The sequence below is a fragment of the Pseudomonas sp. P5_152 genome (assembly GCF_033989915.1).
Lineage (GTDB): Bacteria > Pseudomonadota > Gammaproteobacteria > Pseudomonadales > Pseudomonadaceae > Aquipseudomonas.
This window is the reverse complement of the sequence record NZ_JASFAH010000002.1, coordinates 2452501-2567843: the sequence shown is the minus strand read 5'-3', so window position 1 is coordinate 2567843 and position 115343 is coordinate 2452501. Positions and strand designations below refer to the sequence as shown.

Below are 115343 nucleotides of genomic sequence, written 5' to 3'. Positions count from 1 at the left end.
AGAACCGCTGGCCGCAGTTGCTCAAGGCTTATGGCGAGCGGCAGCCGGGGGCGAGTATCTGGGGCCTGGCGAAAAATCAGGTCAACCATCGCATCTACGTTACCGACGCCAAGGGCGTGGTGGTGCTGGACTCCAGCGCTCTTGCAGTAGGCCAGGATTACTCGCGCTGGAACGATGTGTACCTGACCCTGCGCGGTGAGTACGGCGCGCGTTCGACCCGCAGTGATCCTGACGACGCCAGTTCTTCGGTGATGCACGTCGGCGCGCCGATTCGCGACAACGGGCAGATCATCGGCGTGGTCACCGTGGCCAAACCCAACAGCTCATTGCAGCCCTACGTCGACCGCACCGAACGCCGTTTGCTCGGCTACGGCGCGGGCTTGATCGGCCTTGGCCTGCTGTTCGGAGCGGCATTGTCGTGGTGGTTGAGCGTGGCGCTGCGGCGCTTGACCGCGTATGCCCAGGCGGTCAGCGAAGGGCGCCGGGCCGAGCTGCCGCACTACCGTGGCGGTGAGCTTGCGCAACTGGCCATGGCGGTCGAACACATGCGTACGCAACTGGAAGGCAAGGCGTATGTGGAGCGCTATGTGCACACCCTGACCCACGAACTGAAGAGCCCGCTGGCGGCGATTCGCGGTGCGGCCGAATTGTTACAGGAGCAGATGCCAGACACCCAACGCCAGCGTTTCGTCAGCAACATCGACACTGAAAGCGCGCGTATGCAGCAGTTGATCGAGCGACTGTTGAACCTGGCCCAGGTCGAGCAACGGCAAACCCTCGAGGAGCGAGTACAGGTACCGTTGGCGGCCTTGGTCGATGAGTTGCTCGATACCCAACAGGCGCGTATTGAACGCAAACAACTGCGCATTGAAAAACACCTTGCTGCTGACCTGGCGCTGACAGGCGAAGCCTTTCTGTTGCGCCAGGCGCTGGCCAACCTGCTGGAGAACGCCCTGGATTTCACCCCGTCCCACGGTGTCCTGCGGTTTAGCGCACAACGGCTGGGCGAGCAGATCGAGTTCAGTCTGTTCAATCAGGCCGCCCCGATTCCCGACTACGCCCTGGGACGCCTGAGCGAGCGTTTCTACTCGCTGCCACGGCCCGACAGTGGACGTAAAAGCACCGGGCTGGGGCTGAATTTTGTTGAGGAGGTGGTGAAGTTGCATGGTGGCCTGCTGACGGTCGGGAATGTCGAGGGCGGCGTTGAGGTGAAGCTGCGTCTACCGTAGCTGCTGTTCTCCACACACTCTGCATATTCCCTCCATAAAACCCACACACGGGCCTTGCAGACTTTCCCTCATTCGAACAGGGAGAGACCCCATGAACCGCAGCCTGGCCTTGAAACTCGGGGCGATTGCCCTATTGATTCTGTTGTTGCTGATTCCGTTACTGATGATCAGCGGCATGATTGACGACCGTCAGCAACTGCGCGACGGCGTCCTCGAAGACATCGCCCGCAGCTCCAGTTACAGCCAGCAACTGAGCGGACCGGTGATGGTGGTGCCGTACCGCAAGGTGGTGCGTACCTGGAAACACAACGAAAAAACCAACGCGCGTTATCAGGAAACCAGCCTGGAGCGCGGGCGCCTGTATTTCCTGCCGGAGCGTTTCGAGCTCGACGCGAAGGTGCAGACCGAACTGCGTGCCCGTGGCATCTACGAGGCGCGGTTGTTCCATGCGGATAACCGTATCAGTGGGCACTTTTCGATTCCGCAGCAACTGGGGATCGATGAAGACTTTGCCGACTACACATTTGACTCGCCCTATCTGGCCGTAGGCATCAGTGATATCCGCGGCATCGAAAACGCGCTGCAACTGGAACTCGATGGCCAGCGCCTGGACTTTGTACCGGGCACTCAAGAGGAATGGTTGGGGGAGGGGGTGCATGTCACGCTGGCGCCACTGGATGTTCGCAAAGCCAACGAGCTGAGCTTCGCGTTCGACCTGCGCTTGCAGGGCACCGGCCAGTTGCAGGTCACCCCGGTGGGCAGGGCCAGCAACGTGACGGTGTCCGCCAACTGGCCCCACCCCAGCTTTATCGGCAACTACCTGCCGGCCCAACGAGCGATCAGCGCTGAAGGCTTCACGGCGAACTGGCAGACCTCGTTCTTCTCCACCAACCTGGAAGAAGCGCTGAGCAACTGTGTTGCCCGTGGCAGCTGTGACGAATTCAAAAGCCGTAGCTTCGGCGTGAGCTTCATCGACCCGGTGGACCAGTACCTCAAGAGCGAGCGGGCAATCAAATACGCCCTGCTGTTCATCGTGCTGACCTTCGCCGGTTTCTTCCTCTTCGAAGTGCTGAAAAGCCTGGCGGTGCACCCGGTGCAATACGCCCTGGTCGGTGTGGCGCTGGCGTTTTTCTACCTGCTGCTGTTGTCGCTGTCCGAGCACATCGGGTTTGCCCTGGCGTATCTGCTGTCGGCCAGTGCCTGCGTGTTGTTGATCGGCTTTTATGTCTGCCACGTGTTGCGCAGTGCGGTGCATGGCTTGAGCTTTTCAGCGGGGTTGGCGGCGTTGTATGGGCTGCTTTACGGATTGTTGAGTGCCGAGGATTACGCGTTGTTGATGGGCTCGTTGTTGCTGTTTGGGTTGCTGGGGGTGTTTATGGTGCTGACGCGCAGATTGGATTGGTATGGGTTGAGCCATAGCAAGTCGACCAAACCGGTAAAGTTGGATGTTGAGGGAATGGGTCATGAGTAAGTCGTTGGGGCTGCGGGAGGATCAGGAAATAGCAGAGGAGTTGGCGAGAAAAATTTCCGAATTGTTTCAGCGGCTACCACGACGAATGTATCGATTGCTGCCATCAGGAAGAATCTCGCGAATCCATCCTCTGTCGACATTCGGTTTCTCTGAATCTATGGCTAGGGAAATGGAGTGGCGGCGAATTACGGGGGCTCTCTGATTGCGCGTAAAGAAAATGGAGTTCCCCGTTACAAGGCTGGTTGGATTGTAAGAATAGGTTGAAACCGTATGAGTGTCGTAAAGATTTTTAGCCATGTTTACACTGATGTGATTGCTCGCCTCTGAGCTGCTGACTCCAGTAATCCTTCCCAAGCCAACCTCAATTACCTTGTCGAGTGAGGTTGCTGGCTTGTCGGGGGAAAAAATATGAGGAGCTTTTTTATTCAAGTAGGCTTTGAAGTTGTGGCTTGATACTGGGTCAATCATGCGTTTGATATCTTTAGAAACTAGCCGCAAATTGTTCATGTCTGAGCCTGATAGGTATTTAGATATTTCAATAAAGATATCTTCATCTAGATCTATTAGTTTTGTTTGGTTTGCTGGAAAAGATGTGAGGGAGAATTGTTTATTGAAGCCATTAAATAGACCTTTGAACATGTGTCCTGTTGGATCTGCTCGGTTTCTGGGGTCTCCCCCACAATACCCATATGTATTCAGCCCACCCTCGCCAAACGGACTCCAACTGTCCGGACTGTTAAACCGCATCAACACCGGATTGAACTGCCGATAGCCATTACCCAAATGATAATGCCCAGTCACCGGGTCCGGCCGTTGTCCATTGAAACCGAGCAGGCTGAGCAGGCCATTTTCTGCCGGGCGATGGCCGTAGGGGGTATAGGCGAGGGGATGGGGGCGGATTGCGTCGAGCGCGCTCAATACCGTGCGCTGCTGATCGGTCGCCAGGAGGGTGGTATCGACTTTTTCGTTATGGTGCCGTTGTTGCGCCAACAACTGGTCGTCGTGCTGGAACAGGCTGGTGCGGACTGCGCCGTGGATTTCAGTGGCCAAGCGGCTTGTGCAGTAAAAACGCTGGAGGGTGGCCGGCTGCACTAGCGTGAGGGTGCAGCCGGTCTGGCGATCCAGTGGGTCGTAGTGGTAGCGGCACAACTCGGTCAGGCGAGATGAGGAGGGCATCGACGGAACTCCGTGCAAGGTCCCAAAAACAGGACCTTCAGCATCGGAGATTTTTTAGGTCTTGCCTACTGGCAGAACTGCTAGGTACTTGCCGGCTTCACACCTTCCGATATCAATAGATCAGTCCACTTTTTTCTCGCTTTTTTCTCTTTTCCTCACTTTTTTCTGTATCCAGGCTCGCCCTCGCGTATTGTCCGGTTGCTTTTAGGTGGGTTGCCATAGAACTGAGGGAATCGGCGAATCATTTCTCCTTTGATTATGGTAAGCATAGAATCTCCCTCGGCGCTGGTTGCTGGCCATTTGCTTATAGCATTCTGCAGCTGGGCTAACTCAGTGTAGTTTGAGTGTGCAACTGAGTTTTCAAATTGGGAGCCCTGTGGATCGTTGGAGGAGACTCCTACTGTGTTTGGTGTTTGTGGACGTGATGAAGTGGGATGAGTGGAGGTCCCTTTTAAATTGTTAAGCCTGCGAAGCAATTCTGGGTCGCGAGTATCAGCAATTACAGTGGAGGTCGAATTTGTTGAGTGTTGCAGGTCAGGATTGATCATGCTTTTCGAGGAGATGGTAGCCGGAACTTGGGTTTCTCGTATCGGGCCTGAGGTCGAGCTTTTGGTTTTTCCTGGTGTTCTACCAAACATATTTTTTATCCCCTTCCAGGCGCGTCGAAAAATATTCGAGTGCCCCATTGGATCACTCCCAAGCACCGGCTCCCCATCACAGTACCCATAGGCATTCAACCCACCCTGACCAAACGGACTCCAACTGTCCGGGCTGTTAAACCGCATCAACACCGGATTGAACTGCCGATAACCATTGCCTAAATGATAATGCCCGGTCACGGGGTCCGGCCGTTGTCCATTGAAGCCGAGCAGGCTGAGCAGGCCGTTTTCTGCCGGGCGATGGCCGTAGGGGGTATAGGCGAGGGGATGGGGGCGGGTTGTGTCGAGCGCGCTCAATACCGTGCGCTGCTGATCGGTTGCCAGGAGGGTGGTATCGAGCTGGTCGTTCTGGTGCCGCTGTTGCGCCAACAAATGGTCGTCGTGCTGGAACAGGCTGGTGCGGACTGCGCCGTGGATTTCAGTGGCCAAGCGGCTTGTGCAGTAAAAGCGCTGGAGGGTGGCCGGCTGCAGTAGCGTGAGGGTGCAAGCGGCCTGGCGATCCAGTGGGTCGTAGTGGTAGCGGCACAACTCGGTCAGGCGAGATGAGGAGGGCATCGACTGGGCTCCGTGCAAGGTCCCAAAAGCGGGACCTTCAGCATCGGAGGTTTTTTTGGTTTTGCCTACTAGCAGAACTGCTAGGTACTGGGCCTTGCTGGCTTCACACCTTCGGCGCAGTCGCCAGCATCGACGGGCGCTGGCTGACGTCGGCATACCAGGCGGCGAGTTGCGGATTCGATGTGCGCCAATCCAGATCCGGGTGGCGCAGGTCCAGGTAGCCCAGGGCGCAGGCGACGCTGATTGCCGCCACATCGAAGTGGCAGGTCAGCTCGGCGATGGCGTCTTTTTCCAGCAATGCCAGGGCGCGGCGGATTTTCTCGCGCTGGCCGTCGAGCCATTCGTCCCAGTGCTTCTCTGGGGCACGCAGGGCGACTTCGTAGCGCACCAGCACGGCCGCGTCCATGATCCCGTCGGCCAGCGAAGCGAGGGTCAGGCGCCGCCAGCGCGCCGATCCTTCGCGGGGGATCAGCGGGTTACCGACGTGCTGCTGGTCGAGGTAGTCGAGGATGACCCGGCTGTCGTGAATGATGTTGCCGTCGGCCAGGCGCAGAGCCGGGATTTTGCCCAGGGGGTTGTCGTCGATCAGGCTCAGGTCCGGGTTGACCGGGGTGAGCACGCTGGCCTGCAACGCCACGCGGTCTTGTTGTCCGGTTTCGTACAGCAGCACCATGACTTTGCGCACGAAGGGCGAGGCAGGGTTGTGGAACAGGGTCATGCTGGGGGCGGACATGGGCATTCCTCGGCGATCATCGGGGAGCAGAGGCTTAGCCTAGTCAGTTCCGGCGTGGCTGGCGAGGGGGGTTGATGGCGCCTGTGAAATCGCCTTCGCGGGCAAGCCCGCTCCCACAGGGCTAGCGGTTGTTTATCTACTTTGTGTTCAGCCCGTTCAAACACAGTAGATTTCAACTCCTACGCAACAACCCCCGAAGTCCCAAAACGGCCGGCACGCCCAAGCCGATCCAGCTCAAGCCGTCCCAGATCCCATCACCCAATAGCGCCGCGAACAACCCTGCGGCACTGAGCAGGGCAATCACGGTGGGGGTGGCGAAGACTTTCCAGAAGTTCGACTGCCTCGGTCTCATGCCGCGACCTCCGTTTCAACGGCCACCGGTTTTGCCGTTTTGCGCCGCACCAACCACAGGTACAGGCCGCTGCCGAGGACGATGATGGTCAGTACATCGAGTGCCGCCCAGAGGATTTTCATCGGCATGCCACCGTAGTCACCGAAGTGCAGCGGTTGCGACATGCCCATGACGTCCATGTACCACGGTCGTTCGGCGATCGCGGTGACTTGTAGGGTACTGGCGTCGATCAGCACCGGGGTCAGCAGGTGGGAGGTCAGGTGGGTATTGCCTTTCATGAACACCGCGTAGTGGTGTTCGCTGGAGAAACGGGTGCCAGGGAAGGCGATGAAGTCGGTCTGCATCTCGGGTGCGGCCCGCTGGGCAATCTCGAGCAACTGGCTGGCGGGTGCCAGGCGGGTCAGGGGCGGTGCGTCGCGGTAGGGTTCGATCATCGCGCTCAGGGCTTCGCTGCGCCAGGCCGCAATCAGCAGGTCGGCGCAGGCGCTGACCACCCCGGTGACACCCACCACCAGCGCCCAGGTCAAGGTGACGACGCCGATCAGGTTGTGCAGATCGAGCCAGCGCAGGCGCGTGGATTTGTCCTGACGCACGGTGCCGAACTTCAGGCGGCGCATGAACGGCAGGTACAGCACCGCGCCGGAAACGATCGCCAGCACGAACAGAATGCCCATGAACGCCAGCAGCAACTTGCCCGGCAGCCCGGCGAACATGTCGACGTGCAGGCGCAAGATGACCATCATCAGCCCGCCGTTGGCCGAGGGCATGGCCACCGGTTCGCCGGTGCGGGCGTCGAGCATGTAGGTGTGGGACAAGTTGGGCTCGGTGCCGGCGGTCTTGGACATGATCGCGATCACGCCGTTGGGCTCGTCCTCATCCCAGCCGAAGTACTGCATGACTTCGTCGGGACGATGGGCCTGGGCCTTTTCGACCAGTTGCTGCAGGTCCAGATGCGGGGTGTCGGCCGGCATCTGTCGCAGCACGGGCGCATCGCCCAGCAGGTGTTCGATCTCGTGATGAAAGATCAGCGGCAGGCCGGTCAGGGCGAGCATCAGCAGGAACGCCGTGCAAATCAGGCTGGCCCAGGTGTGGATAAAGGACCAGCGGCGGATGGTTTTGCTTTTCATCGGTCATCCAAATGGACAAGGGCCACCGTACGGGTGGCCCTTCAATCAGGGGGTGCGGCTTAGAACTTGTAGTTGACGCTGGCGACTACGTTGCGCTCATCACCGTAGTAGCACCAGTAGCCATCACAGTTGGCCAGGTAGTCTTTGTCGAACAGGTTCTTGGCTTCGACGGCGACCGTGACACCCTTCATGGTTTTGTCCAGGCGGCCGAGGTCGTAATGGACGGCGGCGTCATACACGGTGTAGGAGCTGACATGGGCGATATCGGTATTGGCCGTGTTGCCGTAGGTGTCGCCAACGTAGCGAACCCCGCCTCCAACGCCGAAGCCGTCGAGCGCGCCGGCGTGCCAGGTGTAATCAGCCCACAGGGTGGCCTGGTTGCGCGGAATCAGCGCCATGCGGTTGCCGACTTCGCTCTCCAGGCCTTTGCTGATTTCTGTGTCGGTGTAGGTGTAGGAACCAATCACTTTGAGGTTGTCGGTGACCTCGGTGGTCGCTTCCAGCTCCAGCCCGCGGACTTTCAGCTCACCAACCTGGCGGGTGATGCTGCCTTCGGTGACGCTGACGTTTTCCTGGCGCAGATCGTAGACCGCCGCCGTCAACAGGCTCTTGCTGCCCACTGGCTGGTACTTCACGCCGACTTCGTACTGGTGGCCTTCGGTCGGCTTGAACGCCTCGGTGGCCGAGACGTTGGCGCCGATGCTCGGCTGGAATGACTCAGTGTAGGAAATGTATGGCGTCACGCCGTTGTCGAACACGTAGCTGAGGCCGACGTTGCCGGAGAAGGCCTTGTCGCGCTGGGTGTTGGTGACATCGTTGTTGTTATGGAAGGTGGTGCCGGTGTGCACCCAGTCTTCACGACCGCCGAGGGTCAGGCGCCAGTTGTCCAGGGCCATCTGGTCCTGGACGTAGAGGCCGGTCTGGTGGGTTTTCTGGTTGTAGTCCTGCATGGCGAAGTACGTGACGCCCGACATGTCCGCGCCGTAGATCGGGTTGTTGACGTTGATCGGTGGCACGCCCATGCCGTACAGCCATTGGTAGTTGGTATTGGCGCGCTGGTGATCGAGGCCCAGCAACAGGGTATGGCGGATGGCACCCGTGTCGAAGTCGGCCTGGAAGTTGTTGTCGACCGCGAACTGGCTGATGTCTTCGTTGACGATGCCCGACTCGCGGTTGACGTTGCCAGCCTCGTCGACTTCGTTGAAGGTGGCTACGTTGACCGCCTGGAATTCCAGGTCGCTCTTGGTGTAGCGCAGGTTCTGACGGAATTGCCAGACGTCGTTCAGGCGCTGTTCGTAGGCATATCCCAGGGCGTAGTAGGTGCGGTCATAGAAGTCCCAGTCCGGCTCGCCAAGGTTCTTGTGGTGGGAAATATCCCCGGCCGGTGAGCCGAGCTTGGTGCCTTGCAGCGGCAAAAACTGACCGGTGATGCCGGTGTCGTCGCGGGTGTACTGGGAAATGAAGGTCAGGCTCGCGTCTTCATTGATGTTCCAGGTCAGGCTTGGGGCGATGTTGTAGCGCTTGTCCGGGATGTGGTCGACTGGCGCATTGCTGTCGCGCACCACGCCACTGACGCGGTAGAGAAACTGGCCTTCGTCGTCGATCTTGCCGGTGCTGTCGAAGTTGATCTGCTTATGTTCGTTGCTGCCGGCCTGGGCTTCGATCTGGTGCGCGCTTTCGAGTTGCGGACGGCGGCTGACCATGTCGAGCATGCCGCCCGGTGGCGTCTGGCCGTAGACCGAGGAGGCCGGGCCGCGCAGTACAGTGATGCGCTCCAGGTTCCAGGGTTCGACTTTCGGGTTGGAGAACGAACCCTTGGGCAGTGGCAGGCCGTCGAGGAACTGGGAGGGGTCGAAGCCACGTACGCGCAGCCAGTCGGCCCGGGAGTCGGAGCCGTAGCCGCTGCTCTGTACGCCTGCGGTGTAGCGCAGGGCGTCATTGAGGTTGAGCACCTGGCGTTCATCCAGTTGCTCGCGGGTGATCACGGTCATCGAGCGAGGCACTTCGACGATGGCGGTGTCGGTCTTGGTCCCGGCGGCGGTGCGGGTCGCTACAAAACCGGCGGCTGGGCCCCAGGCGCTTTCGCTGCCCTCGATACCGATCACGCTGGTTTCCGGCAGTGCCATCACGCCCTCGGGAACCGCTACCAGGCTGTAGGTGCCGGCGCTGCTTTGTTCCAGTTGCAGGCCGGTGCCGCGCAGGGCTTGGCTCAGGGCGCTGGCGGCGTCGTACTGGCCGTTGACTGGGGCGGAGGTCTTGCCGGCAGCCAGCGACGGGTTGAGGCTCAAGGCGAGGCCGGCCTGGCTGGCGATCTGGTTCAGGGTGCTGGCCAGTGGCGCGGCCGGCAGGTTGTAGGCGCGAACGCTGGACGTCTGTTCAGCGGCCACCAGCAGGGTGCTGGTCAGCGGGGTGCCGAAGGCAATGGCCAGGGCCAACAGACTGGGGCGCAACAAGGTGTCTAGCGAACGTGACATACGGCGGCTCCTGAATGGAAATATTTCTCAATTGCCTATGTGCCGAACGAGATTGAAAAAGTGATAGGGGCGGATCGAAATAATTTCGATTCAGGAAAAATAGCCCCGGTTACCGGGGCTGTCCTCAACCCTCAGGGTTTGGCGACCACGGTGACCCACCACGAGGTGTGCTGCTCGATCTGCACGGGCAGGGTCGGCAGCAGGGCACTGAGGGCCAGGTCGGTGTTGTGCAGCGGGAAGCTGCCGGTGATCCGCAGGTCGGCGACGGCCGGATCGACGCCGAGGTGGCCCGGGCGATAACGATCGAGTTCGTGGACCAGGTCTTCGAGGCGGACGTTGTCGACCACCAGCATGCCGCGAGTCCAGGCGTCGCTGCCGGGGTTGAGCGCCAGCAGCGGGCCGAGGCCGTCGCGCTGCATCAGCACCTGCTGGCCTTCCTTGAGAATCTGTTCGTCAGCCAGGGTCTCGGGGCGTGCGGCCACCGCGGACTGCAACACGCTCAGGCGCGTGCCGTGGTCTTCGCGCTTGACCAGGAACCGGGTGCCGAGGGCGCGCATCTGGCCGTCGCGGGTTTCGACGATGAAGGGGCGCGTATCGTTGTGTCCGGTTTCAATGAGGATTTCCCCTTCCTGCAGGACGATCCGGCGCTGCTTCTCATCAAAACGCACGTCCAGCGCGCTGTGGGTGTTGAGGTTGATCAGCGTGCCGTCGGCGAGGCGCAGGGTGCGTTGCTCGCCGGTGGCGGTGCGCTGGTCGGCCAGCCAATAGTCGAGGGGCAGGTAGCGTTCGCTGGCGAACAATCCCAGGCCGATCACCAGCAGGACGCTGGCGATCCCGCTGCCAAGCTTGCGCACCCGACGCCGGATACCTTCACGCGATTGCAGCAACGCTACCCGCCCCGGTCCACTGGCCACGCTGAAGCGCTGATCGAGCATGCCCAGTTGCTGCCAGGCGCGCGCATGTTCTTCATCGGCGGCGTGCCATTTGGCGAACTCCTCGCGTTCCACCGCACTGCCGGCGCCCGAATCGAGAGACAGTTGCCAGGCGATGGCGGCGTCAAGTACCCGCGCCGAGACCGGCTTGGAGCTGAGCGGGCTCAAGCGGGCTCGCCGTACAGCGCCACATAACACTGGCGGATGCCCTGGGCCAGGTACTGCCGCACCCGTGGCACGGAGACGCCCAGGCGCTCGGCGATTTCGGCATGGCCGAGGCCGTCGAGGCGGTTATAGAGGAAGGCGGCGCGGGCTTTGCTCGACAGCTTGCCGAGCAGGCGGTCGATGGCCTTGAGGTCTTCGAGGATCAGTTGCTGTTCTTCCACCGAGGGTTGCTCGCCTTCGGGGATCAGCATCAATTCAGTGAGGTAGGCCTGTTCCAGCGCGGCGCGACGGAAATAGTCGAACAGCAGGCCCTTGGCGATCGCCACCAGGAAGGCTCGGGGTTCGCGGGGCTGCTTGAACGCTTCGCGCCCGAGCAAGCGGACGAAGGTGTCCTGGCTCAGGTCTTCGGCTTTGGAGGGGCAGGCCACGTTGCGCCGTAGCCAGGCCAATAGCCAACCGCGATGGTCGCGATACAACGCACCAACCAGTTCACTGTGAGGGCTTTGGACTGACGACAAATGGCTTCACCGAATACACGTTTAAACTAACGAGAATTATTCGCGATTGTCTCAGAGCCCATGCCCGTGCGCAATTGGCGTTGGTCGGGTCGATTGTGCCGAAAGCTGGATTAAAAGGAGTGTTTTTGCTGGCGTCGCTTCCACTGGCTGAGCCGTTGTTGCAGCTCCAGCGGGCTGTGAATCTGTTGCGCCCGCGCCCGGCTGAACAGGATCAACGCCAGCTCGGCCGTGGCCATGGCGTCGGCGCTGGCGTTGTGGCGCTCGAAGATCTGCAACTGGAACCAGTTGATCCAGTCATCCAGGCCGGCTTCGCGGATGTGCGCTTGGGGGCAGAGCAGTGGAGCCATGTCGGCAACATCAAGAAACTTATGTTGCAGGCGATAACCCAGGCTGTCCTTCAAGGCGCGGCCAAGCATGTGTTGGTCGAAGGGGGCATGGAAGGCCAGGAGCGGGCTGTCGCCGACAAACTCCATGAAGTCCAGCAGGGCGTCCACCGGATCGCTGCCGGCGGCAATCGCGCTCGGCCCCAGCCCGTGCAGCAACACGCTGGGACCGAGTTTGTGTGCGTGGCGTTGCAGGGTGCGCTCGAACTGCTGGCTGAAATCGATCGCGCCATCTTCGATGACCACGGCGCCGATGGACAGCACCAGGTCCTTGCTCAGGTTCAGGCCGGTGGTTTCCAGGTCGAGCACCACCCAGCGTTGCTCGCGCAGGCTGCAATCGTCCAGGGTCGGTGCGCTGGGCAGTTGTGCCAGGCGCTGTTGCTGTTCGAGGGTCAGGGTCGGGGTGGCCGCACGCAGCCAGGAAAACAGGCTCATAGCTGGTACCGCAGGCTGAGGCTGCTTTGCAGGCGTTGGGCCTGGCGCAGGGATTCACGCAGGATGCGCCGGTCCAGGTGATTGAGGCTGTCCGGGTCGACGCGGTTGGAGTAGGGCAGGTTCTCGCGGCTCTGGCGCTGATGCTGTTGCATGCGGGTTTGCTGGATGAAGTGATAGGCCTCTTCGTAGGCCGCGCCGTCCAGGGGCTCGATGATTTCCTTGGCCACCAGCTCGCGGAAACGTTCCAGGGTGTTGTTGGTTTCAATGCCGTTGGCCAGGGCCAACAGGCGCGCGCCGTCGACGAAGGGCGTCAGGCCCTGCACCTTGAGGTCGAGGGTGGCTTTTTCGCCGCTCTTTTTGCTCAGGACGAACTCGCGCAAACGCCCCACCGGTGGCCGCTGGCGCAAGGCATTCTCAGCCAGCATGCGCTGGAACAGGCGATTGTCGGCTACCTGGTCGAGGATGGCTCGGCGCAGTTGCGCGCAACCCTGCTCCTCGCCCCAAACCACCCGCAGGTCAAAGTAGATACTCGAGCCCAGCAGGTTCTGCGGGGTGGCCTCGCGGATGAAGGCGGCGAAACGCCTGGCCCACTCGGCTCGGGACAGGCACAGCTCGGGATTGCCGGCCATGATGTTGCCCTTGCACAGGGTGAAGCCGCAGAGCGCCAGGCTGTGGTTGATCTGTTGGGCGATGGGCAGTAGCCGGCCGCGGATCTCGGCGGCATGGGCAGCATCGCGCGCCTCGAACAGCAGGCCGTTGTCCTGGTCGGTGTGCAGGGTTTGCTCGCGGCGGCCTTCACTGCCGAAGCACAACCAACTGAAGGGGATGCCCGGGTCGCCCTTTTCCGCCAGTGTCAGCTCGATCACCCGGCACACGGTGTGGTCGTTGAGCAGGGTGATGATTTGGGTGATCTGGGTCGAGGAGGCGCCGTGGGCGAGCATGCGCTCGACCAGTTGGCCAATCTCACCGCGAATCGCCACCAGGTTGTCGACCCGTGGCGCGTTACGAATGGTCCGTGCCAGGTGCACCAGGTCGACCCGCTGCAGGGAAAACAGATCGCGCTCGGAGACCACGCCGCACAGGCGTTGGTCCTTGACCAGGCAGACGTGGGCAATGTGCCGTTCGGTCATGGCAATGGCCGCGTCGAATGCGCTGTGGTCCGGGCTCAGGTAAAACGGCGCCTGGGTCATGTGCCGGGCTATGGGCTGATCGAAGTCGCGAGTGCCGTCGGCGACCACGTGGCGCAAATCGCGCAGGGTGAAAATCCCCAGGGGGGCCTTGTGTTCGTCGACGATCACGATGCTGCCGACCTGTTGCTCGTGCATCAGGGTCACGGCTTCGCGCAGGGGCGTGGTCGGGCTACAAGTCACGGGGTGGCGCATCGCCAGTTCGCCGAGGCGGGTGTTGAGTGAGTACTGGGTGCCGAGGGTTTCCACGGCCTTCTGCTGGACTTGCTGGTTGACCTGGTCCAGCAGGCTGCTGACGCCGCGCAGGGCGAAGTCGCGAAAGGTGCTGGAAAGGGCAAACAGCTTGATGAACGCCAGCTTGTTCAACTGCAGGCAAAAGGTATCTTCGCCCGCCAGGTGCTCGGTGCGGGTCGCCCGCTCACCGAGCAGCGCGGCGAGGGGAAAACACTCGCCGGTGGTGATTTCGAAGGTGGTTTCGGTGCCGCCCTTGGCGCTATGCGGACGTTCGCCCACCACTCGGCCCTGCTTGACGATGTAGAAGTGCTCAACCGGGCCGTCGGCCGGCTTGATGATGCTGTCGCCAGGCGCGTAGAAACGCAGTTGGCACTGCTCCACCAGGTATGCCAGGTGCGCGTGTTCCATCTGGTTGAACGGCGGGAACCGCTGCAGGAACTGCAAGGTGCCCTGGATGTTCTGCAACACCGCGGTTTTCCCAGCCTGGGTGAAGGCGTCCGTTTTACTCATAACCATGACCGCAGTCTTTTTCGATTTATTGTTGTTGGGGTATCTGCATGGTCGGCCCCTGCGCACGGGGTGCCCATTGGACGTAAGTCTAGGTCGCGGGACCTCGATTAAAAAACTCGGAGCGGTCCTACGTCATGGGTACCTAAAACCTTTGCCCGACCCTCTTGGAAAAGTATCCGACGAAGCGCACATTTAAGCACTGCTTAGCGATGTCAGATAATTGTGCTAGGAGAACGATCTGAAACTGTTGAGTGACCTATGTCCGACCACGATATTTTGAGCGATGCCGAGCGTGAAGCGCTGAGTGCAATCATGCTTGAGCCGGATTTACCGGCCCAGCGGGTATTGATCGTCGATGATGACCAGGATGCCCGCGAATTGCTCAAGCAGTTCCTGGCCCTTGCCGGCATTCGGTGCATGACCGCCGCCAGTGGCGAAAGCGCGCTGAAGCTGCTGGAGACTACCCCCTCGATCGGCCTGGTGATCACCGATCTGCGCATGGGGCATGTCGATGGGCTGGATCTGATCCGCCAGGTGCGTGAATCGGTCCGGGCCGCACTGCCGATCATCATTGTCTCCGGCGAGGCCGACGTGCAGGACGCGATTGCGGCCATGCACATGAGCGTGGTGGACTTCCTGCTCAAGCCGATCGATACCGGCAAGTTGCTGGAGTTGGTCAGGCATGAGCTGGGCATGTCGCTCTAACCAGTCACACCCGGCACCACGAAAAAAGGCCCTGATCTGTCGATCAGGGCCTTTTTTTGTCCGGCGTCAGCGCTTACTTAGAGGCCATTGGCAGCCTTGAATTCACGCCGGCGACGGTGCAGGACCGGCTCGGTGTAGCCGTTCGGCTGCTGGGTGCCTTCGATCACCAGTTCAACCGCCGCCTGGAAGGCGATGTTGCTGTCGAAATTCGGTGCCAGCGGACGATACAGCGGGTCGTTGGCGTTCTGGCGGTCAACCACCGGCGCCATGCGCTTGAGGCTTTCCATCACCTGATCTTCAGTGACGATGCCATGGCGCAGCCAGTTGGCGATGTGCTGGCTGGAGATACGCAGCGTCGCACGGTCTTCCATCAGGCCGACGTCATTGATGTCCGGGACCTTCGAGCAACCGACACCCTGGTCGATCCAGCGCACGACATAACCGAGAATGCCCTGGGCGTTGTTGTCCAGTTCGTTCTTGATCTGCTCGGCGCTCCACTGCGGGTTCACCGCCAGCGGGATGGTCAGGATGTCGTCCACCGAGGCGCGGGTGCGCTTGGCCAGTTCGGCCTGGCGAGCGAACACGTCGACCTTGTGGTAGTGCAGGGCGTGCAGGGCGGCAGCAGTCGGTGACGGCACCCAGGCGGTGTTGGCACCGGCGAGTGGGTGAGCGACTTTCTGCTCGAGCATGGCGGCCATCAGGTCGGGCATGGCCCACATGCCTTTACCGATTTGCGCGCGGCCTTGCAGGCCGGTGCTCAGACCGATATCGACGTTCCAGTTTTCGTAGGCGCCGATCCATTTTTCAGCCTTCATGTCGGCCTTGCGAACCATCGGGCCGGCTTCCATGGAGGTGTGGATTTCATCGCCGGTGCGGTCGAGGAAGCCGGTGTTGATGAACACCACACGCTCGCTGGCGGCCTTGATGCACGCCTTGAGGTTGATGGTGGTGCGCCGCTCTTCGTCCATGATCCCGACTTTGAGGGTGTTGCGTGGCAGTTCGAGGACGTCTTCGATGCGCCCGAACAGCTCGTTGGTGAACGCCGCTTCTTCAGGACCGTGCATTTTCGGTTTGACGATGTAGACCGAACCGGTGCGGCTGTTTTTGCGGGTGGTGTTGCCGTTGAGGCTGTGGATCGCCGCCAGGTTGGTCACCAGGCCGTCGAGGATGCCTTCCGGAACTTCGTTGCCGTCCTTGTCGAGGATCGCATCGATGGTCATCAGGTGGCCGACGTTACGCACGAACAGCAGGGAGCGGCCGTGCAGGCTCAGTTCGCTGCCATCAGGCGCGGTGTAGGTGCGGTCGGCGTTCATGGTGCGGGTAAAGCTCTGGCCGCCCTTGCTGACTTCTTCCGACAGGTCGCCCTTCATCAGGCCGAGCCAGTTGCGGTAGATCACCACTTTGTCGTCGGCATCGACGGCAGCGACCGAGTCTTCGCAGTCCATGATGGTGGTCAGCGCCGCTTCCATCAGTACGTCTTTGACACCGGCTGCGTCGGTCTGGCCGACCGGGGTGCTGGCGTCGATCTGGATTTCGAAGTGCAGGCCGTTGTGCTTGAGCAACACTGCGGTCGGTGCCGCGGCGTCGCCGTGGAAACCTATCAATTGCGCGTCGTTGCGCAGGCCGGTGTTGCTGCCGCCCTTGAGACTGACCACCAGCTTGCCAGCAACGATCGCGTAGCGGCTGGAGTCGACATGAGAGCCGGCGGCCAGCGGTGCGGCCTCGTCGAGGAAGGCGCGGGCGAAGGCGATGACCTTGTCGCCACGGACCTTGTTGTAGCCTTTGCCCTTCTGCGCGCCATCGGCTTCGCTGATGGCGTCAGTGCCATAGAGCGCGTCGTACAACGAACCCCAGCGAGCGTTCGAGGCGTTCAGGGCGAAGCGGGCGTTCATCACCGGCACCACCAGTTGCGGGCCGGCCATCCGGGCGATTTCTTCGTCGACGTTTTGCGTCGTAGCCTGGAAATCGGCCGCTTCTGGCAGCAGATAACCGATGTCTTGCAGGAAGGCTTTGTAGGCCACAGCATCGTGTGCTTGGCCGGTACGGGACTGGTGCCAGGCGTCGATACGCGCCTGGAAGTCATCGCGTTTGGCGAGTAGGGCTTTGTTCTTCGGGGCCAGGTCGTGAATGACCTTGTCGGCTCCGGCCCAGAACTTATCGGCGGTGAGGCCGGTACCGGGAATGGCTTCGTTGTTCACGAAGTCGAACAGGACTTTGGCGACCTGCAGGCCACCGACTTGAACGTGTTCAGTCATTGCTTGCCTCACTCTGCTCAGCTATTTCGCTTTTCAGCTCTTCAATTATGACAATGAAGCCACTGGCCATTTAAACCACAAACCGCCCTACCAGTACATGCCATGACGGGCGGCTGGGCGGGACCAATCAACGGCTTGGAGGCCTTGCTGACGGGGCTTTCAGGGTTGCGATTGGGCCTGCGGCAGACATCGATCCAACGTTATGTAGTGCGCGCTGCGGCATACTACATGATGAATTGCGGTTGTGAAAATTAGACTAATTACGTCGTTCTGCGACCCCATGACGCATTGCAGTCACGTCAGGGCACGGGATGTTCTCAAAAAACCATGAGATTGTTCCAGTTAAATATAAAAACTTGTACACGATTTGTGGTTTTCAGGGTTTCCGCTGTCGCGCCAATCACCGGCAATCGACTCACCGACGCATCGCGGCCGAGCATCACCAGCCCCTTGCCTATACTTGCCTTTCCAGAACAAAAGTCATGACTAGAGGGCTGCGCCATGGACCACCTCGTACTCACGGTATTCGCCCCGGATAAACCCGGTCAGGTCGAGCGCATTGCCCAATGTATCGCCGAACATGGCGGCAACTGGCTGGAAAGCCGCATGTCGCGGATGGCCGGGCAATTTGCCGGGATCCTGCGGGTGGGGGTGCCGGCCGAGGCCTACGACGAACTGGTGGATGCGCTGCAGGCGTTGGCCAGCCACGGGATTCGGGTATTGATTGCCGAGAGCGGGATCGAACAGTCCTGCACCTGGAAGCCGATTGCCATGGAGTTGGTAGGTAACGATCGTCCGGGAATTGTGCGCGACATTACCCGCCTGCTCAGTGAGCAAGGGGTCAACCTCGAGCGGTTGGTGACCGAGGTGCGGCCAGCACCCATGAGCAGTGAACCGCTGTTTCATGCCGAAGCCATTCTTGCGGTGCCCTTGACCCTGTCGCTGGACGTGCTGCAGTCGCGCCTGGAAACCCTGGCCGATGACTTGATGGTGGAGTTGGTGTTGCGTAGCGATCCGTAGGCGCAGGTAGGGTTATCCAAGAAAAACCTGCACCTGCCTGTGGATAACCTGTAGAGACAGGCCTGCAGCGCAGGCGGGCCGTGGCCTACGGGATATTGGTCAAAAAACCAGCAGTTTCAAGGGCTTGTGCACAAACGGCGGGGATCAGGTTGTGGATAACCTTGGGAAGGATGGCTGCAGGCCACGTACACCGTGGCTTGCAGCTTGTTGTGCGTTTTTTGATCAGTTGCGCCGGCGCAAACTGATCCAGGCATCGATGCTGTAGACCGCCAACCCGGCCCAGATAAACATGAAGGCCACCAGGGTGCTGGAGGACAGGTGTTCGCCAAACAGCAGCACTGCCTGCAACAGCACCAGGGTCGGCGCCAGGTACTGCAGGAAGCCCAGGGTGGTGTAGGGCAGGTGCCGGGCGGCGGCGTTGAAGCAGACCAGCGGCACCAGCGTCACCGGACCGGCCGCCACCAGCCACCAGGCTTCGGAGGTGGTCCAGAATTCAGCTTGAGCGCTACTTGCGGTCGGGTTGAAGAGCAGCCAGGCGACGGCAATCGGCACCAGCATCCAGGTCTCCACTACCAGCCCAGGCAGGGCCTTGACCGGCGCCTGCTTGCGGATCAGGCCGTAGAAACCGAAGGTCAATGCCAGCACCAGCGACACCCAGGGCAGGCTGCCGACTTGCCAGACCTGCTGCGCCACACCTACGGCTGCCAGGCCAACGGCCAGCCACTGCATGCGACGCAGGCGCTCACCGAGCAGCAGCATGCCCAGCAGCACGTTCACTAACGGGTTGATGTAGTAGCCGAGGCTGGCTTCGAGCATGCGCCCGTTGTTCACCGACCAGACGTAGGTCAGCCAGTTGGCCGCGATCAGCGTCCCGCTCAGGGCCAGGATCGCCAGGCGGCGCGGGTTCTCCCGCAGTTCGCGCCACCAGCCCGGGTGTTTCCAGACCATCAGCAGTAACGCGCCGAACAGCGCCGACCACAGCACCCGGTGGATGATGATTTCCACGGCGGGTACGCTGGCGATGGCCTTGAAGTAAAGCGGGAACAAGCCCCAGATGATGTAGGCACTCAGGCCCAGGATGTAACCGCGACGCGGGTTGGCGGCTTGCATGCAGAATCCTTGCTTAGGCAACTAACAAAGAGTGGATTGTAAGGAGATTTGTCGCTGGATGTCTTATCTGAACAGGTTGGATACCGGTTAAACCACAAAACTAATGTGGGAGCGAGCCTGCTCGCGATAGCGGATCAACATTCAACAGATTTGTTGAATGAGCCAGCGCTTTCGCGAGCAGGCTCGCTCCCACCTTGGGCCTGCGGTCAGAAGAGTTTCAGGGGCTCTTCGTTCAACGCCGATAATTGCTCACGCAACGCCAGCACCTGGTCGCCCCAGTAACGCTCGGTGCCGAACCAGGGGAAGCTGCGGGGGAATGCCGGGTCGTCCCAGCGACGGGCCAGCCAGGCGCTGTAGTGCATCAGGCGCAGGGCGCGCAACGGCTCGATCAGTGCCAGTTCGCGCGGGTCGAAGTCGTGGAACTCGCGGTAGCCGTCCATCAGCTCCGACAATTGGCTGAGGCATTCCTGGCGATCGCCAGCAAGCATCATCCACAGGTCCTGCACCGCCGGGCCCATGCGACAGTCGTCGAGGTCGACGATATGGAACATCTCATCGCGGCACATCATGTTGCCGGGGTGGCAGTCGCCGTGCATGCGGATGTTCTTGTGCGGCGTGCTGGCGTACACCTCTTCCACGCGCTTGAGCAGATCGCGTGCCACTGACTCGTAGGCGGGCAGCAAGCTGCGCGGTACGAAATTGCCTTCGAGCAGGGTGTTCAGCGAGTCATGGCCGAAATTCTTCACCCCCAGTGCTTCGCGGTGTTCGAACGGGCGGGTCGAGCCCACCGCGTGCAAACGCCCGAGCAACTGGCCCAGGCGGTAGAGCTGGTCGAGATTGCCCGGCTCCGGGGCACGGCCGCCACGGCGCGGGAACAGGGTGAAGCGAAAGCCGGCGTGTTCGAACAGGCTTTCGCCATTGTGAATCAGCGGCGCCACCACCGGCACTTCACACTCGGCCAGCTCGAAGGTGAAGCGGTGTTCTTCGAGAATGGCTTCGTTGGTCCAGCGCTGCGGGCGATAGAACTTGGCGATCAGGGGTTCGCTGTCGTCGATGCCGACCTGATACACGCGGTTTTCGTAGCTGTTGAGTGCCAGGACGCGGGCGTCGCTGAGAAAGCCGATGCTTTCAACGGCATCGAGCACCAGATCGGGGGTAAGTGTTTCAAACGGGTGAGACATGCTGACTCCTGCGCGCAGCAGGCTGCCGCGTCCGGCCAAGCATGGTAGCGCAGACGGACGCAGATAGGTGGGGGCTGTGCAGATGGCATCGCGAGCCGGCTCGCACAGTTGGCTGTGCAGGCGAGCCGGTTCGCGAAGGGCCTGGGTCAGGCGCCGACGATCCCGCCGTCTTCCCGGCGGATGGCCATGACCGAGGAGCGCGGCTTGCCGTTGGGCAGGTGCTCGGGGAAGGTCGAACCGCCGTTCTCACCGGGGTGCTGAATGCCGACAAACAGGGTTTTCTGGTCGGGCGAGAAGCTGATGCCTGTGACCTCACAACCTACCGGGCCGACCATGAAGCGGCGGATTTCCCCGGTTTCAGGGTCGGCGCAGAGCATCTGGTTGTTGCCCATGCCGGCGAAGTCCCCGGCATTGCTGGAGTCGCCGTCGGTCAGGATCCACAGGCGACCGGCCTGGTCGAAGCCCAGGCCATCGGGGCTGTTGAACATGTTCTGCGGGGTGATGTTCGACGAGCCGGCCTTGGCCGTGCCAGCGTGTAGCGTCGGGTTGCCGGCAACCACGAACAGGTCCCAGGCGAACGCCGGCGAGGCATGGTCGTCGCCCTCGGTGCGCCAGCGCAGGATCTGCCCGTAGACGTTCTTCTCCCGCGGGTTCGGTCCGCCCGCTGGCTGCCCCTCTTCCCCACGCTTGACGTTGTTGGTGAGGGTGCAATAGACCTGGCCGTCGCTCGGACTGACGACAATCCACTCCGGGCGGTCCATGCGCGTTGCGCCGACCACGCTGGCCGCCAGGCGCGCGTGAATCAGCACCTCGGCCTGATCGGCAAAGCCGTTGCTGGCGTCGATGCCGTTCTTGCCGTGGCTCAGTTCGACCCACTGGCCCTGGCCCTTGGGGTGATCGGGGTTGCTGTCGCCGGCATCAAAACGGGCGACGTACAAGGTGCCATGGTCCAGCAGGTCGTGGTTGGCCTTGGGGTTCTGGTGGTCGATCTTGTCGCGGCTGATGAACTTGTAGATGAACTCGCCACGCTCGTCGTCGCCCATGTACACCACCGCACGCCCGTCATGGGTTTCGGCTAGGGCGGCGTTTTCGTGCTTGAAACGGCCCAGGGCGGTGCGCTTGACCGGGGTTGACTGCGGGTCGAACGGATCGATTTCCACCACCCAGCCGTGGCGATTGAGCTCGTTGGGGTTTTTCGCCAGGTCAAAACGCGGATCGTGGGGGTGCCAGTTGATCTCTTTGCTGGTCGCCACTACACCGTAGCGTTTTTGCGCGGCGTCGAACTTCTGATCGGCATTGCTGCTGCCAAAACAGTCGGTGAAGTTCTCTTCGCAGGTCAGGTAGGTGCCCCAGGGCGTCTTGCCGTTGGCGCAGTTCTGGAACGTGCCGAGCACATTCAGGCCTTTGGGATCGGCGCTGGTCTGCAACAAGGCGTGGCCGGCGGCCGGGCCACCGACACGAATCGGCGCGTTGCCGTGGATGCGGCGGTTGTAGCGCGAGCCCTGGACGAAGTGCCATTGGCCGTCCTGGCGCTGCACTTCAATGACCGATACGCCTTCGCAGGCCAGGGCCTTGTGCACTTCTTCGGCCGATTGCGGCATGCCGCCGTGGGGGTAGAGGTAGCGGTAGTTGGTGTATTCGTTGTTGATGGCCATCAATGCGCGGTTGTCGTCGTCCGGGAACGCGAACAGGCTCATGCCATCGTTGTTGTCGCCGAACTGGGCTTCCTGCTGCAGGGCGGTGCCGTTGCCACTCGGGTCAAAGGCCGGGCCGTCCTTGTGCAGGGGTTGGCCCCAACTGATCAATACCGAGGAGGTGTAGCCCGCCGGCAGGCTGATGGTGTCACTGGTGGCGGCGGCGATACTGGCAAAACCCAGCAATTTGCTGTTGGCGGCACTGACGCTGGCGGCCATCACGCTGCGGCTCAACAGGTTGCCGCCGAGGAACATCGCGGCACCGCACAGCGCACCGGCACTGATAAAACCGCGACGGCTGAGGCCGACGATTTGTTCGAGGTCGGTGGCTTGGTTTTCTTCTAATAGGCTCACATCAGGCTCCCTGCTGGTTTTGGCAGTCACCATAAGGGGCGTTGATGACACAAATATTGCAGAGCTCAGCGGTTCACAGCGGTGTGCCGAGCAACACGTTGGCAGGGGAGAATTGCACCCGCACCGGTTTGCCAATCAGCAGGGAGTTGCTCCGCAGGTGCAATGGCTCGGCCAGGGCGCACAAGGTCTGACCGTTGGGTAGGACGATTCGCACCTCACTGGGGCCGTCTTCGGCGTCGAGAATCTGCTCGATCGTACCGTTCAGGGAGTTATAGCCAGGCGTAGGCGCGTGTTCGCTCGCCAGCAACTCGAGCCAGCCGGCCTTGATCAGCGCGACCACTTCGGTGCCGGCTTGCAGGTCCAGATGCTGGGTGCTGTCGTGGGTGATTTGCGCGTGCAGGGTCAGGCCGCCCGCCAGGGTCAGGGCGATCAGGTCATTGCGCCCTTGGGCCTCGATACCGGCGACCGTGCCATGCAACTGGTTGCGGGCGCTGGTGCGCAGCATCAAGCGACCGAGCAGGTCGAGGTCGCTGGCATCTTCTGCCGCCTCCAGGACCTGCGCTTGCAAGGCCTGCAGGCGCAGGTAGAGGCGCAGCACGCGCTCGCCCTCGCTGGACAGTCGCGCGCCACCGCCGCCCTTGCCGCCGACACTGCGCTCCACCAGGGGCTTTTGTGCCAGGTTGTTGAGTTCATCGATGGCATCCCACGCCGCCTTGTAGCTGAGCCCGGCGCTTTTCGCGGCGCGGGTGATCGAACCCTGTTCGGCAATGTGCTGCAGCAGCGCAATGCGTTGCGGGCGACGGACAATGTGTTGAGACAACAAAGTAGGCAAGGACATGATCTGCGCTGCGAGTACGGGTGATGGACTCGGACGTTGGCGGCTCGGCGCGTCGGAGTCAAGTTGGGGTGCCGGGTTTTGCGGTGCGCGCCAGGCAATAGACATCGACGCGGCTGGCGCCCGCGTCGATCAACAGGCGCGCCAGGCTCTGGGCGGTGGCGCCGGTGGTCAGCACATCGTCGACCAAGGCCAGGTGCCGGCCTTTGATAGCTGCCTGCGGGGTCAGCGCGAAGGCGTTGCGCAGGTTCTGCTGGCGCGCCCTGGCGCTGAGGTCCTGCTGCGCGGTGGTGTCGTGGATGCGTTGGAGCAGGTGTTCCTCGCTGGGTACCTGCAAGTTGGCGCTAAGCCAGTTGGCCAGCATCGCCGCCTGATTAAAACCTCGCGCGCGAAGCCTTTGGCGTGCCAGCGGTACCGGCACCAGTGCGGCGGGGCGCGGTAAACCTTCATCGAAGCAATGTTGCACGAATTGTCCGAGAAGTTCGCCCAACAGGCGGCCATAGGGCCAGTTCGCCGAGTGCTTGAAACGGGTGATCAAGCTGTCGACCGGAAAGCTATAGGACCAGGGCGCGATCACCTGGGCGAATGCCGGAGGGGCGCTCAGACACTGGCTGCAGACCTGGCCGCTGACGGCCAGGGGCAATGCGCAAACCGTGCAATGCTCGACCAGCCAGGGCAGTTCGGTTTCACAGGGTTGGCAAATGGGCTGCGGGGTGTCGGCTGGATCGTTGCAGAGCAAACATTGCTGTGTGTTTTTTAGCCAGATGTAAACCAGCCCTTCGTACTGTGGTTGACAGCGCATGAGTCTTCCTTAAATATGCTGAAACATCCGTGTTGTGCCTGTGGGAATTCGGTTTTTCCCGGGGTACGTGCCAAAGCATAAGAAAGGAAATGAGCCGATGAGCGCCAGCATCACCGCCAAATTGCGTCACGATTGGTCTTTGGCCGAAGTTAAAGCGCTGTTCGTTCAGCCTTTCAATGACCTGTTGTTCCAGGCGCAGACGGTGCACCGTGCGCATTTCGATGCCAACCGCGTCCAGGTCTCGACCCTGCTGTCGATCAAGACCGGCGCTTGCCCGGAAGATTGCAAATATTGCCCGCAGTCCGGTCACTACAACACCGGCCTGGAAAAAGAAAAGCTGATGCAAGTGCAGCAGGTCCTGGAAGAGGCCGCTCGTGCCAAGGCCATTGGTTCGACCCGTTTCTGCATGGGCGCGGCGTGGAAACACCCCTCGGCCAAAGACATGCCCTACGTGCTGGAGATGGTCAAAGGCGTCAAGGCCATGGGCCTGGAAACCTGCATGACCCTGGGCCGGCTCGACCAGGACCAGACCGCGGCCCTGGCGCAAGCGGGCCTGGACTACTACAACCACAACCTCGATACCTCGCCGGAGTTCTACACCAGCATCATCACCACCCGCACCTACAGCGAGCGTCTGCAGACCCTGGCCTATGTGCGTGATTCGGGGATGAAGATCTGCTCGGGCGGGATCCTGGGCATGGGCGAGTCGCTGGACGATCGCGCCAACCTGCTGATCCAGTTGGCCAACCTGCCGGAGCACCCGGAGTCGGTGCCGATCAACATGCTGGTGAAAGTGGCGGGCACACCGCTGGAAAACGCCGAAGACATCGACCCGTTCGACTTCATTCGCATGCTGGCCGTCGCGCGCATCCTGATGCCCCAATCCCATGTGCGCCTGTCGGCTGGCCGTGAGGCCATGAACGAGCAAATGCAGGCCCTGGCCTTCTTCGCCGGTGCCAACTCGATTTTCTACGGCGACAAATTGCTGACCACCGCCAACCCGCAGGCGGACAAGGACATGCAGTTGTTCGCGCGCCTGGGCATCTTGCCGGAGGCTCGCGAAGAGCACGCCGACGAGGTCCACCAGGCCGCCATCGAACAGGCGCTGGTAGAACAGAAAAGCAGCGAGCAGTTCTACAACGCGGCTGTTTAAGTCATATCTCTTGTCGAAGTGCGGTCCAGTGTGGGAGCTGGCTTGCCTGCGATAGCGGTCTGTCGGGCACATTGATGCTGAATGTGCCGCCGTCATCGCAGGCAAGCCAGCTCCCACAGGGTTGAGCGCTAATCGAGGTCTGCATGTCTTTCGATCTCGCCGCGCGTCTTGCGGCCCGTCGTGCCGAACACCTGTACCGTCAACGTCCACTGCTGCAGAGCCCGCAGGGCCCACAAGTGGTGGTCGATGGACAGCCGTTGCTGGCGTTCTGCAACAACGATTACCTGGGCCTGGCCAATCATCCCCAAGTGATTGAAGCCTGGCGCGCGGGCGCGGCACGCTGGGGTGTGGGCGGTGGCGCTTCACACCTGGTGATCGGCCACAGCACGCCGCACCACGAACTGGAAGAGGCCCTAGCCGACCTGACCGGTCGCCCGCGGGCGCTGCTGTTCACCACCGGTTACATGGCCAACCTCGGAGCGGTAACCGCGCTGGTCGGGCAGGGCGATACAGTGCTCGAAGATCGGCTCAATCACGCGTCGTTGCTGGATGCGGGGCTGTTGTCGGGCGCGCGTTTCAATCGCTACCTGCACAACGACTCCGTAAGCCTGTCCAGGCGCCTGGAGAAGGCCACCGGCAATACCCTGGTGGTCACCGATGGCGTGTTCAGCATGGACGGCGACATTGCCGACTTGCCTGCCCTGGCTCGGGAAACCAAAGCCAGGGGCGCCTGGCTGATGGTCGATGACGCCCACGGTTTTGGTCCGCTGGGTGCCACTGGCGGTGGAGTGGTCGAGCATTTCGGCCTGAGCCAGGAGGATGTGCCGGTATTGGTCGGCACCCTCGGCAAGGCCTTCGGTACGGCCGGTGCGTTTGTGGCTGGCAGTGAAGAGTTGATCGAAAGCCTGATCCAATTCGCTCGCCCGTACATCTACACCACCAGCCAACCGCCGGCCCTGGCCTGCGCGACCCTCAAGAGCCTGGAGTTGTTGCGCAGCGAGCATTGGCGACGTGAGCATCTGCAGGTGCTGATCCGCCAGTTCCGCCAGGGTGCCGAACAGATTGGCCTGGAACTGATGGACAGCGCCACGCCGATTCAGCCGATCATGATCGGCGATGCCGGGCGAGCGCTGCGGTTCTCGCAGATGCTGCGTGAGCGCGGATTGATGGTCACGGCGATTCGCCCACCCACCGTGCCGGCCGGCAGCGCCCGTTTGCGCGTGACCCTGACCGCCGCCCACAGCGAGGCACAGGTGCAGCTATTGTTAGAAGGGCTGGCCGATTGTGTACAGCATCTGGGAGCGGCGGTGAACCATGCGTGATCGACTGATTCTGTTGCCGGGCTGGGGCCTGGGTATTTCTCCACTGGAGCCGTTGGCGGCCGCGTTGCAAGGTCTCGACGAACACCTGCGGGTGGAGATCGAACCCTTGCCGGAGCTGGACTCCAGCGACCTTGATGAATGGCTCGAAGAACTCGACGCCAGTGTGCCGCAAGACGCCTGGCTGGGCGGTTGGTCACTGGGCGGGATGCTCGCCGCAGAACTGGCCGCCCGCCGTGGCGAGCGCTGCTGTGGCTTGCTGACGCTGGCGAGCAATCCATCGTTTGTCGCCCATGCCGAGTGGTCCAGCGCCATGCCGGCGCAGACGTTCGACGGGTTCCTGGCCGGTTGCAACGCCGACCCGCGCACCACCCTCAAACGCTTCAGCCTGCTCTGCGCCCAGGGCGCCGAAGACTCGCGCGGCCTGTCGCGGCTGTTGTTGGGCGGAGCCCCCCATACGGCGCCAGCGGTGCTGATGAGTGGCCTGGAACTGCTCGCCCAACTGGACACCCGCAAGGCCTTGCAGGCTTTCCGCGGGCCGCAGTTGCATCTGTTTGCCGGCCTCGATGGCTTGGTGCCGGCCGAGGCTGCGGGCGAGCTGTTGAGCCTGTTGCCCGATGTTGAAATTGGTCTGATTGAACAGGCCAGTCATGCGTTTCTTCTGGAAGACCCCCACGGTGTGGCGGGGGCGATCCAGGCCTTTTTGCACGAGTGCGGTGATGACTGATTTGTCTCTTCCCAACCTGCCCGGCGGTTTGCCCGACAAGCGCCAGGTCGCGGCGTCCTTTTCCCGGGCGGCGGCCAGTTACGACAGCGTGGCCGAGTTGCAGCGCGACGTGGGTAGTGAGTTGTTACGTCGGTTACCGGAAGATTTTGTCCCTGCTGTTTGGCTAGACATGGGCTGCGGCACCGGGTATTTCAGCCGAGCGTTGCAAGAGCGGTTTCCTGCGAGCGCCGGAGTGGCACTGGACATTGCTGAAGGCATGCTCAAGCACGCCAGGCCCTTGGGCGGGGCGCAGCATTTCATTGCCGGGGACGCGGAACGCCTGCCCCTGCAGGACGCCAGTTGCGACCTGGTGTTTTCCAGCCTGGCGGTGCAGTGGTGCGCCGATTTTGCCACGGTGCTCAGTGAAGCCTATCGGGTGCTCAAGCCGGGAGGGGTGTTGGCCTTTGCCAGCCTGTGCGTCGGCACGTTGTATGAACTGCGCGACAGTTGGCGGCAGGTCGACGGCCAGGTGCACGTCAATCGGTTCCGTGAGTTCAGCCGCTATCAGCAGTTATGTGCGGCCAGCGGTTTGAACGTGCTGGACCTGCAGCAGTGTGCCCATGTGCTGCAATATCCGGACGTGCGCAGCTTGACCCATGAACTTAAAGCGCTGGGCGCGCATAATCTGAATCCGGGTCGGCCAGGTGGGCTGACAGGTCGGGCGCGCATCAGTGGTTTGATCGCCGCCTATGAGCAGTTCCGTCAGGCGCAAGGGCTGCCAGCCACGTATCAGGTGGTCTATGCCGTATTGGAGAAACCTCGATGAGCGCAGCGTATTTCATCACGGGCACCGATACCGATGTCGGCAAGACCACGGTGGCCGCCGGCCTGTTGCACGCCGCACGCTTGGCAGGGTTGAGCACGGCGGCCGGCAAGCCAGTGGCTTCCGGTTGCGACGTGACGCCCAAGGGCCTGCGCAATGCCGACGCACTGGCGTTGCTGGCACAGTGTTCGTTGCCGCTGACCTACACCGAGGTTAATCCGCAGGCGTTCGAGCCGGCCATCGCCCCCCATCTGGCGGCACGCGAGGCCGGTGTTGCGCTGACGGTCCAGTCGCTGGTAGCGCCGATGCGCCATATCCTCGATAAGCAGGCGGACTTCACCTTGATCGAGGGCGCCGGTGGCTGGCGTGTGCCGCTGGCCGACCAGGATAATCTGTCGGACCTGGCGATGGCGCTGGGCCTGCCGGTGATCCTGGTAGTCGGGGTGCGCCTGGGGTGCATCAATCACGCTTTGCTGACCGCCGAAGCGATTGCCCGCGACGGACTGCAACTGGCCGGGTGGGTGGCCAATATCATCGAACCCAAGACCTCACGCCTGGAAGAAAACCTCGCAACCCTGGCCGAGCGACTGCCCGCGCCTTGCCTGGGACGGGTACCGAAACTCAAGGTGGTCACCGCCGAAGCGGTGGCCGAACACCTGCAACTGGATCTGCTCGACTAAAACGCCCACTCCTTTCCCGGTCGGCAGCGTGATGGATACGCTGTCGGGCCGGGCTATTGCTGCTCCTTCAACTAATCTTTGTGACACACGGTGATGCTTTGTGCATCGGCCGTGCGTTTTGTTGTGTGCGTAATTCAGGAGGCCGTTGACGAACGGCGAAGGATCGACGCTTGACAAGATTTCAGCGTAAACGTATGTTTCAAACAACTGTTTGACCGTCACAACAAATCATCGCGGTCGTTCATTCCCGGTTACATCAGCAGAGGTTTATCGCTATGCCTGACTACAAGGCCCCCTTGCGTGATATTCGCTTCGTTCGTGACGAACTGCTCGGCTACGAAGCGCACTATCAGAGCCTTCCGGCTTGCCAGGACGCTACCCCGGACATGGTTAACGCCATTCTCGAGGAAGGCGCCAAGTTTTGTGAGCAGGTGCTGGCTCCGCTGAACCGCGTGGGTGATACCGAAGGCTGCACCTGGAGCGAGTCGGGCGTTAAGACGCCAACTGGTTTCAAGGAAGCCTACAAACAATTCGTTGAAGGCGGCTGGCCGAGCCTGGCGCACGACATCGAGCACGGCGGCCAAGGCCTGCCGGAGTCCCTGGGCCTGGCAGTCAGCGAAATGGTTGGCGAGTCCAACTGGTCGTGGGGCATGTACCCTGGCCTGTCGCACGGCGCGATGAACACCATCTCCGAGCACGGCACGCCAGAGCAGCAAGAGGCTTACCTGACCAAGCTGGTTTCCGGCGAATGGACCGGCACCATGTGCCTGACCGAACCGCACTGCGGCACCGACCTGGGCATGCTGCGCACCAAGGCCGAGCCACAGGCCGATGGTTCGTACAAGGTTTCCGGGACCAAGATTTTCATCTCGGCCGGTGAACACGACATGGCCGATAACATCGTCCACATCGTACTGGCCCGCCTACCGGACGCTCCGGCTGGCACCAAAGGCATTTCCCTGTTCATCGTTCCAAAGTTCATGCCCAACGCCGATGGCAGCATCGGTGCGCGCAACGCCGTGACCTGTGGTTCCCTGGAACACAAGATGGGTATCCACGGCAACGCCACCTGCGTGATGAACTTCGACGAGGCCACCGGTTTCCTGATCGGCCCGGCGAACAAAGGCCTGAACTGCATGTTCACCTTCATGAACACCGCACGCCTGGGTACCGCCCTGCAAGGCCTGGCCCACGCCGAAATCGGCTTCCAGGGTGGCCTGAAATACGCTCGCGATCGCCTGCAGATGCGCTCCCTGACCGGGCCGAAAGCCCCGGAAAAAGCCGCTGACCCGATCATCGTGCACCCGGATGTTCGTCGCATGCTGTTGACCATGAAGGCATTCGCCGAAGGCAACCGTGCAATGGTTTACTTCACCGCCAAGCAGGTCGACATCGTCAAGTACGGCGTAGATGAAGAAGAGAAGAAGAAAGCCGACGCACTGCTGGCCTTCATGACGCCAATCGCCAAAGCCTTCATGACCGAAGTCGGTTTTGAATCGGCCAACCACGGCGTGCAGATCTATGGCGGCCACGGTTTCATCGCCGAGTGGGGCATGGAGCAGAACGTTCGCGACAGCCGTATTTCCATGCTGTACGAAGGCACTACCGGCATCCAGGCTCTCGACCTGCTGGGTCGTAAAGTGCTGATGACCCAAGGCGAGGCTCTGAAAGGCTTCACCAAGATCGTGCACAAGTTCTGCCAGACCAACGAAGGCAACGAAGCGGTCCAGGAATTCGTGGCACCGCTGGCAGCACTGAACAAAGAGTGGGGCGAATTGACCATGAAGGTCGGCATGGCCGCGATGAAAGACCGCGAAGAAGTGGGCGCGGCTTCCGTGGATTACCTGATGTACTCCGGTTACGTCTGCCTGGCTTACTTCTGGGCTGACATGGCGCGCCTGGCAGCCGAAAAACTGGCTGCCGGCACGACCGAAGAGGCGTTCTACACCGCCAAGTTGCAGACTGCGCGTTTCTACTTCCAGCGCATCCTGCCGCGTACCCGCACTCACGTTGTAACCATGCTGTCGGGCGCCAACAACCTGATGGACATGAAAGAAGAAGACTTCGCACTGGGCTACTGAGCCTAAGGCAGGTCCTTCAACAAGCCGCTGCACCTTCGGGTGCAGCGGTTTTTTTATTTCCGAAATAAAGCGATACAAACCCCCGGCTGAAACACTCAACCGTGCGCTATGGCGGCCGTTAAAGAACCGTAGACAGTACATTTCATGCACTGTCGTGCCAGCATGAAGGCATAATGCCATCAATCAATTTGCCGGGCCGGAGCTTTACCCTTGTCGCGTTCCTCTGCTGTACGTTTGAGTCACTTCCTGCCTTCGCTGCTGCTGTTGCTCGCAGGCCTCGCAGTGGCTTACGTCAGGGAACTCAACGTGTTTTTCACCTCGTTGTTCAACGTCCTGCCGACCCTGGTGTTGCTGCTCGGTGGCGCGTACTGCGCGGTTTACCGACGCCAGCGTGAACTGTTCCTGATGGTCACGGTGTACATCGCCTACTTTCTGCTCGACACCCAAACCGACTATTACCGTGACTTTGGCGGGGTACGCGAAGACGCCGCGGTGATCTTCCATCTCTGCTGCCTGCTGCTGCCCGTGTTGTACGGGACATTCGCGGCGTGGCAGGAGCGGACCCATCTGTTTCAGGACCTGGTCGCGCGGTTCGCGGTACTGCTGGCCGTGGGCAGTGTGGCCCTGGCCCTGGAGCAAAGTTATCCCCAGGCCGTGCAGGCCTGGCTGGCGGAAATCCGTTGGCCGGCGCTGCATGGGGCCTGGATGAGCCTGATCCAGCTGGCATACCCGCTGTTCCTCGCGGCCTTTGGGTTATTGGCCTACCAATATTGGCGCCATCCCCGACCTTTGCACGCGGCCCAACTGGTGGGCCTGCTCGGCTTGTTCTGGATGCTGCCCAAGACCTTCATCCTGCCGTTTACCCTGAACATCATGTGCAGCCAAGTGATGTTGATGATCGCCGCCGCGGTGGCACACGAGGCCTACCAGATGGCGTTTCGCGATGAGTTGACCGGCTTGCCCGGGCGGCGGGCGCTGAACGAGCGCTTGCAACGGCTGGGCCGCAATTACGTGCTGGCCATGAGCGACGTCGATCACTTCAAGAAATTCAACGACACCCACGGGCATGATGTCGGCGACCAGGTGCTGCGCCTGGTGGCCAGCAAATTGTCGAAGATCGGTGGCGGTGGCCGTGCCTATCGTTATGGCGGCGAAGAGTTTGCCCTGGTATTCGCGGCCAAGAGCCTTGAAGAGTGTTTGCCGTACCTGGAGGAGATCCGCGAAGCGATTGCCAGCTACAACATTCAGCTGCGCAATCAAGACAGCCGGCCCCTGGACGATCAACAAGGTCGGCAGCGCCGCTCCGGGGCCAGTGCTTGCAGCGTGGCGGTCACGGTGAGCATCGGGGTTGCCGAGCGCCTGGCGCAGCGTACGCCGGAAGAGGTGTTGAAAAGCGCCGACCAGGCACTCTACAGCGCCAAGGGAGCCGGGCGAAATTGTGTGATGGCGTTTGGGCAGAACCGCCGTGGCGCGGTGCGCATGGACAGGGCAACGGATTGAGTGATGATGGCGCATTCAGCGCCTGCACTGTGATTGTCCGGGGGGGCGTGCGGCAGTAGGTTGCAGGGATCTGCTGACGGAGCAATGACCATGCCTGAGTACAAAGCCCCCCTGCGCGACATGCGCTTTCTGATCGATCACGTGTTTGACTTCCATGCCAACTACGCCGCGCTCGGGGCTACCGATGCCAGCCCGGACATGGTCAATGCAATCCTCGAAGAGGGCGCCCGCTTCTGCGAAAACGTCCTGGCCCCGCTGAACCGCTCGGGTGACGAAGAAGGCTGCCATTTCGACAATGGCGTGGTCACCACCCCCAAGGGTTTCAAGCAGGCGTTCGCCCAGTATGTCGAAGGTGGCTGGCATGGGCTGGCGGCGGACCCGGCGTATGGTGGGCAAGGGTTGCCGAGTTCACTGGGGCTGGTGATCAGCGAGATGGTCGGTTCCAGCAACACCTCTTGGGGCATGTACCCGGGCCTGACCCACGGTGCGATGTCGGCCATTCACGCCCACGGCACCGAGCAGCAGAAACAGGCCTACCTGGGCAAACTCACGGCCGGCCAGTGGACCGGCACCATGTGCCTGACCGAGGCCCATTGCGGCACTGACCTGGGGATCATCAAGACCCGCGCGGTGCCCCAAGCCGACGGCAGCTACGCGGTCACCGGCAGCAAGATCTTCATCTCCGCCGGTGAGCACGACCTGAGTGACAACATCATTCACCTCGTTCTGGCCAAGCTGCCGGATGCGCCGGCCGGGACCAAAGGCATCTCGCTGTTTATCGTGCCCAAGTTCCTGCCCGACAGCCAAGGCGAGGCGGGCGAGCGCAACGGGGTTACCTGTGGTTCGATCGAGCACAAGATGGGCATCAAGGCCTCGGCCACGTGCGTGCTGAACTTCGACGGCGCCACGGGTTACCTGATCGGCGAGGCGAACAAAGGCCTGAACTGCATGTTCACCATGATGAACCACGCTCGGCTCGGCACCGGGATGCAGGGCTTGTGCCTGGGCGAGGCGAGTTTCCAGGGCGCGATCAAGTACGCCAACGAGCGCCTGCAGATGCGCGCGCTGACCGGGCCCAAGGCGCCGGAACAAGCCGCCGACCCGATCATCGTCCACCCCGATGTGCGGCGCATGCTGCTGACCATGAAAGCCTTCAACGAAGGCAACCGGGCACTGACCTACTTCACCGCCCAATTGCTCGATGCCGCGCACCTGTCCAGCGACGCCGAGCAACGCCAGGACGCCGAGAACCTGTTGGCGTTCCTGACGCCGATCTGCAAGGCGTTCATGACCGAAACCGGCCTGGAGGTGACCAACCACGGGATGCAGGTGTTTGGTGGTCACGGCTATATCCGCGAGTGGGGCATGGAGCAGTTGGTGCGTGACTGCCGCATTGCGCCGATCTACGAGGGTACCAACGGCATCCAGGCGCTGGACCTGCTGGGGCGCAAGGTACTGGGCAGCCAGGGCCAGTTGCTGCGCGGTTTTACCAAAATCGTTCACAGGTTCTGTGCCGCCAACGCCGGGCATCCACAGCTCAAGACGTATGTCGCGCAGCTCGACGGGCTCAATCAGCAGTGGGGTGAACTGACCACCCAGGTCGGGATGGCGGCGCTGAAGAACCCTGATGAAGTGGGGGCCGCAGCACTGGATTACCTGATGTACAGCGGTTACATCATCCACGCCTACCTGTGGCTGCGCATGGCGCTGGTCGCTCAGGCACAACTGGAGGCGGGCAGTGGTGATGCCGACTACTGTGAGGGCAAATTGGCCACCTGCGAGTTTTACTTCAAGCGTCTGCTGCCGCGCACGGCGGCCCATCGGGCGGCGGTGCAGGCAGGCAGTGATTGCCTGATGAAGCTACCAGCAGGGCTGTTTGCGCTTTGACGGTGGTGGTTTAAGCACATCGCGGGCAAGCCCTGCAGCGCCGGGAAGGCGGTGCAAGGCTTGCCCGTGATGGTTTTTAGTGACTAAAAATTACAAATAAGTCACGAGTCGACCCTATGTGTCGCAAAAGTTGTTCGGGTACACTCCCGGCACTTGTTGTATCCCGATCCCCACGAATCACCTTTCACGTATTACGAGGTTTGCCATGGCTGACTACAAAGCGCCCCTGCGCGATATGCGCTTCGTCCTCAATGAAGTTTTCGAGGTGGCCAAGCTCTGGGCAGAACTTCCTGCTTTGGCCGACACCGTGGATGCCGAGACCGTCGAGGCGATCCTAGAGGAAGCTGGCAAAGTCACCAGCAAAAGCATTGCGCCACTGAGCCGGGCCGCCGACGAAGAAGGTTGCCACTGGAGTGACGGTGCCGTGACCACCCCGGCAGGTTTCCCACAGGCCTATCAGACCTACGCTGAAGGGGGCTGGGTCGGGGTCGGTGGCGATCCGGCGTTCGGCGGCATGGGCATGCCCAAGACCGTTTCAGCCCAGGTCGAGGAGATGGTCAACTCCGCCAGCCTGTCGTTCGGCCTGTACCCGATGCTCACCGCCGGTGCCTGCCTGTCGATCAACGCTCATGCCAGCGAAGAACTGAAGGCCACGTACCTGCCGAACATGTACGCGGGGGTCTGGGCCGGCTCCATGTGCCTGACCGAATCCCATGCAGGGACTGACCTGGGGATCATCCGCACCAAGGCCGAACCTCAGGCCGATGGTTCCTACAAAGTCAGTGGGACCAAGATCTTCATCACCGGCGGCGAACACGACCTGACCGAGAACATCATTCACCTGGTGCTGGCGAAGCTGCCGGACGCCCCGGCAGGTCCGAAAGGCATTTCGCTGTTCCTGGTGCCGAAATTCATGGTCAACGCCGACGGCAGCCTGGGCGCACGTAACCCGGCCAACTGTGGTTCGATCGAACACAAGATGGGTATCCAGGCATCCTCCACCTGCGTGATGAACTTCGACGAAGCCGTGGGTTACCTGGTCGGTGAGCCGAACAAAGGCCTGGCGGCGATGTTCACCATGATGAACTACGAGCGTCTGGGCGTCGGTATCCAGGGGCTGGCCACCGGTGAGCGCTCTTACCAGAACGCGGTTGAATACGCCCGTGACCGCCTGCAAAGCCGTGCGCCAACCGGCGCGCAGAACAAGGACAAGGTTGCCGACCCGATCATCGTTCACCCTGATGTGCGACGCATGCTGCTGACCATGAAGGCGTCGAACGAAGGTGGCCGTGCCTTCTCCACCTACGTGGCCATGCAACTGGACACCGCCAAGTTCAGCGAAGACCCAACCACCCGCAAGCGTGCCGAAGACCTGGTGGCGTTGCTGACCCCAGTCGCCAAGGCGTTCCTCACCGACCTGGGCCTGGAAACCACGATTCACGGCCAGCAAGTGTTCGGCGGTCATGGCTACATTCGCGAATGGGGCCAGGAGCAACTGGTACGCGACGTGCGCATTACCCAGATCTACGAGGGCACTAACGGCATTCAGGCGCTGGACCTGGTCGGGCGCAAAATCGTCGGCAGTGGCGGGGCGCTCTACAACCTGTTCGCTGATGAGATTCGTCATTTCACCGCGACCGCCGGTGCCGAGCTGGGTGAATTTACCCGGCCGTTGAACCGTGCAGTGGAGACGCTGGACGAACTGACCGCCTGGCTGCTGGACCGGGTGCAAGGTAATCCGAACGAAATCGGCGCGGCCTCGGTCGAATACTTGCAGGTGTTTGGCTATGTGTCCTACGCCTACATGTGGGCCCTGATGGCCAAGGCTGCCATCGGCAAGGAAACACAGGATGAGTTCTACGCCAGCAAGCTGGGCACCGCACGCTTCTACTTCGCCCGTCTGCTGCCGCGGATTCACTCGCTCAGCGCTTCGGTCAAAGCCGGCAGCGAGTCGTTGTTCCTGCTGGATGCCGCGCAGTTCTGAGGAATGTAACCTCATGTAAGCATTTGCTTACATGACGTGCTGCTGTTCTCCCCTGTTCGCAGATTGGATCCACAGCTAATCTACTCATATGGACGTCGCGCAGGAAGCGCAAAGCAACAACACGGACACGTAGGATTCTGCCAGGACGGCGGAGTGAAATGGATGTCAGGGAAACAGTCTGCAAAGCCCCGCTTCGGCGGGGTTTTCTTTTGCCTGCGATTTATGTTTTGCCCATCAACCCTGGACATCCAGAACAGTCGGGCTCGCCAGGCGCCCGTCCGGGCCATCCATCACATCCTCCAGCAGGTTGCGCAACAATTCCAGGGTGGCCTGCTGACGCTGCACATCCCGACAGACCAGCCCCACCTTCAGCGGCACCCGCGGTTCACTCAACGGTTTCCACAACAACGCCTTGTTGCCATGCTCGCGCTGTGAGCGTCCGGGCAAAACAGTCGCCAGCCGGGTGTGGGGCAAACTGTCGAGGATCCCCGCCATGTTGTTCAGCTCGGCCTGCACTTGTGGACGGCGGCCGAGGCTGGCCAGTTGTCCCTGCCAGATCTGGCGGATCTGAAACTCCTCGCCCAGCAGCAACATCGGCAATTCGGCGGCCTGGCTCATGGAGACTTTCTTGAATTCACGCAGTGGGTGGTCGACGGGGATCACCAGGGTCAGTTCGTCTTCGTACAGCAGCACGCCATGCAGCCCCGGCTGACGCGGCGGCAGGTAGCTGATGCCGATGTCCAGCGAGCCGTTAAGCAGGCGGCGTTCGATTTCCAGCCCCGTGAGCTCGTAGATCTGCACCACCAAATGGGGCTGGGCCGTGCGCACCCGCTCAAGCATTTTTGGCACCAGGCTGGTGTGCACGGTTTGCAGGACCCCGATGGCCAAGGTGCGCGAGGCTTGGCCCTTGAAGTTGCCCAAGGCTTCGCGCGCCCGTTGCATGCCATCGAGCAAGGGCAGGGCGTGGTTGTACAGGGTATGCGCGGCCAGTGTGGGCAGCAGCCGTTTGCTGCTGCGCTCGAACAGGCTCACATCGAGGTTCTGTTCCAGTTGCCGGATCTGTTGCGAGAGCGCCGGCTGGGAGATCGACAGACGTTCGGCGGCCCGGCCGACATGGCCTTCTTCGTACACCGCGACGAAATAACGCAGTTGCTTAAAATCCATAAGTAATTCTTATCGAAAAAGCTGGGAAATCGAAATGGCTCAGCGCCCTGCAGAAGCCTAGTCTAACCGCATTCACAAGGCTTATAGGGCCAGAGAGCGCGATGAATACCGTTTACGTTGATGGTGTTTACATAGGCAAGGCAAAAAACCTGGGGCAGGGCTTGGTCAGCGATACCGACAAAGAGCGGATTGCCAATCGACTCTGGTTGTGGCCGCAGGGCCTGGGCAGTGACGAGCACGGCGATCCGCGCTTTCACACCGGTCCCGAGCGGGCCCTGCATCACTACCCGGCCGAGCACTACGCGTACTGGCGCAAACGTTATCCACAGATTGACTGGCAGGCGCCGGCCTTCGGCGAGAACCTCTCGACCCACGGCCTCGGTGAAGAGCAAGTGTGCCTGGGCGATCTGTTTCGCTGGGGTGGCGCGCTGTTGCAGGTCAGCCAGCCGCGTTCGCCGTGCTATCGCCTGAGCCGTCGCTGGGGTGTGCCGATCCTGCCCCAGCTCGCCCAGGACACCGGACGCTGTGGCTGGTTCTACCGCGTACTCAAGCCCGGGTTTGTCAGCGCCGAGCAACCGTTCGAACTGATCCAGCGCAGTTACCCCGGCCTGACCGTGGCCTGGGCGTTGCGCAGTTTTTACCGCGAACCGCTGGAACATACCGGTTTGAAAAAGCTGATTGATTGCCCGGCGCTGTCTTCGCGCTGGCGCGATATTGCCATCAAGCGCCTGCGCAGCGGGCGGGTCGAGGATTGGACGGCGCGTCTGCTGGGCTTGCCGCTGGAGGGTTTGCGCGCATGAACCTGTTCAACCTGCGTCGCCCGCAGCCGAGCCTGGATGACCTGGCGGCCGAGGGTTTGTTACCTGCAAGGAGCGCTAACCTGTCCAGTGAGTGCCTGATGCCGAGTGTTGAGCGAGCCCCGCAGATTTTCGTCCGTGGCCAGGGTTCCTGGCTGTGGGACAGCGCTGACCGCGCCTACCTGGACTTTACCCAGGGCGCCGGAGCCAACAGCCTCGGCCATAGCCCCACGGCACTGGTCAAGGCGCTGACGGCCCAGGCGCAGGCGCTGATCAATCCTGGCTCGGGATTGCTCAATCGCGGCCAGTTGAACCTGGCCGAGCGGCTGTGCAACAGCACTGGCAGCGACCAGGTGTACCTGCTCAATACCGGCAGTGAGGCGTGCGAAGCGGCGATCAAGCTGGCGCGCAAATGGGGCCAACTGCATCGCGGCGGTGCTTCGCGAATCATTACCGCCAGCGGTAGCTGCCATGGTCATGGCTTTGCTGCGTTGTCTGCCTCGGACTGCCAGGACAATCGCTTCGAGCCCCGGCTCCCGGGCTTCGACCGTGTTCCGTTCAACGACCTGCCGGCGCTGCACGCGGCGGTGGACGCGCAAACCGTGGCGATCATGCTGGAGCCGATCCAGGCTGCGGCGGGTGTACTGCCTGCGACCGAGCATTACCTCAAGGGCGTCGAGCGCTTGTGCCGTGAGTTGGGGATTCTGCTGATCCTCGACGAAGTGCAAACCGGCATGGGCCGTTGCGGTCGACTGCTGGCTGAACAGCTGTATGGCGTGCGGGCCGACATTGTTGTGTTGGGCAAGGGCCTCGGTGGCGGAGTGCCGGTGGCGGCCTTGCTGGCCCGGGGCAGCGCCTGCTGTTTTGAACCGGGCGAATTGGACGGCACCCATCACGGCAATGCCCTGATGGCATCGGCTGGCCTGGCAGTGCTCGATAGCGTGCTCGATCACGGTTTTCTCGAACATGTACGCGACAGCGCTCAACACCTGCACGAAGGCTTGGCGCGCCTGGCCAATCGCTACGGGCACGGCGAGTTGTGCGGTCACGGCCTGCTCTGGGGGCTCAGGCTCAGCGATGACTCGGCCGACGCCGTGGTCAAGGCCGCGATGTACGAAGGCCTGCTGATCAGCGCCCCACAAGCCGACTGCCTGCGCTTCACCCCGGCGCTGACCGTCAGCCAGGCCAACATTGACGAAATGCTCCTGCGCCTGGCGCGCGCCTTTGCCCGGGTGCGCACCGCCCAATTGCAATGTCGCAAAGGCATCGCGGTCTGACGTGATCGCAACACCTGAATTCCCGAACCGTCTCGCGGTATAACGCATCGCCCCATGCCTGATCCTTTTGGCATGGGGCGTTTTTTTTGTCCCGACGATTTTCAGGAGCCTATTCAGGGCTTGAGCGGTAACCGCAACAATGGCTTTTTATGGAGTCGGCAAGGATTGCCGATACCGGTGCGCAGAAATGACGACGGTCGGATTGGCTATCCATACCACTAGGTGGTATTTTTTAGGGAAGGGATGTCCATGAGTATCAGACTGTTCAAGACCAAGCGTTTTGCCCTCCAGGCTGCCAAAGCCTGGATTGGGGACGATGAGTTGAGGTCGGCATTCGCCGAGTTGTTAAAAGGACAAGCGGACAGCCTGGGAGGCGGCGTTTGGAAAAAACGCCGGAACCAAAACCGACACCGTTCGATCATCCTGGCCAAGGGCGGCCGTTACTGGATATGAAGGAATTTGTGGAGATGCACCATGAGCAATAAATTCAAAAGTGAAGCCCTTGAGTCGGCTCACGATTCGGCTGCTGCCTTGCTGTCGATCGGGGCCATCAGCAAGACCACCATGCGCCAATTCGACGAGACGTGCCTGGCCCACGTACCCCAGGCGATTGCGGCGCAGGAGATCAAGCAACTGCGTGAGCGCAACAACGTCAGCCAGCCGGTGTTTGCCCGTTACTTGAACACCAGCGCCTCCACGGTCAAGCAGTGGGAAGCCGGCGACAAACAACCCAGTGGCATGGCCCTCAAACTGCTCAGCATCGTGCAAAAGCATGGGTTGGAGATTCTGGCCTGACCAGGCCGCAATAGTGGCACCTGGCCGGAAGGTTACGGAACCCTGGCCAACGCCGCGGGTCGATTAGGTGTGTGGCTGATTACAGCCCACCTTACTCAGGAGCTGCCCTATGGATTTCATTCGCATCATCATCGCCATTCTGTTGCCGCCACTGGGCGTATTCCTGCAAGTGGGGTTCGGCGGCGCGTTCTGGCTGAATATCCTGCTGACCTTGTGTGGCTATATTCCGGGCATCGTTCACGCGGTGTACATCATCGCCAAGCGTTAAGCCTGTGGATCGCAGCGTTGAACCGCGCTGCGATCAGCCCTGTGCTGGCTTCATCACCTCGCGATAAAACAACCATTCCTGCTCCAGTGCGTGGGCCTGATTGCTGGCCTTGCGAAAGCCGTGGCGTTCGTCTGGGTAGTAATGGGCCTGCGCCGCGATGCCGTTGTCTTGCAGGGCCTTGAGCATGTCGCGGGTCTGCTGCGGGACAACGACGGCGTCGAGTTCGCCTTGAAAAAAGATCACCGGCACCTGGATATTCTGTGCGTGTTGCAGCGGGGTGCGAGCGGCGTAGCGCTCGGCGTCGGCGATGGGGTCGCCGATCAGCCAATCCAGATAATCACCCTCGAACTTGTGGGTAGCACGGCCCAGGGCGACAGGGTCGCTGACCCCGTACAGGCTGGCACCCGCGCGGAACACCTGGTGAAACGCCAGGGCACACAGGGTGGTGTAGCCGCCGGCACTGCCGCCGCGAATGAACGCGTGCTCGCCATCGATCAAACCTTGTGCGGCGAGGTACGTCACCACCGCGCAGGCATCTTCGACATCCACCTCGCCCCAGCGCAGATGCAGGGCCTGCCGGTACGCTCGGCCGTAGCCGCTGCTGCCGCGGTAGTTGAGGTCGGCCACGGCGAAGCCGCGCTGGGCCCAATACTGGATGCGTGGATCGAGCATCGGATAGCAGGCCGAGGTCGGCCCGCCATGGATGAATACCAGCAACGGCGGCTTTTCCACATTGCCCATGGCTGGGTAGAAGAACCCATGGGCCTCGCCCTTGCCGCTGGGGTAGCGCAAGGTCTGGGGTTGGCTGATCTGCTCGGCGGGTAACAGCGCGACGCCGCCGGCCAGGACCTGCACCTGGTGGCTGTGGCGGTCGATGGCGATGACGGCAGAGGGACTGACCGGTGAGGCGGCAATGCAGTAGATGAACTGCTGATCCAGCGCCAGGTTGCGAAAGCGGCTGTAGTCGCCGGTGTAGTCCTCGACCTGCTGGCCTGAGCACAGGCCCAGGCGGCCAAACCCGGCAACTGTCCAACTGGCCAGGTAGCGCTGCTCGTCCAGTGGCAGCCAGGTGCAACCCCCCAATTGCCAGGGCGCCGGACCGTGGTCGGCCACGGCACTGGGGAGCGGTTGCCAGCCTGATTCGCTGTCGACCCACGGCTGCCAGAATCCCTGTCGGTCACTCAGGCAATACAAGCGCCCGCTTTCATCGAAGCGCGGTTGTTGCAGCGACTCCTCGACATCTGCCCCGGCTACGCAACGGGGTGGGGCCAGGCTGCCGTCGGGATTCAATTGGGCGAGCATCAGGCGCGTGGCGGTCCAGGGCTGATGGGGGCGGCTCCACTCGATCCATGCCAGTTGTCGGGCGTCGGGGCTCAAGGTCGGCGCGGCGTAAAAGTCTGCGCCTTGCACCAGCAACTGGCGCTGACCCTCGGCAGTAATGGCCACCAGGCGGTGCTGGTTGGCCTGTTCTTCGATGGCCAACACCTGGCCGTTGGCCCACTGCAGGTCGCCGTATCGGCACTCGCCCGAGGTCAATGCCTGGGGTGGTGCGCCCGTCAGGGTTTGGCGGTAAAGCTGCTGGTCGGCCTCGTTGACGAAGAACAGCGCGTCATCGCCCAGGCAAAATGCACCGCCGCCGTATTCGTAGACCCGGCTGCGCACGCTGAAACCGGGTGGAGTCAGGCAATGGGCGTGCTGCTCGCGCCAGTGCCAGATCCGGCAGGCGCCATCCTGGGGGCGATATTCATTCCAGAACAGGCCCTGGGCGCCCACCTGCAGGTCCGCGAAGTCGACCCCCGCGGACACGGCTTTGAGGGCGCTCAAGGCTTCAACCTTTAACGATGAGGCGTGAGTTTCGTTCATTGCGAAAGGCCAACTGTTCGATGGTCTGGGTGGCGTGCTCGGCTTCTTCGCGCGCCTTGAGGATCATGCCGTGATGCTCGGATTTACTGCACACCGGGTCAGCGTTGCTGGCGTCGCCGGTGAGCATGAAGGCTTGGCAGCGACAACCGCCGAAGTCCTTTTCTTTTTCGTCACACGAGCGGCACGGCTCGGGCATCCAGTCATAACCGCGAAAGCGGTTGAAGCCGAACGAGTCGTACCAGATGTGCTGCATGCTGTGCTCGCGCACGTTGGGAAACTGTACCGGCATCTGTCGGGCACCGTGACAGGGCAGCGCGGTGCCGTCGGGGGTGACGGTCAGGAAAATGCTGCCCCAGCCATTCATGCAGGCTTTCGGGCGTTCTTCGTAGTAGTCCGGGGTGACGAAGATCAGCTTGCACGGATGCCCTTGGGCTTGCAGTTTGGCGCGATATTCGTTGGTGATGCGTTCGGCGCGCACCAGTTGTTCCTGGGTCGGCAGCAGGCCGACCCGATTGAGCTGGGCCCAGCCGTAGAACTGGCAGGTGGCGAGCTCGACGAAGTCGGCTTCCAGGGCGATGCACAGCTCGATGATGCGGTCGATCTTGTCGATGTTGTGCCGATGGGTGACGAAGTTCAGCACCATCGGGTAGCCATGGGCTTTCACCGCCCGGGCCATCTCCAGTTTCTGCGCGAAGGCTTTTTTCGAGCCGGCCAACAGGTTGTTCACCTGCTCATCGCTGGCCTGGAAGCTGATCTGGATATGGTCCAGGCCAGCCTTTTTGAAGTCGCTGATTTTCTGTTCGGTGAGGCCGATGCCCGAGGTGATCAGGTTGGTGTAGAACCCCAGCTTGCGCGCCTCGCCGATCAACTCGGCAAGGTCCTGGCGCACCAGCGGTTCGCCACCCGAGAAGCCCAGTTGCGCGGCACCCATTTCCCGCGCCTCGCGGAACACTTTCAGCCACTGTTCGGTGCTCAGTTCCTGGCCTTGTGCGGCGAAGTCCAGCGGGTTCGAACAGTAGGGGCACTGCAGTGGGCAACGGTAGGTCAGCTCGGCGAGCAGCCACAGCGGCAGGCCGACTTCCGGCTTGGCCGGCAGGGCCGCAGGATCAGCCGAGTTCGATCCAGTGCTGTGCACGGGCGACCTCCATGAATTGCTCGATATCCTCGCCAAGCTCAGGCACGCCGGGGAATCGGCTGTCCAGCTCGGTTATGATCGCGGCGACGTCACGCTGGCCATCGATCAGGCCGCCAATCAGCGCGGCGCTTTCGTTGAGCTTGATCATGCCTTCGGGGTACAGCAGCACATGGCCTTTTTGCGCCGGCTCGTACTGGAAGCGGTAACCGGGACGCCAGGTGGGGGTCCTGCTGCGGTCGAAACTCATAAGGCGATTCCTCGGTGCCAGACCCGTTGCTCGGTCACGCTGTGGTAAGGCGGGCGGTTCAGTTCATAGGCCATGCTCATGGCATCGAGCATGCTCCAAAGTATGTCCAGTTTGAACTGGAGAATTTCCAGCATGCGCTGCTGGCCTGCATAGGTGGTGTAGTGCTGCAGGGTGATCGCCAGCCCGTGCTCGACATCACGCCGCGCCTGACCCAGGCGCGTGCGGAAGTATTGGTAACCGGCCGGGTCGATCCAGGGGTAGTGCTGTGGCCAACTGTCCAGGCGCGACTGGTGGATCTGCGGGGCGAACAGTTCGGTCAGCGAACTGCTGGCGGCTTCCTGCCAACTGGCGCGGCGGGCGAAGTTGACGTAGGCGTCGACGGCAAACCGCACGCCCGGCAACACCAGTTCCTGGGAACGCAGTTGCTCGGGGTCCAGGCCCACGGCCTGGCCGAGGCGCAACCAGGCTTCGATGCCGCCGTCTTCACCGGGCGCACCGTCGTGGTCGAGCAGGCGCTGAATCCATTCGCGACGGATCTCGCGGTCCGGGCAATTGGCCAGGATCGCCGCGTCCTTCAGGGGGATGTTCACCTGATAGTAGAAGCGGTTGGCGACCCAGCCCTGGATCTGTTCGCGGCTGGCCCGGCCTTCGTACATCGCCACGTGGTAGGGGTGATGGATGTGGTAGTAGGCGCCCTTGGCCCGCAGCGCGGCTTCGAACTCGGCGGGGGACAGCGGTGTGTCGGTCATTGCGGTTCTCCGGTGTACATCCGGTGGATGCTTTGGTGCTTGTTCGGACGCCATCGCGAGCAAGCTCGCTCCCACAGGTTTTGTATGCGCCACAGATCCCATGTGGGAGCGAGCTTGCTCGCGATGAGGCCATCCGCTACAGCACAATACTCATGCCGTCATACGCCACTTCAACATTGCGCCGCACCAGCTCGGCACGCTCGGCCGAGTCTTCATCGAGGATCGGATTGGTGTTGTTGATGTGGATCAGCACCTTGCGTTGCTTGGGCAGTTGCTCCAGCACTTCGAGCATACCGCCCGGGCCGTTCTGGGCCAGGTGGCCCATTTCCCGACCGGTGCGGGTGCCGACGCCGCGGCGCTGCATTTCGTCGTCGTCCCACAGCGTGCCATCCACCAGCAGGCAGTCGCTACCGGCCATGATCTCCAGCAACGGCGCGTCGACCTTGCCCAGCCCCGGGGCGTAGAACAGTTTGCCACCGGTGCGCAGGTCTTCGACGATCAGGCCGATGTTGTCACCCGGGTGTGGGTCGAAGCGATGGGGCGAGTACGGTGGTGCGGCGCTGCGCAGCGGCAAGGGGCTGAAACGCAGGTTGGGGCAGGCCGGGATGCTGAAGCTCTGGTCGAGCTCGATGCGGTTCCAGTCAAGGCCGCCATTCCAGTGGCTGAGCATGGTGAACAGCGGGAAGCCGCTGCTCAGGTCTTCGTGGACCATGTCGGTGCACCAGACCTGGTGCGGGCAGCCTTCACGCAGGCTCAACAGGCCGGTGGTGTGGTCGATCTGGCTGTCCATCAGGATGATTGCCTGCACGCCCGTATCACGCAGGGCGCGCCCGGGTTGCATCGGCGCAAAACCCTGGAGTTGCGCGCGGATGTCCGGCGATGCGTTGCACAGTACCCAGTTCACGCCGTCATCGGAGATCGCGATCGACGATTGGGTACGCGCGTGGGCCCGCAGACTGCCGTCACGGAACCCGGCGCAGTTCGCGCAGTTACAGTTCCACTGCGGAAATCCACCGCCGGCGGCGGAACCTAGAATCTGGACAAACATGGCTGCTCCATCACATCAACGCTGAAAATGAAAACGCCCCGGGTTGGCCGAGGCGTTGTACCGCGTGTTCCGCCCGCAGGCAAAATCAACGGCTGGCGAAGTACATGGTGACTTCAAAGCCGATACGCAGGTCGGTGTAGGCAGGTTTGGACCAGGTCATAAAGATGCTCCTTCAGTGGATGGGATGATCGAACCCTATACATATAGTCCATCTCCAACCGGAGATGTTCAGATGCTTAGGTGGCTATCTTACTGAAACGTTTCCGCTTATTGGAGACTTCTCTCGAAGAAAACCCATTACAGCCCCGGTAATGATCCCCCACTCGTTTGCCACGAGCCCTGTGGGCCGGCATCGCTGGACACACATTGCCATCCGCCAGCGGCCTGCTCCAGGCAGTGGGCGGCGTGCAGCAGGGCGGGACGCTGCAGATTCAGTACAGCTTGTTGCAATTGCATCAGGTAATCCGACGGGTGGTTGGCCAGTTTGCCCTGCCAGAGCAGCTCGAAGGCCTGGGGCAAGGGCAGGGTATGGCTGTCGAGTTGTCCGGCCAGCGTCTGCAACTGTTCGGCCAGCGCGGCATCGTCCAGGTTGGCGAGTTGCGTTGGCAGTTGCTGGATAAACGCCTCGATGTGAGCGAGCAGTTGCGCTGCCGGGGTACCTGGCGACTGTACGCCGAACAGCAGGCCGGTTTGCCCGTGGATCTGCCGCACCCCGCTGAACACTGCATAGCCCAATTGCAGTTCGACCCGCAGGCGCTGGTAGTAAGGCGTTTGGCTGAGCTGGGCCAGCAGGCGCCATGCGGCTTCGTCGGCCACGTCCTGCGATGGTGTGGGGCAGAACAACAAGAGCGCGTGCTCGCCACCCTGGCAGGGCACTGTGTGCCAGAGCCGTTGACCGGCGATGGCGACGGGTGGCATCGGCTCACTGTCGGCGATGCCCGGAGCCCGACTCAGGGCCCGGGTAATGGTGGAGTGTGCGCTGGCGGGCAGGCCGGCAGCCAAACCGTCCCAATGCGCGTTGGCCCAGATCGCTGCCAAGTCCGCAGGGCCGGCAGCGTCTGCTGTCGCGCCTGGCGTCTGGCCCAGGCACACCTCAGGCAGGGCCTTGAGCAATTGTCGGATGGCGATCAACGCTGGCGGCGCTTGTGTGGCGTGCCAGTGTTCGGCGGCGGGCTGGGTCAGGCACAACAACGCCTGCTCGAGAATCGCTGGCATCGGCTCATGTCGACCCAGCAACTTCAGCAGCCATTGGTTGCCGGTTGCGCTGAACGACAGTTCGACGCCCGCCTGGCCGGCGTCGTCGATCAGGCCTTGCAGGCTGCGGGCCAGCACCGGCTGCAGGTTGGCTGGCGGCGTTGAGGCCAGGCGCCAGCGCAGGCACACAGCCCCTTCACCGCTGGTGTCTGGCAGCGCCAGGTTGAACTGCAAGGCCGAACGCTCGCGACGACCGCGGGTGCGGTCCTGGGCGAAGGTGCGCAAGCCCCGGTGCGCACTGGTTTGGCCGCGAATCAGGCCGGCGGCTGGCGGCTCTTCGGCGCTGCGCAGGAACGGATTGGGCGGTGGCAGTTGCCAGGTGCTGGCCGGGTTATCCACAGGTGCCGGATTGAGCTGTTGCAGGATCGTCGCGAGGGCACCGACCGCGGACTCAGGCAGCAGCGGTTGCACGGGCTCGATGTCGAGGCGAGCGAGGCTCAAGGCGTTGCTCGACTGGCGCTTGCGTTGCTGCAGCAGGGCATATTCTTCGCCGAGTTTTGGCGCGGTGTACTGCTGGCCGAAGAAGCTCAGCCAGTCGTTGAACAGGCTGCGGATTGAGGCAGGCTGCGCGGTAGCGGTGGCACTGAGCTGGAACTGCAGATGCAGCAGCGCTTGCCCGGCAAAGTGGTACAGCGCTGTTGCCTTGAGGCTGTCGACCCACTGGCGCTGGCGCAACTCGGCGAGCAGGCCGCCGGGCTTGGCGCAATTGAGCCAGGTGCAGAGATAGTCCAGGGCTTCGGCGGATGACTCGGGCAACCCTTCGCAGGCGAACAGCAGGTTGAGTTGCTGTTCGCTGGCCTGTTGATAACTGCTGACCGCCTCGGACATCAAAGGGTGCGGCGGACTTTGCGGTTGCCGGACGCCGACCCGCAACGGGTTGATCAACAGCTGCGCCAGGCGCTGCAATTGATCCACAGGCTGCGGGCCCACCAGGCTCAAGGTCATCTGCCCGGTTTGGTAAAACCGCTGATAGTAGTCCTTGAGCGCTTGTTGGAACTCAGGGTGCTGCACCGCCAGGCTGTCACGATTGCCGGCGTGGAAACCGCGCAAGGGGTGATCCGCCGCGAGGCCGTCGAACAGGGCCTGGTGTTGCTGGGCTGCGGCATCCTGGGACCAGGCGAGGTACTCGGCTTGCAGCACTTCCCGTTCACGCAGTTGCTCGTCCGGATGCAGTCGCGGGTGGGCGAGCATATCGCCCAGGCGCTCGAGTCCTGCCGCAAAAGCCTCGGGCGGCAGTTCGAAGAAAAAGTCTGTGCGGCGTTCGCCAGTTTGCGCATTCAACTGGCCGCCCTGACGTTGCACGTAGGCCATCAGCCCATCGCTGGCAGGAAATCGTTCGGTGCCAAGGAACAGCAAGTGCTCAAGGAAATGCGCCAGACCAGGCCAGGCCAAAGGCGCGTCGTGGCTGCCGGCGGCCACCCGTAACACGGCGGCACAACGTTTCAAACCGGGCGCATGACGCAGCGCAAGCCGCAGGCCGTTGGCCAGGGTTTCGTGGTGGACAAGGGGGTGGATCGGCGCAGGCATGAGCACTTCCGCTACTGGGTAAGTGCTCATGCTAGCGAAAACCTTGGGTCAGCGCTTGTTCAGCGCGTCGTAGAGTGCTGGCCGACGATCGAGGAAATAGCGATTGGCGGCGCGCGAGTCCAGCATCAATTGGCGATCCAGGGTGCCGACGATCAGCGCTTCATCGAGGCCAGCCTGGGCGATACGGCTGCCATCCGGTGCGGCGATGCTGCTTTGCCCGCAGTAGTGGATCTGCTCTTCACTGCCGCAGTAGTTGGCGTAGGCCACGTAGCACTGGTTCTCGTAGGCACGAGCGCGCACGGTGACGTCCGCGATGAAGTCGAAGGGGATCATGTTGGCCGTCGGCACCAGGATCAGCTCGGCTCCGGCCAAGGCCAGGCGCCGGGCGTTCTCCGGGAACTCCAGGTCGTAACAGATCAAAAAACCGAGCTTCCAACCGTTGAGCTCGACCAGGGGAAAGTCGTCCTCGCCGGCGCTGAACATCGAGTGGTCGAGGTCGCCGAACAGGTGGGTCTTGCGGTAGTTGCACAGGCGCTCGCCCTGCGCGTCGATCAACTGCACGGCGTTGTAGATCTGCCCGTCCTCGGCACGCTCGGGGTAGCCATACAGGATGGCGACCCCCGAGGTTCTGGCGATCTGGGCGATCTGTTGCGCGGCCTCACCGTTGCACACCTGGGCCAGGACGTTGACCGCGTCGACGCCGATGTTGTAGCCGGTCAGGAACATCTCCGGAACCACCAGCAGGTCGGCGCCCTTGGCTTCTGTCGCGAGCTGCTGCAGGCGATGCAGATTGGCGGCAACGTCGAGCGGCAGCGGTGGGCATTGGTACAGGGCTACGCGCATTTCGGACTCCTCTTACTCGGGCAGGGCGATTGGCCCGATTTCATTGAACACATCACCCGGGCCCGGGTTCTCGGCATGGGTGCTGCCGCCGAAGTGATTCATGATGCCCCAGACCGCATTGAGCGAGGTCTGCACCGCGCCTTCGACCCAGGCCGGGGTCCAGGATACGTCATCGCCGGCGATAAAAATCCCGCGCTGCTCGGCCGGCATTTCCTGCTGCATGAAGTGCGCGTACATCCGCTGGTTGTAGCGGTAATGGCCGGGCAGGGCGCCTTTGAACGCGCCGAGGAAGTGCGGGTCGGCTTCCCAGGACACAGTAATCGGATCGCCGATGATGCGCGCAGCGATGTCGACTTTCGGGTAGATCTTCTTCAGCGCATCGAGGGCCAGTTTCACCCGTTTTTCGATCGGCTGCGGGAGCATTTTCAGCGCGTCGCTCATCCAGGAGTACGACAGGCAAATCACCCCTGGCTTGTCATCGCCGTTGTCGAAGAGGTAGGTGCCACGGGTCAGGCGATCGGTGAGGGTCATGCTCATCAGGTCGCGGCCGGTTTCCGGGTCTTTGTCTTTCCAGAACGGCCGGTCGACCATGACGAAGGTCTTCGACGACTGCATGTAGCGGGTGCGGTCCAGGGCCATCCACATCTTTTGCGAGAACAGCGATTCTTCGCACTCGATCTGGGTGGTCAGCAACCAGCTTTGGCAGGTGGTCAGCACCGCCGCGTACTCGCGGGTATCACCCCAGTTGTCGGTGACGCTGAAGCGCCCATCGGCAGCGCGGGCGATGCGCTTGACCCCGGTGCGTGGCGCGCCGTTGTGCAGCGAGCTGAGGCTGGTGCCCGCTGGCCAGTGCGCACAACGTTCCGGCACATGACGCCAGATACCCAGCGGTACTTGTTCGACGCCGCCGACCACCAGGTGTTGGTGATCGTCGCAGTTGGTCATCACCACGCGGAAGATTTCCAGCATCGAGTTGGGGAAATCCGAGTCCCAGCCGCCGGTGCCGAAACCGACCTGGCCAAACACTTCGCGGTGGTGGAACGACAGCTTGGCGAAGGCTTTGGAGGTGGCGACGAAATCGTAGAAGGTGCGGTCATCCCACAGCGGCACCAAGGTGTTCCACAGCTCCTTGAGGCGCGGTACGTCGCGGTCGCGGATCGCTTGCTGGATCTCGCCAAAGCGCGAGCCGTCCTCCAGGGCGTCAGCCCAGGCGTCGGCGACTTCCTGGAATAGCGCGGGCAGGTCGGCGAGTTTTTGCGCGTAGTGGGTCTGGCCTTCCAGGTCGATGACCGTGCTGCCGGAGGCCGGCGTCAGCGGGTTGGGGAAGGGCTTGGTCTCAAGCCCCAGCTTGTCGACGTAGTGATAGAAGGCGGTGGACGACACCGGGAAGCGCATGCCGCCCAGTTCGGCAATGATCCCCTCGGCACCTTCGAAGGCTTGGGAGCGCAGGCGCCCACCCATTTTCGAGGCTTCGTAGACGACCGGTTTCAAGCCCAGCTTCATCAGCTCATACGCCGCCACCAGCCCGGCAATGCCGGCACCGACAATCGCCACTTCCGCGCCGTGGTTGTGCGCCGGGATGCTGCCCAGGCCGGCCGGGTGTTCGATCCAGTCATCAAAGGCGAAAGGGAAGTCAGGACCGAAGATGGTGACCGGTTTTTTACCGTCTGCAGGATGGCGATTGTTGTTGTTCATGGCTGACCTTGCTGGCGACTCGCACGAGGTGCTGAGTATAGGAAAAGACTGTCGCCATTCTAGGGAGCGTAGTGCACGTTAATAAGACGCAAAGTGTCGTCGTTTTGCAGGGTGATGATGCGATATGACGAATATTCTGGTCAGACTGGCTGGCCGCGGTCGATCTTGCTGCTGAGGATGATCGAGGTGGTGGTTTTCTCGACGCCATCGACGCTGCCGATCTGGTCGAGCAACTGGTCCAGTTGCTCCGGCGACTCGGTGCGCAGCCAGGCGACGTAATCGAACTCACCGCTGACCGCACAGAGTTGCTGGACCTGGGCCATGCTGCTCAGGCGGCGCAGTACTTCCTTGCCGGAGCGCGGCTGCACGGTGATGCCGACATAGGCCTGCAAGCCCCCGTCGACCACTCGCTGGCCGAGGCGCACGCCGTAGCCGGTGATCACCTTGGCCTTTTCCAGGCGCGTCAGCCGCGACGTGACCGTGGTGCGCGCAATGCCCAGTTGCCGGGCGAGCATGGCCACGCTTTCGCGGGCGTTGAGCTGCAAGGCGGCGATCAATTGGCGGTCGATTTCATCGAGCGCGAGGGGGCGAGTGTCAGGCAAAACGGCTTCTCCAACAGCACAGGTCAGTGGGCGTGCATGTTACAGCACATCCATGGCGGCGCTGGAGGGACAACTGCGCCCTTTAAGGTCTCATTTGAGAAGGGACCTGAGGGCCGGGAGATCGATTCTCGGAATCACACTGTCGGGAATCCGCGAGCTGCTGGACAGGTTATACACGGCGAAGTTTTCCCCCATGACTTTGTTCGACATCAACTTCAACGAGGGAAGAATCCGCGTGTGGAAATGTTTGTCGAGGCCGCAAGGGGAGAGCACTGAGCCTGTGGTTTCATAAAAACGCCCGGTGGACTGATTCAGATCGACCCCCACCAGGAACACTTTGCTGAAGCCCAGGTGGTGGGCCAGTTGCAATGCCAGATAGGCCACCGTGCGGGCATCAAAAAAACCATCACTGAGGTTCTTGCTGAAGCCAATACTCTTGGCTCGTTGCCCGATGGGCGCACGGCTTTGCACCAGGTTCTTGTTGCGCCGGAAAAAATAGTCGAGCCAGGTTTGTTTCGGGGCACGTTTGAGCGTGAACAGTTTCCCCGCCGGGTGCACGTTTGTGCGGCGCGCATACTCTGCCCATAAGGCAACCCGTTGGCTGATTTTCATCGCATGGGCAAAAAACTCAGGCTGCTGGAGCGGAAAGCTCATATCGGTGCAAACGTAGAAGTGCGGCCGGATGGCCGTCTTGCTGAACAACGAGATCGCACCATTCATGGTGATCATCGGGATGTGAGCGAATTCTTCGATCGGGAAGTCCTTGGCCGAACTGCCCGAGGCGATAATAAACACAGCGCCGCTCTCGGTGTGGCGACACTCTTCGAAATCACGCACATGACTCAACCTGGAGTCTACTGCTGGATGTGCCTGAACTACTTCCATGTCCGATGTCCGCTAGGTATGCCATTGACTGTATTGATGTTTTTTTATACGCCCGGAAACGGGATCAGTCGCGGCTGATTCAAGCACGGAATGACGCCCACAACTCTCAGGCTCGCCAGGCAGGCAAGGCTCGAATCTAGCAAATGCTGAGTGATGTGACCAACCCCTAAACGCACGAATGGGCAGGCGGTCGCAAATAGCTGGGAAAGCTGTTGCAGGGAACGAAGGGCGGGGAATATTGAGGGTATGAGCAGCTCCGCCAACGCCGCCTGAATCGCGGGCTGACCCAAGCCCGCCTCGCGGCCCTGGCGGGCATCACTCGACAGAAGGTTATCGCCATCGAAAAGGGTGATCTGTCGGTGGGCATGGTCGCTTAATTGCACAGACTTGTCCAGCCAGTTGCATTCGACCTGAGCAGTCATTTGAATTGTATTTGACCAGAACGCTTCGTGGCCCTGACCGGCAGAGAACGGCCAGAAGCGGCCTCTCGCTAATATCCCGTAGAAATGGCTGATGCTACCGACGCACGTGGGCTGAATATTGCTTATGATGGGCCTCTAAGCCGCGGTAATTGGGGCTTGAGGATAGCCTAAGTGATAGAGCTTGGACACTAAGAGCAAGCATATCACGGCGGTTTGAAATGGATTCTCAGATAATGTCCAGGAGTGATACGTGACTCAAATTTCTTATGTTCTAGTAGTTCCTATCGAAAAGGATGAAAATACTTTTTTTCAAGGATGGCAACGAGGTGTGGCTTCTAACGATTTCATTCCCCTCTTGGCAAGCGCTGCACTTGCACCCATAGATACCGCCGAAATTTTTCTGCCTCAAGATGAGCTTATCTCGTACCGCACTAGGGGGGCGCATAAAAATATAATTACTATTGGCTCACACTTAATAGATGAAATACCAAAGCTAGTCACGGGCGACTTTATTATAATTATCACACCATCCGAATTTATTGACAAGATAGCAGCACTAGATATACTAGAACAAAAGTCAATACTCGTAGCAGCACCTAACGAGGCCCCAGGCGTAATAAATTTAGCCAAAATCTCTCCTCCTGATTTAATTTATGCATTTGACAAGCCAATACATGATGAACTCATAAAAATCTCACGCAGGGCTGGAGATCAGCAAGCAGTACCGACACAGACTCGCAACAAATATACTATCTCCGCAAATTGCCCACGTTATGGGTCCGGTGCCACCTTGGCTAATGAGATTCTTCATATCTCACTAGGACTTAAGTTTACAAGCCATGAAACAATAAAGCCGGATCTACTTGACAGCTTTTACAGTGCAATAAAAGTCGGAGTTGAATCTGTAATTGCCGCCACTCCAGAGAAAGATACCGGAGAGGTCATTGTTTATAGCCCGTCAATTATGGGGCTTTATTACAATACAAACTCCAATTTCTGGAACCAGCTCTTCAGAAAGATCAAAGCTCCTTGGGTAAAGGATTTTGTTAAAAACGGTCTTATCAAGAACCCTGGATACTCTGGTATTTCCATCTCGCCAGGTACGGATAATCTTGAGAGCCCTTACGACATACCATATGTAGGTGAAATACTCAGAGAAAGGCAGTTTGAGTTAGCTGCCACAAACTATTCAATCGGCCTATTGGCCACCAATGAGTGCATTCCTGCTATTCGACTGCCTAATGCAGTGAATTTGCATCAGGCAAAATTAAAGGACTTAGAGTTCACCCATAAGAGAACAGACCCTAGATCGCTTCGCCAGCTTCAACTGAAGTTCAAGGCCCTCTCTAGCGAAATAAAATCTAATATTAGTGATCAGTTGGCTGATTTGATATCGGCTAATTTTGATAGTTGTAAGATTTGTAGTGATGCCCCGATAGAATGGGTATACTTGGGTGACTTACCATTGATGATAAGCCATGAGGTAAGCAAGATCCCCATGACACCGGGCAATATGCTTCTCCAATTCGCTTCGCTTGGGGCGCCTACTGCAATACCGGCACGAGCCATGCAGAATGTTCTAGTAATACGCTCGTTTTCCAACCACGACAAAATTAAGAGATTTCTTGAGGTTGCCATCGGTTGCTTCCCATTAGAAAACGGCACAACCGTCGAATTTGTCGATGTCACTTCCATTTCTGAAGTTATTGCGGTTCTCAACAAATTCGATGGAGCTATAGTCATCTTTGACTGCCATGGTGATCACGGCGGAATTGCGCAGCCCGGTTGGCTTCAAATCGGAAAGGAAAGATTAGATAGCTGGGACCTGCACAACAAGGCCCGTGTTCCGCCTATTGTTATGCTGAGCGCTTGTTCAACTTTCTCTGTAGGAGGGTCTCATGCCTCAGTGGCTAACGGCTTCTTACGCTCAGGAGCTTTAAGCGTGATTGGAACAATGCTTCCCGTCGACGCCGCAAAATCATCAGCATTTATTGCTAGAATTGTGTTCAGATTGGACGCATTCCTGCCGGCAGTACATAAACTAGGCTATAACCTGATATCTTGGCGCACACTCATATCGCTTTTTTTCCGAATGTCCTACGCAACCGACGTACTACGTCACTTTATGGATATGGAGCACCTCATTACACGTGATCAGTATACAAAAATTCACGCCAATACAAATCACCGGATAAATTTGTTTGATTCTTCATGGTATGAGGCCATGCTGGAGGAGGTGTCCGAAGCCTCTGGACTACCCTCCCCAGACCTTCTTTTCAAGATTAAAGATGAGAACCCTTTTTTAGAGACAATGCTCTACTGTCAGTTAGGTCGCCCTGAACTTCTGAATATATTTCTGGCCGGTAAAGAGGACGCTTAGCCCTCAAATCGCCTATTGGGGGGGCATCTGCGCTGACTGCGCGATCTGGATGCTTCGGTTGAGACATCGTGAGTCCGTTTTTGGCCGCTCTCTACCCACACCACGAGCGGGAGTCGGCCAAAAGCGGCCTACCGTTGAACGCAGTTCCTCCCCCGTTTGAGCACCAGCAGATCCATACAGCTGTTAGCCCCTCGTAGCCTAGGCCCGTTGCTACTCCATCCTCAGCCCTGGCATCCTGAGTAGCCTGTGCACCGGTGCCAACCAGTCGCGAGCTAATATGCTAAACAAGACGAAGGGCACTCCTTTATTACCAAACGCTATCATGAGTAACGGAAGTTCAACCATGAATGAAGAGTGGATTCTCCAAGCCAAGGAAACTCGCAGAGTATTTTCTAACGCGACATGGGTTCCTTTGAGAGCGTCTGTAGAAGACAAAAAAGGAGATTTGAAAGAGATAGGTCATGTCAGTGAGTATTTTGGTTGTGGCTCCGTTGCATTCCCGCCAGAACATCGAGTCTTTGTGGAAGAGCGCCTTGGCTGGAGCGACATAGGGATAGGGCACACGGTCGCCCCGTATGCGTACGAAGATGGATATTATGCGTCAATCGATCAATATCAATATAACGACAAAGAGCCAATAGGCTTTAACTTAGTTTACGTGCAACCGCAACCCGTAATAGGTGGCAACGGATGGATTTTGAATCCGGATCTCATCGTTGCGCTGCGTCTCATCAAAGAAGGTGATAACTGGGTTAGACCTGAAGAGAACTTTGTAGTAGTAGCTCGCGAAACCTTCGACGCGAACGGCGAACATCGTCTTATTGAAATAAAAAGGGAGTTTCTAATTGATTATTTGGCAGCTAGAAATTTGTCGCTTCGCCTATCGTATTATCGACAGAGGGTGGAAAATGTCGCAGCTTTGCAGAATAGTGCTTATTCAAATTTGCAAACACGAAGCGAGGAAAGAGATAACGGCAGGTTCGAGCTAATCATTAGGGATCTCAATGACGTGTTCGGGGGAAGCTGGGCGATGTTTCGTGCTTGGAGGACGGACGTCGATGAGGATGAAGACGCTCCAGTAATGGGGCCTGAAAATGATACGAACACAGGCCATGAAAGCTCCGATGGGCAACGTGGAGGCTATGCAGGTGTTCGGGTCGAGGGTGAGTTTTGGCGGGAGGAGTGGGTCGACCACCAATCAAAAAGCCAGCGCGTTCGTGGAGATACTGATCAGAACCTCCCTCAATTCATCGTGGAAACTGATGGAACTCGAATGCCATCACGGGCACTTAGGAACGAGGACATCGGTCGTTGGTTATGGTTTCGGGCGAGCGTTGTCACTGAGCTTCTGAATAATCGCGGCTTTAAGTTGACCTGGTACACTGGCGAAACTGGGGCTATTCAGTCCACATCAGGGTATAAAACTCACTTTGGGATCAATAGCTCTGACCTGATTACTATCTACGCTTATGACGTCGCACGTTTGGCCTCGTGGGAACAACATGTTTGGGCAGCACATAACACTGCTCCAGAAGGGAAAGTCTCAAGCGAGTTGCTAGAATCGCAGGTGAAGGCAAAACCAGCATCTACACATGCGGTTGAAGAACTATTCTTTGGAAGCATGAGGCTTCTAGAAGATGGGTTTCGGGAGAAATACAATATATCCTTATTCACCCATGACATTGATGACACCGAGGCAGGACAACAAATATCTAGATTTGCGAGTAAGGATAGACCAACCCTACTCAGATTGGCCAAAGATATTATTCGAGTATTCTCGGACAGACTCAACGTGCGCGAACTACGCAAGCTTTCTACACACGCGGAGAAAGATAAGCTTGGCTCGAATAAATTGCTACAAAGCATCCTGGCTCAGAGTATTGGAGTCGAGGGCGCCCAGCGGGTGTTTGCTGAAATTGCCGGTGCTTATGACATGCGAGTCGGAGATGCGCACCCTACTGGTTCGAAGGTTACAGATGCGATCAAGCTCGCGGGCGTCAATGAAGATAACTCGCCCTTACGGCAAGGAGAGCAGCTAATTCACAACGTTGGGCGGTCGATTTGGTATACAGGAAAATACTTGTTCGGCGAGCCTGATGGTCTAGACGAGTAGCAGTCATGGACGCTGGGACGATTATTTCTCCCCTTCGGCTCGCCTGACACTCGTCCGCGAAGCCGCTCGCCTGTTTAGCGCAGCGGCTTCGCGCGCAGCGATGGCAATACCAACGCTGAGATGGTCGAAAACTGCCTTTTATGATCGTCCGCTTCTGGCCGTTAGGGGTCGCTTGTGAGCGTCCGCTAATGGCCGTTCTCTGCCGGTCATGCGGACAAAGCCTTCTGGTAAATCCGCCGCAATTGGCGGTCAGAACGACTGCCTAGGTGCCAGGCAGGTTGCAGTAAAGGGCTCAACAGCAATAATCGCCGGACGGTTCAGGGGCTGGAACTGGTGGCGGTCACGCTCTCGGAGGAAAACGCCGCGCTTCAAGCACGCATCAAGCAACTCGAATGTTGTATTGAGTTTGAGGTGTTTGCCGATAACTAGTCATTCACGCGTGCCGAAGGGGTCTTCTTCATTCCGGTGGTGCATGCCGTCACTGCTGTGGAAGCCCCGCACATGGTACGCATGAGCGTCACGACGTCGCCGCTCTGGCGAAGTTCGGTAAGGCCCATCACTTTCTCTGCAAGCAAGTCCGAGAGGCCGACCATGTTCACGCTGAACGAGAGGACGGCAAGTTGGCCAGGTCGTTAACGGGTTTGCCCCTTTACGCGCTTCAGTGTTTCCAGGGTGAACATTTGCTGTCTAGGCGTTAGCGGTGTTTCAGCATCAAGCTGTTCGGTTATCCCTTGTAGGAAGTCCCGTTGCCAGTCATTGAGCTTCATGCGTTCGGCTTCGGTAATCGCATCAATATCCTGTTTCAGTCGTAGCTCGAATGGCTTCAGGCTTCTCAATTGCTGTACCTCAATCAAGGGGGGGGCGAACAGATCGACAGTGCGCTGGTGCGCACCCCGGTAAAGATACGCGTTTTTCGCCAAGTGCTTACAAAGTGCTTACAAAGTCATCGGAAACAAAAAAGGTCAACCGCAATGGTTGACCTAACTTGTTGATTTATATGGTGGGCCCACACGGACTTGAACCGTGGACCAAAGGATTATGAGTCCTCTGCTCTAACCAACTGAGCTATAGGCCCTCAGTAGGCCGCGGATTATAGCGATGGTTTCTCGGCTGTGCTATCCGAAAAGTCCGAAACTGCGATACGAAGGAAGGTGGCGGCGAATTCGTCGGCGGGCAGGGGTAGGCTGACGATGTAGCCCTGGATCTGTTCACAGCCTTCGCCGGCGAGGAATTGCTGTTGGGCCTGGGTTTCCACGCCTTCGGCGATGATGGTGAATTGCATGCTGCGGCCAAGGGCGATGATTGCGCGGACGATGGCCACGTCGTGGGGGTCGTCGGGCAGGCCGCGGACGAAGGACTGGTCGATTTTCAGGTAGTCCAGCGGCAGGCGTTTGAGGTAGCTGAGGGAGGAGTAGCCGGTGCCGAAGTCGTCGATGGCCAGTTGCACTCCCAGGCGTTTGAGTTGGTGCAGGACTTCCAGGGCTTCTTCGGCCTGGCTCATGATGAAGTTTTCGGTGATCTCCAGTTGCAGCAGGCCGGGTTTGAGGCGGTTGTCCCTGAGCAGTTGTTCGATGCGCCCCAAGAGGTTGGGCTGGCGCAGTTGGGCGCCGGCGAGATTGACCGAGAGTGAGCCGAACCCCTCGTAGCGCTTGCTCCATTCGTGCATCTGCAGGCAGGCCTGTTCCAGTACCCAGTCGCCGATCTGCAGGATCATGCCGTTTTCTTCGGCCAGGGAAATGAAGTGCTCGGGCGGTACTTCGCCGAAGGTCGGGTGGTGCCAGCGGATCAGCGCTTCGGCGCCGACCAGGCGTGGATGGTTGAGGCTGATTTTCGGTTGGTAGTACAGGGACAATTCGTTGCGTTCGATGGCGCGACGCAGTTCATGTTCCAGGGCTATGCGCTCGCTGGCCTGGGCAGTGAGGTCGCGGGTATAGCTTTCGACCCGGTTGCGGCCTTTGGCCTTGGAGCGATACATGGCCGCATCGGCGTTCTTGACCAGGGTGGCGACGTCGCTACCGTCCTTGGGATAGAGGCTGGTGCCGATGCTGGCGCTGATGAAGAACTCATGTTCACCGGCCTGGAACGGCGCGCCAAAGCAGTTCAGCAGTTTGTTGGCGATGTTGTCGGCATCGCTGGCTTGCTGCAGGCCCGGCAGCAGGATGATGAACTCGTCGCCGCCCAGGCGCGCCACGGTGTCGATATCCCGCAGTTGCTCCTTGAGCCGCACGGCGATGCCCTTGAGCAGGAGGTCGCCGACTGGATGCCCGAGGCTGTCGTTGATGTGTTTGAAGCGGTCGAGGTCGAGAAACAGCACGGCCCCCAGGCCACCCTGTTCACGTTGGCCGTTGAGGGCTGTCAGCAGGCGGTTTTCGAACAGCGTGCGGTTCGGCAGGCCGGTCAGCGGGTCGTGGTGGGCCTGATAGTCGAGCTTGGCCTGGGCGTGCTTGAGGCTCGAAATATCGGCAAATACCGCGACGAAGTGGGTGATGAAGCGGTCCTTGTTGCGCACCGCGCTGATGGTCAGCCAGCTGGGGTACAGCTCGCCATTTTTGCGCCGGTTGGAGATCTCGCCCTGCCAATGGCCCTCGGCGGTCAACTGATGCCACATGGCCGCGTAGAAGGCGCTGTCGTGCAGGCCTGAGGCCAGGAGCCTTGGGGTGTGGCCCAGGGCTTCGGTTTCGCTGTAGCCGGTAATCTCGCTGAAGGCACGGTTGACGGCGCTGATGTGCTGCTGGGTGTCGGTGATCAACACGCCCTCGGCGGTGCTCTCGAACACGGTGGCAGCCTGTTGCAGTTTTTCCTGCATCAGGTGCCGCTCGGTAATGTCCCGGGCGATGGTCAGCATGCATTCTTCTTCGCCGATCGGTAGCGGTCGGCTGGACATTTCGCAGAGGCGGATCTGCCCGTCGTTGCGCCGGATGTGGCAGGTGAAGTCGCGCACGAAGCCGTCGCGTTTGAGCAGGTCGAGCATTTTGCGACGCTCATTGAGGTTGACCCAGATCCCCAGGTCGAGGGTCGAGCGATCCAGGGACATGGCGCTATTGAAACCGGTGATGCGGCTGAACCCTTCGTTGACCTCGATCAGCAGACCGTCGCTGACCCGTGAGAGCAGCAGGCCATCAGGTGAGGCATGGAAGGCCTTGGCGAACTTCTCTTCGGAGGTCTGCAGTTGCTGTTGGGTTTCCTTGAGCTGGCTGATGTCCCGGACCACCACCACCAGCGCTGGCGTGGTGTCGAGCTCGAAGGGCTCGGCGGAGATCAGGCCGGTGAATACTTGGCCATTGCTGCGGCGAAAGGGCATCTCCAGGTTGCGAATGCTGCCGGCCTGCAAGCGCTGCAACAGTCCCGGGCCGACGCCGGCAATGCCCCAGATGTTCAGATCGGTGGCGGTTTGTCCCACCACTTGTTCGGCGCTCAGGCCGATCTGCTCCTCGAAGGCCTCGTTGACTTCCAGCAGGCAACCGTCGGACAGGCGCGCAATCACCAGGATGTCCGGGCACTGCTGGAACACCGAGGCAAACTTCTGCTCGGAGAGGCGCAGGGCTTCTTCGGTGCGCTTGGCTTCGCTGATGTCGATCATCAGGCCACGCATGATCGGCTCGTGGCCGTGTTCGATCAGACTGACGATGTCGCGTACCCACAGGCAACGCCCGTCGGCCGTGATCACTCGGTAGTCGAGGCTGTGATCGCGCCCGGCCAGCACTTCGTGATCGCAGAAGCTCTGGGCCCGTGTCAGGTCGGCCGGGTGAATGATGTTGCGCCAGAAGCCGGGAATCAACCAGTGGGACAGGGGGTAACCGAGTAGATCTTCGGCGTGGGGCGACACGTAGCTGTAGGTGAAGTCACTGATACGTGCTTCCCAGGCGATGGCGGACAGGCTCTCCACCAGACCGCGGTAATGGTATTCGCTGCTGCGCAGTTCCTGTTCCAGGGCGACCCGCCGGGAAATTTCCGAGCTCAGGCGGCGATTGATGCGGATCACCACGGCGAGAATCGCGATCAGCAAGCCCACACCAGGCAGGCCATAGATCAACAGGTCGGACCAGAAGCCCCGGTGATCGAGGACGTTGCCTACCCAGTGCTCCTGGATGGCGCTGATTTCCCCGGGGCTCATGTCGGCCAGCACTTTGTCGAGGATGCTTACCAGCAGTTTGTTATCCCGTGGCACGGCCATCGCCAGTTGGTAGCGATAGGGGGTTTCGCCGCTGACGTAGAGCCCATCGAGCTTGAGTTGGCGCAGGCTCCAGACACTGGACGCGAGGTCGCCGACAACGGCGTCGACCTGGTCGGTGGCCAGTGCCTGCAGCGCCGAGCTGACATTGGGCATGGGCACCAGGTTGAGATCGGGGTGCTGGGTGCGCAGCAGTTCGTGCGGGGCGTAGTTTTCCACCACGGCGATTTTCAGGCCGTAGAGGTCCTCAAGGTTGCGGGGCTGGGCACCGCCCACATGGGCCAGGATAACGATGGGGAAATCCAGGTAGGGCCGGGTGAAGGCCAGGTAGTTCTGGCGCTCGGGGGTGGACATGATGCCGGGCAGCAGGTCGAGCTTGCCCTTTTTGACCTGGTCCAGCACCTCGGTCCAACTGACCGGCTCCACGGGCGTAACCTTGACGGCCAGACGATCGCGCACGACGTTGATGTAGTCCGCCGCCAGGCCCTGGTAGCGGCCTTGCTCGTCACGAAACTCGAATGGCGGCCACGACGCGTCGACGCCCAGGCGTAACTCTGGATGAGCCGCCAGCCAGCCACGTTCTTCGTCATTAAGAGTCAGCGCGCCAGCCGTTGCGGTCCAGGTCATCAGCGACAGTAGCAGCACGGCCGGGAGTCTGGGCATAACGGTCTCGTTATGGCTTGGGGGGGAATGTTTCGAGTGTAGACGGGCTGGGCGGCGGGAGCGATGTCGCGAGGATTTAATCTGCATAAAGCAAAACCCCCGGCAGGGCCGGGGGTTTTGTGATCACTCGTCGAGGAAGGAGCGCAGATGCTCGCTTCTCGTCGGGTGGCGCAGCTTGCGCAGCGCCTTGGCTTCGATCTGACGAATCCGTTCACGGGTAACGTCGAACTGCTTACCAACTTCCTCGAGGGTGTGGTCGGTATTCATGTCGATGCCGAAACGCATGCGCAGGACCTTGGCTTCACGGGCAGTGAGGCCGGAGAGTACTTCGCGAGTCGCTTCTTTAAGGCTCTCAACGGTAGCGACATCGATTGGCGACTGCATGGTCGAGTCTTCGATGAAGTCACCCAGGTGGGAGTCTTCGTCATCACCGATCGGGGTTTCCATGGAGATCGGCTCTTTAGCGATCTTCAATACCTTGCGGATCTTGTCCTCAGGCATTTCCATGCGTTCGCCCAGCTCTTCCGGGGTCGGTTCGCGACCCATTTCCTGCAGCATCTGCCGGGAAATACGGTTGAGCTTGTTGATCGTCTCGATCATGTGCACCGGAATACGGATGGTGCGGGCCTGGTCGGCGATCGAGCGAGTGATCGCCTGACGGATCCACCAGGTGGCATAAGTCGAGAATTTGTAGCCACGACGGTATTCGAACTTGTCCACCGCTTTCATCAAGCCGATGTTGCCTTCCTGGATCAAGTCAAGGAATTGCAGGCCACGGTTGGTGTACTTCTTGGCGATGGAGATCACCAGACGCAAGTTCGCTTCGACCATCTCTTTCTTCGCGCGGCGGGCCTTGGCCTCACCGATCGACATGCGACGGTTGATGTCCTTGATCTCGGCGATCGTCAAACCGGTTTCGGTTTGCAGTGCGGTCAGCTTCTGCTGGCAACGAATGATGTCCGGTTGCAGGCGACCGATGGCTTCAGCGTATTTGCTTTTGCCTTTGGCCAGTGCTTCGGTCCAGCTTTCGTCTACTTCGTTGCCCGGGAACTGGCGCAGGAAGTCGGCACGCGGCATACGTGCATCACGTACACAGAGTTGCATGATCGCGCGCTCTTGCTGACGCAGACGATCCAGGGCACTGCGCACACGCTCGACCAGGCCTTCGAATTGCTTGGGCACCAGCTTGATCGGCATGAACAGTTCGGCCAACGCGACCATTTCGGCAATTGCTTGCTTGTGGTCACGACCGTGCTTTTTCAGGGCCTTGCGGGTAATTTCCATCTGGTCGGCGACAGCGCCAAAACGCTGGGCTGCGATGACCGGATCCGGACCGCTTTCGGCTTCTTCTTCGTCGTCACTGGCTTCAGCGTCGTCTTCTTCGGCATCGTCGGCAGCAGGCGCTGCTTTCGGGTCGACAGGCGGCGGCACTTCTGCAGCAGGCGGCGCAATGCCGTCGTCCGGGTCGATATAACCGCTCAGGACGTCAGACAGGCGACCACCTTCGGTGGTGACGCGAGTGTATTCGGAGAGAATGTGATCAACCGTGCCAGGGAAGTGCGCAATCGCGCCCATCACTTCACGGATGCCCTCTTCAATACGCTTGGCGATTTCAATTTCGCCTTCACGAGTGAGGAGCTCTACGGTACCCATTTCACGCATGTACATGCGCACTGGGTCGGTAGTGCGACCAATGTCGGTCTCAACCGCTGCCAACGCTGCTGCTGCCTCTTCGGCCGCGGCTTCGTCGGTATCGGCGTCGGCCAGCATAAGGGAATCCTTATCTGGCGCAACCTCGAATACGTTGATCCCCATGTCGTTGATCATGCGGATGATGTCTTCCACCTGTTCCGGATCTGAAATATCCTCCGGCAGGTGGTCGTTGACCTCCGCGTAAGTCAGGTAGCCCTGCTCACGACCGAGTGTGATCAACTCTTTGATACGAGACTGCTGTTGCGCTTTTCCGGACATAACACCCTATCCACTGAAGGTCTTGGCGGGCAAAAAACAAGCCGAGGATTATACCTGAGCTATGACCTCACGCGCCAGTTGAGGTCGGGCTTGATGCGGAAACATTGCGACTTAGAAGGTCGCGCAGTTGGTTTTTCTCATCGCTACTCAGCTCACTTTGACGTGCTTTCCTGAGCAGTTGTTCCAGGTTTCGCTCGCGTTGGCGGGCTGACAAGCTAGTTATGGTGTCGAAAAACTGTTGTTCAAGGTTGTCGCCATCAATCAACCATTCCTTTTCGGCCAATGCCTTGAGCAGGCGACCTTGTTCGGTCCCGTGCCAGCGCGCAATCAACTGAAATGAGTTTAGCTTGGGATTCTTCTGTACCGCTTCGAGCAGTGCCACCAGCAATTGCGTGTTGGAGTGGTCCTCGGCCGCGAAGTGCCCGGCGTCCTCGACTTTTTCCGCCAGTTGCGGGTGGTGCAGTAGCGTGCGTAAAGCGGCCAGTGTTGGTGGTTCGACGGCGGCCGGGACGCGCGGGGCACGTGGCTGATCGCGATCGCCGCCTCGCTTGCCTTTTTTGTCCCAGGGTTTGTCTTCCCATTTCTTGCCGCCGCCAGACTTTTTCGGCGTCCATTCCTGCTGGGGCGCGTAGGCTTCCTGCGGTTGATGGTAGTCGGAATAATCCGGCATGGCGTCGTAATCGATGCCTGGATCGTAGGCTGGCGGCGCTTCTTGTGGTGCGCTTTGCACCAGTTGGCTGACCGCTTCGCTGTTGAGGCCGGTGATTTCGCTCAGGCGCTGGCGCATCAGGGTGCGCAGATTTGCCCCGGGCACCTTGTCGATCAGCGGCGCGGCGAGGGTGGCCATGTGGGCCTTGCCCTCAAGCGAGCGCGGATCGGACTCTTCGATCAACTGCTGGAAGAAATAGTCGGCCAGGGGTTGTGCGTGCTGGTTGATGCGGGCACGAAAGGCGTCGGTGCCTTCGGAGCGGACCAGGGTGTCCGGGTCTTCGCCTTCCGGCAGGAACAGGAAGCGTGCGCGTCGTCCGTCCTGCAGGCTCGACAGCGTCGACTCCAGGGCACGCCAGGCGGCATTACGCCCGGCCTGGTCGCCATCGAAGCAGAACAATACGTTGGGCACCACCCGAAACAGGCGCTTGAGGTGTTCTTCGCTGGTGGCGGTGCCGAGGGTGGCGACGGCATTGCGCAGGCCTTGCTGGGCCAGGGCGATGACGTCCATGTAGCCCTCGACGACGATGATCTCGTCGAGGTTGCGGTTGTTCTTGCGCGCTTCATACAGGCCGTAGAGCTCCTGGCCTTTATGAAAGACCGGGGTTTCCGGTGAGTTAAGGTATTTCGGCTTGTCGTCGCCCAGGACTCGGCCGCCAAAGGCGATGATGCGTCCACGGCTGTCGCGGATCGGGAACATCACGCGATCGCGAAAGCGGTCGTAGCGCTTGCCGCTTTCGGCATTCTCGATCAGCAGGCCGGCATCGATCATGGCTTTCTGTTGCAGGGTGTCGCTGCTCAAGTGCTTGAACAGGTTGTCCCAGCCAGGAGGCGCAAAACCCAGGCCGAAATCCCGGGCGATCTCACCGGTCAGGCCGCGGCCCTTCAGGTAGTCGACCGCGGCTTTGCGCGCCGGATGGCTTTTCAGAGCCTGGCGGTAAAAGTCGGCGGCGGCGTTCAGGAGCGGGTACAGCGGCGAGTCGGTGGGTTGCCGGGGTTTGTGCGGGCGGCCACTTTCTTCGCGGGGAATTTCCATGCCGGCGGCTTTGGCCAAGTCCTCGACGGCCTGGGGGAAGTCCAGGTTGTCGTGGTCCATGAGGAAGCCGAGGGCATTGCCTCCCGCGCCGCAGCCAAAGCAGTAATAGAACTGTTTGTCCGGGCTGACGCTGAAGGAGGGGGTCTTTTCTTTGTGGAACGGGCAGCAGGCAGTGTAGTTCTTGCCGGCTTTTTTCATTTGCAGCCGCGAGCTGACCACATCGACGATGTCGGTGCGGTTCAGAAGGTCGTCAATAAAGCTCTGGGGAATCAGCCCGGCCATGGCGTTCTCGTCATCACTGCATGTGAGTATCTGGCCCACGCGAGAGGCGAGTGGATACCGGTCATGATTTTGAGGCGCGGCAGGTGTGCGGCTCGACCAGGTATCGTCTGCGTATTCGCGGTAGGGGAGTGTATCCGCCGAAAATCCACTGAGGTTAGTCCCAATCAGGGTTCGACTGTTCGAAAGTATTGCGCTGAGTCCCGCAGTGCCCGGTGACAGGCCTCGGATAGCTCAAAAGCAGGCACGCAAGAAGGCGCCTTGGGCTGATCGTCGTTGAGAGGAATCAGTAGGGTGTGCTCGTCAGTAGCCTTGGAAGGCTCGTCAGAAGAGACGTGCACTGCTGGCAAAAGAGCCAGGTCTGACGTGTAAAGCAGTTTGTCGCGGTCGCGTCTGCGGCTTTGACAGTGAAGCATCAAGCGATATCCGCAAATGCCATAAGCCCGGCTGAGGGCCGGGCTTGGCAGAAGCTTGCTACGATCGTCTGTGTATTAGTACAGACGAACGGCGCGGCGCTGTTCGCGCTGAACTTTCTTGGCGTGACGCTTAACAGCGGCTGCTGCTTTGCGCTTACGCTCAGAAGTTGGCTTCTCGTAAAATTCGCGGCTACGAACTTCAGCCAGTACACCGGCTTTTTCGCAGGAGCGCTTGAAACGACGCAGAGCTACGTCGAAGGGTTCGTTCTCTTTTACTTTGACGGCTGGCATCCAGAGCTACCTTCATTCATTACCGGGGTCAACATCCTCGCGGCAAAAGAGCACTTGAAGACGTCGGTTTTTAAGGGTTGCGGATGTTAACCCCTCATCGCTCGGAATGCAAAGCCTCTGATCGAAAACCGCTGGTCGGGGCATCCCATGGGGACTATTATGCGCGCCTTCGAATTTAGCCTAAACAAGGCGCAAACCCATGCTAGTACTGGGATTAGAAACCTCCTGCGACGAAACCGGCGTCGCACTTTACGACAGTGAAAAAGGTCTGCTGGCCGACGCACTGTTCAGTCAGATCGACCTGCACCGTGCCTATGGTGGCGTGGTGCCAGAGCTGGCTTCACGGGATCACGTCAAACGCATGCTGCCCTTGATCCGTCAGGTCTTGGCTGAGGCGGACTGCGTGCCGACCGAGATCGACGCGATCGCCTACACCGCGGGTCCCGGCCTGGTGGGCGCCTTGCTGGTGGGGGCTTCCTGCGCCCAGGCGCTGGCGTTTGCCTGGGGTATTCCGGCCCTCGGCGTGCACCACATGGAAGGGCATTTGCTGGCGCCGATGCTCGAGCCGCAACCGCCCGAATTTCCGTTCGTCGCTTTGTTGGTCTCCGGTGGGCATACGCAGCTGGTGCGGGTCGATGCAATCGGTCAATACGAGCTGTTGGGCGAGACCCTCGACGATGCCGCGGGTGAAGCATTCGACAAGACGGCGAAGATGATGGGACTCAATTACCCCGGCGGTCCGGAAATCGCTCGTCTGGCAGAGCACGGTGTCCCGGGACGATTCACCTTCCCGCGGCCGATGTGCGACCGACCGGGCCTGGCGTTCAGCTTCAGTGGCCTGAAAACCTTTGCGCTGAACACCTGGCAGCAGTGCGTCAGCGCTGGAGACGACAGCGAGCAGACTCGTAGCGACATCGCACTGGCCTTCCAGCAGGCGGTGGTGGAGACTTTGACCGTCAAGTGCAAGCGCGCCTTGAAACAGGCGGGTCTCAAGCGTCTGGTGATCGCTGGCGGCGTGAGCGCGAACAAGGCTTTGCGGGTTTCCCTGGAGAAAATGCTCGGTGACATGAAGGGCGACGTTTACTACGCCCGCCCGGAGTTCTGCACCGATAACGGCGCGATGATCGCTTTTGCCGGCTGCCAGCGTCTGCAGGCTGGGCAGCATGAAAGCCTGGCGATCAGCGTGCAGGCACGTTGGCCAATGGAGCAGTTGTCGGCGCTGTAAACCGGGTCTGGTGAAGGTGGCTCGGGGGGCGGGGTTAAAAATGCCGTTCGCGCCCGGCAAACAGGTCGCGTAGATTGCCGCGATGGCGCCAGACGATCAGGATCGTCAGGACGCTCATGGGCAGTAGCGCTGCCGGCTCCTGCCAGGCCAGCAATGGCAAGGTCAGGGGTGTGGCGATCAACGCCGCCAGCGAGCTGGTGCGGGTCAGGTAGAAGGTCAGCAGCCAGCCGCCAATGGCCAGGAGTGCAGCCGGCGGGTAGAGCCCCAGCAGCATGCCGGCGGCGGTCGCCACGCCTTTGCCGCCGCGAAAGCGAAAGTACAGCGGGAACAGGTGGCCGATGACGGCGCAGATACCGACCCAGGCCTGTTGTTGGATCGATAGCCCGGCGATGGCCGCCAGCAGAACCGGCAGCAGGCCTTTGCACAGGTCGCCCAGCAACGTCAGGACCGCGAGTTTTTTTCCCGCCAGGCGTAACATGTTGGTGGCGCCGGCATTACCCGAGCCACTCATTCGCGGATCGGGGTTACCGGTCAGGCGGCTGAGCAAAATGGCGAAGGACAGCGAGCCAAGCAGGTAGGCGAAAATCGCCAGTGACCAAAACATGCTAACTATTCCGGGCGAGGACGCCCTGATTCTAACGGCGCATTGCGCCCTTGTCGTGCTGCGGAGAAAAGTGCTTGGACAGAGTGTTTATCGAGGGCCTGGAAGTCGACACGGTAATCGGTGCCTACGACTGGGAGCGCGGCATCCGTCAGTGCCTGCGTCTTGATCTGAGCTTTGCCTGGGACAATCGTCCGGCAGCAGCCGGCGATGACCTGACCCTGGCGCTCGATTACGCCAGTGTTTCGACGCGTATCCAGGCGTTTGCCGAGCAAGCCCAGTTCCAGTTGGTGGAGACTTTTGCCGAGCGCCTGGCCGAAGTGTTGATGAGCGAATTCAAGATCACCTGGATGCGTCTCAAACTGACCAAGCCAGGGGCAGTTCCGGCGGCTACTGGCGTGGGCGTGGAGATCGAGCGCGGATGTCGCTAACTCAGGTATTTCTTGGGCTGGGCAGTAATGTCGAGCGTGAAACCCATTTGTTGGCGGGGCTGGAAGCGCTGAGTGGGTTTTTGGTGGATATGCGCTGCTCGGCGGTATTCGAAAGCCAGCCGGTGGGGATCAAGAGCGGGCCGTTTTTCAACTTTGTGGTGTCGGCGTTTACCGACCTGCCGTTGATCGAACTGGATCGCCGCTTGAAGTTCATCGAGGCCGATAACGGCCGTTACGCGCCGGATCGCAAGGGTTTGCCGCTGGATATTGACGTGTTGTTGTACGGCGATCTGGTGGGCAACTTTGACGGTTTGATTCTTCCGCGTGCCGAAATCCTGAAAAATGCCTTTGTGTTGTGGCCGTTGTCGCTGATTGCCCCGGACCGGGTGCATCCGTGCGCGGGAAAAAGCTTCGCGACGCTGTGGGCTGAGGCGCAGATTGATCAGGTGTTGGCGCCGGTGGCATTCGAGTGGCGTGGAGTGCCGCTGACGCCTTTGAATCTGCTCTGACCCCAGCTCCCACATCCAGGATGAACACCGTCCATGTGGGAGCTGGCCGGGCGGTGCTCCGCTTGCCCGTGATGCTTTTCAGGCAGATGCCGCCTCTTTGTAGGCTTTCAGTGCCTTGAGCCGCTCGCGCTTGAGCGCTTCGCCCAGTTCCGGGCCCTTGAATCCCTGTTCCAGCAACGGCTGAACCGCCACGTTGCGAGCGGCGGTCGCTGCGCCACGCAAGTAATCCGCTTGTGGGTAACTTCTTTGCTCCAGGCCCTTGCGCCCACGAGCATCCATCTCGCAGGCGACGATGAATTCTTCGAAGCGCTGCGGGCGCCGATAAACGTCAAAGCTTTGCAGCAGTTCGAGTAAGGTCGAGGGCTTTAGTTCCAGTGCGCGGTGGCCGTGGGTGTGGTACTCGCCCACCAGCAATGCCAGTTCCTGGCAGTCGCGCGGAGCCTTGAAGCGGTTATTGACCGCCTTGATCAGCTTTAGGCCCTTGTGTTCATGGGCAATGTGCCGGGGCCACTCGTCTTGTGGAGTCAGGCCTTTCCCCAGATCGTGCAGCAAGCAGGCCCAGCGCACGGTCAGCGGTTGTTTGTGTAGGGCGGCCTGGTGCAGGACGCTCAAGGTATGCACGCCGCTGTCGATTTCCGGGTGATGGACTTCGGGTTGGGGCACGCCGAACAGCGCATCAATCTCCGGCAACAAAACCTTCAGTGCGCCACAGTCGCGTAGTACCTGAATGAACACCTGGGGCTGCTCTTCCATCAGGGCGCGGGAGATTTCCTTCCAGCTGCGCTCGGCAGTCAGTGCCTGCAATTCGCCGGATTCACTGAGTTGGCGCATCAGTTCCAGGGTCTCTGGGGCTACGGTGAAACCGAGCGCGGCATACCGGGCGGCGAAACGGGCAACCCGCAGGACTCGTAGGGGATCTTCGGCGAACGCGGGGGAAACGTGGCGCAGTACGCGGGCCTGGAGGTCGCGTTGACCCTGGTAGGGGTCGGTCAATTGGCCGTGATCGTCTTCGGCCATGGCGTTGATCGTCAGATCCCGGCGAATCAGGTCTTCTTCCAGGGTCACTTCGGGGCTGGCGTGAAAGGTGAACCCGCCATACCCGCGCCCGCTCTTGCGTTCGGTGCGGGCGAGGGCATATTCCTCCCCCGTCCTGGGGTGCAGGAACACCGGGAAGTCAGCACCGACCGGGCGAAAGCCCTTGGCGAGCATCTCTTCGGTGCTGGCACCGACCACGACCCAGTCGATATCGGTAACAGGTTTGCCGAGCAGGCGATCTCGCACTGCGCCGCCGACTTTATAAATCTGCATAAAAAACCTCCGTTAGCTCGACAGGATAACCCTTGCATCGAGCCAACGGAGGCCAGGTTGGTTTCAAAGATGAATGACGGCCAGGTCGAGCCGGCCGTAGTCGCCCTCGCTGTGCTCCGATCTGGGCGGGACGTGATGGGTTTTCATGACCTGGTCGCCTTGCAGGGTTTCCAGGTGAATATCGAAGCCCCACAAACGGTGCAGGTGCTTGAGTACTTCCTCGGTCGACTCTCCCAGGGGTTTGCGATCGTGTTGTTGATGGCGCAGGGTCAGCGAGCGGTCGCCACGGCGGTCGATGCTGTAGATCTGCACGTTGGGTTCGCGATTGCCCAGGTTGTACTGGGCCGCCAGGGTTTCCCGGATAGTCCGGTAACCGTCCTCGTCATGGATGGCGGGCACCAGCAGGTCGTCCTTCTGGTCGTCATCGAGGATGCTGAACAGCTTCAGGTCGCGGATCACCTTGGGCGACAGGTACTGCAGGATGAAACTCTCATCCTTGAAGCTGCTCATGGCGAACTTGATGCTCGACAGCCAGTCGGTCCCGGCGACGTCCGGGAACCAGCGGTAATCTTCCTCGGTGGGCTCTTCGCACATGCGCCGGATATCGCGGTACATGGCAAAACCCAGGGTGTAGGGGTTGATCCCGCTGTAGTACGGGCTGTCGAACCCCGGCTGGTAGACCACGCTGGTGTGCGAGGTGAGGAACTCCATCATGAAACCGTCGGTGACCAGGCCTTCGTCATACAGGTCGTTCATCAAGGTGTAGTGCCAGAACGTCGCCCAACCTTCGTTCATCACCTGGGTCTGGCGTTGCGGGTAGAAGTACTGGGCGATCTTGCGCACGATGCGCACGATTTCCCGCTGCCAGGGCTCCAGCAGCGGCGCGTGTTTCTCGATGAAATACAGGATGTTCTCCTGGGGTTCGGCGGGAAAACGCGCGTTGTCTTTCTCGTTGTACTTGTCGGCACCCTTGGGAATGGTGCGCCACAGGTCGTTGATCTGCTTTTGCAGGTGTTCTTCACGGTCTTTCTGGCGGCGCCGTTCTTCCTCCGCCGAGATCGGGTATGGGCGTTTGTAGCGGTCGACGCCGTAGTTCATCAAGGCGTGGCAGGAGTCCAGCAGGTCCTCGACGGCGTCGATGCCATGGCGCTCCTCGCATTGCATGATGTACTGCTTGGCAAACACCAGGTAATCGATGATCGAGCTGGCATCGGTCCAGGTGCGGAACAGGTAGTTGCCCTTGAAAAAGCTGTTGTGGCCGTAGCAGGCATGGGCCACCACCAATGCCTGCATGCAGATGGTGTTTTCTTCCATTAGGTAGGCGATGCAGGGGTCCGAGTTGATCACGATTTCGTAGGCCAGCCCCATCTGGCCTCGGCTGTAGGATTTTTCGGTGCTGAGGAAGTGTTTGCCATAGGACCAGTGGTGGTAGCCCAGGGGCATGCCCACGGAGGCGTAGGCATCCATCATTTGCTCGGCGGTGATCACTTCGATCTGGTTGGGATAGGTGTCCAGCGCATAACGGGCCGCAATACGGCTGATTTCGCGGTCGTAGGCCTGGATCAGCTCGAATGTCCATTCGGAGCCGGTGGAGATGGGTTGGCGCTTCTGCTCTTTGGCGGTCATGTCACTAACCTGCGCTGGAAGAGTTCACGGAAGACCGGATAGATATCCCCGGCCGAAACCAGTTGCTGCTGGGCAAAATTGTCGGAAAAGGCTTCGGCAATACGCTCGTATTCGTACCACAGGGCCTGGTGTTCGCGCGGGGTAATCTCCACATAAGTGTAGTACTGCACGAACGGCATGATCTGGTTGATCAGGATGTCGCGGCAGATCGGCGAGTCATCGTTCCAGTTGTCGCCGTCGGAGGCTTGGGCGGCGTAGATGTTCCAGTCGTTGCTTGGATAACGCTCGGCCATGATCTCTTGCATCAGTTTCAAGGCGCTGGAGACGATGGTGCCGCCGGTTTCGCGGGAGTAGAAAAACTCCTCTTCGTCCACTTCCCGGGCACTGGTGTGGTGGCGGATGAAGACTACGTCGATCTTGTCGTAGTTACGCTTGAGGAACAGGTACAACAGGATGAAGAAGCGCTTGGCGATGTCCTTGGTCGCCTGGGTCATGGAGCCGGAAACGTCCATCAGGCAAAACATCACCGCCTTGGAGCTGGGGTTGGGTTGCTTGATCAGCAGGTTGTACTTGAGGTCGAAGGTGTCCAGGAACGGTACGCGGTGAATACGTGCGCTAAGACGCTCGATTTCTGCTTCGATTTCCTGGATATCGCCGAAGTTGTCTGGTTCTTCCAGTTTCAGTCGTGCCAGTTCGTCCTTGGCGTCGCGCAGTTTGGCGCGGCTGCTGCCGGACAGGGCGATACGCCTGGCATGGGCTGAGCGCAGGGTGCGGATGATGTTGATCCGCGATGGGTTGCCTTCGTTGCTGATGCCGGCTCGCACGGTCTTGAAGGTGTCGGTACCGGTCAGGTTGCGCTTGACCAGGTTGGGCAGTTCCAGGTCTTCGAACATGAATTCGAGGAATTCCTCCTGGGTAATCTGGAAGACGAACTCATCCATGCCTTCGCCGGAGTTGCCGGCCTTGCCCGGGCCTTTACCGCCACCTCCTCCGGGTGGACGGGCAATATGCTCACCGCTGGTGAATTCCTTGTTGCCCGGATGCACCACGGTCTGTTTGCCACCACGACCGTGATGAAGCACCGGTTCGTCGATATCGCGACCGGGAATGCTGATCTGTTCGCCGTGTTCCATATCGGTGATGGAACGCCGACTGACCGCCTCTTCGACGGCCTTTTTGATGTGATCACGGTAACGCCGCAGAAACCGCTGACGGTTTACCGTGCTCTTGTTCTTGCCATTGAGACGTCGGTCGATCACATAGCTCATAGGGAGCCCTCCGGGCAGCTACAAGTTACAAGCTTCAAGCTCGAAGCTTTCAAAGCAAACGCAAGCCACCAACAGCCTCAAGCGCCCGTTCGGTGTGCTTGAGGCTTGTAGCTTGCCGCTTGCCGCTGCCTTACTGTGATTTTCTGACCCGCAGGTACCACTCGGAGAGCAGTCGTACCTGTTTGTCGGTATAGCCGCGCTCGACCATCCGTGTGACGAAGTCGTTGTGCTTTTGTTGGTCCTCTTTGCTGGCCTTGGCGTTGAAGCTGATGACCGGCAGCAGGTCCTCGGTGTTCGAGAACATTTTTTTCTCGATGACCACCCGCAGTTTCTCGTAGCTGAGCCAGGTCGGGTTCTTGCCGTTGTTGTTGGCCCGGGCACGCAGGACGAAGTTGACGATTTCGTTGCGGAAATCCTTCGGATTGCTGATGCCCGCCGGTTTTTCGATTTTCTCCAGTTCTTCGTTCAGGGCGACGCGGTTGAGGATCTCGCCGGTTTCCGGGTCGCGGTATTCCTGATCCTGAATCCAGAAGTCCGCGTACAGCACGTAGCGGTCGAAGATGTTTTGCCCGTACTCGCTGTAGGACTCCAGGTACGCGGTCTGGATTTCCTTGCCGATGAACTCGATGTAGCGCGGTGCCAGGTATTCCTTGAGGAAGCGCAGGTACCGTTCGCGGGTTTCTGTCTGGAACTGCTCCTGCTCGATCTGCTGTTCCAGCACGTAAAGCAGGTGCACCGGGTTGGCGGCGATTTCGTGCGGGTCGAAGTTGAAGACTTTCGACAGGATCTTGAAGGCGAACCGGGTCGAAAGACCGTTCATGCCTTCGTCGACACCGGCGGTGTCGCGGTATTCCTGGATCGATTTGGCCTTCGGATCGGTGTCCTTGAGGTTTTCACCGTCGTAGACCCGCATTTTCGAGTAGATGTTCGAGTTTTCCGGCTCCTTGAGGCGCGAGAGCACGGTGAACTGGGCAAGCATCTTCAGGGTGTCGGGGGCGCAGTGAGCCTTGGCCAGGGAGCTGTTGAACAGCAACTTGTCGTAGATCTTCACTTCATCGCTGACCCGCAGGCAGTAAGGCACCTTGACGATGTAGATCCGGTCGATGAAGGCTTCGTTGTTCTTGTTGTTGCGGAAGGTGTGCCACTCCGATTCGTTGGAGTGCGCCAGCAGGATCCCGGTGAACGGAATCGCGCCCAGGCCTTCGGTACTGTTGTAGTTGCCTTCCTGGGTGGCGGTCAGCAGTGGGTGCAAGACCTTGATCGGCGCCTTGAACATCTCGACGAATTCCATCAGGCCTTGGTTGGCCCGGCACAGGGCGCCCGAGTAGCTGTAGGCGTCGGCGTCGTTTTGCGGGAATTCTTCGAGCTTGCGGATATCGACCTTGCCCACCAGTGCCGAGATGTCCTGGTTGTTCTCATCGCCCGGCTCGGTCTTGGCGACCGCGATCTGGTTGAGGATCGAAGGGTAGAGCTTGACCACGCGGAACTGGCTGATGTCGCCGCCGAATTCGGCCAGCCGTTTGGTCGCCCAAGGCGACATGATGGTGTTCAGGTAGCGCCGGGGAATGCCAAAGTCTTCTTCCAGGATCGCGCCGTCTTCGGTGGCGTTGAACAGCCCCAGTGGCGACTCGAATACTGGAGAGCCCTTGATGGCATAGAAGGGCACTTTCTCGATCAGTTGTTTGAGCTTTTCGGCCAGGGACGACTTGCCGCCGCCGACGGGGCCGAGCAGGTAGAGGATCTGTTTCTTCTCTTCCAGGCCCTGTGCGGCGTGGCGGAAGTAGGAGACGATCTGGTCGATGCATTCTTCCATCCCGTGGAAGTCCTCGAAGGCCGGATAGCGTCGGATCACCTTGTTGGAAAAAATGCGCGACAGCCTCGAGTTGGTCGAAGTGTCCAGCAATTCGGGTTCACCGATTGCCAGCAGCAGACGCTCGGCGGCGGAAACGTAGGCGCTACGGTCCTGTTTGCAGAGTTCCAGGTACTCCTGCAGCGAGAGTTCTTCCTGGCGTGTTGACTCGAAGCGTTGTTGGAAGTGGCTAAAGATACTCATGACGTCACCTCGCTCGATACGTGGAGCCGACGTCGGATCATTCAGTCGATGCTGGTCAGCAGCCGCAATTTCAGCTGCTTTTTACCCCCCCAGAACACCTTCAAAGCTATCAACCCTGAAAGCTACTCCCGATGACCCGCTCGCCGGTGTACCGGCTCTCCCCTGTTTTGGATGGCCTGAGGCTAAGGATAGTTGGTAATCCGCGAGGTAAAGGAGCAATGCGCAATTTGTTGTGTACGACCGTTCGTCAGCCCACGCGGGACGTGGGCTGGAGCGCTGAAAAAAATTATTCGCCGCTACTTTTCGCGGTTTCCGAAGGGTACGTCGTACGCCACAGCTCGAAGCCACCGTCCATGCTGTAGACGTCGGAAAACCCCTGGCTGACCAGGTAGGCGGCAGCGCCCTGGCTGGAGTTGCCGTGGTAGCAGACCACTACCGTTGGCGCGTCGAGGTCGGCGGCGCGGATGAAGTCCGAGATGGAGTGGTTGTCCAGATGCGTGGAGCCGCTGATGTGCAGCGCTGCGTAGGTCGCGGGGTCGCGGATGTCGACCAGCACGGCGCCTTGTTCGCGCAGGGCTTGGGCTTGTTCGGGGGGGATACGTTTGAATTCGCTCATGGCGGGCTCCTGTGGCCAGACTGACAGCGCAGCCTAGCGCTTGACGCTGGCCGACAATGGTTCGGGGGTAGGTGGGGCGACAACTGGCGCGACATGGCCGTGCTCGTCGCACTGGCAACTCAGGCGTACGCCGGTGTCGATGTTCAGCAGGGTCATGGCGCCGCCCCAGACACAGCCAGTGTCGAGGGCGATGACGCCGGGCTCGTCGCACCGGCCTTCGAGTGCGGCCCAGTGGCCAAAAATGATCTTCAGGCCGCGAGTCTTGCGATCCTTGTGCTTGAACCAGGGCGCGTAGCCGGGTGGCGCGGTGTCGGCGCCTTCCTTGCCCTTGAGGTCAAGCTTGCCCTCGCTGGTGCAAAAGCGCATGCGGGTGAAGTAGTTGGTGATCACCCGCAGGCGGGTCACGCCTTTGAGGTCGCTGTCCCACTTGGCCGGCTCGTTGCCATACATGCCGTCCAGGTAGGGGGCGAACAGGTTGTCATCGCGCAGGGCGGCCTCGACTTCGGCAGCGCACTTGAGGGCCTTGCGCAAGGACCACTGCGGCGGGATGCCGGCATGCACCAGCACCATGTCGCGGATTTCGTCGTAGTGCAGGAGCTTTTGCTGGCGCAGCCACTCAAGCAATTCCTTGGCGTCGGGCGCTTCGAGAATTTCGCGCAGGGTGTCGGCTTTCTTCAGGCGCTCGATCTTGCTCCCGACGGCCAGCAGGTGCAGGTCATGATTACCCAGCACACAGACCAGCGACTGGCGGATGCTATAGAGGAAGCGCAAGGTTTCCAGCGACTGCGGGCCACGATTGACCAGGTCGCCCACCAGCCACAGACGGTCGGTCTGCGGATCGAAGGCGACCTGCTTGAGCAGGCACTGCAGCGGCTCGAGGCAGCCCTGCAGATCGCCGACGGCATACGTCGCCATCAGTGTAGGGCTCCGGGCACCGCCAGGCGGAAGGGCGCGATGATGGCGTCGAAGTGTGTACCGTCTTCGGCGAGCATCTGGTAACTGCCCTGCATGTTGCCGACGCGGGTGGTCATTACGGTGCCGCTGCTGTAGGTGTGGCTCTGGCCGGCGGCGATCAACGGTTGCAGGCCAACCACGCCCGCACCACGAACCTCTTCGACATGGCCGTCACCATCGGTAATCACCCAGTGCCGCGAGAGCAACTTGGCGGGTAGCGAGCCGTTGTTGTGCACGGTGATGGTGTAGGCGAAGGCGAAACGGTTCTGCTCGGGTTGCGACTGTTCTGCCAGAAAGCGAGTGACGACGCTGACGTCGACCTGATAACGAGGATCGGACATGCAAGAAGGCCTTAAAAGCAAAAGCGCAGATTACCTAACGCGAGAGGTGATCAGTCTAGGCCAACTGGCAGGCAGTAGGCCAGAGATGCTGTGGCCGAGGACAGGAGAACGATGTGGTCTGCCTTGTAGGAGCTGGGTTGCCAGCGAGTGGATCTGTCGACTTTGCCGACGCCATCGCCAGCAAGCTGGCTCCTACAGGGGCTCTGAGTTATTCAGCGGCCGGCGCGGGCTGGATTGCCAGTTGATCGGCCAGGCGCACGAAGGCTGCCAGGTCGAGCTGTTCCGGGCGCAGGCTGCCATCGACGCCGGCGGCTTCGATTTCAGCGTTGCTGAGCAAGGCCTTGAGGGTGTTGCGCAGGGTCTTGCGACGCTGGTTGAAGGCTTCGCGAACGACCCGCTCCAGCAGGCGGTGGTCCTTGGCTGGGTGCGGCAGTACCGCGTGGGGCACCAGGCGCACGATAGCCGAGTCGACTTTGGGTGGCGGGTTGAACGCGCCAGGGCCGACATTGAACAGGTGTTCGACCCGGCAGTGGTACTGGACCATGATCGACAGACGGCCCCAATCGCCACCACCAGGACCCGCCGCCAGGCGCTCGACCACTTCCTTTTGCAGCATGAAGTGCATGTCGCGAATGATCCCGGCGTTGTTCAGCAGGTGGAAAATCAACGGCGTGGAGATGTTGTACGGCAGGTTGCCGACCACGCGCAGGCTGTTGGGCGCGGCATTCAGGCTGTTGAAATCGAACTTCAGTGCATCACCCTGGTGCAGGTTGAAGTTGCTCTTGCCGGCGAACTGCTGGTTGAGGATCGGGATCAGGTCCTTGTCCAGCTCCACGACATCAAGCTGCGCGCCGCTGTTGAGCAGGCCTTCGGTCAGGGCACCCTGGCCCGGGCCGATTTCCAGCAGGCGGTCGTCGGCCTTGGCGTGGATGGAGCGCAGGATGCGGTCGATTACGCCGGCGTCGTGCAGGAAGTTCTGGCCGAAGCGCTTGCGCGCCCGGTGTTGGTAATGCTCGGTCATAAACGGGTCTCGGCCATCTGGTAGGCGGTTTCCAGGGCGACTTGCAGGCTGCCGGTGTCGATTTTTCCGCTGCCAGCCAAGTCCAGGGCGGTGCCGTGGTCGACTGAAGTGCGGATGATCGGCAAGCCCAGGGTCACGTTGACTGCCGCGCCGAAGCCTTTGTACTTCAACACCGGCAGGCCCTGGTCGTGGTACATCGCCAGCACTGCGTCGCAGTGCTCCAGATATTTGGGGGTAAACAGAGTGTCGGCGGGCAGGGGACCACGCAGGTCCATGCCTTCGCCGCGCAGACGCTCAAGGGTGGGTTCGATGATATCGATTTCTTCATGGCCCAGGTGGCCGCCTTCGCCAGCGTGGGGGTTGAGTCCACAGACGAGGATGCGTGGCTGGGCGATGCCGAATTTGTGTTGCAGGTCGGCGTGCAGGATCCGCGTGACCCGCTCCAGGCGCTGCGGGGTAATTGCGTCGGCAATCTCGCGCAACGGCAGGTGAGTGGTCACCAGGGCGACGCGCAAGCCACGGGTGGCAAGCATCATCACCACTTGGCTGGTATGGGTCAGGTCGGCCAGGAATTCGGTATGCCCGGAAAAGGCAATTCCGGATTCGTTGATCACGCCTTTGTGCACCGGGGCGGTGATCATTCCGGCAAAGTCGCCATCCAGGCAGCCTTGGCCCGCGCGGGTCAGGGTTTGCAGGACAAAGGCGGCATTGGCCGGGTCCAGTTGACCTGCAACGACCGGGGCGTTGAGTGGTGTATCCCAGACGTACAGGCTGTTGGCGGGCGCGGGAACGTCCGGCCAGTGCCCGGGGCTGACGCTCAGCAGATCAACGACCACGCCCAGCTGCGCGGCCCGCTCGAGGAGCAGGTCGCGGCTGGTGATGGCTATCAGGGGGTGTGGCTGGGCGTGCGAGGCGAGCAGCAGGCACAGGTCGGGACCTATGCCGGCTGGTTCGCCGGGTGTCAGAGCGAAACGACTGGGTTTCACTTCGGCGCCTGGTCGACGCCAGGGAGCTTGATTTCAACGTAGGCTTCGTCACGGATCTGACGCAACCAGGTTTGCAGCTCTTCGTCGTACTTGCGGTTACGCAACACAGTCATCGCTTGTTGATCGCGCGCCTGGCTGGTGCTGTCGGTGGCGCGACGGCCAAGGACTTCCAGGACGTGCCAGCCATACGGGCTCTTGAACGGTTTGGACAACTGACCTTGCGGGGTGTTGTTCATCACGGTACGGAATTCCGGTACCAGTGCGTTCGGATCGATCCAGTTCAGGTCGCCGCCGTTGAGGGCAGAACCTGGGTCTTCGGAGTAGGTCTTTGCCAGTTCGGCGAAGTCTTCACCCGCTTCGATGCGCTCGTAGAGTTTCTGCGCCAGGCGCTTGGTTTCTTCTTCGCTGCGGATTTCGCTCGGCTTGATCAGGATGTGACGAACGTGGACTTCGTCACGGGTCTGATTACCACCGCCGCGTTTTTCCAGCAGCTTGAGGATGATGAAGCCGCCTGGGGTACGTGCTGGTTGGGTGATGTCGCCGACGGACATGGCACTCAGTTCACGGTCGAATGGCGGTGGCAGTTGAGCGGCCTTGCGCCAGCCCATGTCGCCGCCTTCCAGGGCGTTGTCGCTACCGGATTTGGCAATCGCCAGTTGGGTGAAGTCGGCGCCCTGCTTGAGTTGCTGGTAAACCTCCATCGCCTGGCGGTACGCAGCCTGAATCGCTTCGGAGTTGGCGCTTTCCGGGGTAGGAATCAGGATGTTGGCCAGGTGCAGTTCTTCCGACAGCTGCATCTTGCCCAGGTCGGAGGCGAGGAAGTTCTTCACTTCCTGCTCGGTGACCTGGATGCGCTCGGCGACCCGACGCTGACGCACACGGCTGATGATCATTTCACGGCGCACTTGCTCACGAGCGTCTTCATAAGACAGGCCATCGCGGGACAGGGCGGCGCGGAATTGATCCACAGTCATGTTGTTGCGCTGGGCAATGGTGCCGATCGCCTGGTTCAGCTCTTCATCGGTGATGCGGATGCCGGAACGTTCGCCGATCTGCAGTTGCAGGTTTTCGACGATCAGGCGCTCAAGCACCTGTTGTTCCAGCACGCCGGCCGGTGGAACAGCCGAGCCACGCTTGGCGATGGTTTGTTGGACTTCGTGAACCCGTTGGTCCAGTTGGCTCTGCATGACCACGTCGTTGTCGACGATGGCCACCACTTTGTCGATGGACTGTACCGCGGCGCTGGCCGCGGTACTCAGGAACAGCGCGCCCAGCATCAGCGGGCGCAGACAATCAGAAAGCTTGGTCTTCACGTTCACGATAACCTTGGATGCCTTTGTCGAGGAAGCTCTCTACTTTGGTGCCAACTACGCCACCGAGACCTTTCAGAACGATTTGGAGGAAGATGCCGTGGTCGCCTTTTTCGTTTTGCGGGGCTTCCTGACTGAATTCGTCATAGGACACCCAGTAACGGTTGATCAGGCGCAGTTTCCAGCAGCAGTTGTCGTATTCGAAACCACCGAAGGCTTCCAGCGTACGGTTGCGGTTGTAGTCGTACTGCCAGCGGCTGATGGCATTCCATTGCGGCACGACAGGCCAGATGACCGAGAAGTCGTGCTGTTGGATCTTGTAGTAATCCTTGACGTAGCCAGGCTGGCCCGGGGTGCCGTAGTCGCCGCCGAATTGCCACTTACCAGTGTTCTGGTTGTAGATCACTTGGTCGTTGCGATAACGATAACCGGCGTTGATAACCTTGTTCGGGTTGTCTTCAGGCTGGTAGTGGAACATCGCGCTGCCCGAGCGAGGGCCGTGGCTGTCTGGGTCCCAGTTGTAGTCGGCCGTGGTGCTCCAGTCACGGTTCCAGTTGTATGCGTATTCCAGGGCATACGGTGAAACATTCGACTGAGCATCTTTGCGATCTTTCGCATCAATCCCCGGCAGTTGGACTTCACGGTCTTTAAAGTACACGGCCTGGCCGACGCTGATGCGTTGACGCTCGAAGCCGTTTTCTTCGATCCAGCGGTTGGTTACGCCCAGCGACAGCTTGTTCTCGTCACCCACGCGGTCGGAGCCCGAGAAGCGGTTGTCGCGGAACAGCGAGGCGTAGTTGAAGGTGTACTCACTGGTGTCGAATACCGGAATATCTTCCTGGTTCTTCTCTGGGACGTAGAGATAGAACAGACGAGGTTCCAGGGTCTGGCGATAGTTCTTGCCGAACCATTGGGTATTGCGGTCGAAGTACAGGCCGCTGTCGATGCTGGCGATCGGTACCCCACGGCTCTGGTTGCTGTCGAAATGGCCGTTGACATTGTCTGTTCCCGCGGCTGCTGCAGCTTGATCCTGAGCCACGATCTGGTTCTTGCCGATACTGTCCAGGTCGAGTTGGTACTGGGTGTATTGGTATTTGAGCGCTGGCTTCACGAAGCCGTACGTCCAGTCGAGAGGCAAGCTGACCGTTGGTGCCAGGTTCAGGCGGTCACCTGTGGCGCGCGCCAAGCCTTGGATGTTGTTATCCAGGCGTGGAGATGAATTGCCATCCTGATCCACGAAGTCGCCTGTTTTCAGGTCCCGGTCAAACCGCACGAGCTCGGTCTGGTAGGCAAAGTTCAGCCCGCCCGGCTGTTGTGGCAGAAAACCGTTGAAGGTGATCTGCGGCAGGCGGTCGTATGGTGTGAGGTTGGACACCGACGCCAATTCATAGGCCTGGGCATTGATACGCGCAGTGTAGGTGTCGCCACGGTAGCTGACAGCACCTTGCTGATTGACGAAATCGGAAACGCTTTTAACGCCCAACTGGTCGGTCTGCAGATCCTGGAAGTAGTAGGGATCGCTGATCTTGGTGTAGTCGACTTCGGTGAAGACCCGCGAATCGAGGCCGCCTTTGTGCTGCCAGTTGTACATGTAGCGGGTTTTTTCGTAGTCGGACTGCAGCTTGCGCTCGTCTTCCTCGTCGTCCAAGTACGCAGCACCGAACTGGCCCTCGCTCGACTTGGTCAGGTAGCGAGCCTCGCCTTCCAGCAACATGCCGCGCTTGCTCATGTAGCGCGGGTACAACGTGGCATCGTAGTTCGGTGCCAGGTTGAAGTAGTACGGCGTGACCAACAGCATCCCGGTATCGCTGCCGCTGCCGATGGTCGGCGGCAGGAAGCCGGACTGGCGGCGGTCATCGATCGGGAAATAGATGTACGGCGTGTACAGGACTGGAATGTCCTTGACCCGCAGCGTCACGTTGGTCGCGGTACCGAAGCCGGTCGCCGGGTTCAGCGTGATGTTGTTGCCCTTGAGCTGCCAGGCGTTGCTGTTCGGCTCACAGGTGGTGTAGGTACCGTCCTTGAGGCGGATGATCGCGTTTTCTGCACGCTTGGCGTACAGCGCGTTACCGCGCACACGGGACTTGTGCAACACGTATTCGGCGTTGTCGACCTTGGCTTCGCCAGTGTCCAGTTGCACGTCGGCGTGGTCGCCGACGATCAGCGCGCCGTTGTCGCGCACCCGGACGTTGCCGTTGAGCTCGCCACGGTTCTCGGCCTGGTACAGGCTGGCCTCGTCGGCCTCGACCTGCATGCTGCCCTGGCGCATGACCACGTCACCGGCGAGGGTGGCAATCTGCTGTTCCTGCTGGTAGCGGGAAGCCTTGGCACCGATAAAGGTCGGCGCGTCGCTTTTACTCGTCTTGTCATTCATGCCAGGACGAGTCGGTTCGACATAGGCACCGGAGCAGTACGGACCGGTTTCGGCCAGTTGGGCAGCGGTAAGCTGTTCACGCGGGACCCAGTCGAGGTGACTGTAGTCGGCGCTGCGCGACTTCAGGCCGCGGCCCTTGGCTTCGGTAACCAACGCCGGTTTGTCGGCGCTTTCGCCGGCAACGCTGGTGTCTGCTGCCGATTCGTTGCCCGAGCTGACCGCACTGGCATCATGCACAGGGCGCGGAGGCAGTTGAGCCGCGTTGGTTTTCGGCGCGCAATCCCAGGCACCCGAAGCAGAGACTGAGCAGTCATACTGTTCCGCGGCGACCACGAAGGAAGTGGCTAGAGGTTGCAGGGCCAGCAGACTGCCGGTAACCAACAACGGAAATTTTTTACGAAACGCGGGGGATTTCAATGCCATCTTATTAGTCCGGGCTTCCTGCGTGCCATCTGCCCGCGGTGTGGGCCGCACGCCTCTCGATGGTCTGAAAAAGATGCTGGATAATAAAGCATGACCCGCTTGACGGCTAGCGCCGTCGGAGACCCTTGCAATGCCTGATCAAGATGTACGCTTGCTACACCTGAAAGTTTGGCTCGATGAGCAATTGGCCAGCCTGTTTGCCGCACAAGGCTGGGGGGCTGTGCCCCAGGCCACGTTGACTGCGGCCAGCAGCGACGCGAGTTTCCGCCGTTACTTCCGCTGGGAAGGTGATGGCAGGAGTTTTGTCGTCATGGATGCACCACCGCCCCAGGAAAACTGCAAACCGTTCGTGGATATCGCCTTTTTGCTGGCGAAATCCGGGATTAACGTGCCGAAAATCTACGCAGAGGACCTCGAGCGCGGATTTCTTTTGCTCAATGACCTGGGTAACCAGACCTATCTGGACGTGATCAACGACGAAAACGCCGATCGCTTGTTCGATGACGCCCTGCAGGCGTTGCTGGCTTTCCAGCAGCTGCCGATGGTGGCGCCGTTGCCCAGTTATGACGTGGCCCTGTTGCGTCGCGAGCTGGAGTTGTTCCCCGAGTGGTACGTGAAGCGCGAACTGGGGATCGAGTTCGACTCGCACCAGCAAGCCCTCTGGCAGCGTGTCAGCGACCTGCTGATCGACAGCGCCCTGGCCCAGCCGAAAGTGCTGGTGCATCGTGACTATATGCCGCGCAACTTGATGATCAGCGAGCCGAATCCAGGCGTGCTGGATTTCCAGGACGCGGTGTACGGCCCGGTGACCTACGACGTGACCTGCCTGTTCAAGGACGCCTTCCTCAGTTGGCCCGAGGCCCGCGTGCTCGGCTGGCTGGAGCGTTACTGGCAACAGGCCGGTGAACTCGGGATTGCAGTCCAGGCGGACTTCCAGGAGTTCCTGCGAGCCAGCGACCTGATGGGTGTGCAGCGGCATCTGAAGGTGATCGGGATCTTCGCCCGTATCTGCCACCGCGACGGCAAGCCGCGCTACCTGACGGACGTGCCGCGGTTCTTTGCTTATATAGAGGCAGTATTGGCCCGTCGGCCAGAACTGGCAGAGTTGGCTGAGCTGCTGGCCAGTCTGCGCCCGGCGCCCGGAGCTTGTGTATGAAGGCGATGATTCTGGCGGCCGGCAAGGGCGAGCGCATGCGCCCCTTGACGCTGACCACGCCCAAGCCACTGGTGCAGGTCGGCGGCGTACCGCTGATCGAGTACCACCTCAAGGCCCTGGCGGCGGCGGGTTTCACCGAGGTGGTGATCAACCACGCCTGGTTGGGGCAGCAGATCGAAGACTACCTGGGAGACGGTTCGCGTTATGGCCTGAGCATTCAGTACTCGCCGGAAGGCGAGCCACTGGAAACCGGGGGCGGGATCTTCCGTGCCCTGGAGATGCTGGGCGAGGGCGCCTTTGTGGTGGTCAATGGCGACATCTGGACCGATTACGACTTCAGTGTCCTGCGCCGGCCACTGGCCGGCTTGGCCCACCTGGTGCTGGCCGATAACCCGGCCCACCACCCAGGAGGGGATTTTGCCCTGGTCGAAGGACAGGTCTTCGACGGCCAGGCCGATGCGCCGACCCTGACCTACAGCGGCATCGCCGTGCTCGACCCCAAGCTGTTCACCGGTTGCAGCGACGGTGCGTTCAAATTGGCGCCGCTATTGCGCAACGCCATGGCCCAGGGGCAGGTGAGTGGCGAGCGGTTGTCAGGTCATTGGGTGGATGTCGGCACCCACGAGCGTCTGGCCGAAGTCGAACACTTGCTGCAAGCGAGCCGCTGAGATGCTGTGGCCAGGGACTCTGATCGGAGCCGGGGCGGGTTTTGCCATCGCCAGCATTCCGGGGGCCATGCTTGGCGCATTGTTGGGCCAGGCGCTGGATCGGCGCTTGCAACTGCAAAGCCTGGGGCATCTGCGCGAGCGCCTGGGCGGGCGCGCGATGTTGCGCAACGATGAATTGCTGTTCGTGCTGCTCGGGCGCCTGGCCAAGAGTGACGGCCGGGTGGGCGACGGCCATATCTACCAGGCGCGCCAGGAAATGCGCGCACTGGAGATGAACGAATTTGCCCAGAAACGCGCGATTGCGGCGTTCAACCGTGGCAAGAGCGGGCACGATCGGTTGCGTGGCTACCTGCGCCGTTTGCGCGCACAACCCCATGCTGCCGAAGGGGTGTTGCGGGCGTGCTGGCGGATGGTCTGGGCAGACGGGCGTGCGGGCCGTGCCGAGCGCGAGCTGCTGGCCCAATGGGGCAAATGGCTGGACTGGACGCCGGAGCAGGTGCAGGCCCTGGCCCAGGATTACGAACCGCACAAGCGACCCTTGGCCAACAGTGGCGAGGCTTACCAACACGCCATGCGCCTGCTGGGGGTGACGCTGAGCAGCGAGCCGGAGCAGATCAAGCGGGCCTACCGGCGCCTGCTCAGTCGGCATCACCCGGACAAGATCGCTGGCAGCGGGGCTTCGCCGTCCCAGGTGCGCGAAGCGACGGAGAAAACCCGGGAGTTGCACAGCGCCTATGCGTTGATTCGTCAGCGCCGCGATTTTCGCTAGGGAGCATCGAGCGCAGTAGCGCCCTGTCTAGGGCAACTGCGCGGCGTTGTCCTGCGGGGTCAACCAGCCTCGCACCCGGCGTACCAATTGTTCCTGTTGGGCGGCGTTGTTGCCGGGCAGGGCGTTCAGGGAAATCTGCCGGAAACTCGAATCCTTCAGCCGTTTGCTGGCCTGCAGGCGTTCCTGGGCTGCGCGTTGCAGCAACGGTTTGTCGTTGTAGTACAGATCCAGGGTTGGCAATTTCAATCCGCTGGTCAGTTCCGCCAGCCCGGGTGTGCTGGAGGCGGGTACCTGGGCGGCGACCATCACCAGCTTCGCGACTTGGGCAGGCTGTTTTTCGCTCAGGTAACGGGCGGCCCAGTAAGCTCCGGTGCCGTGGCCGAGCAGGACGATACTGCGGGCGTTCTGTTGCTCTGTAAACGCCAGGGCGGCGTCGATGCGCAAGAATATTCGCTGGGTATCGGCCTTGATTTGCTCATCGTGGGTCTGCGGCACCGGCTGATCAGCCTCCTCACCTTCGCCACCGGCCACTTGCTCGATAGGGGCCGCAGTGCTGGCGTCTTTGCTCGGGGGCTCGGTGCTGACCGGTGCCGTTGCACTTTCGAGGATGCGCGGTTGGGGGGCATTGCTTTGCAGGTCCGGCAAGGTAAGACTCAGGCTGCTCCAGTCGGCGTCGGGCAATTTTTGCCGCAACGGCGCGACGGCTTGAGGCCAGTCAGCTGTTTCGCCCGTGCCCGGGATGATAATCACCGTACCTTGGGGCTCGCTGGTGTGGGCCGGTTGCCACAGGGCCAGGAAGGTCTCGCTGCCTGCCGACAACTGTTGCTGTTCGCCAGGGGGCAGGCTGCGTTGCAGGGCAAAAGCTTCTTCCTGGCTACGCTCAGGCAGGGGCTGGCGTTGCTCGGAGGGTGCGCTGGCAGCAGGTTCCGTTGGCTCGGCAGCCTGGGCGGAAAAGGCGCCAGGCAAGATCAACGACAGGCACAATACTGGCAGTGCCAGGCGGTAGACAGGGGGCATCGGATATTCCAGGCCAGAAGTATTCCCGGCAGCCTAATGGGTTGGTCAGTATTTGTCAGTGTGTGAGAGTTCGCATGAAACGTCTTTGCTGCCTGTTGCTTATCGGCTGTTTCTGGCTTCCCTTGATGGCCTGGGCGGCTGCCGCGCCGCCTGCGCGCGTGGCGCAACTGAGCAGCGAGCAACGGCAATGGCTGGCCCGTCACTCTGAGCTGCGGGTCGGTGTGGTGCTGCAGGCGCCTTACGCGCAGTACGACCGGCGGCTGCAGCGCCTGTCCGGGGCCAATATCGAATTGATGCAGTGGCTGGCCAGCGCCCTGAAGGTCGAGCTGACCTGGCGCAACTTTCCCGATGTCGCGCAGTTGGAGCAGGCGGTGCGTGAGGGGGAGGTCGACATGGCCCCAGGCCTGACCCAAACCCCAGCCGCCCTGCGCTTGTGGCAATTCACTGACCCCTATATGCGCGTGCCGCAATTGGTGGTGGGTCAACAGAAGGGCGCCGGCGCGGTGGATCTTGAGAAGCTCGACGATCAGTCACGGGTCGCGGTGCGGATGCCCAGTGCGATCGCCGATTACCTGCGCAGCAACTACCCCAACCTCAATTTGCAGGGCGTGCCCCAGGAACGCCAGGCCCTGCAACTGCTGCTCTCCCAGCAAGCGCGTTACGCGGTCATCGATGAGGCCCAACTCAGCCGGCTGTCCGCAGAGTCCGAGTTTGCCGGGTTGGCCGTAGTGGGGGATATCGGCCTGCCGCAGTTGCTGCGGGTGGCTACCCGTCGCGATTGGCCGGAGTTGGCCGGCATCGTCGAAAGCGCCTTGCACGCGATTCCGGCCAAGGACCTGGAGCAATTGCACGCACGCTGGTTGCAACCCAAGTACCCACGTTTGTCGGAGTCCCCGGGGTTCTGGCAGAACCTCTGCCTGTTGCTGGGGGTATTGCTGCTGAGCGCCATGGCCATCGTGATCTGGCAACGGCGCCAGCAACACCTGCTCGAGCAGCGCTTGCTCGCCGCCCGCGAGGACATTGCCCTGCGCGCGGCCAGCGAAGAAGCGTTGCGCCTGACGCAGTTCTCCATCGATCAAAGCACCGTCGGGATCCTCTGGGTCAATTGGGACAGCCACGTGCGCTACGCCAACCGGGCGGCCGAGGACATGCTCGGGTATGTCTCGGGCGGGGTGATCGACCGACCGCTGATCGACTTCGAACCCAACTTGCACATGGACCGTTGGTTGAACCTGTGGAAACGCGCGCGGGCCAGCGAGGAGGGGCCGCAAAGCTTCGAAACCAATTGCCTGCGCGCCGATGGCAGCATTTTGCCGGCTGACGTGACCTTGAGCTTCCTGCGCTTTCGCGACAGCGAATACCTGGTGGTCTACCTCAATGACGTCACTGAGCGCCGGCGGGCCTTGGCGGCCTTGCGCGAAAGCGAGGCGCGGCTGCAGGGGATTGCCGCCAACGTACCCGGACTGGTATTTCGTCTTGAGCGGGCGCCGGTGACCGGGCAAATCGACTTTGCCTACATCAGCGAAGGCAGTGAGAGCCTGGTGGGCTACTCGCCCGCCACCTTGAGCCATCGCGACATGGGCCTGCGCAGCGTGGTACATCCGCAGGACAGAGTCAGTTACCACCGCACCCAGGATCACGCGCTGGACACCGACAGTGACTGGTCGTGGCAAGGCCGCATCCTCACCCGCCAGGGGCAGCAACGCTGGGCCGAGATCAAGGCCATCACTCGGCGCCTCGACGATGGCGCCTTTGTTTGGGACGGGATCGTCTGGGACATCAGCGAGAGCAAGCGCATCGAACTGGAACTGGCCAGCTCCCGCGAGCAACTGCGTGATCTGTCGGCGCATCTGGAGAGTGTGCGCGAAGAGGAAAAGGCGCGGATTGCCCGGGAAGTCCACGATGAGTTGGGACAGATGCTGACGGTACTCAAGCTGGAAACCTCGATGTGCGAATTGGCCTACGCCGAACTGGACCCGGGCCTGAGTGATCGGCTCAACAGCATGAAACGCCTGATCGCCCAGCTGTTCCAACTGGTGCGGGACGTGGCCACGGCGCTGCGTCCGCCGATTCTGGACGCCGGCATCGCCTCGGCCATCGAGTGGCAGGCCCGGCGTTTTGAGGCGCGTACCCAGATTCCCTGCCTGGTGCAGGTGCCCGACAACCTGCCGGTGCTGAGTGACGCCAAGGCGATTGGCTTGTTCCGGATCCTCCAGGAGGCACTGACCAATGTCATGCGCCACGCCCAGGCGCATACTGTCGAATTGACACTGGTGCTGGAAGACGAGCAGTTGTGCCTGACCGTCAGCGACGATGGTGTAGGTTTTGTCGCTCAAGCCGGTAGGCCAACTTCCTTTGGGGTAGTGGGCATGCGCGAGCGAGTGTTGATCATGGGTGGCACACTGCAGCTCGACAGCGTGCCGGGCGAGGGCACCACCCTTGAGGTCCGTGTGCCTTTGCATGAAGCGTGCAACTGATTTTTCTGGAGAAGCCTGTGATCCGTGTACTGGTAGCCGAAGACCACACCATCGTGCGTGAAGGCATCAAGCAATTGATCGGCCTGGCCAAGGATCTGTTGGTGGTGGGGGAGGCGAGCAATGGCGAACAGTTGCTCGAAACCTTGCGCCACGTGCCCTGTGAGGTGGTGTTGCTGGACATTTCCATGCCCGGGGTGAATGGCCTGGAGGCGATCCCGCGGATTCGCGCCCTGAACAATCCACCGGCGATTCTGGTGCTGTCGATGCACGACGAGGCGCAGATGGCCGCCCGCGCCTTGAAGGTCGGGGCCGCCGGTTATGCCACCAAGGACAGCGACCCGGCACTGCTGCTGACGGCGATTCGCAAGGTGGCGGCTGGCGGGCGCTATATCGATCCGGAGCTGGCGGATCGAATGGTCTTCGAAGTCGGCCTGACTGATTCACGGCCCCTGCATTCGCTACTCTCGGAGCGCGAGTTCTCGGTGTTCGAGCGCCTCGCGCAGGGCGCCAACGTCAATGACATCGCCCAGCAACTGGCGTTGAGCAGTAAGACCATCAGCACCCACAAGGCGCGGCTGATGCAGAAACTCAACATCACCTCACTGGCGGAGTTGGTGAAGTACGCCATGGAACACAAGCTGCTCTGAACAATACGCGATCCCCTGAGCGAGGCTTGCCCGCGAAGATGTCAGCACATTCAACATCAATGTGACTGACACACCGCCTTCGCGGGCAAGCCTCGCTCCTACAGAGCACCGCGTCGGCATATCCATTTACGACATCCCGCCAAACCGCTTTTGCCGGTTCTTGTGGCTTGTAGCGGAAAACTCGCTGCCGACCTGTCCAAACGCGCCATCCTTGTAGGGCAATCCCTACCCCCAACCTTCCATCTGGCTGAGGCGATTCTCTCCTGCGCCCCGATTTGCGCGGCTGTGCGTAGCCACTAGGCTTAATCCACGGCAGTCATCAACAATAAAGGTGTGGGTATGAGCGAGGTCGATTCAAGCGCGGGGACCAATGATGTACTGGTCAGCTTTCGTGGCGTGCAGAAGAGCTACGACGGCGAGAACCTGATCGTCAAAGACCTCAACCTGGATATTCGCAAAGGCGAGTTCCTCACCTTGCTCGGGCCTTCCGGCTCCGGCAAGACCACCAGCCTGATGATGCTCGCCGGTTTCGAAACCCCGACCGCCGGCGAGATCCTGCTGGCCGGGCGTTCGATCAACAATGTGCCGCCACACAAGCGTGACATCGGCATGGTGTTCCAGAACTACGCCCTGTTCCCGCACATGACGGTGGCCGAGAACCTGGCGTTCCCGCTGACCGTGCGTGGTCTGAACAAGAGTGACGTCAGTGACCGGGTCAAGCGTGTCCTGAGCATGGTTCAGCTCGATGCCTTCGCCCAGCGTTACCCGGCCCAGCTTTCCGGTGGCCAGCAGCAGCGGGTGGCCCTGGCCCGGGCGCTGGTGTTCGAGCCGCAACTGGTGCTGATGGACGAACCGCTCGGCGCTCTCGATAAACAGCTGCGTGAACACATGCAGATGGAGATCAAGCACCTGCACCAGCGCCTGGGTGTGACCGTGGTCTATGTGACCCACGACCAGGGCGAAGCCCTGACCATGTCCGACCGGGTGGCGGTGTTCCATCAAGGCGAAATCCAGCAGATCGCCCCACCTCGCACCCTGTACGAAGAACCGAAAAATACCTTCGTGGCCAACTTCATTGGCGAAAACAACCGCCTCAATGGCCGTCTCCACAGTCAGACCGGCGAGCGCTGCATTGTCGAGCTTGGGCGCGGGGAAAAGGTCGAGGCACTGGCGGTGAATGTCGGCAAGACCGGCGAGCCAGTGACCCTGTCCATTCGTCCGGAGCGGGTCAGCCTCAACGGCTCTAGTGAGGCGTGTGTCAACCGCTTCTCTGGGCGGGTGGCGGAATTCATCTATCTGGGCGACCACGTCCGTGTGCGCCTGGAAGTCTGCGGCAAGACCGACTTCTTCGTGAAACAGCCGATCGCCGAGCTGGACCCGGCGCTGGCCGTCGGAGACGTGGTGCCGCTTGGCTGGCAGGTCGAACACGTCCGTGCGCTCGACCCCCTTCTAGAGGCGAATTGATCGCCCCCTTGCTTCACCAACCCTGCACGTGGAGAGAACAATAAATGTTGAAATCCCTGAAATTCACCGCCCTGGCTCTGGGCATGATGGGTGCGGCACACGCGATGGCCGCGGGCTCGGACCTGACCGTGGTGTCGTTTGGCGGCGCGAACAAGGCCGCACAGGTCAAGGCCTTCTATGCGCCTTGGGAAGCAGCGGGCAACGGCAAGATCGTCGCCGGTGAATACAACGGTGAAATGGCCAAGGTCAAGGCCATGGTCGACACCAAGAGCGTGTCCTGGGACCTGGTGGAAGTCGAATCGCCAGAGCTGTCCCGCGGTTGCGACGAGGACATGTTCGAGCAACTCGACCCTGCACTGTTCGGCAATACCGAAAATTACGTCAAGGGTGCGATCCAGCCGTGCGGCGTTGGTTTTTTCGTCTGGTCGACCGTGCTGGCCTACAACGCCGACAAGCTGAAAACCGCGCCGACCAGCTGGGCCGACTTCTGGGACACCAAGAACTTCCCGGGCAAACGCGGCCTGCGTAAAGGCGCCAAGTACACCCTGGAATTTGCCTTGATGGCCGACGGCGTGGCGCCGAAAGATGTCTACAAAGTGCTGGCCGGTAAAGATGGCCAGGACCGTGCCTTCAAGAAGCTCGACGAACTCAAGCCGAGCATCCAGTGGTGGGAAGCTGGCGCCCAGCCGCCGCAGTACCTGGCGTCCGGTGACGTGGTCATGAGCTCGGCGTACAACGGCCGGATCGCTGCCGTGCAAAAGGAAAGCAACCTGAAGGTGGTGTGGAACGGCGGTATCTACGACTTCGACGCCTGGGCCATTCCTAAAGGCCTGGACAAGACCCGCGCTGAAGCGGCGAAGAAATTCATCGCGTTCTCGGTCATGCCACAACAGCAGAAAACCTATTCGGAAAACATTGCCTACGGCCCGGCCAATACCCAGGCGGTACCCCTGTTGAACCCGGAAATTCTGAAAGACATGCCGACGACCCCGGAAAACATCGCCAACCAGGTGCAGATCGACGTCAGCTTCTGGGCGGACAACGGTGAGCAACTGGAGCAGCGCTTCAACTCCTGGGCAGCGAAGTAAACGCGACCCTGTGGCAGAGGGCTTGCCCAATGCCAGTCAGTTAGAGGTTTGACAGCGTAATCCGTGTTGGAGCGAGCGTGCTCGCTCCAACAGGTTGTTTGTCTGCCTCTGTAACGATCAAAGATTTTCGGAGTTCGCCATGGCCATCGCCGTTCCCCTGAACGAGGGCACCCATCGCACCTTGAAGCAGCGCCTGGCGCGTGCCGAGCGGGTCAACCGCTGGAAGGCCCAAGCCCTGATTGCGCCGTTGGTGCTGTTTCTGTTGCTGGTGTTTCTGGTGCCGATTGTGGCGCTGCTCTATAAAAGCGTCGGTAACCCGGAAGTGGTCGGCGGCATGCCGCGCACCGTAGCAGCGATCGCTGCCTGGGATGGCCGAGGCCTGCCAGCGGACCCGGTGTACAAGGCCGCCAGTGAAGACCTGGCCGAAGCCCGCAAGAATCAAACCTTGGGCGACCTGTCCAAGCGCCTGAACATGGAGTTGGCCGGCTACCGCAGCCTGCTGACCAAGACTGCCCGCGCGCTGCCGTTCAAGAGCGAGCCGGCGTCTTATAAAGACGCGCTCGAAGCGCTGGACGAGCGTTGGGGCGACCCGGCCTATTGGCAGGCCGTGCGCCGCAATACCAGCAGCCTGACGCCGTACTACCTGTTGGCGGCGGTTGACCACCGCATCGACGACCTCGGCGAAGTCGCCCCGGCCACCCCCGACCAGGCGATCTACCTCGACATCTTTGCCCGCACCTTCTGGATGGGCCTGGTGATCACGGCCATCTGTCTGGCTCTGGCCTATCCCCTGGCTTACCTGCTGGCCAACTTGCCGGCCCGGCAAAGCAACCTGCTGATGATCCTGGTGTTGCTACCGTTCTGGACCTCGATCCTGGTGCGGGTGGCCGCGTGGATCGTGTTGCTGCAGTCGGGCGGGCTGATCAACAGCGCAATGATGGCCATGGGCATTATCGATAAACCCCTGGAGTTGGTGTTCAACCGCACCGGGGTGTACATCTCGATGGTGCACATTCTGCTGCCGTTCATGATCCTGCCGATCTACAGCGTGATGAAAGGCATCTCGCCGACCTACATGCGGGCGGCGATTTCCCTGGGCTGCCATCCGTTCGCCAGCTTCTGGCGGGTGTACTTCCCGCAGACCTATGCCGGTGTCGGCGCCGGGTGCCTGTTGGTGTTCATCCTGGCGATTGGTTACTACATCACCCCGGCACTGCTGGGTAGCCCGAACGATCAGATGGTCAGCTACTTCGTCGCCTTCTACACCAACACCAGCATCAACTGGGGCATGGCGACGGCGCTTGGCGGGCTGCTGCTGTTGGCGACCATCGTGCTTTATCTGATTTACAGCTGGCTGGTGGGCGCCAGCCGCCTGCGCCTGAGCTAAGGGGAGAATCGAAATGCTGAGTCCTTATATGTCCCCCGTTGAACGGGTGTGGTTCTACAGCTTGCGGATTCTCTGCGGCTTGATTCTGTTGTTCCTGATCTTGCCGGTGCTGGTGATCATCCCGCTGTCGTTCAACTCCGGCAGCTTCCTGGTCTACCCGCTGCAAGGATTTTCGCTGCACTGGTACCAGGATTTCTTTGCCTCGGCCGAGTGGATGCGCGCCCTGAAGAACAGCATCATCGTGGCCCCGGCCGCGACCGTACTGGCGATGATCTTCGGGACGCTGGCGGCCATTGGCCTGACCCGCGGCGATTTCCCGGGCAAGGCCCTGGTGATGGCCCTGGTGATTTCGCCGATGGTGGTGCCCGTGGTGATCATCGGGGTGGCCAGTTACTTGTTCTTCGCCCCGCTGGGGCTGGGGAACAGCTTCTTCTCGCTGATTGTGGTGCACGCGGTACTGGGTGTGCCGTTCGTGATCATCACGGTGTCGGCGACCCTGCAAGGCTTCAACCACAACCTGGTGCGCGCCGCGGCCAGCCTCGGCGCCTCGCCCCTGACGGCGTTCCGCCGGGTGACTTTGCCGTTGATCGCCCCCGGGGTGATTTCCGGTGCGCTGTTTGCGTTTGCCACCTCGTTCGATGAAGTAGTGGTGACCCTGTTCCTCGCCGGCCCCGAGCAAGCGACCTTGCCGCGGCAGATGTTCAGCGGTATCCGCGAAAACCTCAGCCCGACCATCGCCGCCGCCGCAACGCTGCTGATTGCCTTCTCGGTGATCCTGCTGCTGACCTTGGAGTGGTTGCGTGGGCGCAGTGAGAAATTGCGTACTGCACAGGTCTGAAACCTGACATCAACCCCAGTGGGAGCAGACTCGCTCCCACTGGGGTGTTCAGTGGGCTTGAAGCCATTCACGGGCTGAATAACAGACAAAACCCAATCGACAGCTACTATTGTGCCCAGCTCCCCTATCTATAAGAGGCTGCGCACATGAGTATTTGCTCTTTCAAAATCGCTCATAAGCTGCTCACCGGCACCGGTGCCATCGAGCAACTGGCCGCTGAGTTGACCCGCCTGGATGTCGACCACCCGCTGATTGTCACCGATGCGGCGCTGGTCAAGTCCGGCACCGTGGAGCTGGCGCTGGCGCAACTGGGTGGGCGCACCTACGAGATTTTCGACCGGGTGTTGCCCGACCCGGAAATCGCCATCGTCGAGGACTGCATGCGTGTCTACCGCGAGGGCGGGCATGACGGCCTGATCGGCCTGGGCGGCGGCAGTGCCATCGATATCGCCAAAAGCGTCGCGGCCTATGCCGGTTATCACGGCGCGCTCGAGGATTTGTTCGGCGTCGACCAAGTGCCGCGCAAGGGCCCGCCGCTGATCGCGATCCCGACCACCGCTGGCACCGGCTCGGAAGTCACCAACGTGGCGATCCTCTCCGACAAACACGCCCAATTGAAAAAAGGCATCGTCAGCGACTACCTGTTGCCTGACGTGGCGCTGGTCAGCCCGCAAATGACCCTGACCTGTCCGCGCAGTGTCACCGCCGTCAGCGGGGTGGATGCCCTGGTGCATGCGGTCGAGTCCTACCTGTCGGTGAATGCTTCGCCGATTACCGACGCCCTGGCCATCGGTGCCATCAAGCTGATCGCCAAGGCGCTGCCCAAGGCCTATGCCAATCCCGCGAACCTGCAGGCCCGTGAGGACATGGCTACTGCCAGCCTGATGGCCGGCATGGCGTTCGGCAACGCCGGGGTCGGCGCGGTGCATGCCCTGGCCTATCCGCTGGGCGGGCGCTTCAATATTGCCCATGGCGTGAGCAACGCGCTGTTGCTGCCCCATGTGATGGCCTGGAACAAGATGGCGTGCGTGGAGCGCATGCAGGACATTGCCCAGGCCTTTGGCCTCAATATCACGCACCTGAGTGCCGATGAAGCGGCGGACCAGGCGGTCGCGGCGATGGCGCGACTGTGTGCCGCAGTGGAAATTCCCCAGGGCTTGCGCAGTTTCGGCGTGCCCCAGGAGGCGATCCCGGCCATGGCGCTGGAGGCCGCGGGAATCGAGCGTTTGATGCGCAATAATCCGCGCCAGTTGACGGCCCTTGATATCGAGAAGATCTATCGAGCGGCTTACTGATCGTTACAGCCACGGTGCGCGCGTCAAAGCATGAGGTATACAATGCGCGCCATCGTGATCCTGCTCAAAAAAGGTGCGTCATGCAGCCCTTCGCTATTGCTCCGTCGATTCTCTCCGCCGACTTCGCCCGCCTGGGTGAAGAAGTGGACAACGTTCTGGCCGCGGGTGCCGACATCGTCCACTTCGATGTCATGGACAATCACTACGTGCCCAACCTGACCATCGGCCCGATGGTCTGCTCGGCACTGCGCAAGTACGGCGTTACCGCGCCGATCGACGCACACCTGATGGTATCTCCGGTCGACCGCATCATCGGTGACTTCATCGAGGCCGGCGCCACCTACATCACCTTCCACCCGGACGCCACGATTCACGTCGATCGCTCCTTGCAGATGATCCGCGAAGGCGGTTGCAAGGCCGGCCTGGTGTTCAACCCGGCGACTCCGCTGGACGTACTCAAGTACGTGATGGACAAGGTCGACATGATCCTGCTGATGAGCGTCAACCCGGGTTTTGGTGGTCAGAAGTTCATTCCGGCAACCCTCGACAAGCTGCGTGAAGCGCGCGCGCTGATCGACGCCTCGGGCCGTGATATCCGCCTGGAAATCGACGGTGGGGTGAACGTCAACAACATCCGCGAAATCGCCGCGGCTGGCGCTGACACCTTCGTGGCCGGCTCCGCGATCTTCAACGCGCCGAACTACCAGGAAGTGATCGAGAAGATGCGTGCCGAACTGGCGCTGGCTCGTCCATGAGTGGTTTTGAGCAGCTGTTCCCAGGGCAATTGCCACGGCTGGTGATGTTCGATCTGGATGGCACCCTGATCGATTCGGTACCGGACCTGGCAGTGGCCGTGGATCACATGCTGCTCAAGCTGGGGCGCGCACCGGCCGGCCTGGGCGCCGTGCGCGAGTGGGTCGGCAACGGGGCGCCGGTGCTGGTCCGCCGGGCCCTGGCCGGTGATATCGATCACAGTCGGGTCGACGATGTCGAGGCCGAACATGCGCTGGAGATTTTCATGGACGCCTATGCAGACGGCCATGAATTGACGGTGGTTTACCCTGGCGTGCGCGACACCCTCAAGTGGTTGCACAAGCAGGGTGTCGAGATGGCGCTGATCACCAACAAGCCGGAGCGCTTCGTCGCGCCCTTGCTGGACCAGATGAAGATCGGCCGCTACTTCAAGTGGATCATCGGCGGCGATACCCTGCCACAGAAAAAACCTGACCCGGCGGCGCTGTTTTTCGTGATGAAAATGGCCAACGTACCGGCGTCGCAGTCGTTGTTCGTCGGCGACTCGCGCAGTGACGTCCTGGCGGCCAAGGCGGCGGGCGTCAAGTGTGTGGCCCTGAGCTACGGCTATAACCATGGCCGGCCGATTGCCGAAGAGTCGCCGGCGCTGGTGATCGACGATCTGCGCAAGCTAATTCCCGGTTGCCTGGATTCTGCCGCTGGGATAACGTTGCCCGACGCTGTCCAATCCCCTCCTGGAAATGTCATCGTGGTGGTTACCCGCAAACTCTGGATGAAAGTCATCAAGGCCCTGGCCCGCTGGCGTTGGCGCGCCTGACGTGATCCTGGCCGGCTAGCCGGCGCGTTTGCACACCTGACCGTTAGACCCTCATGCCACGAGGCACCTCATGATCCGCGAAGAATTCCTGCGTTTGGCCGCTGCCGGCTACAACCGCATCCCGCTTGCCTGCGAAACCCTTGCCGACTTCGACACGCCGCTGTCGATCTACCTGAAACTGGCCGATCAACCCAACTCCTACCTGTTGGAGTCGGTGCAGGGCGGGGAGAAGTGGGGGCGCTATTCGATCATTGGCTTGCCGTGCCGCACGGTACTGCGGGTGCATGACCTGCATGTGAGTGTGACCGTCGACGGGGTCGAGGTCGAAAGCCACGATGTCGAAGACCCGCTGGCCTTCGTCGAGACCTTCAAGGCGCGCTACAACGTACCGACCATTGCTGGTCTGCCGCGCTTCAATGGCGGCCTGGTGGGGTACTTCGGCTATGACTGCGTGCGTTACGTGGAAAAGCGTCTGGGCAAGTGCCCGAACCCTGATCCGCTGGGCGTGCCGGACATCTTGCTGATGGTCTCCGATGCGGTGGTGGTGTTCGACAACCTGGCGGGCAAGATGCACGCCATCGTGCTGGCCGATCCGGCGCAGGAAAACGCGTTTGAACAAGGGCAGGCGCGCCTCGAGCAATTGCTGGAGCAACTGCGCCAGCCGATTACCCCGCGCCGTGGCCTGGATTTCAGCCAGCAGCAGGCGGCGGACCCGGTATTCCGTTCCAGTTTCACCCAAGCCGATTACGAGCGCGCCGTCGACACCATCAAGGAGTACATCCTGGCCGGTGACTGCATGCAGGTGGTGCCGTCGCAACGGATGTCCATCGACTTCAAGGCGGCGCCCATTGATTTGTACCGCGCCCTGCGTTGCTTCAACCCGACGCCGTACATGTACTTCTTCAACTTCGGCGACTTCCATGTGGTTGGCAGTTCGCCAGAAGTCCTGGTGCGGGTTGAAGACAACCTGATCACCGTACGCCCGATTGCCGGTACGCGTCCTCGTGGCGCGAGCGAAGAAGCCGACCTGGCGCTGGAAGAGGACCTGCTGTCGGATGACAAGGAAATCGCCGAGCACCTGATGCTGATTGACCTGGGCCGCAACGACACCGGACGGGTTTCGGAGATCGGTTCGGTGAAGCTGACCGAGAAAATGGTCATCGAGCGTTATTCCAACGTGATGCACATCGTTTCCAACGTCACGGGCCAGTTGAAAGCCGGCCTGACTGCAATGGATGCGCTGCGGGCGATTCTGCCTGCGGGCACCTTGTCGGGCGCGCCGAAGATTCGCGCGATGGAAATCATCGACGAACTGGAGCCGGTCAAACGCGGTGTGTACGGTGGGGCGGTGGGTTACTTCGCCTGGAATGGCAACATGGACACGGCGATTGCGATCCGCACGGCAGTGATCAAGAACGGCGAATTGCACGTACAGGCCGGCGGCGGCATCGTTGCCGACTCGGTGCCGGCGCTGGAATGGGAAGAAACCCTGAACAAGCGTCGCGCGATGTTCCGTGCCGTGGCACTGGCCGAGCAGACACCCCGGGATTGAGGGTGTAGCGCGGCACAAAAAAACGCTGCCCCCGTGAGGAGGCAGCGTTTTTTTTGGCTGCGGGTTTTAGAAGTCCAGTACCACGCCGACATTCAACCCTTGCTGGGTGAAGTCATCGTCCTTGCGGATGTTGTAGCCGGCCCGCAACGCCAGGTCGGCCGTCAGCTTGTGGCTGACGCCCAGGTTCAGGCGGTTGGTGTGGGATTGCGGGGTGTAGCCGGCCAGGGTGTACTGGTTGCCGGGCAGGGTGTTGAGGTTCATGGTCACGTCTTGGGTATCGTCTTCATACTCGCGCTCGTGGGCGTATTCGCCATACACCTGGGTCTGCGGGGTGAACAGGTACTTGCCCTGCAAACCGATACCCAGGCGACGCGAGTTGCGGGTCTGGTCGTCGTAGGTCAGCGCAGTGGCGGTGTTGTCGTCCTCGGAGTAACCGTCGACTTTGACCTTGGCGAAGTCCGCGCTGAGGAACGGTGACAGGTGCCAAGGGCTGCTCGCCTGTTGCGCGATGTCGTAGCCGATCCGGCCGCTGGCTGCCAGCACGGTGCCGCTGGTATCGCCTTTCTCGCCGCGTTCGTTGACGCCCAGGTCGAACTTGCGCTTGAGGCTGTCGTAGTCCAGGTGCCCGGCTGTCAGTGCACCGTCCGCCCACCAACGATTTTCCTGGTACTGCGCAAAGGCGGTGCCCATGTAGGTGTTGAGTTTGTAGTCCGAGTCGTTGTTGCCGGCTTCCAGGTTCTGGCGATAGAACCCGGCTGCGACGCCGACACGCCAGGCATCGTTGAGGCGGTAGCTGCCGCCGATGTTCAAGTTGTAGCCAGTGCCATCTGCGCTGGCGGCACTGTTCTGGCCGTCGAAGTCCAGGTGCTGGCCACCGCCAGCGACAATGGCTCGCCATTGGCCGACGCCCTGCCAGTTTTCCCAGTCGGCTTGCCATTGGTTGCGCAGTTCATCCTGGTGCGCACGCAGGGTGCCGTGGGCCATTTCTGGCAACAGCGAGGCTTCCCAGGGCGCGGCCAGCAAGGAGTAGGCGTAGTCGGCGATCAGGCGCTGGCCGGCTTCGGTGGGGTGGACCGAGTCGTTGTAGATCAGCTTGCTTGGGTCGGGGGTCGCACTGTTGATGCCGTACCGGGCGTTTTCCGTGCAGCCATTGCCGCTGAAGCAGGTGGCGGTGAGGTTCTGGTCGGTGGCCAGGCCGAATTGCGCCGGGTTGGCGAAGGCTTCGTTGAGCAATACCGGAATGTTCAGCGGGATGATTTCGGCGTCAACGGTCTGTAGTTGTCGCACCAACTCGGTGTTGAACTGTGTGCTGAGTTGGGAAACGAAACCTTGTAGTGGGCTGCCGTTGATTGCCGGCGTCAGGCCGATATCCGGGAGCAGCCAGACCATGATGTATTTGGCACCTGCCTGCTGCAGGGTTTGCACGCTATCGACCAACCGGCCGGCTGCCGCGTCGGCCTGGGCAGGGTTGAGAATCCGGCCCTGGAGAAAATCATTGCCGCCCCCGGAGAGGTAATAGAGGGCGTTGGGATCGGCGCGCAAGCCATTGCTGGGCAGATAGCCTGGGCGTGAGCGCTCGCCGGTGGCTGAGGTGGTGGTGATGGAGTCGAGAATCTGGTCGGTGCGATAACCGCCAACCGCCCAGTTGCTGCCATCGACCAGGCCCTGCTCGGCGCGGACCGCCGAGGTCGAGGCGGCGGTCTGATCATCCGAGAACCCCAGTTTGCCCCCCAGCAATTGTGTCGAGTTGGCAGAACGGACTTCCCCGCTGCCGTCCCGGTAGGTTGGCCCCACCCGGTTGGTGTAGCGCTGCGTGGCGCCTGCCGGGCCGTCCGGGTCAGCGAACTGGCCGGCATCGTTGAGGCTGTCGCCAAAGACCACGAAGTTCGAGTAGGGCGTCGGTGCAGCGATCGCTTGGGCGCAAGCCATCGCGAGAAGGCCTCCTGCCAGCGGTACAAACAGCGTCTGTCTGATCATGATCAAGTCCGTTTATTTATTGTTGTGTTGAACAAAACGACAGTACCAAAAACTTTTGCGCTTTAGCTATGGCTAAAGGCCGTATCCCCCGCTAGCGTTACGCCATATTGCACCCTCTGCCCAGCTAAGTTACTGTGCTGGAATGTATGAATGAGACCTTCCCCGTGTTGATCGTCAGCAAACTCTTGGATCAAGTCGTCAAGGCACACGCCCGTTGGCGTTGGCGCGCCTGAACTTTCTCTGCCGGCTCGGCCGGACCTGTACCCGTTTGCCTTCTATACCCGTATGAACTGCCGCTTTTGCTGGCTCCACTTCCAGCATCTGACCGAGCGACGCCACTGTGCGGGTCAATCATTCGAAGGCTGTTTTAAAAGTCAGTGAATTCAAGAGGTTTGAACCCATGTTGCTGATGATTGATAACTACGACTCCTTTACCTACAACGTTGTGCAGTACCTCGGCGAGCTGGGCTCAGAGGTCAAGGTCGTGCGCAACGATGAGCTGACCATCGCCCAGATCGAAGCACTCAACCCCGAGCGCATTGTCGTGTCTCCCGGCCCATGCACGCCGACCGAAGCCGGTGTGTCGATCGAAGCCATCAAGTATTTCGCCGGCAAGCTGCCGATCCTCGGCGTCTGCCTGGGGCACCAGTCGATCGGCCAGGCGTTTGGTGGCGATGTGGTACGTGCCCGTCAAGTCATGCACGGTAAGACTAGTCCGGTATTCCACGAGGACAAGGGCGTGTTTGCAGGTCTGAACCACCCGCTGACCGTCACTCGTTATCATTCCCTGATTGTGCAGCGCGAAACCCTGCCCGATTGCCTGGAACTGACCGCCTGGACCCAGCTCGACGACGGTTCGGTCGATGAGATCATGGGCCTGCGCCACAAGACGCTGAACATCGAGGGTGTGCAATTTCACCCTGAGTCGATCCTCACCGAGCAGGGCCACGAACTGTTCGCCAACTTCCTCAAACAAACCGGCGGCACGCGCTAAGGACTTTCCATGGATATCAAGACTGCCCTGAGCCGTATCGTCGGCCACCTCGACCTGAGCACTGAGGAAATGAGCGATGTGATGCGCGAAATCATGACCGGGCAATGCACGGATTCGCAGATTGGTGCGTTCATGATGGCCATGCGCATGAAGAGCGAGAGCATCGACGAAATCGTCGGCGCCGTCTCGGTGATGCGCGAACTGGCTGACCGGGTCGAGCTGAAAACCCTCGATGGCGTGGTGGATGTGGTGGGCACTGGCGGCGACGGTGCGAATATCTTCAACGTCTCGACCGCCTCTTCTTTTGTGGTGGCAGCTGCTGGCTGCACCGTGGCCAAGCACGGTAACCGCGCCGTCTCGGGCAAGAGCGGCAGTGCCGACTTGCTGGAAGCGGCCGGGATCTACCTGAACCTGACGCCGGTGCAAGTGGCGCGCTGCATCGACAACGTTGGTATTGGTTTTATGTTTGCCCAATCCCACCATCGTGCGATGAAATACGCGGCAGGTCCACGGCGTGACCTGGGTTTGCGCACACTGTTCAACATGCTTGGCCCGCTTACGAATCCGGCCGGTGTGAAGCATCAGGTGGTGGGGGTGTTCAGTCAGGCTTTGTGCCGGCCTTTGGCCGAAGTATTGCAACGTCTGGGCAGCAAACACGTGCTGGTGGTGCATTCCAAGGATGGCCTGGATGAGTTCAGTCTGGCGGCGCCGACGTTTGTCGCCGAATTGAAGAATGACCAGGTCACTGAGTATTGGGTCGAACCTGAAGACCTGGGCATGAAGAGCCAGAGCTTGCACGGTCTGGCTGTGGACAGCCCGGCCGCTTCGCTGGAACTGATTCGCGATGCACTGGGGCGCCGTAAAACCGAGAACGGCCAGAAAGCGGCCGAAATGATTGTGCTCAACGCTGGTGCTGCGCTGTACGCCGCTGATCATGCGAGCAGTCTGAAAGAGGGGGTTGCCCTGGCTCATGACGCGCTGCACACCGGCCTTGCGCGAGAAAAGCTCGAAGAGTTGGGTGCATTTACTGCAGTATTCAAAGTGGAGAATGAGGCATGAGTGTACCGACGGTGCTCGAGAAGATTCTCGCCCGCAAAGTTGAGGAGGTGGCCGAGCGTAGCGCTCGCGTGACACTGGCCGAACTGGAAGCCATGGCAAAAGTGGCGAACGCACCTCGTGGCTTCGCCCAGGCGTTGATCACCCAGGCCAAGCTCAAGCAACCGGCGGTCATCGCCGAAATCAAGAAAGCGTCGCCAAGCAAAGGGGTGATCCGCGAGCACTTCGTCCCCGCCGAAATCGCAGTCAGCTACGAGAAGGGCGGGGCAACCTGTCTTTCGGTGCTGACCGATGTCGACTTCTTCCAGGGTGCGGACAGCTATCTGCAGCAGGCTCGTGCGGCCTGCAACCTGCCGGTGATTCGCAAGGACTTCATGATCGATCCGTACCAGATCGTTGAGGCCCGTGCACTGGGCGCCGATTGTGTGTTGCTGATCGTCTCCGCGCTGGACGACGTCAAGATGGCTGAGCTGGCTGCCGTTGCCAAAGGCGTTGGCCTCGACGTACTGGTGGAAGTTCACGACGGTGACGAGCTGGAGCGGGCATTAAAAACCCTCGACACGCCGCTGGTCGGGGTTAACAACCGCAACCTGCATACGTTTGAAGTGAATCTGGAAACCACCCTCGATCTATTGCCGCGCATCCCTCGCGATCGCCTGGTGATCACTGAAAGTGGCATTCTCAACCGTGCGGATGTCGAGCTGATGGAAATCAGTGAGGTCTATTCGTTCCTGGTGGGCGAAGCCTTCATGCGCGCCGAGAGCCCGGGGGCGGAACTGCAACGCCTGTTCTTCCCGGAGCGCGGTGTACCGGTCAGCGGTTCTACACTCGACTGAACCTGATTTAATCAAGAAGCCGGCGATGCCGGCTTTTTGTATCCACAGCCAAGGATTTGCCTGCCATGACCCAACCCATTGCCTTGACCGTCGAAGCGGGCCTGCAAGCTGAGCAGGATTTGCTGGCGACGGTGTGTGCTGGTGACCAGGATTTCGCTCTGTTGTTCTGGCAACCGAGCGATCGTGCGCTGGTCATGCCCCGGCGCTTGAGTCGTTTGCCGGGGTTCGACGCTGCCTGTGTAGCGTCGGCGGAGAATGGCTGGCCGGTGTTACTGCGCGAAACCGGGGGCGAGCCGGTGCCGCAGTCGGCGGCCACCATCAACATTGCGCTGGTCTACGCGCCGCCACGCAGCGAAGGTGATCACGGACGTATCGAAACCGCCTATCGGCGCCTGTGCGATCCGATTTGCATGTTGCTGACAGAGCTGGGGGGTGAGGCGTCTTTGGGGGAAGTGGAGGGCGCGTTCTGTGATGGACGCTTCAACGTCAATCTCGACGGTCGCAAGATGGTTGGCACCGCGCAACGCTGGCGCCAGAGCAAAGGTGGGCAGCGGCCAGTAGGACTGGTGCATGGCGCATTGCTGCTGGACGATGAACGCGAATCGATGGTGCAGGCGGTCAACCGTTTTAACCAGGTGTGCGGCCTTGAGCAGCGGGTGCGTGCGGCAAGCCATATCGCCCTGCACGAACGATTCGCCGCGCCCCAGGCCATTGAGCGCCTGGACACGCTGTATCGGCAGATGCTTGCCCAGTTTCTGGCGCCTTAGCGGGTACCGAACACCACCATAGTCTTGCCCTTTACGTTCACCAGGTTGCGCTCTTCCAGGTCCTTGAGCACGCGCCCGACCATTTCCCGCGAGCAGCCGACGATCCGGCCGATTTCCTGACGGGTGACTTTGATCTGCATACCGTCGGGGTGGGTCATGGCGTCGGGTTGTTTGCACAGCTCCAGTAAGCAGCGCGCAACCCGACCGGTGACGTCGAAGAAGGCCAGGTCGCCGACCTTGCGTGTGGTGTTACGCAGGCGCTGGGCAATCTGCCCGCTGAGCACGTAGAGGATGTCCGGGTCGTGCTGGGACAGTTCGCGGAATTTGCTGTAGCTGATCTCGGCCACTTCGCACTCGACCTTGGCGCGTACCCAGGCACTGCGTTCCTGCTCCTGGCCTGCTTGTTCAAACAAACCCAGCTCGCCAAAAAAGTCCCCGTTGTTGAGGTAGGCGATGATCATTTCCCGGCCGTCGTCATCCTCGATCAGGATGGTGACTGAACCCTTGATAATGAAAAACAGTGTGTCGGAACGGTCACCTGCACAAATGATATTGCTCTTGGCCTGGTAGCGACGGCGCTGGCAATGCATCAGCAGCTTGTCGAGGTTCTTGATCTTGGGGGTTGGGGCAATAGCAACCATGGTTGAATCCCGAAAAGACTGCACGGTGTGACGTGGTTGTTTTTATGAGGCGCTGCAGAGCGTGTGCTCTAGGACGGGTGTTGCGCCAGTGAATTGGCGCCAGCTTAACAGACACATTCTGGTGTCATTAGAGAAATTATCAATGCGCGCGGCCGCCGGCTTGCACTGCAGTGGCACGCTGTCTATCCCAAGCCCTGTGCTAAGCTGGCGACCCTTTTTTTACAGTGGAGACTTGGCGATGAAGGCACGCATCCAATGGGCTGGCGAAGCCATGTTCCTCGGTGAATCCGGCAGTGGTCACGTCGTGGTCATGGACGGTCCGCCCGAGGCCGGTGGTCGCAACCTGGGGGTTCGGCCGATGGAAATGCTCCTGCTCGGTGTGGGCGGTTGCAGCAATTTCGACGTAGTCAGCATCCTCAAGAAGTCGCGCCAGGCGGTGGAAAGCTGCGAAGCCTTCCTTGAAGCCGAGCGTGCGACTGAAGATCCCAAGGTGTTCACCAAGATTCACATGCATTTTGTAGTCAAGGGCCGAGCGCTCAAGGAAGCCCAGGTCAAGCGCGCCATCGAGTTGTCGGCAGAGAAGTACTGCTCGGCATCGATCATGCTGGGGGCCGCAGGTGTGGCCATTACCCACGACTACGAAATCATTGAGTTGGGTTGAGTCGAGTTCGTCAACGCGAAGAGGGCTAGGCCTTTTTAGTGCGGGATACGGACACAAAAAAAAGGGCGCTGATATCAGCGCCCTTTTTTCGTCTCGGTGTCGAGGTGCGTTAAATGCGGTAGGTGCTTTTGGTCATCACCTTGGCCAACAGGCTCATGCCGAACTTCACCGGCGCCGGGAAGCGGAAACCACCGGCATCCAGCGCACTTTCAGCGTGCTGTTCTTCGTCGATGCGCATCTGCTCAAGAATGGCTCGCGACTTTTCGTCCTCGGCCGGCAGTTGCTCCAGGTGTTCGTTCAGGTGCTTGCAGACCTGATCTTCGGTCGCTGCCACGAAGCCCAGGCTGACTTTGTCGCTGATCAGCCCGGCCACTGCACCGATGCCGAACGACATGCCGTAGAACAATGGGTTGAGGATGCTGGTATGGCTGCCCAGTTGGCGGATGCGTTGCTCGCACCAGACCAGGTGATCGATCTCTTCCTCGGCCGCATGCTCCATCGCCGCCCGCACCTGCGGCAGCTTGGCGGTCAGGGCCTGGCCTTGATACAGCGCCTGGGCACAGACTTCACCGGTATGGTTGATGCGCATCAGGCCGGCGACGTGCCGGGTGTCCTCGTCGCTCATTTTGCTCTCTGGCTGCAGGATGGCCGGCGACGGGCGATAAGGCTGGCCACTGAATGGCAGCAAGGTGCGCATCGCGGTATCGGCTTGCAACAGAAGACGGTCAATGGGCGAGTAGTGACGTTGGGTAGTCATGCTGACCTCCGGGAAGAATCTCGGCGGCCAGTTTACCGCAATCGGCGGGGGAAGGTTTGCCCTGGGTCATGACGATCGGCGACACAACCCGGAGCAACAGGCTGGGATCAGCCCGGTGGCCAGTGCATCTGGCGTTGACCCAGGACGTGCATATGAATGTGGTAGACGGTCTGCCCACCCAGTTCATTGCAGTTCATCACCACGCGAAAGCCTTCTTCGCAGCCCAGTTCCAGCGCCAAGCGTTGGGCGGTGAACAGAATATGCCCGGCCAGCGCCTTGTCGTCCTCGGTGAGGTCGTTGAGGGTGCGCACCGGCTTCTTCGGGATGACCAGGAAGTGCACGGGGGCCTGCGGGGCGATGTCGTGGAAGGCCAGGACCTGGTCATCCTCGTAAATAATCTTGGCAGGTATTTCTCTGTTGATGATCTTGGTGAACAGAGTATCCACAGCTGTTTCTCCATGTTGATGGGCCGCACTGAGTGTACTGAAGGGGCCACTGCGGCGCCCGACCTTTTATTGCGTGGGTGCTCAGCGCGGGCAATAGGCCTTGTTGACCATGCCGACGATGGTCCGGGTCAACCAGCGCGAGCCCAGGCGCGGCAGGAAGGCGAACCAGCGATTGCGCCGTCCAGGGATGATGATTGCACGGTTCTTATCCAGTGCCCGCACGGTGTACAACGCCACTTCCTCGGGGCTCATCAGCAGCTTGCTGGCGTTCAGTTTGCTGTCGTCCAGCTGTGCGGTGCGAAAGAAGGCGGTCCGGGTTGGGCCGGGGCACAGCACCGAAACCTTGACCGCACACTTTTTCAGCTCCACCCGCAGGCCTTCGGAAAAGTGCAGCACGTAGGCCTTGCTGGCGTAGTAGGTGCTCATCCACGGGCCTGGATTGAAGGCCGCCACGGACGCCACGTTGAGAATCTGTCCGCCACCCTGCAGGGCCATGCTGTTGCCAATGGCATGGCACAGACGTGTGAGGGCGAGGATGTTGACTTCAATCAGGTCTTGCTCAGTCATCCAGTCCTGGGCCAGGAATGGCCCGCAGGTGCCGATGCCGGCGCAATTGACCAGCAGGTCGATCTGCCGTTCGCCTTCTTCGAGCTCCAGCAGAAAGCCGGACAAGCGCAGTGGTTCACCCAGGTCGCAGGCGCGAAACAGCACCTCGACGCCAAAGCGCTGGGTCAATTCGATGGCGATGCTTTCCAGCTGATCACGTTGGCGAGCCACCAGAATCAGGCTGCGGCCGCGGCGCGCCAGGGCTTCGGCCATAGCCAGGCCGATGCCGCTGGAAGCACCAGTGATCAGAGCGTAACGGGTCATGCAGTTCTCCATCGCAACGGCTCGAGGCCTGTGGACAGAGAGCTCACAGGTCGCCAGCGCGTTTATTCTTGTCCATAGTCTACAGGGGGCTGGGCAGGTTGCGCCGCATCGTCTGCCTCAACGTTTTCAGCCGACTCGTCGATCTCATAGCTGCTGCTCATGGTGCTTTCGTATTCTTCAGTGACGGCGCTGAGGCCGCCAGCCAATGCGCCGACAAACACCACTGCAATCACCACCAGCCAAAGCCCGGCCAATACTTTCACCGCCGTGCTGTTGGGCGGTTGCGGTGCGCCGTAGCGGTTGGCGCCGGGGTTGCCCGGGATGACCGCCAGTGCGATGGGAAAGAGGCCGCCGACAATGGGCACCAGGTTCAGGAACCACAGCCAGCCAGACCATCCCAGGTCATGCAGGCGCTGCACGCTGATGGTGATATTCACATAGAAGTAGGCAAGCAGGCCGACGACACAAACAATTGCCGCCAATACCATGTTATCGCCCGCCAACAGGCCCAATCCCAATGTGCCGGCGGCCCCGCCCATGATCAGTAGCGCAGCCAGCGACCAGGCCAGATACCGCAAGCGACCGATACGTCCCTGGACACTGAAGACCTTGAGTTCGGAAAACGTGGTGTTGACCTCACCCACTGGCGCGTGGGGCGGAGCGTAGGGAGAGGTGTTGGCCTCCGGCAGTGGGGCCGTGATGGGTTTGACTTCGCTCAGGTTGAGCTCGATCGAAGGCTCGGCCTCGATCCGCGCATCAACGCCGGTCTTTGCCAGGGCTGTGAGATAGGTCTGCGCATCGGCCTGGGAAAGGTTGTGCTTGAGGGCGACGGGTTCGCCACGAAATAGCCGCTCGATGGCGCTGACGTCACATTTGAACAGTTCGGCGAGATTGAGTTTCGCCGTGGTGATCTCGACCCCTGGCAGCAGGGCGCCGTCGAAGACAATCTTGAAACGGTTTTCGCTCATGCCAGTACTTCCTTGTCGCGATTGATCGGGGTGTGCGCGTTACCGGGGCCAGCCGTACCCGGCTGACCCAAGGTAGGTGGCTTAACGTGGCCAGCGTTTGGGCAGTTGAGCTGCCAGTTCCTGCGCTTTGCGGTACTCGGCATCCAGCCGCGCGACCAGTTCGTCAACGCTGGGCAGGTCGTCGATTTCACCGACGCCCTGACCGGCAGACCACACGGTTTTCCACGCTTTGGCTTCATCGCTGATGGGCTTGAGTTTGGCGCCGAAGTTGATTTCGCCTTTGCCTTGCAGCGCGTCGAGATCAAAACCGGCGTTGAGCAGGCTTTGGCGCATGAAACTTGCCGGTACGCCCGAGACCGCTGGCGTATGAACGATGTCGGCTGCTCTGGAAGTCAGCAGCATCTCTTTGTAAGCCTCAGGTGCATGGCTTTCAGTGGTACCGATAAACCGTGTGCCGAAGTAGGCCAGGTCCGCGCCGAGCAGTTGCGCGGCGAGAATTTCATGGCCGTGGTTCAGGCAGCCGGCCAGTAACAGGGTCTTGTCGAAGAACTGCCGGATCTCGGCAATCAGCGAGAAGGGGCTCCACGTGCCGGCGTGACCACCGGCACCGGCGGCAACCGCGATCAAACCATCGACCCCGGCTTCGGCGGCTTTCTCGGCGTGCCGACGGGTTGTCACGTCGTGGAACACCAGGCCGCCGTAGCTGTGCACCGCATCCACCACTTCTTTCACTGCACCCAGGCTGGTGATCACGATCGGTACTTTATGCTCGATGCAGATCGCCAGGTCGGCCTGCAGCCGTGGATTGCTGTTGTGCACAATCAGGTTCACGGCATAGGGCGCGGGGTTCTGCAGCAGCGCCAGACCCGCTTCGATTTCCTCCAGCCAGGCCTTGAAGCCGCTGCTTTCGCGCTGGTTCAGGGCCGGAAAGCTGCCGACCACGCCATTGCGGCAGCACGCCAGCACCAGCTGTGGATTGGAGATCAGGAACATCGGCGCCGCCACGACGGGCAGGCGCAGGTGTTGTTCAAGCAAAGCGGGCAGCGACATTGGAAGTACCCCGATGGAAAGCGTTCAGTAGGATTAGAACGGCCGTACGACGACCAAAATTACAATAGCCAGCAATATCAGAACCGGCACTTCGTTGAACCAGCGATAAAAGACATGGCTGCGGGTGTTTTCGCCACGGGCAAAACGCTTCACCTGGGCGCCGCACATGTGGTGGTAGCCAATCAGCAGCACGACCAGGGTCAGCTTCGCGTGCATCCAGCCGCCCTGGGTGAAGTAGGCGCTGGGGTTGAGGCTGATCAGCCAGCCGCCAAAGATCAACGTGGCGATCATTGCCGGGCCCATGATGCCCCGGTACAGCTTGCGCTCCATGAGACTGAAGCGCTCCTTGCTGATGCTGTCTTCGCTTTGAGCGTGGTAGACGAACAGGCGCGGCAGGTAAAACAGGCCGGCAAACCAGCACACGACGCTGATGATATGAAAAGCTTTTAGCCACAGATAAAGCATTTTTAGTTATTCCCAGGTTCACGGTAGCCCGAATAGTAGAGGCTTGAGCGCCCGCACGTCACCTTGACGGTTGTCGCAGGCGCGCGCGGCCCCTATTATCGACGGCTTTCCAGTGGGTTCGTTGAGGGCAGGTTTATGGTCAAGGTCGGTATCGTCGGCGGCACGGGTTACACCGGTGTCGAATTGCTGCGTCTGTTGGCGCAGCATCCGCAAGCAGAAGTGGTGGTAATCACTTCCCGATCCGAGGCCGGTCTGGCCGTGGCAGACATGTACCCGAACCTGCGTGGCCACTACGATGGCCTGGCGTTCAGCGTTCCGGACATCAAGACCCTGGGTGCCTGCGATGTGGTGTTCTTCGCCACCCCTCATGGCGTAGCCCACGCCTTGGCTGGCGAGCTGCTCGCGGCCGGGACCAAGGTCATTGACCTGTCTGCCGACTTCCGTCTGCAGGACGCGGATGAGTGGGCCAAGTGGTACAACCAGCCGCACGGCGCACCGGAACTGCTGGAGGAGGCGGTTTATGGCCTGCCGGAAGTTAATCGCGAGCAGATCAAGCAAGCTCGCCTGATCGCTGTGCCGGGTTGCTACCCCACGGCCACTCAACTGGGCTTCCTGCCATTGCTGGAAGCGGGTCTGGCCGACACTTCGCGGCTGATCGCCGACTGCAAGTCCGGGGTCAGCGGTGCGGGTCGCGGCGCGGCTGTCGGTTCGCTGTACTCGGAAACGTCGGAAAGCATGAAGGCCTACGCAGTCAAAGGCCACCGCCACCTGCCAGAAATTCGCCAGGGCCTGCGCCGCGCCGCTGGCCAGGACGTTGGCCTGACCTTCGTGCCGCACCTGACCCCGATGATTCGCGGCATTCACTCCACGCTGTACGCTACAGTGGTCGATCGCTCCGTGGACCTGCAGGCATTGTTCGAGAAGCGCTATGCCAACGAACCGTTCGTCGATGTCATGCCGGCTGGCAGCCACCCGGAAACTCGCAGCGTACGCGGTGCCAATGTTTGCCGGATCGCGGTGCACCGCCCGCAGGATGGCGACCTGGTGGTGGTGTTGTCGGTGATCGACAACTTGGTCAAAGGTGCCTCGGGCCAGGCGGTACAGAACCTCAACATCCTGTTTGGCCTGGACGAACGCCTGGGGCTGTCCCACGCGGGCATGCTGCCTTAAGCGTCGCAGCGTCGAACAAAAAGGCCCGTCAAACGGGCCTTTTTGCTGTCTGGGAAACGGCTAGGTTGATTGCTATACCATAACAATAGTTGACCGATTTTCTGGGAGAAGCGGATAATGCCCGTCATCACGCATTATGGCGGCGTAACGCCGGGAGATAGTCAGCATGAGCGTCGAATCCTTCACCCCCACGGCTTTGCAATTCACCCACGGTGCCGCGCACAAGGTGAAGAGCCTGGTCGATGAAGAGGGTAATGATCGCTTGAAGCTGCGCGTATTTGTTACGGGCGGCGGTTGTTCAGGGTTTCAATACGGCTTTACCTTCGATGAAGAAGTGGCCGATGACGACACCATCGTCGAGCGCGAAGGCGTCAGCCTGGTGGTCGACCCGATGAGCTACCAGTACCTGGCCGGTGCCGAGGTGGATTATCAGGAAGGTCTGGAAGGTTCACGGTTTGTGATCAAGAACCCGAATGCGACAACCACCTGCGGTTGTGGCTCCTCGTTCTCGATCTGATCGCTATACGTAGTATCCGCTGTACTCAACGCCGCAGGGCCCAAGGCTTTTGCGGCGTTTTGCTGTCTGGGGTTCAGGCGGGGTAGATGGCGCCAAGGACTCGCAGGCCGCGGGCGCCAGTGACGCTCGGGCGATTGGCCGGGATGCCTTCGAGGCAGCAATGGGCCAGCCAGGCAAAAGCCATGGCTTCGACCCAGTCCGGATCGACGCCGTACGCTGCGGTGCTGTCGACACCTGCGTTGGGTAGCAGGCTGGCAAGGCGAGCCATCAGTGTTGCGTTGTGGGCACCGCCACCGCACACCAGCAGGGTCTGGGTGTCGAGCTGCGCGGCTTGCAGTGATTCAACAATGGTCAGGGCAGTCAGCTCAAGCAGCGTGGCCTGTACGTCTTGGGCGGCGAATCCCGGCAGGCGGGCCAGGTGCTGGGTCAGCCAGGGCAGGTTGAACACTTCCCGGCCGGTGCTTTTCGGACCCTTGGTCAGGAAGAAGGGGTCGCTGAGCAAGGCGTTCAGCAAGGCCGGCTCGACACGGCCACTGGCGGCCCAAGCGCCATCGCGGTCAAAGGTTTCCCCGCGTTGCTGATGAATCCAGGCATCCAGCAGGACGTTGCCGGGGCCGCAGTCGAATCCCGAGACCGGCTTGCCTGTCTCAATCAGGCTCAGATTGCTGAAGCCGCCCACGTTCAACACGGCACGATTACCGTGATGCTGGCCAAACAGGGCTTCATGGAAGGCCGGTACCAACGGTGCACCTTGGCCGCCGGCTGCGACATCACGGCTGCGGAAATCGCTGACGACGCTGATTCCAGTCAGCTCGGTTAGCAGGGCCGGGTTGCCGATTTGCACGGTGAACCCGCGTGCGGGTTCGTGGCGAATGGTCTGGCCGTGGCTGCCGATCGCACGGATGTCGGCGGCTTGGAGCTGTTGCGTGGCTAGCAGGGCGTTGATGCCTTCGGCCGCCAGGGTGACCCAGTTGTGCTGGGCAAGCGCCGATCGGGCGATCTCGTCCGGCCCGCTGGCGCACAAGCCAAGCAGCTCGGTGCGCAGGGAGTCAGGCATGGGAATGTAGTGGGTGGCGATCAGCTTGATCGCCCCCTCGTACTCGATCAGCGCAATGTCCAGGCCATCCAGGCTGGTCCCGGACATCAGGCCGATATAGAGCGCCATGGCTTAGCGTTTGCTCGAAGCGAGCAGGGTGGATTTTTCTTGCTCCATGCGCGCCATCAGTGGCTGGCTCTGCTGCAGGAAGCGCGCACGTTCGGCCTTGGCGATCGGGTCGGCCATCGGCAGCTTCTGGCCCAGAGGGTCGACGTGAACGCCGTTGACCTGGAACTCATAGTGCAGGTGCGGCCCGGTCGACAGGCCGGTGGTGCCGATGTAGCCGATCACCTGGCCCTGCTTGACGCTGCCGCCGGTCTTCACGCCTTTGGCAAAGCCTTGCATGTGGCCGTACAGGGTGCGGTAGGAATTGCCATGCTGAATGATCACGGTGTTGCCGTAGCCACCGCGGCGGCCCGCCAGCAGGACCTTGCCGTCGCCGGCAGCCTTGATCGGCGTACCGCGCGGTGCGGCGTAGTCGACGCCTTTGTGGGCGCGAATTTTGTTCAGAATTGGATGCTTGCGGCCCATGGAGAAACGCGAGCTAATACGGGCGAAGTCCACCGGTGTACGGATGAACGCCTTGCGCATGCTGTTGCCATCGGCGGTGTAGTAGCTGCTGTTGCCTTGTTTGTTGGTGTAGCGCACGGCGGTGTAGGTCTTGCCGCGGTTGGTGAAGCGGGCGGACAGGATCGGGCCATTGCCGACAGCCTTGCCGTTGACCACTTTCTGTTCGTAGATCACGTCGAACTCGTCACCCTGGCGAATGTCCTGGGCAAAGTCGACGTCGTAGCCAAACACGCTGGCCATGTCCATGGTCAGGCTGTGGGACAGGCCGGCACGCGCTGCCGACTGGGACAGCGAGCTGTTGATCACGCCGTGGACATAAGCGGTGCGTACGGTCGGCTTGGCTGTAGTGCGATTGAACGCATAGCCTTTGGCATTCCTGGTCAGGCTGATGCTATCGAGGTCGCTGATCTTGCTGTGCAGCGTCGTCAACTGGCCGTCTGGACCCAGTTCGAACTCGAGTTTCTGGCCGCGCTTGAGCTGGGTGAAGAGCTTGGCTTGCTTGTCGCTGGCCAGGATCTCGTTGACGGAAGTGGAGGGCAGTCCAACCTTCTCGAACAGCGTGGACAGCGTGTCGCCCTTGGCGACAATTACTTCGCGGTGGCTTGGTGCCTTTTTCTCTTCGACCACCGGTGCAGGGGCCGCTTCAGCGGTTTGCGGGGTGTCTTCGGTGCTGTTTTCGATCTGCGCGAAGGGCGGTTCT

Annotated in this window: 99 protein-coding genes, 1 tRNA gene and 2 pseudogenes (2 of these 102 only partly in view); 44 read left to right on the top strand and 58 right to left on the bottom strand. The window is 60.6% G+C overall.

Going from position 1 to position 115343, the window contains the following annotated elements; translation table 11 throughout:
- Both creC and creD read left to right on the top strand, forming a co-directional pair.
- On the top strand, positions 1-1229 hold the 3' portion of the coding sequence (gene creC / locus QMK50_RS11755; protein WP_320333157.1) for a two-component system sensor histidine kinase CreC. The gene continues 190 nt to the left of window position 1, outside the view; 1229 of the gene's 1419 nt are visible here — the last part of the coding sequence; its start codon lies off the left edge, out of view; the stop codon is at positions 1227-1229.
- Positions 1230-1320: 91 nt separating this feature from the next.
- Positions 1321-2700 carry a cell envelope integrity protein CreD gene (gene creD, locus QMK50_RS11750; RefSeq protein WP_320333156.1) on the top strand — a complete coding sequence of 460 codons (1380 nt, stop codon included), beginning with the start codon at positions 1321-1323 and terminating at the stop codon, positions 2698-2700.
- Positions 2701-2766: 66 nt separating this feature from the next.
- Here creD and QMK50_RS11745 read toward each other — a convergent pair whose 3' ends face one another.
- The 10 genes from QMK50_RS11745 to QMK50_RS11700 form a co-directional block, all read right to left on the bottom strand.
- Positions 2767-3876 (bottom strand): RHS repeat-associated core domain-containing protein, encoded by a 1110-nt coding sequence (locus QMK50_RS11745; protein ID WP_320333155.1) that lies wholly within the window; start codon positions 3874-3876, stop codon positions 2767-2769.
- A 155-nt stretch (positions 3877-4031) separates the two neighbouring features.
- On the bottom strand, positions 4032-5090 hold the full coding sequence (locus QMK50_RS11740) for an RHS repeat-associated core domain-containing protein (RefSeq protein ID WP_159998286.1): 1059 nt from the start codon (positions 5088-5090) through the stop codon (positions 4032-4034).
- Positions 5091-5193: 103 nt separating this feature from the next.
- The gene (locus tag QMK50_RS11735; protein WP_159998285.1) at positions 5194-5823 is read right to left on the bottom strand and encodes a glutathione S-transferase; all 630 of its coding nucleotides are present in this window, start codon (positions 5821-5823) and stop codon (positions 5194-5196) included.
- A gap of 172 nt (positions 5824-5995) precedes the next feature.
- The gene (locus QMK50_RS11730; protein WP_095164319.1) at positions 5996-6175 is read right to left on the bottom strand and encodes a hypothetical protein; all 180 of its coding nucleotides are present in this window, start codon (positions 6173-6175) and stop codon (positions 5996-5998) included.
- Positions 6172-7302, bottom strand: coding sequence for a PepSY-associated TM helix domain-containing protein (locus tag QMK50_RS11725; RefSeq protein WP_320333154.1), 1131 nt, complete (start codon positions 7300-7302; stop codon positions 6172-6174). The genes QMK50_RS11730 and QMK50_RS11725 overlap by 4 nt, the downstream gene beginning before the upstream one ends.
- Positions 7303-7361: 59 nt before the next feature.
- On the bottom strand, positions 7362-9776 hold the full coding sequence (locus QMK50_RS11720; protein ID WP_095164317.1) for a TonB-dependent siderophore receptor: 2415 nt from the start codon (positions 9774-9776) through the stop codon (positions 7362-7364).
- Between the two features lie 131 nt (positions 9777-9907).
- A complete protein-coding gene (locus tag QMK50_RS11715; RefSeq protein ID WP_095164316.1) occupies positions 9908-10876 on the bottom strand; it encodes a FecR domain-containing protein in 969 nt (322 codons plus the stop codon).
- Positions 10873-11391, bottom strand: coding sequence for an RNA polymerase sigma factor (locus tag QMK50_RS11710; RefSeq protein WP_095164315.1), 519 nt, complete (start codon positions 11389-11391; stop codon positions 10873-10875). Before QMK50_RS11710 ends, QMK50_RS11715 begins: the two co-directional genes overlap by 4 nt.
- A 110-nt stretch (positions 11392-11501) precedes the next feature.
- Entirely contained in the window at positions 11502-12209 is a 708-nt protein-coding gene (locus QMK50_RS11705; RefSeq protein WP_159998279.1) for a PolC-type DNA polymerase III, read from the bottom strand.
- The gene (locus QMK50_RS11700; protein WP_159998277.1) at positions 12206-14146 is read right to left on the bottom strand and encodes a putative nucleotidyltransferase substrate binding domain-containing protein; all 1941 of its coding nucleotides are present in this window, start codon (positions 14144-14146) and stop codon (positions 12206-12208) included. The genes QMK50_RS11705 and QMK50_RS11700 overlap by 4 nt, the downstream gene beginning before the upstream one ends.
- A 252-nt stretch (positions 14147-14398) precedes the next feature.
- On the opposite strand from QMK50_RS11700, the gene QMK50_RS11695 reads away from it, so the two are divergent.
- Positions 14399-14845: a response regulator gene (locus QMK50_RS11695; protein ID WP_095164311.1), complete on the top strand. Its 447-nt coding sequence runs from the start codon at positions 14399-14401 to the stop codon at positions 14843-14845.
- 77 nt (positions 14846-14922) lie between these two features.
- Here the strand turns inward: QMK50_RS11695 and QMK50_RS11690 are convergent, their stop codons facing one another.
- Both QMK50_RS11690 and QMK50_RS11685 read right to left on the bottom strand, forming a co-directional pair.
- Complete coding sequence (locus QMK50_RS11690; RefSeq protein WP_095164309.1) at positions 14923-17100, bottom strand: malate synthase G; 2178 nt, start codon at positions 17098-17100, stop codon at positions 14923-14925.
- Between the two features lie 317 nt (positions 17101-17417).
- Positions 17418-17603: a hypothetical protein gene (locus QMK50_RS11685; RefSeq protein ID WP_143501081.1), complete on the bottom strand. Its 186-nt coding sequence runs from the start codon at positions 17601-17603 to the stop codon at positions 17418-17420.
- On the opposite strand from QMK50_RS11685, the gene QMK50_RS11680 reads away from it, so the two are divergent.
- Positions 17602-18120: a glycine cleavage system protein R gene (locus QMK50_RS11680; RefSeq protein ID WP_095164307.1), complete on the top strand. Its 519-nt coding sequence runs from the start codon at positions 17602-17604 to the stop codon at positions 18118-18120. The genes QMK50_RS11685 and QMK50_RS11680 overlap by 2 nt on opposite strands.
- Positions 18121-18342: 222 nt before the next feature.
- Here the strand turns inward: QMK50_RS11680 and rarD are convergent, their stop codons facing one another.
- The 5 genes from rarD to QMK50_RS11655 form a co-directional block, all read right to left on the bottom strand.
- Entirely contained in the window at positions 18343-19230 is an 888-nt protein-coding gene (gene rarD / locus QMK50_RS11675; protein ID WP_095164304.1) for an EamA family transporter RarD, read from the bottom strand.
- 206 nt (positions 19231-19436) lie between these two features.
- The gene (locus tag QMK50_RS11670) at positions 19437-20411 is read right to left on the bottom strand and encodes a serine/threonine protein kinase (protein WP_159998273.1); all 975 of its coding nucleotides are present in this window, start codon (positions 20409-20411) and stop codon (positions 19437-19439) included.
- Positions 20412-20557: 146 nt separating this feature from the next.
- Positions 20558-22459 (bottom strand): PhoX family protein, encoded by a 1902-nt coding sequence (locus tag QMK50_RS11665; RefSeq protein WP_159998271.1) that lies wholly within the window; start codon positions 22457-22459, stop codon positions 20558-20560.
- A 73-nt stretch (positions 22460-22532) separates the two neighbouring features.
- Positions 22533-23297 carry a TOBE domain-containing protein gene (locus tag QMK50_RS11660; protein WP_159998269.1) on the bottom strand — a complete coding sequence of 255 codons (765 nt, stop codon included), beginning with the start codon at positions 23295-23297 and terminating at the stop codon, positions 22533-22535.
- 58 nt (positions 23298-23355) lie between these two features.
- Positions 23356-24096, bottom strand: coding sequence for a ComF family protein (locus QMK50_RS11655; protein ID WP_320333153.1), 741 nt, complete (start codon positions 24094-24096; stop codon positions 23356-23358).
- Between the two features lie 97 nt (positions 24097-24193).
- Here QMK50_RS11655 and bioB point away from each other — a divergent pair, with 97 nt between their 5' ends.
- From bioB to QMK50_RS11610, 9 genes are all read left to right on the top strand, one after another.
- Positions 24194-25249 carry a biotin synthase BioB gene (gene bioB / locus QMK50_RS11650; RefSeq protein ID WP_095164297.1) on the top strand — a complete coding sequence of 352 codons (1056 nt, stop codon included), beginning with the start codon at positions 24194-24196 and terminating at the stop codon, positions 25247-25249.
- Positions 25250-25392: 143 nt separating this feature from the next.
- Positions 25393-26571, top strand: a complete 1179-nt coding sequence (bioF, locus tag QMK50_RS11645) for an 8-amino-7-oxononanoate synthase (RefSeq protein ID WP_320333152.1) — start codon at positions 25393-25395, stop codon at positions 26569-26571.
- Positions 26564-27295 (top strand): alpha/beta fold hydrolase, encoded by a 732-nt coding sequence (locus QMK50_RS11640; protein ID WP_095164293.1) that lies wholly within the window; start codon positions 26564-26566, stop codon positions 27293-27295. Before bioF ends, QMK50_RS11640 begins: the two co-directional genes overlap by 8 nt.
- Complete coding sequence (gene bioC / locus QMK50_RS11635) at positions 27288-28100, top strand: malonyl-ACP O-methyltransferase BioC (protein ID WP_320333151.1); 813 nt, start codon at positions 27288-27290, stop codon at positions 28098-28100. The genes QMK50_RS11640 and bioC overlap by 8 nt, the downstream gene beginning before the upstream one ends.
- The gene (bioD, locus tag QMK50_RS11630) at positions 28097-28777 is read left to right on the top strand and encodes a dethiobiotin synthase (protein ID WP_159998261.1); all 681 of its coding nucleotides are present in this window, start codon (positions 28097-28099) and stop codon (positions 28775-28777) included. The genes bioC and bioD overlap by 4 nt, the downstream gene beginning before the upstream one ends.
- A gap of 275 nt (positions 28778-29052) precedes the next feature.
- Positions 29053-30858, top strand: a complete 1806-nt coding sequence (locus QMK50_RS11625; protein WP_095164286.1) for a phenylacyl-CoA dehydrogenase — start codon at positions 29053-29055, stop codon at positions 30856-30858.
- Between the two features lie 210 nt (positions 30859-31068).
- Positions 31069-32358, top strand: coding sequence for a GGDEF domain-containing protein (locus QMK50_RS11620; RefSeq protein ID WP_320333150.1), 1290 nt, complete (start codon positions 31069-31071; stop codon positions 32356-32358).
- A 90-nt stretch (positions 32359-32448) separates the two neighbouring features.
- Complete coding sequence (locus tag QMK50_RS11615; protein WP_320333149.1) at positions 32449-34245, top strand: acyl-CoA dehydrogenase C-terminal domain-containing protein; 1797 nt, start codon at positions 32449-32451, stop codon at positions 34243-34245.
- Between the two features lie 205 nt (positions 34246-34450).
- Complete coding sequence (locus QMK50_RS11610) at positions 34451-36229, top strand: acyl-CoA dehydrogenase C-terminal domain-containing protein (protein ID WP_320333148.1); 1779 nt, start codon at positions 34451-34453, stop codon at positions 36227-36229.
- Between the two features lie 234 nt (positions 36230-36463).
- Here the strand turns inward: QMK50_RS11610 and QMK50_RS11605 are convergent, their stop codons facing one another.
- Entirely contained in the window at positions 36464-37393 is a 930-nt protein-coding gene (locus QMK50_RS11605; protein ID WP_159998253.1) for a LysR family transcriptional regulator, read from the bottom strand.
- A gap of 101 nt (positions 37394-37494) precedes the next feature.
- On the opposite strand from QMK50_RS11605, the gene QMK50_RS11600 reads away from it, so the two are divergent.
- The 5 genes and pseudogenes from QMK50_RS11600 to QMK50_RS11580 all read left to right on the top strand — a co-directional run bounded on the left by QMK50_RS11600 (position 37495) and on the right by QMK50_RS11580 (position 40530).
- A complete protein-coding gene (locus QMK50_RS11600) occupies positions 37495-38193 on the top strand; it encodes an MOSC domain-containing protein (RefSeq protein ID WP_095164277.1) in 699 nt (232 codons plus the stop codon).
- Positions 38190-39467, top strand: coding sequence for an aspartate aminotransferase family protein (locus QMK50_RS11595; protein WP_095164275.1), 1278 nt, complete (start codon positions 38190-38192; stop codon positions 39465-39467). Before QMK50_RS11600 ends, QMK50_RS11595 begins: the two co-directional genes overlap by 4 nt.
- A 249-nt stretch (positions 39468-39716) precedes the next feature.
- Positions 39717-39917 (top strand): annotated as a pseudogene (locus QMK50_RS11590) (type II toxin-antitoxin system RelE/ParE family toxin); the annotation flags it as partial.
- Between the two features lie 24 nt (positions 39918-39941).
- The gene (locus QMK50_RS11585) at positions 39942-40262 is read left to right on the top strand and encodes a helix-turn-helix domain-containing protein (protein ID WP_159998245.1); all 321 of its coding nucleotides are present in this window, start codon (positions 39942-39944) and stop codon (positions 40260-40262) included.
- Between the two features lie 109 nt (positions 40263-40371).
- Positions 40372-40530: a YqaE/Pmp3 family membrane protein gene (locus tag QMK50_RS11580; protein WP_003228885.1), complete on the top strand. Its 159-nt coding sequence runs from the start codon at positions 40372-40374 to the stop codon at positions 40528-40530.
- 33 nt (positions 40531-40563) lie between these two features.
- Here the strand turns inward: QMK50_RS11580 and QMK50_RS11575 are convergent, their stop codons facing one another.
- The 11 genes from QMK50_RS11575 to QMK50_RS11525 form a co-directional block, all read right to left on the bottom strand.
- A complete protein-coding gene (locus tag QMK50_RS11575; RefSeq protein WP_320333147.1) occupies positions 40564-42393 on the bottom strand; it encodes a S9 family peptidase in 1830 nt (609 codons plus the stop codon).
- Positions 42359-43528: a pyrroloquinoline quinone biosynthesis protein PqqE gene (pqqE, locus tag QMK50_RS11570; RefSeq protein WP_159998241.1), complete on the bottom strand. Its 1170-nt coding sequence runs from the start codon at positions 43526-43528 to the stop codon at positions 42359-42361. The genes QMK50_RS11575 and pqqE overlap by 35 nt, the downstream gene beginning before the upstream one ends.
- Positions 43500-43775, bottom strand: a complete 276-nt coding sequence (gene pqqD, locus QMK50_RS11565) for a pyrroloquinoline quinone biosynthesis peptide chaperone PqqD (RefSeq protein ID WP_320333146.1) — start codon at positions 43773-43775, stop codon at positions 43500-43502. The genes pqqE and pqqD overlap by 29 nt, the downstream gene beginning before the upstream one ends.
- Entirely contained in the window at positions 43772-44524 is a 753-nt protein-coding gene (gene pqqC / locus QMK50_RS11560; RefSeq protein WP_095164263.1) for a pyrroloquinoline-quinone synthase PqqC, read from the bottom strand. Before pqqC ends, pqqD begins: the two co-directional genes overlap by 4 nt.
- A 136-nt stretch (positions 44525-44660) precedes the next feature.
- Positions 44661-45572, bottom strand: a complete 912-nt coding sequence (pqqB, locus tag QMK50_RS11555; RefSeq protein ID WP_320333145.1) for a pyrroloquinoline quinone biosynthesis protein PqqB — start codon at positions 45570-45572, stop codon at positions 44661-44663.
- Between the two features lie 85 nt (positions 45573-45657).
- On the bottom strand, positions 45658-45732 hold the full coding sequence (gene pqqA, locus QMK50_RS11550; RefSeq protein ID WP_003194766.1) for a pyrroloquinoline quinone precursor peptide PqqA: 75 nt from the start codon (positions 45730-45732) through the stop codon (positions 45658-45660).
- Between the two features lie 137 nt (positions 45733-45869).
- Positions 45870-48353 (bottom strand): pyrroloquinoline quinone biosynthesis protein PqqF, encoded by a 2484-nt coding sequence (gene pqqF, locus QMK50_RS11545; protein WP_320334513.1) that lies wholly within the window; start codon positions 48351-48353, stop codon positions 45870-45872.
- A gap of 48 nt (positions 48354-48401) precedes the next feature.
- The gene (locus tag QMK50_RS11540) at positions 48402-49196 is read right to left on the bottom strand and encodes a carbon-nitrogen hydrolase family protein (RefSeq protein WP_320333144.1); all 795 of its coding nucleotides are present in this window, start codon (positions 49194-49196) and stop codon (positions 48402-48404) included.
- A 12-nt stretch (positions 49197-49208) separates the two neighbouring features.
- Complete coding sequence (locus tag QMK50_RS11535) at positions 49209-50891, bottom strand: flavin monoamine oxidase family protein (protein ID WP_095170611.1); 1683 nt, start codon at positions 50889-50891, stop codon at positions 49209-49211.
- A gap of 140 nt (positions 50892-51031) precedes the next feature.
- Positions 51032-51493 carry an Lrp/AsnC family transcriptional regulator gene (locus QMK50_RS11530; RefSeq protein WP_095170609.1) on the bottom strand — a complete coding sequence of 154 codons (462 nt, stop codon included), beginning with the start codon at positions 51491-51493 and terminating at the stop codon, positions 51032-51034.
- Positions 51494-51583: 90 nt separating this feature from the next.
- The gene (locus QMK50_RS11525; RefSeq protein WP_320333143.1) at positions 51584-52378 is read right to left on the bottom strand and encodes a lipopolysaccharide biosynthesis protein; all 795 of its coding nucleotides are present in this window, start codon (positions 52376-52378) and stop codon (positions 51584-51586) included.
- A gap of 269 nt (positions 52379-52647) precedes the next feature.
- On the opposite strand from QMK50_RS11525, the pseudogene QMK50_RS11520 reads away from it, so the two are divergent.
- The 3 genes and pseudogenes from QMK50_RS11520 to QMK50_RS11510 form a co-directional block, all read left to right on the top strand.
- Positions 52648-52752: pseudogene (locus QMK50_RS11520) on the top strand (helix-turn-helix domain-containing protein); the annotation flags it as partial.
- A gap of 298 nt (positions 52753-53050) precedes the next feature.
- The gene (locus tag QMK50_RS11515; protein ID WP_320333142.1) at positions 53051-55180 is read left to right on the top strand and encodes a CHAT domain-containing protein; all 2130 of its coding nucleotides are present in this window, start codon (positions 53051-53053) and stop codon (positions 55178-55180) included.
- Positions 55181-55523: 343 nt separating this feature from the next.
- Positions 55524-57293 carry a hypothetical protein gene (locus QMK50_RS11510; protein ID WP_320333141.1) on the top strand — a complete coding sequence of 590 codons (1770 nt, stop codon included), beginning with the start codon at positions 55524-55526 and terminating at the stop codon, positions 57291-57293.
- Positions 57294-57925: 632 nt separating this feature from the next.
- Here the strand turns inward: QMK50_RS11510 and QMK50_RS11505 are convergent.
- The 6 genes from QMK50_RS11505 to rpsU all read right to left on the bottom strand — a co-directional run bounded on the left by QMK50_RS11505 (position 57926) and on the right by rpsU (position 66828).
- Entirely contained in the window at positions 57926-58129 is a 204-nt protein-coding gene (locus QMK50_RS11505; RefSeq protein WP_320333140.1) for a hypothetical protein, read from the bottom strand.
- A gap of 162 nt (positions 58130-58291) precedes the next feature.
- Positions 58292-58368, bottom strand: a tRNA-Ile gene (locus QMK50_RS11500).
- Positions 58369-58383: 15 nt separating this feature from the next.
- Entirely contained in the window at positions 58384-62127 is a 3744-nt protein-coding gene (locus QMK50_RS11495; protein WP_320333139.1) for an EAL domain-containing protein, read from the bottom strand.
- A gap of 123 nt (positions 62128-62250) precedes the next feature.
- Positions 62251-64098 (bottom strand): RNA polymerase sigma factor RpoD, encoded by a 1848-nt coding sequence (gene rpoD / locus QMK50_RS11490; protein ID WP_095170598.1) that lies wholly within the window; start codon positions 64096-64098, stop codon positions 62251-62253.
- A 67-nt stretch (positions 64099-64165) separates the two neighbouring features.
- Complete coding sequence (dnaG, locus tag QMK50_RS11485) at positions 64166-66124, bottom strand: DNA primase (RefSeq protein WP_320333138.1); 1959 nt, start codon at positions 66122-66124, stop codon at positions 64166-64168.
- Positions 66125-66612: 488 nt separating this feature from the next.
- Positions 66613-66828: a 30S ribosomal protein S21 gene (gene rpsU / locus QMK50_RS11480; RefSeq protein WP_002551877.1), complete on the bottom strand. Its 216-nt coding sequence runs from the start codon at positions 66826-66828 to the stop codon at positions 66613-66615.
- Between the two features lie 199 nt (positions 66829-67027).
- Between rpsU and tsaD the strand changes: the two genes are divergently transcribed.
- Positions 67028-68053, top strand: a complete 1026-nt coding sequence (tsaD, locus tag QMK50_RS11475; RefSeq protein WP_095170594.1) for a tRNA (adenosine(37)-N6)-threonylcarbamoyltransferase complex transferase subunit TsaD — start codon at positions 67028-67030, stop codon at positions 68051-68053.
- 34 nt (positions 68054-68087) lie between these two features.
- On the opposite strand, the gene plsY is transcribed toward tsaD, so the two are convergent.
- Positions 68088-68657, bottom strand: coding sequence for a glycerol-3-phosphate 1-O-acyltransferase PlsY (gene plsY, locus QMK50_RS11470; protein WP_095170592.1), 570 nt, complete (start codon positions 68655-68657; stop codon positions 68088-68090).
- 74 nt (positions 68658-68731) lie between these two features.
- On the opposite strand from plsY, the gene folB reads away from it, so the two are divergent.
- Together folB and folK are read left to right on the top strand one after the other, a co-directional pair.
- A complete protein-coding gene (folB, locus tag QMK50_RS11465; protein WP_095170590.1) occupies positions 68732-69085 on the top strand; it encodes a dihydroneopterin aldolase in 354 nt (117 codons plus the stop codon).
- Positions 69076-69594, top strand: a complete 519-nt coding sequence (gene folK / locus QMK50_RS11460; RefSeq protein WP_320333137.1) for a 2-amino-4-hydroxy-6-hydroxymethyldihydropteridine diphosphokinase — start codon at positions 69076-69078, stop codon at positions 69592-69594. The genes folB and folK overlap by 10 nt, the downstream gene beginning before the upstream one ends.
- A 78-nt stretch (positions 69595-69672) precedes the next feature.
- Here folK and QMK50_RS11455 read toward each other — a convergent pair whose 3' ends face one another.
- From QMK50_RS11455 to QMK50_RS11405, 11 genes are all read right to left on the bottom strand, one after another.
- A complete protein-coding gene (locus tag QMK50_RS11455) occupies positions 69673-70902 on the bottom strand; it encodes a multifunctional CCA addition/repair protein (RefSeq protein ID WP_320333136.1) in 1230 nt (409 codons plus the stop codon).
- A 63-nt stretch (positions 70903-70965) separates the two neighbouring features.
- Positions 70966-72528, bottom strand: coding sequence for a SpoVR family protein (locus QMK50_RS11450; protein WP_095170584.1), 1563 nt, complete (start codon positions 72526-72528; stop codon positions 70966-70968).
- The gene (locus QMK50_RS11445) at positions 72525-73796 is read right to left on the bottom strand and encodes a YeaH/YhbH family protein (protein WP_095170582.1); all 1272 of its coding nucleotides are present in this window, start codon (positions 73794-73796) and stop codon (positions 72525-72527) included. The genes QMK50_RS11450 and QMK50_RS11445 overlap by 4 nt, the downstream gene beginning before the upstream one ends.
- 130 nt (positions 73797-73926) lie before the next feature.
- Positions 73927-75849, bottom strand: coding sequence for a PrkA family serine protein kinase (locus tag QMK50_RS11440; RefSeq protein WP_320333135.1), 1923 nt, complete (start codon positions 75847-75849; stop codon positions 73927-73929).
- 286 nt (positions 75850-76135) lie between these two features.
- Positions 76136-76465, bottom strand: a complete 330-nt coding sequence (gene glpE, locus QMK50_RS11435) for a thiosulfate sulfurtransferase GlpE (RefSeq protein WP_159998223.1) — start codon at positions 76463-76465, stop codon at positions 76136-76138.
- A 33-nt stretch (positions 76466-76498) separates the two neighbouring features.
- A complete protein-coding gene (locus tag QMK50_RS11430; protein WP_320333134.1) occupies positions 76499-77380 on the bottom strand; it encodes a symmetrical bis(5'-nucleosyl)-tetraphosphatase in 882 nt (293 codons plus the stop codon).
- On the bottom strand, positions 77380-77760 hold the full coding sequence (gene apaG / locus QMK50_RS11425) for a Co2+/Mg2+ efflux protein ApaG (protein WP_095170574.1): 381 nt from the start codon (positions 77758-77760) through the stop codon (positions 77380-77382). The genes QMK50_RS11430 and apaG overlap by 1 nt, the downstream gene beginning before the upstream one ends.
- 208 nt (positions 77761-77968) lie before the next feature.
- The gene (gene rsmA, locus QMK50_RS11420) at positions 77969-78781 is read right to left on the bottom strand and encodes a 16S rRNA (adenine(1518)-N(6)/adenine(1519)-N(6))-dimethyltransferase RsmA (RefSeq protein WP_095170572.1); all 813 of its coding nucleotides are present in this window, start codon (positions 78779-78781) and stop codon (positions 77969-77971) included.
- Entirely contained in the window at positions 78778-79767 is a 990-nt protein-coding gene (gene pdxA, locus QMK50_RS11415) for a 4-hydroxythreonine-4-phosphate dehydrogenase PdxA (protein WP_320333133.1), read from the bottom strand. Before pdxA ends, rsmA begins: the two co-directional genes overlap by 4 nt.
- On the bottom strand, positions 79764-81080 hold the full coding sequence (surA, locus tag QMK50_RS11410; RefSeq protein WP_143501275.1) for a peptidylprolyl isomerase SurA: 1317 nt from the start codon (positions 81078-81080) through the stop codon (positions 79764-79766). The genes pdxA and surA overlap by 4 nt, the downstream gene beginning before the upstream one ends.
- Entirely contained in the window at positions 81061-83874 is a 2814-nt protein-coding gene (locus QMK50_RS11405) for an LPS-assembly protein LptD (protein WP_320333132.1), read from the bottom strand. Before QMK50_RS11405 ends, surA begins: the two co-directional genes overlap by 20 nt.
- Positions 83875-84004: 130 nt before the next feature.
- Between QMK50_RS11405 and QMK50_RS11400 the strand changes: the two genes are divergently transcribed.
- The 3 genes from QMK50_RS11400 to QMK50_RS11390 are packed head-to-tail and all read left to right on the top strand — an operon-like array spanning position 84005 to position 86467.
- Positions 84005-85030, top strand: a complete 1026-nt coding sequence (locus tag QMK50_RS11400; protein ID WP_320333131.1) for an aminoglycoside phosphotransferase family protein — start codon at positions 84005-84007, stop codon at positions 85028-85030.
- Positions 85027-85698 (top strand): N-acetylmuramate alpha-1-phosphate uridylyltransferase MurU, encoded by a 672-nt coding sequence (gene murU / locus QMK50_RS11395; RefSeq protein WP_159998213.1) that lies wholly within the window; start codon positions 85027-85029, stop codon positions 85696-85698. Before QMK50_RS11400 ends, murU begins: the two co-directional genes overlap by 4 nt.
- A gap of 1 nt (position 85699) precedes the next feature.
- The gene (locus tag QMK50_RS11390) at positions 85700-86467 is read left to right on the top strand and encodes a TerB family tellurite resistance protein (protein WP_320333130.1); all 768 of its coding nucleotides are present in this window, start codon (positions 85700-85702) and stop codon (positions 86465-86467) included.
- Between the two features lie 27 nt (positions 86468-86494).
- On the opposite strand, the gene QMK50_RS11385 is transcribed toward QMK50_RS11390, so the two are convergent.
- Positions 86495-87484, bottom strand: a complete 990-nt coding sequence (locus tag QMK50_RS11385) for an alpha/beta hydrolase family protein (protein WP_320333129.1) — start codon at positions 87482-87484, stop codon at positions 86495-86497.
- A 74-nt stretch (positions 87485-87558) separates the two neighbouring features.
- Here QMK50_RS11385 and QMK50_RS11380 point away from each other — a divergent pair, with 74 nt between their 5' ends.
- From QMK50_RS11380 to trpE, 10 genes are all read left to right on the top strand, one after another.
- Positions 87559-89961 carry a PAS domain S-box protein gene (locus QMK50_RS11380; protein WP_320333128.1) on the top strand — a complete coding sequence of 801 codons (2403 nt, stop codon included), beginning with the start codon at positions 87559-87561 and terminating at the stop codon, positions 89959-89961.
- A gap of 17 nt (positions 89962-89978) precedes the next feature.
- Positions 89979-90608 carry a response regulator transcription factor gene (locus tag QMK50_RS11375; protein ID WP_084318557.1) on the top strand — a complete coding sequence of 210 codons (630 nt, stop codon included), beginning with the start codon at positions 89979-89981 and terminating at the stop codon, positions 90606-90608.
- Positions 90609-90947: 339 nt separating this feature from the next.
- Positions 90948-92072 (top strand): ABC transporter ATP-binding protein, encoded by a 1125-nt coding sequence (locus QMK50_RS11370; RefSeq protein WP_095170555.1) that lies wholly within the window; start codon positions 90948-90950, stop codon positions 92070-92072.
- A 44-nt stretch (positions 92073-92116) separates the two neighbouring features.
- A complete protein-coding gene (locus QMK50_RS11365) occupies positions 92117-93160 on the top strand; it encodes an ABC transporter substrate-binding protein (RefSeq protein ID WP_095170554.1) in 1044 nt (347 codons plus the stop codon).
- Between the two features lie 139 nt (positions 93161-93299).
- Positions 93300-94547, top strand: coding sequence for an ABC transporter permease (locus QMK50_RS11360; RefSeq protein ID WP_095170552.1), 1248 nt, complete (start codon positions 93300-93302; stop codon positions 94545-94547).
- A gap of 13 nt (positions 94548-94560) precedes the next feature.
- Complete coding sequence (locus QMK50_RS11355; protein ID WP_095170550.1) at positions 94561-95385, top strand: ABC transporter permease; 825 nt, start codon at positions 94561-94563, stop codon at positions 95383-95385.
- Between the two features lie 146 nt (positions 95386-95531).
- Complete coding sequence (locus tag QMK50_RS11350; protein WP_320333127.1) at positions 95532-96680, top strand: iron-containing alcohol dehydrogenase; 1149 nt, start codon at positions 95532-95534, stop codon at positions 96678-96680.
- Positions 96681-96760: 80 nt separating this feature from the next.
- Positions 96761-97435: a ribulose-phosphate 3-epimerase gene (gene rpe / locus QMK50_RS11345; protein ID WP_095170546.1), complete on the top strand. Its 675-nt coding sequence runs from the start codon at positions 96761-96763 to the stop codon at positions 97433-97435.
- On the top strand, positions 97432-98250 hold the full coding sequence (locus QMK50_RS11340; RefSeq protein WP_320333126.1) for a phosphoglycolate phosphatase: 819 nt from the start codon (positions 97432-97434) through the stop codon (positions 98248-98250). The genes rpe and QMK50_RS11340 overlap by 4 nt, the downstream gene beginning before the upstream one ends.
- 70 nt (positions 98251-98320) lie before the next feature.
- Positions 98321-99802, top strand: coding sequence for an anthranilate synthase component I (gene trpE, locus QMK50_RS11335; protein ID WP_320333125.1), 1482 nt, complete (start codon positions 98321-98323; stop codon positions 99800-99802).
- A 66-nt stretch (positions 99803-99868) separates the two neighbouring features.
- Here trpE and estP read toward each other — a convergent pair whose 3' ends face one another.
- On the bottom strand, positions 99869-101779 hold the full coding sequence (gene estP / locus QMK50_RS11330) for an esterase EstP (RefSeq protein WP_320333124.1): 1911 nt from the start codon (positions 101777-101779) through the stop codon (positions 99869-99871).
- 400 nt (positions 101780-102179) lie between these two features.
- On the opposite strand from estP, the gene QMK50_RS11325 reads away from it, so the two are divergent.
- The 4 genes from QMK50_RS11325 to QMK50_RS11310 all read left to right on the top strand — a co-directional run bounded on the left by QMK50_RS11325 (position 102180) and on the right by QMK50_RS11310 (position 105432).
- Positions 102180-102773 carry an aminodeoxychorismate/anthranilate synthase component II gene (locus QMK50_RS11325; protein ID WP_159998203.1) on the top strand — a complete coding sequence of 198 codons (594 nt, stop codon included), beginning with the start codon at positions 102180-102182 and terminating at the stop codon, positions 102771-102773.
- Between the two features lie 9 nt (positions 102774-102782).
- Positions 102783-103832: an anthranilate phosphoribosyltransferase gene (trpD, locus tag QMK50_RS11320; RefSeq protein WP_095170537.1), complete on the top strand. Its 1050-nt coding sequence runs from the start codon at positions 102783-102785 to the stop codon at positions 103830-103832.
- Positions 103829-104665 (top strand): indole-3-glycerol phosphate synthase TrpC, encoded by an 837-nt coding sequence (gene trpC, locus QMK50_RS11315; protein WP_095170535.1) that lies wholly within the window; start codon positions 103829-103831, stop codon positions 104663-104665. Before trpD ends, trpC begins: the two co-directional genes overlap by 4 nt.
- A 65-nt stretch (positions 104666-104730) precedes the next feature.
- Positions 104731-105432: a lipoyl protein ligase domain-containing protein gene (locus tag QMK50_RS11310; protein ID WP_320333123.1), complete on the top strand. Its 702-nt coding sequence runs from the start codon at positions 104731-104733 to the stop codon at positions 105430-105432.
- Here QMK50_RS11310 and crp read toward each other — a convergent pair.
- A complete protein-coding gene (gene crp / locus QMK50_RS11305; protein ID WP_095170531.1) occupies positions 105429-106073 on the bottom strand; it encodes a cAMP-activated global transcriptional regulator CRP in 645 nt (214 codons plus the stop codon). The two genes, QMK50_RS11310 and crp, sit on opposite strands and share 4 nt — an antisense overlap.
- A 238-nt stretch (positions 106074-106311) precedes the next feature.
- Here crp and QMK50_RS11300 point away from each other — a divergent pair, with 238 nt between their 5' ends.
- A complete protein-coding gene (locus QMK50_RS11300; protein WP_005792019.1) occupies positions 106312-106734 on the top strand; it encodes an OsmC family protein in 423 nt (140 codons plus the stop codon).
- A 109-nt stretch (positions 106735-106843) separates the two neighbouring features.
- Here the strand turns inward: QMK50_RS11300 and coq7 are convergent, their stop codons facing one another.
- From coq7 to hemJ, 6 genes are all read right to left on the bottom strand, one after another.
- Positions 106844-107491 carry a 2-polyprenyl-3-methyl-6-methoxy-1,4-benzoquinone monooxygenase gene (gene coq7 / locus QMK50_RS11295; RefSeq protein WP_095170529.1) on the bottom strand — a complete coding sequence of 216 codons (648 nt, stop codon included), beginning with the start codon at positions 107489-107491 and terminating at the stop codon, positions 106844-106846.
- Positions 107492-107598: 107 nt separating this feature from the next.
- Positions 107599-107937 carry a histidine triad nucleotide-binding protein gene (locus tag QMK50_RS11290; RefSeq protein WP_095170527.1) on the bottom strand — a complete coding sequence of 113 codons (339 nt, stop codon included), beginning with the start codon at positions 107935-107937 and terminating at the stop codon, positions 107599-107601.
- A gap of 81 nt (positions 107938-108018) precedes the next feature.
- On the bottom strand, positions 108019-108807 hold the full coding sequence (locus QMK50_RS11285) for an SDR family NAD(P)-dependent oxidoreductase (RefSeq protein ID WP_159998201.1): 789 nt from the start codon (positions 108805-108807) through the stop codon (positions 108019-108021).
- Between the two features lie 62 nt (positions 108808-108869).
- Positions 108870-109775 carry a DUF805 domain-containing protein gene (locus QMK50_RS11280; RefSeq protein ID WP_095170524.1) on the bottom strand — a complete coding sequence of 302 codons (906 nt, stop codon included), beginning with the start codon at positions 109773-109775 and terminating at the stop codon, positions 108870-108872.
- Between the two features lie 81 nt (positions 109776-109856).
- A complete protein-coding gene (locus tag QMK50_RS11275; protein WP_095170522.1) occupies positions 109857-110825 on the bottom strand; it encodes an NAD(P)H-dependent flavin oxidoreductase in 969 nt (322 codons plus the stop codon).
- A 33-nt stretch (positions 110826-110858) separates the two neighbouring features.
- A complete protein-coding gene (hemJ, locus tag QMK50_RS11270) occupies positions 110859-111290 on the bottom strand; it encodes a protoporphyrinogen oxidase HemJ (protein ID WP_095170520.1) in 432 nt (143 codons plus the stop codon).
- Positions 111291-111425: 135 nt separating this feature from the next.
- Between hemJ and argC the strand changes: the two genes are divergently transcribed.
- Together argC and erpA are read left to right on the top strand one after the other, a co-directional pair.
- Complete coding sequence (gene argC / locus QMK50_RS11265) at positions 111426-112460, top strand: N-acetyl-gamma-glutamyl-phosphate reductase (RefSeq protein ID WP_095170518.1); 1035 nt, start codon at positions 111426-111428, stop codon at positions 112458-112460.
- Between the two features lie 166 nt (positions 112461-112626).
- Positions 112627-112977, top strand: coding sequence for an iron-sulfur cluster insertion protein ErpA (gene erpA / locus QMK50_RS11260; RefSeq protein WP_027617200.1), 351 nt, complete (start codon positions 112627-112629; stop codon positions 112975-112977).
- A 73-nt stretch (positions 112978-113050) separates the two neighbouring features.
- On the opposite strand, the gene QMK50_RS11255 is transcribed toward erpA, so the two are convergent.
- Positions 113051-114142: an anhydro-N-acetylmuramic acid kinase gene (locus QMK50_RS11255; RefSeq protein WP_095170517.1), complete on the bottom strand. Its 1092-nt coding sequence runs from the start codon at positions 114140-114142 to the stop codon at positions 113051-113053.
- Positions 114143-114145: 3 nt separating this feature from the next.
- Positions 114146-115343: the 3' portion of a peptidoglycan DD-metalloendopeptidase family protein gene (locus QMK50_RS11250; RefSeq protein ID WP_159998195.1), read on the bottom strand. Its footprint extends 221 nt past the window's final position; only the last 1198 of its 1419 coding nucleotides appear in the window; its start codon lies off the right edge, out of view; its stop codon occupies positions 114146-114148.

Bases quoted from the DNA above. Each gene is read 5' to 3' on its own strand.
- QMK50_RS11360 (WP_095170552.1), top strand. From the start codon at position 93,300: ATGGCCATCGCCGTTCCCCTGAACGAGGGCACCCATCGCACCTTGAAG.
- bioF (WP_320333152.1), top strand. From the start codon at position 25,393: ATGTCTTTCGATCTCGCCGCGCGTCTTGCGGCCCGTCGTGCCGAACAC.
- QMK50_RS11385 (WP_320333129.1), bottom strand. From the start codon at position 87,484: ATGCCCCCTGTCTACCGCCTGGCACTGCCAGTATTGTGCCTGTCGTTG.
- QMK50_RS11405 (WP_320333132.1), bottom strand. From the start codon at position 83,874: ATGGCATTGAAATCCCCCGCGTTTCGTAAAAAATTTCCGTTGTTGGTT.
- bioC (WP_320333151.1), top strand. From the start codon at position 27,288: ATGACTGATTTGTCTCTTCCCAACCTGCCCGGCGGTTTGCCCGACAAG.
- apaG (WP_095170574.1), bottom strand. From the start codon at position 77,760: ATGTCCGATCCTCGTTATCAGGTCGACGTCAGCGTCGTCACTCGCTTT.
- QMK50_RS11680 (WP_095164307.1), top strand. From the start codon at position 17,602: ATGGACCACCTCGTACTCACGGTATTCGCCCCGGATAAACCCGGTCAG.
- pqqD (WP_320333146.1), bottom strand. From the start codon at position 43,775: ATGAGTTTCGACCGCAGCAGGACCCCCACCTGGCGTCCCGGTTACCGC.
- QMK50_RS11445 (WP_095170582.1), bottom strand. From the start codon at position 73,796: ATGAGCTATGTGATCGACCGACGTCTCAATGGCAAGAACAAGAGCACG.
- QMK50_RS11725 (WP_320333154.1), bottom strand. From the start codon at position 7,302: ATGAAAAGCAAAACCATCCGCCGCTGGTCCTTTATCCACACCTGGGCC.
- QMK50_RS11440 (WP_320333135.1), bottom strand. From the start codon at position 75,849: ATGAGTATCTTTAGCCACTTCCAACAACGCTTCGAGTCAACACGCCAG.
- QMK50_RS11430 (WP_320333134.1), bottom strand. From the start codon at position 77,380: ATGGCGACGTATGCCGTCGGCGATCTGCAGGGCTGCCTCGAGCCGCTG.
- QMK50_RS11690 (WP_095164309.1), bottom strand. From the start codon at position 17,100: ATGACTGAACACGTTCAAGTCGGTGGCCTGCAGGTCGCCAAAGTCCTG.
- QMK50_RS11510 (WP_320333141.1), top strand. From the start codon at position 55,524: ATGAATGAAGAGTGGATTCTCCAAGCCAAGGAAACTCGCAGAGTATTT.
- QMK50_RS11310 (WP_320333123.1), top strand. From the start codon at position 104,731: ATGACCCAACCCATTGCCTTGACCGTCGAAGCGGGCCTGCAAGCTGAG.
- tsaD (WP_095170594.1), top strand. From the start codon at position 67,028: ATGCTAGTACTGGGATTAGAAACCTCCTGCGACGAAACCGGCGTCGCA.
- QMK50_RS11580 (WP_003228885.1), top strand. From the start codon at position 40,372: ATGGATTTCATTCGCATCATCATCGCCATTCTGTTGCCGCCACTGGGC.
- QMK50_RS11365 (WP_095170554.1), top strand. From the start codon at position 92,117: ATGTTGAAATCCCTGAAATTCACCGCCCTGGCTCTGGGCATGATGGGT.
- QMK50_RS11495 (WP_320333139.1), bottom strand. From the start codon at position 62,127: ATGCCCAGACTCCCGGCCGTGCTGCTACTGTCGCTGATGACCTGGACC.
- QMK50_RS11705 (WP_159998279.1), bottom strand. From the start codon at position 12,209: ATGAGCCTGTTTTCCTGGCTGCGTGCGGCCACCCCGACCCTGACCCTC.
- QMK50_RS11540 (WP_320333144.1), bottom strand. From the start codon at position 49,196: ATGCGCGTAGCCCTGTACCAATGCCCACCGCTGCCGCTCGACGTTGCC.
- QMK50_RS11325 (WP_159998203.1), top strand. From the start codon at position 102,180: ATGTTGCTGATGATTGATAACTACGACTCCTTTACCTACAACGTTGTG.
- QMK50_RS11390 (WP_320333130.1), top strand. From the start codon at position 85,700: ATGCTGTGGCCAGGGACTCTGATCGGAGCCGGGGCGGGTTTTGCCATC.
- QMK50_RS11575 (WP_320333147.1), bottom strand. From the start codon at position 42,393: ATGAACGAAACTCACGCCTCATCGTTAAAGGTTGAAGCCTTGAGCGCC.
- QMK50_RS11600 (WP_095164277.1), top strand. From the start codon at position 37,495: ATGAATACCGTTTACGTTGATGGTGTTTACATAGGCAAGGCAAAAAAC.
- QMK50_RS11640 (WP_095164293.1), top strand. From the start codon at position 26,564: ATGCGTGATCGACTGATTCTGTTGCCGGGCTGGGGCCTGGGTATTTCT.
- QMK50_RS11525 (WP_320333143.1), bottom strand. From the start codon at position 52,378: ATGGAAGTAGTTCAGGCACATCCAGCAGTAGACTCCAGGTTGAGTCAT.
- erpA (WP_027617200.1), top strand. From the start codon at position 112,627: ATGAGCGTCGAATCCTTCACCCCCACGGCTTTGCAATTCACCCACGGT.
- pqqF (WP_320334513.1), bottom strand. From the start codon at position 48,353: ATGCCTGCGCCGATCCACCCCCTTGTCCACCACGAAACCCTGGCCAAC.
- QMK50_RS11740 (WP_159998286.1), bottom strand. From the start codon at position 5,090: ATGCCCTCCTCATCTCGCCTGACCGAGTTGTGCCGCTACCACTACGAC.
- glpE (WP_159998223.1), bottom strand. From the start codon at position 76,465: ATGAGCGAATTCAAACGTATCCCCCCCGAACAAGCCCAAGCCCTGCGC.
- QMK50_RS11285 (WP_159998201.1), bottom strand. From the start codon at position 108,807: ATGACCCGTTACGCTCTGATCACTGGTGCTTCCAGCGGCATCGGCCTG.
- crp (WP_095170531.1), bottom strand. From the start codon at position 106,073: ATGGTTGCTATTGCCCCAACCCCCAAGATCAAGAACCTCGACAAGCTG.
- plsY (WP_095170592.1), bottom strand. From the start codon at position 68,657: ATGTTTTGGTCACTGGCGATTTTCGCCTACCTGCTTGGCTCGCTGTCC.
- QMK50_RS11535 (WP_095170611.1), bottom strand. From the start codon at position 50,891: ATGAACAACAACAATCGCCATCCTGCAGACGGTAAAAAACCGGTCACC.
- QMK50_RS11670 (WP_159998273.1), bottom strand. From the start codon at position 20,411: ATGTCTCACCCGTTTGAAACACTTACCCCCGATCTGGTGCTCGATGCC.
- creD (WP_320333156.1), top strand. From the start codon at position 1,321: ATGAACCGCAGCCTGGCCTTGAAACTCGGGGCGATTGCCCTATTGATT.
- QMK50_RS11615 (WP_320333149.1), top strand. From the start codon at position 32,449: ATGCCTGAGTACAAAGCCCCCCTGCGCGACATGCGCTTTCTGATCGAT.
- rpe (WP_095170546.1), top strand. From the start codon at position 96,761: ATGCAGCCCTTCGCTATTGCTCCGTCGATTCTCTCCGCCGACTTCGCC.
- rarD (WP_095164304.1), bottom strand. From the start codon at position 19,230: ATGCAAGCCGCCAACCCGCGTCGCGGTTACATCCTGGGCCTGAGTGCC.
- QMK50_RS11280 (WP_095170524.1), bottom strand. From the start codon at position 109,775: ATGAGCGAAAACCGTTTCAAGATTGTCTTCGACGGCGCCCTGCTGCCA.
- QMK50_RS11695 (WP_095164311.1), top strand. From the start codon at position 14,399: ATGTCCGACCACGATATTTTGAGCGATGCCGAGCGTGAAGCGCTGAGT.
- QMK50_RS11685 (WP_143501081.1), bottom strand. From the start codon at position 17,603: ATGGCGCAGCCCTCTAGTCATGACTTTTGTTCTGGAAAGGCAAGTATA.
- QMK50_RS11370 (WP_095170555.1), top strand. From the start codon at position 90,948: ATGAGCGAGGTCGATTCAAGCGCGGGGACCAATGATGTACTGGTCAGC.
- QMK50_RS11455 (WP_320333136.1), bottom strand. From the start codon at position 70,902: ATGCAGATTTATAAAGTCGGCGGCGCAGTGCGAGATCGCCTGCTCGGC.
- bioD (WP_159998261.1), top strand. From the start codon at position 28,097: ATGAGCGCAGCGTATTTCATCACGGGCACCGATACCGATGTCGGCAAG.
- dnaG (WP_320333138.1), bottom strand. From the start codon at position 66,124: ATGGCCGGGCTGATTCCCCAGAGCTTTATTGACGACCTTCTGAACCGC.
- rpoD (WP_095170598.1), bottom strand. From the start codon at position 64,098: ATGTCCGGAAAAGCGCAACAGCAGTCTCGTATCAAAGAGTTGATCACA.
- QMK50_RS11400 (WP_320333131.1), top strand. From the start codon at position 84,005: ATGCCTGATCAAGATGTACGCTTGCTACACCTGAAAGTTTGGCTCGAT.
- pqqB (WP_320333145.1), bottom strand. From the start codon at position 45,572: ATGTTTGTCCAGATTCTAGGTTCCGCCGCCGGCGGTGGATTTCCGCAG.
- QMK50_RS11720 (WP_095164317.1), bottom strand. From the start codon at position 9,776: ATGTCACGTTCGCTAGACACCTTGTTGCGCCCCAGTCTGTTGGCCCTG.
- QMK50_RS11700 (WP_159998277.1), bottom strand. From the start codon at position 14,146: ATGGTTATGAGTAAAACGGACGCCTTCACCCAGGCTGGGAAAACCGCG.
- QMK50_RS11275 (WP_095170522.1), bottom strand. From the start codon at position 110,825: ATGTCGCTGCCCGCTTTGCTTGAACAACACCTGCGCCTGCCCGTCGTG.
- QMK50_RS11605 (WP_159998253.1), bottom strand. From the start codon at position 37,393: ATGGATTTTAAGCAACTGCGTTATTTCGTCGCGGTGTACGAAGAAGGC.
- QMK50_RS11255 (WP_095170517.1), bottom strand. From the start codon at position 114,142: ATGGCGCTCTATATCGGCCTGATGTCCGGGACCAGCCTGGATGGCCTG.
- QMK50_RS11730 (WP_095164319.1), bottom strand. From the start codon at position 6,175: ATGAGACCGAGGCAGTCGAACTTCTGGAAAGTCTTCGCCACCCCCACC.
- QMK50_RS11300 (WP_005792019.1), top strand. From the start codon at position 106,312: ATGAAGGCACGCATCCAATGGGCTGGCGAAGCCATGTTCCTCGGTGAA.
- QMK50_RS11450 (WP_095170584.1), bottom strand. From the start codon at position 72,528: ATGACCGCCAAAGAGCAGAAGCGCCAACCCATCTCCACCGGCTCCGAA.
- trpC (WP_095170535.1), top strand. From the start codon at position 103,829: ATGAGTGTACCGACGGTGCTCGAGAAGATTCTCGCCCGCAAAGTTGAG.
- bioB (WP_095164297.1), top strand. From the start codon at position 24,194: ATGAGCGCCAGCATCACCGCCAAATTGCGTCACGATTGGTCTTTGGCC.
- QMK50_RS11595 (WP_095164275.1), top strand. From the start codon at position 38,190: ATGAACCTGTTCAACCTGCGTCGCCCGCAGCCGAGCCTGGATGACCTG.
- QMK50_RS11340 (WP_320333126.1), top strand. From the start codon at position 97,432: ATGAGTGGTTTTGAGCAGCTGTTCCCAGGGCAATTGCCACGGCTGGTG.
- QMK50_RS11625 (WP_095164286.1), top strand. From the start codon at position 29,053: ATGCCTGACTACAAGGCCCCCTTGCGTGATATTCGCTTCGTTCGTGAC.
- coq7 (WP_095170529.1), bottom strand. From the start codon at position 107,491: ATGACTACCCAACGTCACTACTCGCCCATTGACCGTCTTCTGTTGCAA.
- QMK50_RS11660 (WP_159998269.1), bottom strand. From the start codon at position 23,297: ATGTCCTTGCCTACTTTGTTGTCTCAACACATTGTCCGTCGCCCGCAA.
- murU (WP_159998213.1), top strand. From the start codon at position 85,027: ATGAAGGCGATGATTCTGGCGGCCGGCAAGGGCGAGCGCATGCGCCCC.
- trpD (WP_095170537.1), top strand. From the start codon at position 102,783: ATGGATATCAAGACTGCCCTGAGCCGTATCGTCGGCCACCTCGACCTG.
- QMK50_RS11350 (WP_320333127.1), top strand. From the start codon at position 95,532: ATGAGTATTTGCTCTTTCAAAATCGCTCATAAGCTGCTCACCGGCACC.
- QMK50_RS11745 (WP_320333155.1), bottom strand. From the start codon at position 3,876: ATGCCCTCCTCATCTCGCCTGACCGAGTTGTGCCGCTACCACTACGAC.
- QMK50_RS11355 (WP_095170550.1), top strand. From the start codon at position 94,561: ATGCTGAGTCCTTATATGTCCCCCGTTGAACGGGTGTGGTTCTACAGC.
- QMK50_RS11380 (WP_320333128.1), top strand. From the start codon at position 87,559: ATGAAACGTCTTTGCTGCCTGTTGCTTATCGGCTGTTTCTGGCTTCCC.
- argC (WP_095170518.1), top strand. From the start codon at position 111,426: ATGGTCAAGGTCGGTATCGTCGGCGGCACGGGTTACACCGGTGTCGAA.
- QMK50_RS11655 (WP_320333153.1), bottom strand. From the start codon at position 24,096: ATGCGCTGTCAACCACAGTACGAAGGGCTGGTTTACATCTGGCTAAAA.
- rpsU (WP_002551877.1), bottom strand. From the start codon at position 66,828: ATGCCAGCCGTCAAAGTAAAAGAGAACGAACCCTTCGACGTAGCTCTG.
- hemJ (WP_095170520.1), bottom strand. From the start codon at position 111,290: ATGCTTTATCTGTGGCTAAAAGCTTTTCATATCATCAGCGTCGTGTGC.
- estP (WP_320333124.1), bottom strand. From the start codon at position 101,779: ATGATCAGACAGACGCTGTTTGTACCGCTGGCAGGAGGCCTTCTCGCG.
- pqqC (WP_095164263.1), bottom strand. From the start codon at position 44,524: ATGACCGACACACCGCTGTCCCCCGCCGAGTTCGAAGCCGCGCTGCGG.
- QMK50_RS11610 (WP_320333148.1), top strand. From the start codon at position 34,451: ATGGCTGACTACAAAGCGCCCCTGCGCGATATGCGCTTCGTCCTCAAT.
- folK (WP_320333137.1), top strand. From the start codon at position 69,076: ATGTCGCTAACTCAGGTATTTCTTGGGCTGGGCAGTAATGTCGAGCGT.
- trpE (WP_320333125.1), top strand. From the start codon at position 98,321: ATGATCCGCGAAGAATTCCTGCGTTTGGCCGCTGCCGGCTACAACCGC.
- rsmA (WP_095170572.1), bottom strand. From the start codon at position 78,781: ATGACCGAGCATTACCAACACCGGGCGCGCAAGCGCTTCGGCCAGAAC.
- QMK50_RS11735 (WP_159998285.1), bottom strand. From the start codon at position 5,823: ATGTCCGCCCCCAGCATGACCCTGTTCCACAACCCTGCCTCGCCCTTC.
- QMK50_RS11585 (WP_159998245.1), top strand. From the start codon at position 39,942: ATGAGCAATAAATTCAAAAGTGAAGCCCTTGAGTCGGCTCACGATTCG.